The 115343-nt window shown below is 70.4% G+C and carries 97 protein-coding genes, 1 tRNA gene and 4 pseudogenes (1 of these 102 cut by a window edge); 58 read left to right on the top strand and 44 right to left on the bottom strand.

Annotated elements, in window-relative coordinates:
• Positions 1-163: 163 nt before the first annotated feature.
• Entirely contained in the window at positions 164-781 is a 618-nt protein-coding gene (locus tag ABD355_RS40170) for a TetR/AcrR family transcriptional regulator (RefSeq protein WP_344406113.1), read from the bottom strand.
• A 90-nt stretch (positions 782-871) separates the two neighbouring features.
• Here ABD355_RS40170 and ABD355_RS40165 point away from each other — a divergent pair, with 90 nt between their 5' ends.
• Entirely contained in the window at positions 872-1537 is a 666-nt protein-coding gene (locus tag ABD355_RS40165; RefSeq protein ID WP_344406112.1) for a class I SAM-dependent methyltransferase, read from the top strand.
• A gap of 207 nt (positions 1538-1744) precedes the next feature.
• Here ABD355_RS40165 and ABD355_RS40160 read toward each other — a convergent pair whose 3' ends face one another.
• The 7 genes from ABD355_RS40160 to ABD355_RS40130 form a co-directional block, all read right to left on the bottom strand.
• Positions 1745-2068 carry an SCO5918 family protein gene (locus ABD355_RS40160; RefSeq protein ID WP_344406110.1) on the bottom strand — a complete coding sequence of 108 codons (324 nt, stop codon included), beginning with the start codon at positions 2066-2068 and terminating at the stop codon, positions 1745-1747.
• Between the two features lie 6 nt (positions 2069-2074).
• A complete protein-coding gene (locus ABD355_RS40155) occupies positions 2075-2380 on the bottom strand; it encodes a CBS domain-containing protein (RefSeq protein ID WP_425585843.1) in 306 nt (101 codons plus the stop codon).
• 89 nt (positions 2381-2469) lie between these two features.
• Positions 2470-3957: a DEAD/DEAH box helicase gene (locus tag ABD355_RS40150; RefSeq protein WP_344406109.1), complete on the bottom strand. Its 1488-nt coding sequence runs from the start codon at positions 3955-3957 to the stop codon at positions 2470-2472.
• Between the two features lie 177 nt (positions 3958-4134).
• Positions 4135-4338 (bottom strand): cold-shock protein, encoded by a 204-nt coding sequence (locus ABD355_RS40145; protein ID WP_344406108.1) that lies wholly within the window; start codon positions 4336-4338, stop codon positions 4135-4137.
• Positions 4339-4575: 237 nt separating this feature from the next.
• Positions 4576-5028 (bottom strand): DUF5994 family protein, encoded by a 453-nt coding sequence (locus ABD355_RS40140; RefSeq protein WP_344406107.1) that lies wholly within the window; start codon positions 5026-5028, stop codon positions 4576-4578.
• Positions 5029-5179: 151 nt separating this feature from the next.
• Complete coding sequence (locus ABD355_RS40135; RefSeq protein WP_344406106.1) at positions 5180-5605, bottom strand: ATP-binding protein; 426 nt, start codon at positions 5603-5605, stop codon at positions 5180-5182.
• Positions 5606-5781: 176 nt separating this feature from the next.
• Positions 5782-6144 carry a hypothetical protein gene (locus ABD355_RS40130; RefSeq protein WP_344406105.1) on the bottom strand — a complete coding sequence of 121 codons (363 nt, stop codon included), beginning with the start codon at positions 6142-6144 and terminating at the stop codon, positions 5782-5784.
• Between the two features lie 211 nt (positions 6145-6355).
• Between ABD355_RS40130 and ABD355_RS40125 the strand changes: the two genes are divergently transcribed.
• Together ABD355_RS40125 and ABD355_RS40120 are read left to right on the top strand one after the other, a co-directional pair.
• Complete coding sequence (locus tag ABD355_RS40125; protein WP_030734427.1) at positions 6356-6622, top strand: ribbon-helix-helix domain-containing protein; 267 nt, start codon at positions 6356-6358, stop codon at positions 6620-6622.
• Complete coding sequence (locus ABD355_RS40120) at positions 6619-7062, top strand: PIN domain-containing protein (RefSeq protein WP_344406104.1); 444 nt, start codon at positions 6619-6621, stop codon at positions 7060-7062. The genes ABD355_RS40125 and ABD355_RS40120 overlap by 4 nt, the downstream gene beginning before the upstream one ends.
• A gap of 30 nt (positions 7063-7092) precedes the next feature.
• On the opposite strand, the gene ABD355_RS44800 is transcribed toward ABD355_RS40120, so the two are convergent.
• Together ABD355_RS44800 and ABD355_RS44795 are read right to left on the bottom strand one after the other, a co-directional pair.
• Positions 7093-7299, bottom strand: a complete 207-nt coding sequence (locus ABD355_RS44800; protein WP_425585842.1) for a wHTH domain-containing protein — start codon at positions 7297-7299, stop codon at positions 7093-7095.
• A 50-nt stretch (positions 7300-7349) separates the two neighbouring features.
• Positions 7350-7457, bottom strand: a pseudogene (locus ABD355_RS44795) (wHTH domain-containing protein); the annotation flags it as partial.
• Between the two features lie 253 nt (positions 7458-7710).
• Here ABD355_RS44795 and ABD355_RS40115 point away from each other — a divergent pair.
• The 4 genes from ABD355_RS40115 (at position 7711) to ABD355_RS40100 (ending at position 14164) form a co-directional block, all read left to right on the top strand.
• Complete coding sequence (locus tag ABD355_RS40115) at positions 7711-7926, top strand: hypothetical protein (protein ID WP_344406101.1); 216 nt, start codon at positions 7711-7713, stop codon at positions 7924-7926.
• A gap of 779 nt (positions 7927-8705) precedes the next feature.
• Complete coding sequence (locus ABD355_RS40110; protein ID WP_344406100.1) at positions 8706-10691, top strand: choice-of-anchor P family protein; 1986 nt, start codon at positions 8706-8708, stop codon at positions 10689-10691.
• 118 nt (positions 10692-10809) lie between these two features.
• Positions 10810-11340 carry a hypothetical protein gene (locus ABD355_RS40105; protein ID WP_344406099.1) on the top strand — a complete coding sequence of 177 codons (531 nt, stop codon included), beginning with the start codon at positions 10810-10812 and terminating at the stop codon, positions 11338-11340.
• Positions 11341-11491: 151 nt separating this feature from the next.
• A complete protein-coding gene (locus ABD355_RS40100; protein WP_344406098.1) occupies positions 11492-14164 on the top strand; it encodes a WD40/YVTN/BNR-like repeat-containing protein in 2673 nt (890 codons plus the stop codon).
• Positions 14165-14237: 73 nt separating this feature from the next.
• On the opposite strand, the gene ABD355_RS40095 is transcribed toward ABD355_RS40100, so the two are convergent.
• The 4 genes and pseudogenes from ABD355_RS40095 to ABD355_RS40080 form a co-directional block, all read right to left on the bottom strand.
• On the bottom strand, positions 14238-14477 hold the full coding sequence (locus ABD355_RS40095; protein WP_344406097.1) for a hypothetical protein: 240 nt from the start codon (positions 14475-14477) through the stop codon (positions 14238-14240).
• Between the two features lie 564 nt (positions 14478-15041).
• Complete coding sequence (locus tag ABD355_RS40090) at positions 15042-16967, bottom strand: hypothetical protein (protein ID WP_344406096.1); 1926 nt, start codon at positions 16965-16967, stop codon at positions 15042-15044.
• Between the two features lie 23 nt (positions 16968-16990).
• Positions 16991-17688 (bottom strand): annotated as a pseudogene (locus ABD355_RS40085) (cation efflux transmembrane domain-containing protein).
• 6 nt (positions 17689-17694) lie between these two features.
• The gene (locus tag ABD355_RS40080) at positions 17695-18030 is read right to left on the bottom strand and encodes an ArsR/SmtB family transcription factor (RefSeq protein WP_344406095.1); all 336 of its coding nucleotides are present in this window, start codon (positions 18028-18030) and stop codon (positions 17695-17697) included.
• Between the two features lie 102 nt (positions 18031-18132).
• Here ABD355_RS40080 and ABD355_RS40075 point away from each other — a divergent pair, with 102 nt between their 5' ends.
• Complete coding sequence (locus tag ABD355_RS40075; protein WP_344406094.1) at positions 18133-18798, top strand: class I SAM-dependent methyltransferase; 666 nt, start codon at positions 18133-18135, stop codon at positions 18796-18798.
• A gap of 50 nt (positions 18799-18848) precedes the next feature.
• Here the strand turns inward: ABD355_RS40075 and arsM are convergent, their stop codons facing one another.
• Entirely contained in the window at positions 18849-19748 is a 900-nt protein-coding gene (gene arsM, locus ABD355_RS40070; protein ID WP_344406092.1) for an arsenite methyltransferase, read from the bottom strand.
• Between the two features lie 104 nt (positions 19749-19852).
• On the opposite strand from arsM, the gene ABD355_RS40065 reads away from it, so the two are divergent.
• The 6 genes from ABD355_RS40065 to ABD355_RS40040 all read left to right on the top strand — a co-directional run bounded on the left by ABD355_RS40065 (position 19853) and on the right by ABD355_RS40040 (position 24294).
• Positions 19853-20227: an ArsR/SmtB family transcription factor gene (locus ABD355_RS40065; protein WP_344406091.1), complete on the top strand. Its 375-nt coding sequence runs from the start codon at positions 19853-19855 to the stop codon at positions 20225-20227.
• Positions 20228-20262: 35 nt separating this feature from the next.
• Positions 20263-20967, top strand: a complete 705-nt coding sequence (locus ABD355_RS40060; protein WP_425585845.1) for an aquaporin — start codon at positions 20263-20265, stop codon at positions 20965-20967.
• A gap of 24 nt (positions 20968-20991) precedes the next feature.
• Complete coding sequence (locus tag ABD355_RS40055) at positions 20992-21420, top strand: arsenate reductase ArsC (protein WP_344406088.1); 429 nt, start codon at positions 20992-20994, stop codon at positions 21418-21420.
• Positions 21421-22589: 1169 nt separating this feature from the next.
• Positions 22590-23255, top strand: coding sequence for a ribonuclease domain-containing protein (locus ABD355_RS40050; protein ID WP_344406087.1), 666 nt, complete (start codon positions 22590-22592; stop codon positions 23253-23255).
• 4 nt (positions 23256-23259) lie between these two features.
• Positions 23260-23814 (top strand): barstar family protein, encoded by a 555-nt coding sequence (locus tag ABD355_RS40045; RefSeq protein WP_344406086.1) that lies wholly within the window; start codon positions 23260-23262, stop codon positions 23812-23814.
• Between the two features lie 303 nt (positions 23815-24117).
• Entirely contained in the window at positions 24118-24294 is a 177-nt protein-coding gene (locus ABD355_RS40040) for a hypothetical protein (RefSeq protein ID WP_344406085.1), read from the top strand.
• Between the two features lie 19 nt (positions 24295-24313).
• On the opposite strand, the gene ABD355_RS40035 is transcribed toward ABD355_RS40040, so the two are convergent.
• Positions 24314-27277 carry a response regulator gene (locus ABD355_RS40035; RefSeq protein ID WP_344406084.1) on the bottom strand — a complete coding sequence of 988 codons (2964 nt, stop codon included), beginning with the start codon at positions 27275-27277 and terminating at the stop codon, positions 24314-24316.
• An 812-nt stretch (positions 27278-28089) separates the two neighbouring features.
• Between ABD355_RS40035 and ABD355_RS40030 the strand changes: the two genes are divergently transcribed.
• Together ABD355_RS40030 and ABD355_RS40025 are read left to right on the top strand one after the other, a co-directional pair.
• Positions 28090-28212 (top strand): hypothetical protein, encoded by a 123-nt coding sequence (locus ABD355_RS40030; protein WP_344406083.1) that lies wholly within the window; start codon positions 28090-28092, stop codon positions 28210-28212.
• Positions 28212-29482, top strand: a pseudogene (locus ABD355_RS40025) (tyrosine-type recombinase/integrase). Before ABD355_RS40030 ends, ABD355_RS40025 begins: the two are co-directional and overlap by 1 nt.
• A gap of 172 nt (positions 29483-29654) precedes the next feature.
• Here the strand turns inward: ABD355_RS40025 and ABD355_RS40020 are convergent.
• The 4 genes from ABD355_RS40020 to ABD355_RS40005 all read right to left on the bottom strand — a co-directional run bounded on the left by ABD355_RS40020 (position 29655) and on the right by ABD355_RS40005 (position 34082).
• A complete protein-coding gene (locus ABD355_RS40020; protein WP_344406081.1) occupies positions 29655-30413 on the bottom strand; it encodes a hypothetical protein in 759 nt (252 codons plus the stop codon).
• Positions 30410-32602 (bottom strand): hypothetical protein, encoded by a 2193-nt coding sequence (locus ABD355_RS40015; protein WP_344406080.1) that lies wholly within the window; start codon positions 32600-32602, stop codon positions 30410-30412. Before ABD355_RS40015 ends, ABD355_RS40020 begins: the two co-directional genes overlap by 4 nt.
• A gap of 304 nt (positions 32603-32906) precedes the next feature.
• Positions 32907-33455, bottom strand: coding sequence for a hypothetical protein (locus tag ABD355_RS40010; RefSeq protein ID WP_344406079.1), 549 nt, complete (start codon positions 33453-33455; stop codon positions 32907-32909).
• 553 nt (positions 33456-34008) lie between these two features.
• Positions 34009-34082 (bottom strand) — tRNA-Gly (locus ABD355_RS40005).
• Positions 34083-34595: 513 nt separating this feature from the next.
• On the opposite strand from ABD355_RS40005, the gene dcd reads away from it, so the two are divergent.
• Genes dcd through ABD355_RS39990 form a run of 3 tightly spaced genes read left to right on the top strand, consistent with a single transcriptional unit; the run spans position 34596 to position 36141 of the window.
• Positions 34596-35171, top strand: coding sequence for a dCTP deaminase (gene dcd, locus ABD355_RS40000; protein WP_123966424.1), 576 nt, complete (start codon positions 34596-34598; stop codon positions 35169-35171).
• Positions 35172-35185: 14 nt separating this feature from the next.
• Complete coding sequence (locus ABD355_RS39995; RefSeq protein ID WP_425585844.1) at positions 35186-35695, top strand: phosphoribosyltransferase; 510 nt, start codon at positions 35186-35188, stop codon at positions 35693-35695.
• A 32-nt stretch (positions 35696-35727) separates the two neighbouring features.
• Positions 35728-36141: a VOC family protein gene (locus ABD355_RS39990; protein ID WP_344406076.1), complete on the top strand. Its 414-nt coding sequence runs from the start codon at positions 35728-35730 to the stop codon at positions 36139-36141.
• A 109-nt stretch (positions 36142-36250) separates the two neighbouring features.
• On the opposite strand, the gene ABD355_RS39985 is transcribed toward ABD355_RS39990, so the two are convergent.
• The 3 genes from ABD355_RS39985 to ABD355_RS39975 all read right to left on the bottom strand — a co-directional run bounded on the left by ABD355_RS39985 (position 36251) and on the right by ABD355_RS39975 (position 45179).
• Positions 36251-37156, bottom strand: a complete 906-nt coding sequence (locus tag ABD355_RS39985) for a Yip1 family protein (RefSeq protein ID WP_344406075.1) — start codon at positions 37154-37156, stop codon at positions 36251-36253.
• Positions 37157-37347: 191 nt separating this feature from the next.
• Positions 37348-38823 carry an FG-GAP-like repeat-containing protein gene (locus ABD355_RS39980; RefSeq protein ID WP_344406073.1) on the bottom strand — a complete coding sequence of 492 codons (1476 nt, stop codon included), beginning with the start codon at positions 38821-38823 and terminating at the stop codon, positions 37348-37350.
• A gap of 257 nt (positions 38824-39080) precedes the next feature.
• The gene (locus ABD355_RS39975; RefSeq protein WP_344406072.1) at positions 39081-45179 is read right to left on the bottom strand and encodes a LamG-like jellyroll fold domain-containing protein; all 6099 of its coding nucleotides are present in this window, start codon (positions 45177-45179) and stop codon (positions 39081-39083) included.
• A 458-nt stretch (positions 45180-45637) separates the two neighbouring features.
• On the opposite strand from ABD355_RS39975, the gene ABD355_RS39970 reads away from it, so the two are divergent.
• Together ABD355_RS39970 and ABD355_RS39965 are read left to right on the top strand one after the other, a co-directional pair.
• Positions 45638-52708, top strand: coding sequence for a polymorphic toxin-type HINT domain-containing protein (locus ABD355_RS39970; protein WP_344406070.1), 7071 nt, complete (start codon positions 45638-45640; stop codon positions 52706-52708).
• Between the two features lie 2 nt (positions 52709-52710).
• A complete protein-coding gene (locus ABD355_RS39965) occupies positions 52711-52956 on the top strand; it encodes a DUF2283 domain-containing protein (RefSeq protein ID WP_344406068.1) in 246 nt (81 codons plus the stop codon).
• Positions 52957-53182: 226 nt separating this feature from the next.
• Here the strand turns inward: ABD355_RS39965 and ABD355_RS39960 are convergent, their stop codons facing one another.
• Positions 53183-54451, bottom strand: a complete 1269-nt coding sequence (locus ABD355_RS39960; RefSeq protein ID WP_344406133.1) for an FG-GAP repeat domain-containing protein — start codon at positions 54449-54451, stop codon at positions 53183-53185.
• Positions 54452-54655: 204 nt separating this feature from the next.
• Between ABD355_RS39960 and ABD355_RS39955 the strand changes: the two genes are divergently transcribed.
• The 3 genes from ABD355_RS39955 to ABD355_RS39945 are packed head-to-tail and all read left to right on the top strand — an operon-like array spanning position 54656 to position 56521.
• On the top strand, positions 54656-55186 hold the full coding sequence (locus ABD355_RS39955; protein ID WP_344406067.1) for a hypothetical protein: 531 nt from the start codon (positions 54656-54658) through the stop codon (positions 55184-55186).
• A gap of 7 nt (positions 55187-55193) precedes the next feature.
• A complete protein-coding gene (locus ABD355_RS39950) occupies positions 55194-56138 on the top strand; it encodes a YhjD/YihY/BrkB family envelope integrity protein (RefSeq protein ID WP_344406066.1) in 945 nt (314 codons plus the stop codon).
• Between the two features lie 56 nt (positions 56139-56194).
• Positions 56195-56521, top strand: a complete 327-nt coding sequence (locus ABD355_RS39945; RefSeq protein WP_344406065.1) for an antibiotic biosynthesis monooxygenase family protein — start codon at positions 56195-56197, stop codon at positions 56519-56521.
• A 63-nt stretch (positions 56522-56584) separates the two neighbouring features.
• Here ABD355_RS39945 and ABD355_RS39940 read toward each other — a convergent pair whose 3' ends face one another.
• On the bottom strand, positions 56585-58867 hold the full coding sequence (locus ABD355_RS39940) for a (Fe-S)-binding protein (RefSeq protein WP_344406064.1): 2283 nt from the start codon (positions 58865-58867) through the stop codon (positions 56585-56587).
• Between the two features lie 207 nt (positions 58868-59074).
• Here ABD355_RS39940 and ABD355_RS39935 point away from each other — a divergent pair, with 207 nt between their 5' ends.
• The 6 genes from ABD355_RS39935 (at position 59075) to ABD355_RS39910 (ending at position 65937) form a co-directional block, all read left to right on the top strand.
• Positions 59075-60109, top strand: a complete 1035-nt coding sequence (locus ABD355_RS39935; RefSeq protein ID WP_344406063.1) for an MraY family glycosyltransferase — start codon at positions 59075-59077, stop codon at positions 60107-60109.
• Positions 60110-60202: 93 nt separating this feature from the next.
• Entirely contained in the window at positions 60203-62047 is a 1845-nt protein-coding gene (gene dnaK / locus ABD355_RS39930) for a molecular chaperone DnaK (RefSeq protein ID WP_344406061.1), read from the top strand.
• A complete protein-coding gene (gene grpE / locus ABD355_RS39925) occupies positions 62044-62706 on the top strand; it encodes a nucleotide exchange factor GrpE (RefSeq protein ID WP_344406060.1) in 663 nt (220 codons plus the stop codon). The genes dnaK and grpE overlap by 4 nt, the downstream gene beginning before the upstream one ends.
• Before the next feature lie 57 nt (positions 62707-62763).
• Positions 62764-63939 (top strand): molecular chaperone DnaJ, encoded by a 1176-nt coding sequence (gene dnaJ / locus ABD355_RS39920; RefSeq protein ID WP_344406059.1) that lies wholly within the window; start codon positions 62764-62766, stop codon positions 63937-63939.
• Positions 63940-63943: 4 nt separating this feature from the next.
• Entirely contained in the window at positions 63944-64390 is a 447-nt protein-coding gene (locus ABD355_RS39915; protein ID WP_344406058.1) for a heat shock protein transcriptional repressor HspR, read from the top strand.
• A 431-nt stretch (positions 64391-64821) separates the two neighbouring features.
• Positions 64822-65937 (top strand): sugar ABC transporter substrate-binding protein, encoded by a 1116-nt coding sequence (locus ABD355_RS39910; protein ID WP_344406057.1) that lies wholly within the window; start codon positions 64822-64824, stop codon positions 65935-65937.
• A gap of 6 nt (positions 65938-65943) precedes the next feature.
• Here ABD355_RS39910 and ABD355_RS39905 read toward each other — a convergent pair whose 3' ends face one another.
• The 8 genes from ABD355_RS39905 to ABD355_RS39870 form a co-directional block, all read right to left on the bottom strand.
• Positions 65944-66744 (bottom strand): carbon-nitrogen hydrolase family protein, encoded by an 801-nt coding sequence (locus tag ABD355_RS39905; protein WP_344406132.1) that lies wholly within the window; start codon positions 66742-66744, stop codon positions 65944-65946.
• Positions 66745-66758: 14 nt separating this feature from the next.
• Entirely contained in the window at positions 66759-67958 is a 1200-nt protein-coding gene (locus tag ABD355_RS39900) for an aminotransferase-like domain-containing protein (protein ID WP_344406056.1), read from the bottom strand.
• A complete protein-coding gene (locus tag ABD355_RS39895) occupies positions 67955-69205 on the bottom strand; it encodes an enolase C-terminal domain-like protein (RefSeq protein ID WP_344406054.1) in 1251 nt (416 codons plus the stop codon). The genes ABD355_RS39900 and ABD355_RS39895 overlap by 4 nt, the downstream gene beginning before the upstream one ends.
• A complete protein-coding gene (locus tag ABD355_RS39890) occupies positions 69202-70068 on the bottom strand; it encodes an alpha/beta hydrolase (RefSeq protein ID WP_344406052.1) in 867 nt (288 codons plus the stop codon). Before ABD355_RS39890 ends, ABD355_RS39895 begins: the two co-directional genes overlap by 4 nt.
• On the bottom strand, positions 70065-71867 hold the full coding sequence (locus tag ABD355_RS39885; RefSeq protein WP_425585841.1) for a GH3 auxin-responsive promoter family protein: 1803 nt from the start codon (positions 71865-71867) through the stop codon (positions 70065-70067). The genes ABD355_RS39890 and ABD355_RS39885 overlap by 4 nt, the downstream gene beginning before the upstream one ends.
• A 200-nt stretch (positions 71868-72067) precedes the next feature.
• Positions 72068-73318, bottom strand: a complete 1251-nt coding sequence (locus ABD355_RS39880; RefSeq protein ID WP_344406050.1) for an MFS transporter — start codon at positions 73316-73318, stop codon at positions 72068-72070.
• Between the two features lie 10 nt (positions 73319-73328).
• Positions 73329-74627: an ATP-grasp domain-containing protein gene (locus tag ABD355_RS39875; protein ID WP_344406048.1), complete on the bottom strand. Its 1299-nt coding sequence runs from the start codon at positions 74625-74627 to the stop codon at positions 73329-73331.
• Between the two features lie 75 nt (positions 74628-74702).
• The gene (locus ABD355_RS39870; protein WP_344406047.1) at positions 74703-75155 is read right to left on the bottom strand and encodes a pyridoxamine 5'-phosphate oxidase family protein; all 453 of its coding nucleotides are present in this window, start codon (positions 75153-75155) and stop codon (positions 74703-74705) included.
• 161 nt (positions 75156-75316) lie between these two features.
• Here ABD355_RS39870 and ABD355_RS39865 point away from each other — a divergent pair, with 161 nt between their 5' ends.
• On the top strand, positions 75317-76198 hold the full coding sequence (locus ABD355_RS39865; protein WP_344406046.1) for a LysR family transcriptional regulator: 882 nt from the start codon (positions 75317-75319) through the stop codon (positions 76196-76198).
• A 10-nt stretch (positions 76199-76208) separates the two neighbouring features.
• On the opposite strand, the gene ABD355_RS39860 is transcribed toward ABD355_RS39865, so the two are convergent.
• Genes ABD355_RS39860 through ABD355_RS39850 form a run of 3 tightly spaced genes read right to left on the bottom strand, consistent with a single transcriptional unit; the run spans position 76209 to position 79538 of the window.
• Positions 76209-77063 carry a transglutaminase family protein gene (locus tag ABD355_RS39860; RefSeq protein WP_344406045.1) on the bottom strand — a complete coding sequence of 285 codons (855 nt, stop codon included), beginning with the start codon at positions 77061-77063 and terminating at the stop codon, positions 76209-76211.
• Position 77064: 1 nt separating this feature from the next.
• Entirely contained in the window at positions 77065-77997 is a 933-nt protein-coding gene (locus ABD355_RS39855; protein ID WP_344406044.1) for an alpha-E domain-containing protein, read from the bottom strand.
• Entirely contained in the window at positions 77994-79538 is a 1545-nt protein-coding gene (locus ABD355_RS39850; protein ID WP_344406043.1) for a circularly permuted type 2 ATP-grasp protein, read from the bottom strand. The genes ABD355_RS39855 and ABD355_RS39850 overlap by 4 nt, the downstream gene beginning before the upstream one ends.
• Positions 79539-79827: 289 nt before the next feature.
• Here ABD355_RS39850 and ABD355_RS39845 point away from each other — a divergent pair, with 289 nt between their 5' ends.
• Positions 79828-80874 (top strand): helix-turn-helix transcriptional regulator, encoded by a 1047-nt coding sequence (locus ABD355_RS39845; RefSeq protein ID WP_344406042.1) that lies wholly within the window; start codon positions 79828-79830, stop codon positions 80872-80874.
• Here ABD355_RS39845 and ABD355_RS39840 read toward each other — a convergent pair.
• The 3 genes and pseudogenes from ABD355_RS39840 to ABD355_RS39830 all read right to left on the bottom strand — a co-directional run.
• Positions 80837-80926: pseudogene (locus ABD355_RS39840) on the bottom strand (helix-turn-helix transcriptional regulator); the annotation flags it as partial. The gene ABD355_RS39845 and the pseudogene ABD355_RS39840 sit on opposite strands and share 38 nt — an antisense overlap.
• Before the next feature lie 232 nt (positions 80927-81158).
• On the bottom strand, positions 81159-81338 hold the full coding sequence (locus ABD355_RS39835) for a hypothetical protein (protein WP_344406040.1): 180 nt from the start codon (positions 81336-81338) through the stop codon (positions 81159-81161).
• Between the two features lie 57 nt (positions 81339-81395).
• Positions 81396-82340, bottom strand: a complete 945-nt coding sequence (locus ABD355_RS39830) for a helix-turn-helix transcriptional regulator (protein ID WP_344406130.1) — start codon at positions 82338-82340, stop codon at positions 81396-81398.
• 406 nt (positions 82341-82746) lie between these two features.
• On the opposite strand from ABD355_RS39830, the gene ABD355_RS39825 reads away from it, so the two are divergent.
• Positions 82747-83082, top strand: a complete 336-nt coding sequence (locus tag ABD355_RS39825; RefSeq protein WP_016437222.1) for a Rieske (2Fe-2S) protein — start codon at positions 82747-82749, stop codon at positions 83080-83082.
• Between the two features lie 175 nt (positions 83083-83257).
• On the opposite strand, the gene ABD355_RS39820 is transcribed toward ABD355_RS39825, so the two are convergent.
• On the bottom strand, positions 83258-83671 hold the full coding sequence (locus ABD355_RS39820; protein ID WP_344406039.1) for a pyridoxamine 5'-phosphate oxidase family protein: 414 nt from the start codon (positions 83669-83671) through the stop codon (positions 83258-83260).
• 129 nt (positions 83672-83800) lie between these two features.
• Here ABD355_RS39820 and clpB point away from each other — a divergent pair, with 129 nt between their 5' ends.
• From clpB to ABD355_RS39805, 3 genes are all read left to right on the top strand, one after another.
• Positions 83801-86398, top strand: a complete 2598-nt coding sequence (gene clpB / locus ABD355_RS39815) for an ATP-dependent chaperone ClpB (protein ID WP_344406037.1) — start codon at positions 83801-83803, stop codon at positions 86396-86398.
• Between the two features lie 110 nt (positions 86399-86508).
• Positions 86509-88122 carry a recombinase family protein gene (locus ABD355_RS39810; protein ID WP_344406036.1) on the top strand — a complete coding sequence of 538 codons (1614 nt, stop codon included), beginning with the start codon at positions 86509-86511 and terminating at the stop codon, positions 88120-88122.
• A 127-nt stretch (positions 88123-88249) separates the two neighbouring features.
• The gene (locus ABD355_RS39805) at positions 88250-88783 is read left to right on the top strand and encodes a YbjN domain-containing protein (RefSeq protein WP_344406035.1); all 534 of its coding nucleotides are present in this window, start codon (positions 88250-88252) and stop codon (positions 88781-88783) included.
• Between the two features lie 58 nt (positions 88784-88841).
• Here the strand turns inward: ABD355_RS39805 and ABD355_RS39800 are convergent, their stop codons facing one another.
• The 3 genes from ABD355_RS39800 to ABD355_RS39790 all read right to left on the bottom strand — a co-directional run bounded on the left by ABD355_RS39800 (position 88842) and on the right by ABD355_RS39790 (position 91717).
• Complete coding sequence (locus ABD355_RS39800; RefSeq protein ID WP_425585840.1) at positions 88842-90041, bottom strand: mannosyltransferase family protein; 1200 nt, start codon at positions 90039-90041, stop codon at positions 88842-88844.
• Positions 90042-90140: 99 nt separating this feature from the next.
• Positions 90141-91346 (bottom strand): pyridoxal phosphate-dependent aminotransferase, encoded by a 1206-nt coding sequence (locus ABD355_RS39795; RefSeq protein ID WP_344406034.1) that lies wholly within the window; start codon positions 91344-91346, stop codon positions 90141-90143.
• Positions 91347-91375: 29 nt separating this feature from the next.
• A complete protein-coding gene (locus ABD355_RS39790; protein ID WP_344406033.1) occupies positions 91376-91717 on the bottom strand; it encodes an ANTAR domain-containing protein in 342 nt (113 codons plus the stop codon).
• A gap of 911 nt (positions 91718-92628) precedes the next feature.
• On the opposite strand from ABD355_RS39790, the gene ABD355_RS39785 reads away from it, so the two are divergent.
• The 10 genes from ABD355_RS39785 to ABD355_RS39740 all read left to right on the top strand — a co-directional run bounded on the left by ABD355_RS39785 (position 92629) and on the right by ABD355_RS39740 (position 102584).
• Positions 92629-93165: a DUF2617 family protein gene (locus ABD355_RS39785; protein ID WP_344406032.1), complete on the top strand. Its 537-nt coding sequence runs from the start codon at positions 92629-92631 to the stop codon at positions 93163-93165.
• Between the two features lie 99 nt (positions 93166-93264).
• Positions 93265-94899, top strand: coding sequence for a polyamine aminopropyltransferase (locus tag ABD355_RS39780; protein ID WP_344406030.1), 1635 nt, complete (start codon positions 93265-93267; stop codon positions 94897-94899).
• Between the two features lie 225 nt (positions 94900-95124).
• Positions 95125-96279: a sensor histidine kinase gene (locus ABD355_RS39775; RefSeq protein ID WP_344406029.1), complete on the top strand. Its 1155-nt coding sequence runs from the start codon at positions 95125-95127 to the stop codon at positions 96277-96279.
• Positions 96276-96992, top strand: coding sequence for a response regulator transcription factor (locus ABD355_RS39770; RefSeq protein ID WP_344406028.1), 717 nt, complete (start codon positions 96276-96278; stop codon positions 96990-96992). Before ABD355_RS39775 ends, ABD355_RS39770 begins: the two co-directional genes overlap by 4 nt.
• 97 nt (positions 96993-97089) lie before the next feature.
• Entirely contained in the window at positions 97090-97962 is an 873-nt protein-coding gene (locus ABD355_RS39765; protein WP_344406027.1) for an SRPBCC domain-containing protein, read from the top strand.
• 33 nt (positions 97963-97995) lie between these two features.
• Positions 97996-98784, top strand: coding sequence for an aldose epimerase family protein (locus ABD355_RS39760; protein ID WP_344406026.1), 789 nt, complete (start codon positions 97996-97998; stop codon positions 98782-98784).
• Between the two features lie 10 nt (positions 98785-98794).
• Complete coding sequence (gene pyrE, locus ABD355_RS39755; RefSeq protein ID WP_344406024.1) at positions 98795-99343, top strand: orotate phosphoribosyltransferase; 549 nt, start codon at positions 98795-98797, stop codon at positions 99341-99343.
• A gap of 178 nt (positions 99344-99521) precedes the next feature.
• Positions 99522-100544 carry a class II fructose-bisphosphate aldolase gene (fbaA, locus tag ABD355_RS39750; RefSeq protein WP_344406022.1) on the top strand — a complete coding sequence of 341 codons (1023 nt, stop codon included), beginning with the start codon at positions 99522-99524 and terminating at the stop codon, positions 100542-100544.
• A 69-nt stretch (positions 100545-100613) separates the two neighbouring features.
• Positions 100614-102080 (top strand): MFS transporter, encoded by a 1467-nt coding sequence (locus ABD355_RS39745; protein WP_344406020.1) that lies wholly within the window; start codon positions 100614-100616, stop codon positions 102078-102080.
• Positions 102081-102170: 90 nt separating this feature from the next.
• Positions 102171-102584, top strand: a complete 414-nt coding sequence (locus ABD355_RS39740) for a DUF3151 domain-containing protein (RefSeq protein WP_344406019.1) — start codon at positions 102171-102173, stop codon at positions 102582-102584.
• A gap of 92 nt (positions 102585-102676) precedes the next feature.
• On the opposite strand, the gene ABD355_RS39735 is transcribed toward ABD355_RS39740, so the two are convergent.
• A complete protein-coding gene (locus ABD355_RS39735; protein WP_344406018.1) occupies positions 102677-103159 on the bottom strand; it encodes an SAM-dependent methyltransferase in 483 nt (160 codons plus the stop codon).
• Positions 103160-103366: 207 nt separating this feature from the next.
• On the opposite strand from ABD355_RS39735, the gene ABD355_RS39730 reads away from it, so the two are divergent.
• From ABD355_RS39730 to ABD355_RS39675, 12 genes are all read left to right on the top strand, one after another.
• Positions 103367-104212: a tryptophan 2,3-dioxygenase family protein gene (locus tag ABD355_RS39730; RefSeq protein ID WP_344406017.1), complete on the top strand. Its 846-nt coding sequence runs from the start codon at positions 103367-103369 to the stop codon at positions 104210-104212.
• Positions 104205-105404, top strand: a complete 1200-nt coding sequence (gene kynU, locus ABD355_RS39725; protein WP_344406016.1) for a kynureninase — start codon at positions 104205-104207, stop codon at positions 105402-105404. The genes ABD355_RS39730 and kynU overlap by 8 nt, the downstream gene beginning before the upstream one ends.
• Positions 105405-105610: 206 nt before the next feature.
• Positions 105611-106492 carry an alpha/beta hydrolase gene (locus ABD355_RS39720; protein WP_344406015.1) on the top strand — a complete coding sequence of 294 codons (882 nt, stop codon included), beginning with the start codon at positions 105611-105613 and terminating at the stop codon, positions 106490-106492.
• A 747-nt stretch (positions 106493-107239) separates the two neighbouring features.
• A complete protein-coding gene (locus ABD355_RS39715; RefSeq protein WP_344406128.1) occupies positions 107240-108262 on the top strand; it encodes an alpha/beta hydrolase in 1023 nt (340 codons plus the stop codon).
• Positions 108263-108371: 109 nt separating this feature from the next.
• Positions 108372-109568 (top strand): acyltransferase family protein, encoded by a 1197-nt coding sequence (locus tag ABD355_RS39710; RefSeq protein WP_344406127.1) that lies wholly within the window; start codon positions 108372-108374, stop codon positions 109566-109568.
• A gap of 10 nt (positions 109569-109578) precedes the next feature.
• Positions 109579-110961, top strand: coding sequence for a sensor histidine kinase (locus tag ABD355_RS39705; RefSeq protein ID WP_344406014.1), 1383 nt, complete (start codon positions 109579-109581; stop codon positions 110959-110961).
• Complete coding sequence (locus tag ABD355_RS39700) at positions 110958-111641, top strand: response regulator (protein WP_344406013.1); 684 nt, start codon at positions 110958-110960, stop codon at positions 111639-111641. The genes ABD355_RS39705 and ABD355_RS39700 overlap by 4 nt, the downstream gene beginning before the upstream one ends.
• A gap of 103 nt (positions 111642-111744) precedes the next feature.
• A complete protein-coding gene (locus ABD355_RS39695) occupies positions 111745-113139 on the top strand; it encodes a sensor histidine kinase (protein WP_425585839.1) in 1395 nt (464 codons plus the stop codon).
• Positions 113136-113801, top strand: coding sequence for a response regulator (locus ABD355_RS39690; RefSeq protein ID WP_344406011.1), 666 nt, complete (start codon positions 113136-113138; stop codon positions 113799-113801). Before ABD355_RS39695 ends, ABD355_RS39690 begins: the two co-directional genes overlap by 4 nt.
• 75 nt (positions 113802-113876) lie before the next feature.
• On the top strand, positions 113877-114473 hold the full coding sequence (locus tag ABD355_RS39685) for an ArsR/SmtB family transcription factor (protein ID WP_344406010.1): 597 nt from the start codon (positions 113877-113879) through the stop codon (positions 114471-114473).
• Positions 114473-114670 (top strand): hypothetical protein, encoded by a 198-nt coding sequence (locus ABD355_RS39680; RefSeq protein ID WP_344406009.1) that lies wholly within the window; start codon positions 114473-114475, stop codon positions 114668-114670. The genes ABD355_RS39685 and ABD355_RS39680 overlap by 1 nt, the downstream gene beginning before the upstream one ends.
• Positions 114671-114869: 199 nt before the next feature.
• On the top strand, positions 114870-115343 hold the 5' portion of the coding sequence (locus tag ABD355_RS39675) for a hypothetical protein (protein ID WP_344406007.1). The gene runs 1110 nt beyond the window's last position; 474 of the gene's 1584 nt are visible here — the first part of the coding sequence; it begins with the start codon at positions 114870-114872; the stop codon falls past the right edge of the window.

The raw sequence follows: 115343 nt of genomic DNA, 5'->3' as shown, positions 1-115343 counted from the left end.
GAGCCCGCGAACTGGATGAACTGCGGCGCCGCGTGGGTGTCCTCGAGAGCGGCACGCACCCGCAGCTGGCCCCTCACCACCCCTTCCGGTCCACGGGCTCCGTCCTGCTGATTCGGACGATGCCCTGGTCGCTACCAGGGCCACTGGGCTGTCGGGGCCGCCATCAAGTGGCGTCAGGCCGCAGCGCCCGCAATGCCATCTTCGTCATCTCGGCCTCCACGGTGTCCCGGTCCGGGACCACGCTCGCGCGGAAGGTGCGCCCGGCCAGGAGAGAGACGAGCCACCAGGCGGCGGTGCGCGCGTCGAGGTCGTCCCGCACATCGCCGGCCGTCTGACCGCGGCGGATCAGCTCGGCGAGCGTGTCGGCGAAGTGCTGGTGCACCTGGCGCAGGGCCTCACCGAGGTCCGGGTCGTGGGCCAGGGCGGTGGCGTCGGCGAAGAGGAAGCCGTGCGCGCCGGGCTGGTGGAAGCGCTCCATGTGCGCCGGGTCGAGGAAGGCCGCCAGCACCTCGGGAACCGGGCGGCCCGCGTCGGCGGCATGGTGCAGGAGCGCGGAGACCGCCTCGGTGACGTGGTCCAGGGCCGCTCGGTACAACGCGGCCTTGGAGCCGAAGTTCTGGAAGACCACGGGTTCGCTGACCCCGACCTTCTTGGCGATGTCGGAGACCTTGCCGCGCTGGTAGCCGGTCTCGGAGAAGACCTCGGTGGCCGCGGCCAGGATCGATGCGCGCCGCTCGGCGGCGGGCAGGCGGTGGCGCGTGCGGGGGCGGGGCTCGGTCACGACAGCCATCGTATGCGGCCCTTGCGGCTTTTCTTAGTCGGGACTAAGTTAGGGGTGGTACTTAGTCGTGACTAAGTTATGGAGAGGGCCATGAACCTCGGACAACTCATGCAGGGCAAGCAGCACCCGGACACCCCCGGCGTGACCATCGCAACCCCGCGCGCGTACGAACTCTTCGGCGACGTCTGCTTCTTCGGCCGCCGCAGCCGCGCCTTCACCCGCCTCGCCGAACTCAGCGGCGCCGAGCCGGGCCACCGCGTCCTCGACGTCGGCTGCGGCACCGGCTACCTGACCCGGCGGATGGCCGCGCGGGTCGGCCCGGACGGAGCGGTGACCGGAGTGGACCCCTCGACGCCGGTTCTGGACTACGCCCGCCGCAAGAAGCAGCGCCCGGGCAGCGCCTCCTGCACGTACCAGGGAGGCATCGCAGAGGCCCTCGACCTGCCGGACGCCGCCTTCGACACGGTCGTCACCAGCCTGATGCTCCACCACCTCCCGGAGGACCTCCGCCCCGCGGCGCTGCGCGAGATGCGTCGCGTCCTGCGCCCCGGCGGGCGGCTGCTGGTCGTGGAGTTCCGGCCGCCGAAGAGCCGGGCCGGCCGCCATCTGGTACACGGCGGTGCGGGCCACGCCATGGCCCACAACCGGGTGGACCTGCTGGAAGGGCTCATCGCGGACGCGGGCTTGGAGGTGACCGGGCAGGGCGAGGTGCGGCCCTGGCTGTGCTACGTGCAGGCGCAGCGCACGCGGCAGTGACAGGACGCCGGCCCAGCCCAAGTGATGGGCGGGTCATGGCGACTTCAACCCCTGGGTAGGGGTTTCATGGTGCCCAGGTCCAGCTCGCCGCGGACGCGCCACCATCCGGCGTTCGTCGAACAGTTCGGGTGGCCCACTGCCGCGCGGTGCCTTGCGCAGTGTCTTTCCTGGACGGGGCAGCGGACGAACGCCGTCCGCCGTACGGCATTACGCTTCCTGGACGCCGGGGCTCCCGAGCGCTTCCGAGGCGGCTTGGAAAGGGTTACGGGCACCCGTATCCAGGAGCGGCGCGGCCTCGGGACGGGCGTGGCAGGTGAAGCCGAGGCGGGCCATGGTCCGGATGACCTCGCCGCTGGTGAAGTCGCGGCGGTCCTGCCGGGTGATGACCTCACCGACCTGCATCACGGGATAGCGGCGGCGGCCGATGGTCACGGAATCACCGGTGACGATCTCGGGCTTGACGCCCGCCATCGAGTCCAGCACTCCGGGCTTGGTCAGTTCGAACGGGTAGCGGGCGATGACACAGCGCATGATGCCTCACAGGGAGAAGGAAGAGGGGCGGACGACCGGGCACGGTGCGCCGAGGACGTCCCGCAGCCGGACGTGGTCCGTGTAGGCGGAACTGTCGCGGTGCACAGCGAGTTCGGCCCGGGTGACCGAGCCGGTGCGCTCGTCGTCCCCGTCGCACAGGAGCAGGTGGTCCACACCGGCACCGGCCATGACGGACAGGGCCACCTCGACGGTCATGTCGTCGAACACACGTAGCTCGATCGCGTCCAGGTGGTCGACCCGGGCCATGAGGTCGGGAGTGGCCGGGGTTCGATCGGTCTGAAGCGGTGTCACAGCTGCCTCCTGCGGTACGGGCGGATTCTCTGAGCGCGACGGCCTTGCGCAGGCAGTCCGTCGCCGAGCGGCGACGGACTGGTGACCTGTCATGCCGCGCGGCGCTTCCCGGCGGACCGGCCCCGAGTGCTGCGCCCCCGTTGGCCCCGGGCCGAGGCCGACGCACCGGACGCGGCCCGCCGGGGCGGCTCTGCGGTCGGCGTGGGGATGACGACCGGGACACCGGAAGGGGCCTTGGCGCCGGTGATGCGGCTCAGCTCCGCCTCGCCCGAACGCACCGCGGTGATCGTCGGGTTGATGCCGGCCGAGGCCATCAGCCGGCTCATGTCCCGACGCTGGCCGGGCGTCACCAGGGTGACGACGCTGCCGGACGCGCCGGCGCGGGCCGTGCGGCCGCCGCGGTGCAGATAGTCCTTGTGGTCGCCGGGCGGATCCACGTTGACGACCAGGTCGAGGTCGTCGACGTGGATGCCGCGCGCCGCGACATTGGTCGCCACCAGCGCCGTCACCTGTCCGTTCTTGAACTGGGCGAGGGTGCGGGTGCGCTGCGGCTGGGACCTGCCGCCGTGCAGGGCGGCGGCGCGGACACCGCTGCCGAGGAGGTGCTTGGTCAGCCGGTCCACCGCGTGCTTGGTGTCCAGGAACATGATCACCCGGCCGTCGCGCGCGGCGATCTCGGTGGTCGCGCGGTGCTTGTCCGCCTCGTGCACATGGAGGACGTGGTGCTCCATCGTGGTGACGGCACCCGCCGACGGATCGACGGAGTGGACCACAGGGTCGGTCAGATAGCGGCGCACCAGCTTGTCGACGTTGCGGTCGAGGGTGGCCGAGAAAAGCATCCGCTGGCCTCCGGGACGCACCTGGTCGAGCAGGGCGGTGACCTGGGGCATGAACCCCATGTCGGTCATCTGGTCCGCCTCGTCCAGGACGGTGACGGCGACCTCGCTCAGCCGGCAGTCACCCCGGTCGATGAGGTCCGCCAGCCGCCCCGGTGTCGCGACGACGACCTCGGCCCCGGCCCGCACCGCGTTCGCCTGCCTGCCGATCGACATCCCGCCGACCACGGTGGTCAGCCGCAGCCGTACGGCGCGGGCGTACGGGGTGAGCGCGTCGGTGACCTGCTGGGCGAGCTCTCGGGTGGGCACCAGGACGAGGGCCAGCGGCTGCCGCGGCTCGGCTCGCCGTCCCGCCGTACGGGCCAGCACCGGGAGGCCGAAGGCGAGGGTCTTGCCGGAACCCGTGCGGCCGCGACCGAGTACGTCGCGGCCGGCCAGGGAGTTCGGCAGGGTCGCTGCCTGGATCGGGAACGGCACGGTCACGCCTTCATGGCCGAGCGCGGCCAACAGCGGAGCCGGCAGCGTGAGTTCGGCGAACGACTCGACGGCGGGCAATGCGGGCTCGATCGTCCTGGGCAGCGCGAAATCGCCGCGGGGAGCGGCCGGTCGGCCACCGGCTCCCTGGGAACGGCGCGAGGGGCCGGAGCGGTTTGCGGCAGCGGCCTCGAAACGGTCGTAAGGGCGTGTGGCGCGTGCGGTTCGACCGGTACGTTGAGCGCGCGAAACGCGTGCTCTGTTCATGTGGAACCTTCCTCGATGCGGGCGCGTATCAAGGAATTCCCGCAGCACGGTGAACGCGCAGAGAATATCGAGAACGAGCCGAAGGCGACAGGGGAGATTACCCCTGAAAATGCAGCGAGCTGGGGCCCGCACCCCAAGGTGCGGGCCCCAGCTGCGAAGTATGCGTCGGTGCTGTGGTCAGGCCGAAACGATGTTCTCGGCGGTCGGGCCCTTCTGGCCCTGCGCGATGTCGAACGACACCTTCTGGCCTTCCTGCAGCTCGCGGAAGCCCTGGCTGGCGATGTTCGAGTAGTGGGCGAAGACGTCGGCGCCGCCGCCGTCCTGCTCGATGAAGCCGAAGCCCTTTTCTGCGTTGAACCACTTCACAGTGCCGGTAGCCATGTCATTTCTCCTTCGGAAACGGTGCTCGGAGTGCGCCCTGTGCGCCCTCCGTGTCGCCGCGATGATCAGCCCGTCGGAAAATGAACCCTTTTGGCAACCACAACTGCAACCTGTCTCGACAGTAGCACGGCGCACCGGGCCGCCAGCCGCGAATAATTCCGCTCAGCCGGGTGGATGGGGGAATATTCCTTCTCCCCCGTGCCTAATTCTCTCTTCGAGGAGACAGATATTTGCCAATCAGCGGGTCAGGAGCGCGCTCGCGCCGAGGTGGAGCTCGGGGTCGGCCGCGGCGGTCATCAGCCGGGAGGCTTCGTCGGCGGGCTCCTGGGGCGGGACGACGAGGAGCACCCAGCGTCCGACGGTGTCGCAGTCGAGGGTGATGACATGCTCCTCGCCCGCGGATCGGGTCGGTTCCACGGTGATCACTCGGCCGGGTGCCATCACCGTGTGCGGTGCCTCGGGCCATTGAGCGGGGTCCACGGTGACGGCCACCGTGGTGAAGCGGTCCGGCTCCAACGCGGCGACCAGTGAGGGCAGTTCCAGTTCAAGCGCGTCGCAGCGCGGCCACCAGGCTCCATCAAGAGGGCCGTGGCTGACTTCCGGGGTGAGGGCCAGACGGGGCAGGGGCATGCGGTAGGTGTGCCCGTCGTCCGCGGGCACGTTCTCGGCAGGCGTTCTTCTGGGGTCCATCGTGTGGTCCCGTCCCGGGAGCCGAGGGCGGCTGCCCGTTTCGTCACTCGCCGGGAACGGCACCGCCGGTCGCGCTGCGCGAAAAGCCCTCGATACGTTCAGGCTACGCCTGGACGGCAGGAGCGGTTCGAGGAGCGACGCCCGGGCCGGGTCAGGCCGGTCCCAGGGCCAGCACGGCGCGCACTCTGTTGCCGCCCCCGTCGACCGGATCGATGTCGAAGCGCTGTGCCAGGCACCGCACCATGGCGAGGCCGCGCCCGCTCTCACCCCACGTCGTCAGCGGCCGAACGCGGGGCGGACCGGGGCTGCCGTCGTAGACCTCGACGGTCAGCTGGGTGTCGGACACGTGCAGGCGCAGGCGGCAGCTGCCGCCGTGCCGCGTGGCGTTGGTGACCAGTTCGGAGACGATGAGGGCCGCGTCGCCGATGTGCTCGGCGTCGAGCCCCGCCGTCCGGCGGTCGGGCCGGGAGAGGAACCGCGAGGTCAACTTGCGGGCCCTGCCCGCCGATTCGGCGTCGTCGGACAGCAGGTACTCGACTCGTGCGGAACGCCGATGGGTACGCCGATGCGTACGCATGGCGGATCACTTCCCCTCCTGGGCCACGCGACCACCATGGCCGTGGCCGCTCGCCGGGCCGCGGGATGTCCTGTCCGGCCGGGCCTGCCCGGTGCTGATGCCCGGTGCCGGTGATCGCCAACCGGAAACGGGTGAACCGGGCATCGCCGACGGGGCACGGTGCTGCGCCGTGGAGGTCAGGTGTCCCCTGCCGGGCGGCGGCTTCCCCCGCGTTCTGAAGGAGAGCCGCCCAGTCTGTCCGCGTCCACCGCCGCGCGCTGGAACTCGACCTCGCGGACGCGGTGAACGTGGGGTGGATGCGCGGTGGGGAAGGACTCCAGATGAACGCTGGTCATCTGCCGCCTCAGCTCGCGCAACTGAGCGATGGCGCCATCGCGCTCCGCCTCCTGCTGAGCCCGTTCCGCCTGACGGCGCGCCCGGTCCAGTTGCGCGGCCGACGGGGCGACCGTACGAGAGCGTGTCGTACGCCGCGTACTGGTGCGCCGTCGATTGCCGCCGAGGGAACTCGACGCGTAGAAGGGGCCGAGTCCGGTCGACATCCTGGCGCCGCCACTGCCCACGCTGAGCCTTGCCGCACGGGGCCCGATCGAGGTGCGCACTCCTCGAGTGGAGACCCGCACACTCATCCCGGGCACACCGACACGGAAACCGAACCCCATGACATACCCCTCTCCCCAGAAACAGTCTGGCACCCACGGCATGGGGAGGCCTCCGCATACATCAATCCGGTACATGGACTACTCTTGGTACATGTCCATGAAGCGCACGAACGTCTATGCGGACCCCGAGGACCTGGCGATCATCAAGGAGGCCGCCAAGCGCCGAGGTATAAGCGAGGCCGAGATCATCCGCCAGGGCATCCACCTCGCAGCCATGGCGAACCGGGTCTGGGACGAGCCGCTGTTCTCGCGCACCTTCGAGGGGCCGGGGCGTACGCTGCCCAAGTCGGAAGTCCGCGACACGGTCGCCGAGGCCGTCCGGCGTGAGACCGGCTCGGGCTCCGGATCCGCTGCGTGATCATTGTCATCGCCGATACGTCCGGCCTTCTGGCAGCGCTGGACTCGGCTCACCCGGAGCACCGGGCGGCGAACGAGGCCATCATGGCGGCGGGCCTGCTGGTCATGTCCCCTCTCCTGCTGGCCGAACTGGATCACGTGGCGACGCGTGAGCTCGGCAGGGAGGCCGCCCTCAGCGCGGTCGACGACCTGCGGCGCTGGATGAGCCGGGGTCGTGTCGTCCTGCCGGAGATCACGGAGGACCACCTGGGCGCCGCCCAGTCCGTCCGTGTCCGCTACCACGCGCTGGACCTCGACCTCGCCGATGCGGTGAACGTGGCGCTTGCCGCCGACTACGACACGGACGCGATTCTCACCCTCGACCGACGAGACTTCCGGGCCGTACGCCCACTGGGCCGTTACAAGGCGTTCCGGGTACTCCCCGACGACCTCCCGCTCTGACGCAGGGCCCCGACGGTCAAGTGCCCGCTTCTACAAGGGGCTTGTGCCCGCCCCGCAGCATCGGCCCCTCAATGAACAAGCCCCGGGTCGCTGACCTGAGGCTCGCTCGGCCCGCACATCGTCGGCGGTAAGGCTCAGCCACCCCTGGGCCGCCACCAGCTGCCAGGGCGGCGGCCCGACGGAGCTGACCCACGGCCACTGCCCGTCGTGGTCCCGGCTGAGCCGGTTGACGTACACCTGGTCCACCTGCTCCGGGAGGCGAACGGCTCCACTTCCAAGCCGTAGCGTTCGAGCCGGCGCCTTACCTCTCCCGGGCTCAGCCCCGTCCGCAGGGCGGCCTGGGCCACGTGACCAGGTGCTACGGGCCTGTCGCGCCACGCGTCGCAAGACTCCACCGACGCGTACCGCGGTGTACTGCTCACCAGCGGCGGCTACGGTCCCGTCGCGCCGGCCGCGGTCGCGCCTCGTGCGACGGCCTTGCAGGCTGCCCAGCCGCACCGCGTCATCCGCTGATCACACGCTGCCTGCGGGCGCCTGCGGGACCGTTGGTCGCGGTCGCGCAGGCGCCCGGCACATTGCCCCAGCCTCTGGCGACGGCACTGAGGCTCCGACGAGCTATGCCGCCTGGCGCCGTCCCGGGACCGTCGCGTGGACCGGATGGCCGATGAGGTCTCGGTAGGCCAGGAGCGTTCAGGGCGAGTCGAGGGCGACCGCGTCGACGAGGACGGGGTTGTCTGGAACGACGACGGGCACCTCGCCCTGCTGATCTCCGGCACAGCGGCGCTCGTTGTCGCCGCCATCGTGCCCGCGCTGCGGCATGCACAGACGCCCGTCCGGCCACTGCCCGGTCCTGAAGAGCCGTAGAAGGGCCGTAGTTCCAGACCACGGCAATGCTCCCCGGCGAGGCTGCTGTCCATTGCCCTGGCACAGGCGACTCGCCGGGCCGAAGAAGTGAATGCGGGCGGTTCCGGTAACGGACAAGGCCGCACAGAACGTTCACCGCTGCTCTCCTTCCGTAACCACACACGGCGTTCCTAGCCTCGGACTCTGCGACGCGATTGTCGCGACCATGCCATTCGACGGCGAGTGGCGTCGCCGACGGGGAGGGATCGCATGCGCAAGAGACGTGGCTCCATCAGACGCGCTGGTACGGCACTCACAACGAGCCTGCTCCTGTTAGCCGGTGGATCAGGACTGTCGACTCTGTTGGCCGGCCCCGCGGAGGCGGCAACGGTCGGCACGGTCGTCAACGTCACGCGCAGCGCGGGCAATCAGGCCGAGGGGGCCATCGCGGTCGATCCGACCGACCCGAGCCACCTTGCGGCGGTGTCCAACAACGGTGACGGAGCCGGAGCCGGCATGACGGCCGCGTACAGCACCGATTCCGGGGCGACCTGGACGCACCGGACCATCGCCGACGGGCATCCGGCGGTCTGCCCAAGGCGTGCTGCGACCCCAGTCTGTCCTGGGACTCCTTCGGCAACCTCTTCCTGATCTACCTGGACGACAACACGGACACCGGCGGCATCCACGTCGCCCTGTCCACGGACGGCGGCAAGAACTTCTCCCTGCTGGCGAACCTGGCGGGCGGTACCGCCGCCGACCAGCCCACCATCACCACCGGGGCCGGCAGCGTGTGGGCAGTGTGGACCGACGGCTCCCACGCAAACGCGATCACTGCGGCCGGGGCCAAGGTCACCGGCTCCGGCGCCTCCGGGATCGGCGCCTTCTCGGCGACCGAGACGGCGGGGTCGGGAGACTACGGCGACATCGCGGTCGGCCCGACGGGGGCGGTGATGGTGACGTACCAGCGCCCGCAGAGCGGCAGCGCGGCCGGCAAGCTGTACACGGCGCTCGACTCCGACGGACTGGGCGGCGGAGGCTTCCAGGCCGAGGCGACGACGGTGGATCTGCACATCGGCGCGTTCTATCCGATCCCCGCGCAGAGCACCCGCACGATCGACGCGGAGGCCGGGCTCGCCTGGGACCGCAGCGGCGGCACCCACAACGGACGCCTCTACTACGTCTATACGGACGCCCCCTCCAACACCAGTGCGGACACCGACATCTTCGTGAAGTACTCCGACGACTCCGGAGCACACTGGACCTCACCGGTCCGGGTCAACGACGACACCGGCACCAACAGCCAGTTCCTGCCGAAGATCGCCCTGGACCAGACATCCGGAAAGATCGCGGTGTCCTGGCACGACGCGCGCAACGCCGGCTCGGCCAACGACACCGCCCAGCTGTACGCCGCCACCAGCGACGACGGAACCGCCTTCGCCGCCAACGACCGCGTCAGCGACGGAACCTCGAACGCCGCGCAGGCGCACAACGGCATCGACTACGGCGACTACTCGGGGCTCGCCTACGAGCACGGCAGCTTCTACCCGTTCTGGGCGGACAACTCCAACAGCACCGGAGACAATCCGGCGGGCGCCCACAGCAGCTTCGACATGTACACGGCCCGCGTCCAGCTGGCCAAGCCCCCCACCGCGAGCAAGCTGACCTACACGGGGCCGACGACCGCCGACTACCACGACGCCTTCACCGCCAGCGCCCAACTCACCGCAGGCGGCAGCCCTGTGGCAGGCGCGGACGTCGACTTCACCCTCGGCAGCCAGAGCTGCACCGGCACCACCGACGCCGCTGGGACCGCGAGTTGCTCGCTGACCCCACAGAACGTACCCGGCGCAACGACGATCACCGCCGGCTTCGCGGGGAACGCCACCACCGCCCCGAGCAGCACCACGGTGCCGTTCACCATCACCAAGGAAGAGACCGCACTCGCCTACACCGGTCCCGCCAAGATCGCGAACGGGACCCCGGTGCATCTGTCCGGCACCCTCACCGAGGACGCCACGGCTCCGATCGCCGGACGCACCGTCTCCTTCGCGCTCGGCACGGGTACGTCCCAGCAGACCTGCTCCGGCACCACCGACTCCGCCGGACACGCGGCCTGCACCATCGACAAGGCGAACCAGCCGCTCAACGACGCCGCGACCGTCCCGATGACGGCATCCTTCGGCGGCGACGCCTACTATCTGCCCTCCACCGCCACCGCCCAGCTCAAGCTGGAGTACTACACCGGACGCGCCTACGGGATCACCGGCAAGGTCGACCTGCTCCTGACCTCGCTCGACCTCAAGCCGACCCCGGACACCGGCGCCATCCGCACCGCCCAGGCATCGACCACCGGCACCCCCTGCGCGGCATCCGTCGATGCGGTGGTCATCACCGCCCATGCGCTGTGCCCGAAGGTGGTCACCTCACTGGCGCCGGGGACCTCGACGGCCACCACCACCGTGAAGGACGCCTCCATCGGCATCCCGGGCCTGCCGCTGATCGGGATCAGCGGGCTGACCGCCTCCTCCACCAGCACCTGCCAGAAGACGACCGGGAGCGCCACCTTCACTCTCACCATCGCCGGGGTGCCCACCAAGGTGCCCACCGCCCCCAACAGCACCATCGACCTCGGGGCCGGAGCCAAACTCGTGGTCAATGAGCAGTCGGCCGTCCCCGGTGCGGACTTCGGTCTGACCGTGAACGCCGTCCATCTCACCGCCGCCGGCGGCCTCGTCGACGTCATGGTCGGCTCCGCCACCAGCGACACGCACAACTGCGCCTGATCCCGCCTCGGAGCGTGGGGATGGTGCCCGGCAGCGGAACGCCGGGCACCATCCCCACGTCGAATCGACAACACCACCCGTGGTCCGGCACCCCGCGGGCCGGACAAGGAGGACACCGATGTCTGCCCGCCGCCAACTCCCGCCCACGGCCATCGTGTTCGCCGCAGCGCTCCTGCTCGCCGGCTGTTCCTCCGGCCACGGGTCCTCCGCCGGACCGAGCCCCTCGCACACGCCCTCCGTGACGTCGGCAACGAGCGCGACACCCTCGCCAACGCCCACGACTGCGAGCACCGGGACCCCGAGCACGGCCGGCCCCTCGGGGACCGCCACCGTCCCGGCCGTCAGCATCACCACGCTGCGCTCCGGCGGGACCCTCACCCTCCCCGCCACGGTCGGCTACGCGATCACCGGTCTGCACTTCACCGCGTCCGACGGATACCGGCTGCATCTGACGCTGGGCTCCTCCGGCTCGTACGGCCTGGATCTCCCCCTCAGCGGCCCCTCCGGCACGGTGACCATTCCGCGCGACAAGATGCTGCCCGGCAAGAGGGATCTCACGTTCACGCTCGCCCGCAAAGGCCAGGCTTCGACCTTTTCCACGCAACACGCGGCACATGTGAATGATGTCGCGATCTACGGCCCCAAATAGTCGTACGTAAAGGGAAGTTCGTGTCCATGCGGGCCGCAAACGTAAACTCCCCGCCATTTTTCCTGTGAGCCCTTTGTGCGACTGTTATGGGCACGCCAAGATCTTCCCGCGCCGGGACACCCCCATATGCCCGTCGCAGGGAGGAGCGGGCATGTTGCCCCCAAGACACCAGCGACGGTTCATAACCTGCACCGTCGTAGCCGCCGCGTTCGGGCTGGTAAGCACCCAGTCGTTCGCCGCATCGGCTGACACGAGACCCCGGCCCTGGCAGGCACGCCACCAGGCCGCGATAGGCCGGGAGCACATCAAGGCGGTGCACGCCGGTCACGGAATATCGGCCTTCGCCGCCGAAGGCGATGACGACGGCGCCGACGAGGCGGAGAACTCCGCCGAGTCCACGGCCCAGTTCACCGAGGCCCGCACCGCGCCCGGTGTGGTCGCACCCGGTGCCTACGGCGCGGCCTGGCAGCAGCTGCAGTCGATGAAACACACCGGCGGCGACTGGGACCACGTCACGAAGAAGGCGTACAACTCGGACGACTCCCGCTACCGGGATGTGAACTCCAACTCCAGCGGCGGCTCGGGCAAGGTGACCGGCCGGATCACCGGCATCGCCGCCGACGACCAGGGATACGTCTACGCGGGCGGCGCCAACGGCGGCGTCTTCCGCTCCACCACCGGCGGCGGGCACTGGAAGCCGATCGCCGACAAGCTGCCCTCCCTGTCGACGGGCACCCTCTCCCTGGACGGTCAGAAGCGGCTCTGGTACGCCACCGGCGAGTCCAACACGGGGGCGACGTCCTTCGTCGGCACGGGCGTGTACGTCCTGAAGGACCCGCAGCACGGCACGTTCCAGCCCGGCGACCGCGTGGGCGGCGCCGAACTGGAGTCCACCGTCATCCACGCGCTGCGCTTCGCCGGCACCAAGGTGTGGGCGGCGACCAGCACCGGCGTGTGGTCGCACTCCACGACCACCCTGTCCGGACCGTGGAAGCACGAGTTCGCCCCGAACCCCGACTATCTGCCGGGTGGTTCGAAGGCGGACGACCCGAGCGCGCCGTACAAGAACATCGCCAACGACATCGCCGTCGACCCGAAGGACCCGAACAAGGTTCTCCTGGCGGTCGGCTGGCGCGGCGGCGACACCTACAACGGCCTGTACGCGCAGGCGAGCGACGGCAGCTGGAAGCCGGCCACCGGTCTCGGTGACCTGCCGACCAGCAGTGCCGACGTCGGCAACGTGACGTTCGGCGCGGCGGCCGACGGTTCGCGTCTGTACGCCATCGACCAGTCGCCGGCGCAGACGGCCGCCAACCCGGACAGCGGGCTCAAGGGCGTGTACGTGTCGAAGAACGGTTCGCCGTTCGGGCCGTGGACGCTGATCGCGGACTACACCAAGCTGAAGGCGTCCGGCTCCGCCCTGCAGGGCGCGGGCTACCAGCCCGGCATCCAGTCCTGGTACAACCAGTTCCTCCAGGTCGACCCGGCCAACGCCGACCACGTCTACCTCGGCCTGGAAGAGGTCTTCGAGACCAAGAACGGCGGGGACAGCTGGATCACCCCGGGCCCGTACTGGAACTTCCCCTTCCCCTGCTGGAGCATCGACCCGGCCAAGCAGACCGGCGACTGCTCGCCCACCACCCACTCCGACCAGCACGCGGTCGCGATCGGCAGCTACAAGGGCAAGAGCTGGGCGTACGTCGGCAACGACGGCGGCATCTACCGCCGCCCGCTCAGCGGCGCGGTCGACTCCGGCGGGCACGCCAAGGACTGGCAGTCGCTGAACGACGGCACGATCGACACGCTGCAGTACTACTCGGTGGGCGTCGGCAAGGACCTCGACAACGGCGGCGTCTCCGTCACCGGCGGCCTGCAGGACAACGGTCAGTCGATCCTGCGCGGCCACGACAAGGTCATGGGCTCCAACTTCGGCGGCGACGGCGGCGACACCATCGCCGACCCCGCCAACGGCTGCAACATCGCCGCCGAGTACGTCTACCTCGACCTGTGGGTGACCCAGAACTGCGGTGTCAACGACGGCTCGTGGACCACCGACCCGTCCAAGGCCACCGAGTACGAGGTCGCCCCGCCGGACAAGGACCTGGGTGGCGCGGGCGCCCGCTTCATCGCCCCGATCACCGCCGATGCCAAGAACACCAGCACCTGGATCGCGGGCGGCCGCCACGTCTGGGTGCAGACGAAGGGCTTCGCGATCCGCTCCGGCAAGGAATGGACCAACGCCTACGACCTCGGCGAGGGCCATGTGGCCACCGCCGTCGCGTCCTCCGGAGGCACGGTCTACGTCGGCTGGTGCGGCCCCTGCAACAACCAGGGCTTCACCCGCGGCATCGCGGTCGGCAACGCCGACGGCACCGGCTGGCACCAGCTGAACCTGCCCGTCGACGGCACCATCCCCAACCGCTACGTCTCCGGCTTCGAGATCGACCCGGCCAACGCCCAGCACGTCTACGTGGCGATCAACGGCTTCTCCCGCCGCTTCACCGAGGGCCCGGGCGCGGGCGTGGGCCACGTCTTCGAGTCCAAGGACGGCGGCGCGAACTGGTCGGACATCTCGGCCAACCTGCCCGACGTCCCGGCCGACACGGTCAAGCTCCTGCCGAACGGCGGCCTCGCCCTCGGTACCGACCTGGCCACCTTCTACCGGCCCGCCGGCGCCACCAAGTGGCAGGTCCTGGGCCACAAACTGCCCACCACGGCCGTGATGCAGCTGCGTCTCGGCCCCGACGGCAAGCTGTACGCCGCCACCCACGGACGCGGCATCTGGTCCTTCGACGTACGGCACCTCAAGGGCCGTAAGGACTGATCCGACGCACTCCGGCATACGGCGGCCGGTGCGCACCCCAAGGCGGGGGCGCACCGGCCGCCGCGCGTCCGGCTCACTGCACCGGATACGCCGCCACACTCAGCCGCAGCGTGAACACCGGCGCGCTCTGCGTACCCCAGGTGATGCTCACCGATCCGGTGCGCGCGGCCCGCACCGTGACCCGGGCGCCGCCGTTGCTGTCCGTGGCGGTCGAGGTCACCAGCGCCAGCATGGGGTTGTTGCTGCGTGGCTGGGGCCAGGAGCCCTGTGCCCGGGGCTTGAGGATCACCGTCACTGTCGTGCCGGATCGCACGCACAGGGTGTGGACGGAGGGATCTCCGAGGCCGTGGGTGATGGTGGCGGATCCCGTGACGCATCCTGGGGGCGCGGGGGCTGTGGGGTGAGGGCTTGGAGCTGGGGTCGACGGCGGGGGCGCCGCCGGCCGCGTCGGGGAGGGCGAGCCGGGGGTGCTCGGTGTGCTGGAGCTGCTCGCTGGGGGCGCGGTCGTGGGCGGGGAGGTAGAAGGGCGCGGCGGTGCCGAGTCCGCCTCCGAGTCACTGCCGCTGCCTCCGCAGGCGGTCAGGAGGCAGGAGAGGGCAACCAGGACGGCCGCGAGCGAGGGCCAGGATCCTCGGTGTCTGCAGTCCTCCATCATCATGACCACTCCCTTTGCGCCATGGGACGTCACTGCGACGTCCTCGGCCGCCGTTCGGTTCCCGTCGTCCCTGGCAGCTTGGCAGGGCCTCAGCGGATACCGGAGCCGAAGGGGATGACGATGTCGGTGAACCGGCCGCTGGTGACCGTGACGGTGACCGGTTAACAGGAGGTGCGTTCCGGCCGGGGGCCGGAACGCACCTCGGACCGGGCTGTGGGGTGATCAGTGCCGCACTGGCAGGGGCATCGACCCAGCGGACCTGTGCGGTGCGGCGACGCTCGCCGCACCACGGGTGCTGGAGGCGACGCTGCCGCCCGTGACGGTCAGCGGGCCGGCGGTGTAGAGGGCCTCGTCGAAGGCTTGGCCGTTGGTCGGGGCCTTGCCGACGGCGAAGGTGGAGACCGCCTTGCCGCCGATGACGGAGGTGGAGAGGTAGTCGCCGACCATGCGGCCCTGGGTGGAGTCGGCGATCTGGGACAGGGACATGGGCCCGGCGACGGTGGTGGGGGTGCTCCAGGTGCTGCCGCCGTTGGCGGAGGAGATGTAGCCGACCTCCAGCTGGCAGGTGGAGGCGGTGCAGTTGGCGGCCGGGTAGAAGTAGTAGTAGAGGCCGATCTTCGCGCTCGTGCCGGAGGTCACCGCGGTCGAGACCGTGGTGGTGGCCGACGAACCGGCGGCCACGCTGGACGAGGCCGGGCTGACGGCGACCGAGAAGTCATTGCTCGCGGTCGAGCCGCAGTTCGGGAGGGTGAAGGAGGCGAGCCGGGTGTGCCAGTTGAAGTTGCCGTTGGCGGGGATGTACTCGTTGGTGTACCAGAAGGTGCAGTCATCCGTCGGGTCCACGGCCATCGAGGAGTAATCGCCCCAGCGGCTGTAGGTGGTCTGCGAACCGCCACCCGTGATCGCGGTGACCTCGCCCTGCGTCATCGAACCGAGCGTGTCCCCGGCCAGCCGTCCGGTGTAGCGGATCGACGGATGCACGGAGGACGAGGACTGCGAGTAGCCTAGGGCGATGTTGCCGACCTTGTCCTCGGCGATCGAGCCCATCCACCGGTAGGCGGAGTCCGGCGCGTAGGTGCCCTGCTGGTAGACAGTCGGGTTGCCGCCCGACAGTCGCAGCTCGTACCAGCGCACGCCCACCGAACTGCCCGCCGTGACCGCATGGTTGACCACCAGCGACTCGTGATCAGCGAAGTTGCGGTAGGCAAGGCGGAACATCAACCGGTCGGACAGCGAGTCGAGTTGCTGGCTGGTGCCGCTCTGCGGGATGCAGGTGCCCGAGCTGCCGCACGCGGTCGTGTACGAGGCGACGGTCAGCGTCGACGGCCCGGTGAAGGTCGAGTTGGACGTGGTCGTCCAGTCGACGTGGAACTTCCAGTACGCCAGCGTCGTGCTCGTCGTGCCCAGTCCCACCATCGGCTCCGGCTCCCCGGACGGAGGCGCGGTCGAGCCGTCGAGGTCGCCGCCGAGCAGGCCGCCGTAGGAGGACGAGGTGGTGAAGCACTGCTGTGCGGCGCTCGCACCGGTGAGCATGGCCGACCGGTTCAGCGCGCACGCCTCGGCGTTCAAGAAGCTGCCGGAGGCGGTGAACATGTTGTAGGTGATGTAGTACGCGTCCGGCCACACCGACAGCTTCGGGTAGTCGGGGAAGTTGGCGTACTGGAACGAGTAGCGGTTGTAGCTGCCGGTCGCGTCGGCGCTGGTGGAGACGGCCACGCACTCGTAGTACGGGCCGGAGGACGAGGAGACGTTCGCGAACTGCGTGACCACCCAGCGGCCGGCCAGGGTGTCCCAGCGGACCACCGCGTCACCGTCGTTGGTGGTCTGGCAGGATCCGCCGAACCCGGACCACAGGGTGCTGGTGTTCGTCGGTGCGAGGACGGTGGCCCCGGACTTGGAGTACACCGCGTAGGCGGTGTTCACGGTCTCGACGATCTGACTGGAGCCGACGGCGGCGTTCGGGTCCGGCGGCACCCCGGTGATGGAGTAGTTGCCGGCGCCGATGCCCTCGAAGTTGGTCCCGGTGGAGGGGGCGGACGGCCCGCCCGGGCTGGACTGGACGACGGGGTCGGGGATGGGCGAGGCGGGCGGGTGCGGCAGGCGCTCCTCGCCGCAGCTCGGTGATGAGGGGCTCGATGTCCTCGACATGGGGCAGGTCGGCAACGAGATGTTCACGCACAGCAGGAGCAGCCCGGCCTACAGCCGCACCCGTCCGTGGCAACGGTCTTCGGGGCTGCGGCTACAGGGGTGGCGCAACACCCCTTGCCTTGCCGGGCGTTGCGGCCTTCCTTCACCGCGATGCCGGCGATGACGAGGGCGGCAATCGGGTCGGCCCAGGACCAACCGAGGATGGCGTTGAGGACCAGCCCGGCCAGGAGCACCGCGGACAGGTAGGTGCACAGCAGGGTCTGCTTGGAGTCCGCGACCGCGCCGGCGGAGCCGAGTTCACGGCCCGCGCGGCGCTGGGCGGCGGACAGGAACGGCATCACGGCCAGCGAGAGGGCGGCGAGCACGATGCCGGTGGGCGAGCGGTCCGCCTCACCGGTGCCGGCCAGTGCGCGGGCGGCGTCGAGGGTGACGTAGGCGGCGAGCGCGAAGAACGACACCGCGATGATCCGCAGCGTCGTCTTCTCCCGGGTTCGCGGACGGCGTGCTCGCGGGCGGAGAACTGCCAGGTGAGCGCCGCGGCGGAGGAGACCTCGATGACCGAGTCCAGGCCGAAGCCGATCAGCGCGGTCGATGACGCCACGGTGCCGGCGGTCAGCGCGACGATGGCCTCGATGGTGTTGTAGGTGATGGTGGCGGCGGCCAGCAGCCGTATCCGGCGGGTGAGTGCCTCTCGGCGGGCCGGGGTCGGTCCGAGGGATATGGACCATCAGCAGCAACCGTCCGAGGCAGCGGCGGGACAGGTCTTGTCCGCCTCCACCGCGACCACGGCGGCCCGCAAGTCGTCCAGGGCGAGACCGAGGCGCTCGTCGGCGAGCTCGTAGCGGGTGCGGCGCCCGTCCCGGACCGTGACGACCAGCCCGCAGTCGCGCAGGCACGCCAGATGGTTGGACAGGCGGGTGCGGGAGACGCCGAGGGCATCGGCGAGGTCGGCCGGATAGGCAGGGGCCTGGCGCAGGGCGAGCAGGATCCGGCAGCGGATCGGGTCGGCGAGCGCGCGCCCGAAGCGGGCCAGCACGTCGACGTCTGAAGCAACGGTCAGCACATCCGCGACAGTACACAGATGCCTGAATTCAGGAAGCCATGAACTTTGTCGGGACGGGCTTCGGCCTACGCTTCGCTTCATGAGCGCGAGAGGATGATGTCTGTGACGGATGACGGGCAGGATCTGGCCGACGCCCAGCGGGAGCACTGGCAGGGCACCTACACCGCTCACCCCGGCATGTACGGGGCCGAGCCGTCCGCCCCGGCTGTCCATGCCGCCGCGGTCTTCCGTGCCGCCGACGCCCGGGAGGTGCTCGAACTCGGCGCCGGGCACGGCCGGGACGCGCTGTACTTCGCTCGCGAGGGCTTCACCGTCCAGGCCACCGACTTCTCGGTCGCGGGCCTGGAGCAGCTGCGCGCCGCCGCCCGGCAGCAAGGTGTCGCCGAACGGGTGACCACCGCGGTGCAGGACGTGCGGGACCCGCTGAGTCTGCCGGACGCCTCCGTGGACGCGGTCTTCGCGCACATGCTGCTGTGCATGGCCCTGTCCACGAAGGAGATCCACGCGCTGGTCGCCGAGGTGCGCCGCGTGCTGCGGCCCGGCGGTACGTTCGTCTACACCGTCCGGCACACCGGCGACGCCCACTACGGTGCGGGCACCGCCCGCGGGGACGACATCTTCGAACACGGCGGCTTCGCCGTGCACTTCTTCGACCGCGAACTCGTCGACGCACTCGCCGACGGCTGGATCCTGAACGAGGTCCACGCCTTCGAGGAGGGCGACCTGCCGCGACGGTTGTGGCGCGTCACCCAGTCCTTGCCCCGTTAGCGCTCAGTCGGCCGGCACCGGCCGTGGCCGGTCCGGCAGCCGCCGCCGTATCAGCCCTGGCAGCCGCACCCGGAGGCACTCTTGGCCTCGGTGACGGTCAGGGCGGGGTCGGCGGACGTCTCGGCCGGGGTGCAGCAGCCGTTCACCCCGCAGCAGGCATCGCCCGTCTCCGACTCCGTCGCCTCGGGCCGGCCGGCTGCGGTCACGGGCTTGACGGCGCGGACGACGGCGGAGTGCATGCCGTCGGCGACGGCGTGCGTAGGGGTGATCGAGATGTCGGTGAACCCCGCGGTCTGAAGGCCCTTCCGGTACTCGGCGAAGGACAGCGCGCCCGCGATGCAGCCGACGTAGTCGCCCCTCTCGGCGCGCTGTTCGGCGCTGAGGGTGTCGTCGGCGACGACGTCCGAGACACCGATGCGGCCGCCGGGCTTGAGGACGCGGAAGGCTTCGGCGAACACGGCGGGCTTGTCGGTGGACAGGTTGATGACGCAGTTGGAGATGACGACGTCGATCGTGTCCGCGGGCAGCGGGACGGCTTCGATGGTGCCCTTGAGGAACTCGACGTTCGTGGCTCCCGCCTTCGCCGCGTTGGCCAGGGCGAGGGAGAGCATCTCATCGGTCATGTCCAGCCCGTACGCCTTGCCGGTCGGGCCGACGCGGCGGGCGGAGAGCAGGACGTCGATGCCGCCGCCGGAGCCGAGGTCCAGGACGCGCTCCCCTTCTCGGAGTTCGGCAACGGCCGTGGGGTTGCCGCAGCCGAGCGAGGCGGCGACGGCCTCGGCGGGCAGAGTGTCGCGCTCGTCGGCGGCGTACAGGGTGGAGCCGAAGTTCTCGTCGACCTCGACCGGCTGCGGTCCGCAACAGGCGGCGGTGCCCTCGGTGACCTTCACGGCCGCGGCCGCGTAGCGCTGGCGGACGGTTTCGCGCAGGTCGGTGGACTGCTCGTTCATCACTTCACTCCTGGGTGACTGGGCATTCGGTGCCCGGAACGGCCTGTATTGAAGTTCGTTGATGCAACCTTGCGCCTTGGATCGAAAAACGTCAACATAGAGGCATGTCGAAACAAGAGCTTGAGGTGATCGGCCAGGACACCGCCTGCTGCCCGGGGCTGGCGTCCGCACCGCTGGACGAGGACCAGGCGGCCGAGCTGGCGAAGGTGTTCAAGGCCCTGGGTGACCCGGTCCGGCTGCGCCTGCTGTCGATGATCGCCTCACGCGGCGAGGGCGGCGAGGTCTGCGTCTGCGAGCTGACCCCGGCCTTCGACCTGTCCCAGCCGACGATCTCCCACCACCTCAAGCTCCTGCGCCAGGCCGGTCTCATCGACTGCGAGCGCCGTGGCACGTGGGTGTACTACTGGGTGCTGCCGGCGGCTCTCGACCGGCTCGCCGTGTTCCTGAAGGCCCCGACCGCGGTCGAGGCGCTCGCGTGAGCGCCTCGCTGGGGCGCCGTGCCGTGGCCGAGGCCATGGGCTCGGCGGCGCTCGTCGCGGTGGTGGTCGGCTCCGGCATCCAGGCCACCGACCTGTCCCGGGACGTCGGCGTCCAATTGCTCGCCAACTCGCTGGCCACCGTGTTCGGCCTGGGCGTGCTCATCGTGCTGCTCGGGCCCGTCTCCGGGGCTCACTTCAACCCGGTCGTGACCCTTGCGGCCTGGTTCACCGGCCGCCGCGATGGTGAGGGTCTCACGGCCCAGGAGGTGGCCGCGTACGTTCTGGCTCAGATCGCGGGAGCGACAGCGGGTGCGGTCCTGGCCGACGCCATGTTCGGCAGGCCGCTGGTGCGGTGGTCGACGCACGACCGCTCGGCCGGCCACCTCCTGCTGGGCGAGACCGTGGCCACTGCCGGCCTAGTCCTCCTGATCTTCGGGCTGGCCCGTGTCGGCCGTGCCCATGTCGCCCCGGTCGCAGTGGCGTCGTACATCGGGGCGGCGTACTGGTTCACGTCCTCCACGTCGTTCGCGAACCCGGCGGTGACGATCGGCCGTGCCTTCACGGACACGTTCGCCGGCATCGCACCTGCATCGGTCGCTCCTTTCATAGCGGCCCAGGTGGTAGGCGCTGTACTCGGACTGGCCCTCGTGGCGGCAGTCTTCGGGCGCCCGGCTCCCGCACAGACCGGTACCTCCGCCCTGCACGCCGAGCCCGAACTCGCCGCCCCCACCCTTCCCTGACCCACCGCCCAGGAAGACGCCACCATGAGCAGCACTCCCACCGCCGACCGGCCCTCCGTCCTCTTCGTCTGCGTCCACAACGCCGGCCGCTCCCAGATGGCCGCCGCTTTCCTCACGCACCTCGCCGGCGACGCGGTGGAGGTCCGCTCGGCCGGCTCGGCCCCTGCCGACACGGTCAACCCGGCTGTCGTCGAGGCGATGAGCGAGGTCGGCATCGACATCTCCGCCGAGACCCCGAAGATCCTCACCGTCGAGGCCGTCCAGGCGTCGGACGTCGTGATCACCATGGGGTGCGGGGACACGTGCCCGGTCTTCCCCGGCAAGACCTACCTGGACTGGAAGTTGGACGACCCCGCAGGGCAGGGCGTCGACGCCGTACGTCCCATCCGCAACGAGATCGAGGACCGCATCCGCGGCCTGCTCACCGACCTCGGCGTGCAGCCCTGTGCATGACAGCCGCGACGTGTTGGCCGGGCATCGTGAACTGCTGCCTTGCGTAAGCGACTTCGCACGTACGACGCGGCATGGTGCCGCAGGTCACACAAAATGCGTCTCGCAATGACACCCGGGAGTCGAGTGGCCCCAAGGGGCCCCTGTATGCCCCTGAACTGGCTGCTTCACCTCGGCTTAGGGCGCACGGGGCGCACCACCCTCGAATTGGTCTAGGCAACAACAAACCCCAGGCCACTGACCTGGGGTTTCATCCTGGAGCGGGTGACGAGAATCGAACTCGCGCTCTCAGCTTGGGAAGCGACGGCGCTTGGGCGGGTTCATGGGCCCTGACCAGCGCAGATACCTGGTCCTTGAGGTGGTCATGTGGGACCGATCGCACCGCTGTTGACCGTGGTTTACCGGTCTTATGGGCACGCTATGGGCACGCCGTCGACTTGGAGGCGCGGGGAGCGCTTCTCACGGGCTGACGGAAGGCCGGCTTCCGGACACGAGCCCCGGTCGGCAAGGTGCCGTTGCAGGAGGACATGGAAGCACCGGTGCCCCGGTCGTGCGTGGCGGGTCAAGAGTGGTCGCCGCGGCGGTGGCCACCTCGTAGAGCACGGGTGCCATGTCAGGCGCACACACTGGCTCGAAAACGAAGCAGCGCCCGACCCGGCCGAAGCCGACTCAGATGCTGTGTAGTAGGTGAGAGCGCGTTTACGTCCCTCGCCACCGAGGCCCTCTGGGACTCGAACCCACAACCAATGGATTAAAAGTCCTGGCCAAAGCTTGCCGGGTGGTTCCGGACGGTCCTTCGGTGTCCGGAACCACCAGGTCAGAACACATTTGCCGTAGGGGCTGATCCACCTACGGATGGGCTGTGCCACACCGTCCGCTCACGCATCGCTCACGCAGAAAGAGCTGCTGACCAGGTGTTTCGGTCCTGGCGCTGCCTCGCCGTGAGGCTGGTTGCTCGTGCCGATCGGCGAAACGTTCCTGGACCGCGAGCGGTCCAGACCGTGCGTTCACCAGTGGCCACGCGGGAGGACTTTCTCACAGCCGGGTGTCATTTCCGTCTGTCGGACAGCTGTGAGCCGACTGAGAGGCCACTGCTATGCACGACCGGTTTCTTGATGGCACCGGGGCGAACGGCCCCCGGGTGAAAAACCGGAACTAGCGAAGGAGACGTCTTGTCCTCCTCTCTTGACACGGCGTCCGCGTCCGACGCGGAACGCCGTACGAAGCGCCCCCGGCTCCGGGGCCGCCGCCGGATCCTGACCGTCGCGAGCGTGGTGCTCGCCCTGATGGGCGGTGTGATCGCCGAAGCCGGCACCGCGTCCGCGCAGCCGCCGGCGGCCCAATGCCCCGCAGCCTGCTACGCCGGCCCGCCCGCCGGCGTGCAGCAGGTGGACTGGGACGACGCGAACATAGCGGCGACGTGGTGGGCCAACAACAACATCGACTTCTCCCGGGTCGTCAGGTCCGGCTGGTCGCGCTACTACCGCATCGATGGGGCCCAGGGACATGGATGGCCCGACGCGTTCTGGGGCCGTAACTGGTACGGGTTTTACGAGCCCGGCGTAGGACGTGACCAGTTCATCTACTACGGCGGCACGTTCAACGACAACGCCGGAGTGATCACCAGGGCCGAAATCAACCATGGCGTCTCGAGCAACGACGCCTGGCAGAGCTCGCAGGTCCACGGGAACTCTCCCTACGTGGAGTACGACATCGACTACTACGGCAGTGCGGGTGCGTCGCGTAACGCGAGGCGGCTCGTGCGCAACACAAGGTCCGGCAACGTCTACGCCACGTTCGACCACTACAACTCGTTCTACTACCTGGGCCGCTTCTAGGCACGTGGAAGCCGACCGGGCCGGGGTGGTGCCACAGACAGGTGAATCCGTCCGTGACATCACCCCGGTGGTCATGAAGGAAATGAAGGGGACGATCAAATTGACCTCCACGACTGCCTGGCTCCGCCCGCTGACGCAGGCGGCAGCCGACATCACGACACTGGGTACCGTGCGCGGCTCCCGTTGCCGTACCAGCCGGGACCTTTTCACCGAATGGGCGACCGAACTCGGCTTCCCGGACTATTTCGGCCGGAACTGGGACGCCTTCAATGACTGTCTCGGTGAAGCGGTGGTGAGAGCGTCCGCCGAGAGTGCCACCTCGGAGGGGGAGAGAGCGCCACTGGCGGTGATCGTCCAGGAGGCGGACGAGCTCCTCGCGGACGAGCCCGCGAGCGCACTGTCGGTCTTTCTGACCATCCTGGCCCAAACCGCTGGTGAAGACAGCTCAAGGCCCACGTTGTCACTGCTCCTGGACGCAACCCCGGACCATCTGTCTCGCGTGACCGAACGCATGACGGAAGCAGGCTACCCCCCGCTTCTGAGTGGCCATCAGTTTTAGGCGGATCGCCCTGCATGCCCCAATAGGTACCTCGCCAGGTGGGTGTGGTCTCGTCCGCGATGCGCTTGGCGAGGTTGTCGATCGAGGCTACTGGCCGAGGTGGCCGCCGACGTTCCCGCGCGGCAGGAGGTGCACGGCTCCCGTTGCCGTCCGAGGCAGGGCCTGTTCATCGAACGAGCCCGCCGTGCTCAGCTTCCCGGGGCACTTCGGGCCCTGCTGGGTCGCCTTCTCCGACTGCCTCCGGCACACCCCGTCGCGAGCGGACCCGGCGCAGCCGCCACGATCGGGAGGCTGGCCGCGCCGGTGACGGTCATCGTCCGGGAGGCCGGCGACCTGTTCGCCGACGGGCCGGACACCGCCTTGGCCCCCCTCGTGTCCATCCTCGGCGACTTCGCCGACGAACCACGTCGGCTGCTCGTCCTGGGCGACACGCCTGACCGGCTGTCCCACCTGGGCCGGCGCATGGCGGCGACAGGGTGATGACGGCCGCTCCCTCGGCTCAGGCGCGTAGCTTGTAGCCGAAGCCGCGGACCGTTTCGATGCGGTCGCGGCCGATCTTGGTACGCAGCCGCATCACCTGGACGTCCACGACGTGTGTGTCGCCGGACCAGGCGCAGCCCCAGACCCGCTCCAGGAGGATGGCGCGGGTGAGGACGGTGCCGGGCGAGGCGGCGAACTCCCGCAGCAGCTTCAGCTCGGTGGTGGTCAGGTGGACGGGTTCTCCGTCCTTGTACACCTCAAGTGACTCCGGGCAGTACACAAGGTCCCCGAACCGGCTCGTACGAGTGTCGCGCCGTCGGCCCGCGGGGGCCGTGCGTCGCAGCACGGCGCGCACGCGGGCGAGCAGGACCGTTCCGTCGAAGGGCTTGGCCAGGCAGTCGTCGGCGCCCGCCTCCAGGCCCCTGACCACGTCCGCCGGGTCGTCGCGGTCCGAGAGGAGCAGAACGGGCACCTCGGACTCCTCGCGGATCCGCCCGGCCAGGCTCACCCCGTCCAGGCCCGGCAGCCGGCCCGCGAGCACGGCCACGTCCGGTGTCTGCTGACGGAACAGGGTGAGCCCTGTCACGCCGTCGGCGGCGCTACGCACCCGGTAGCCGCACTCCTCAAGGACGAGCCGGGTATTCTCCCTGGCCGTGGGGTCGCCGTCGACCAGCAGTACGTCGTATGCGCGGGGTCCCTCGGCGGGTGACGCAGGCTCGGTGTCCGCGGTGGTAGGCGCATGTCGGAGGCGCACAGTGCTCGGCGCAGTCTCCTTGAGGTCGATGTCACCGTCGCCGTCGATGTCAGCGCCGGGACCGGGATCACCGTGGGTGCCGATATCGCTTTGGGCACCGCTCTCAGCGTCGGTGTCGGTGCCACTGTCGCTTTCGGTGCCGGTGTCGTACGCGGTGTCCCTGCCGCATTCGGGCCCGGCACCGGAATCCGTGTCGAGGGCGAGGGCGAAGTCGACGGCGTGTGCGCGGGTGCGGTGTGTGCCGCCTTCGGCGAACGCCTGCCGGTACGACGCCTCGCCGAGCGCAGCGATCGCGGCTTGCTCGCAGCGGGCGTGCCACTCGGCCATCTGCGGTCCGAACGCGCAGATCGAGCTGCCAGCGTCGTGCCACAGGGCATCCGCCAGACCGAGCAGCCGGGCGGCCCGCTCGTGAGCGCCGCCGGCGGCGGTGGCCCAGGCGAGCAGTTCCAGCATCCTCCCGACCATCGCGTAGTCGTTGAAGCCACGCATGCCTTCCAGCGCGGACCTGACCAGGGTCTCGGTCGTCTCGCGGTCACCACGGGCCCAGGCGTCGTAGCCCAGGGCCATCAGCACCAGGGCCCGGCCCCACCGATCCCCGCTCGCCCGGGCGGCGGCGGTGAACCCCGCACCGGTCTGTGCGGCCCGAGGGTCACCGAAATGCGCCTGGCTAAAGGCCAGCGCGAGCCGCCAGGATGCCGCCTCGCACTCGTCACCCAGCGCTGTCATGGCGGCCAGGGCCTCCTCGTACCGGCAGATGCTGTCCCTGGGCCGCCCCTGGTTCTGCGCGGACACCCCGCGCAGGCCCGACGCCTGGATCCGCACCCACGGGTCCCCCAGCCACTCGCCGAGCGCGTCGGCCTCGTCCAGCCAGCGGTCGGCTGTCGCCAGGTCGCCCTGCGTCTGCGCCGCCCAGACGGCGACCAGCAGCGCGCGGGCGCGCTCCGGGCCGGGCTCGGGCGCCGCCGCGAGCACCCGCTCGAACTGGCGGCGCCCCTCACTGAGGAACCCGCCCGCGCACCAGTGCCAGCGCAGGGCGGCGACCAGCGCCAGCCGGGACCGCGGGTCACCCTCGTAGTCGAGGGCGGCCAGCAGATTGGGGTGCTCCACACGCAGCCGGGCGAGGTTCTCCACCTGGTCGGGGCCGTACCAGTTCCGGTCGATGCGGTGAGCGAGGGCCAGGTAGAAGTCGCGGTGGCGTCGGCGCAGTTCGTCCTGTTCGCCGGAGTCCGCGAGCCGCTCCCGGCCGTAGTCCCGGATGCTCTCCAGCAGCCGGTAACGCCGCTGACCACTCGCCTCGCAGGTCAGGACGACCGACTGGGCGACCAGCCGGTCCAGGAGGTCCAGCACCTCGGCCTCGGCGATCCCTTCCCCGGAGCAGACGCCTTCGGCGGCCTCCAGGCTGAACCCGCCGGCGAAGACGGTCAGGCGGTTCCACAGCAGCCGCTCGGCCGGGGCGCACAGCTCGTAGCTCCAGTCGATCATCCCGCGCAGCGTGCGCTGATGGGCCGGTGCCGTCCGGCTGCCGCCGGTGAGCAGGGCGAAGCGGTTCTCCAGCCGGTCCGTCAGCTGTCCTACGGTGAGCGTGCGCAGCCGGGAGGCGGCCAGCTCGATCGCCAGCGGGAGCCCGTCCAGATCCGCGCACAGGCGCGCGAGGGCGGCGTGCCCGGCCTCGTCTCCGTGGAACCGCTCCCGCACCGCGCCGGCCCGGTCCCGCAGCAGTTCCACCGCCTCGTCCTGCGCGAGCGGCGCGAGGGCGAAGACATGCTCGCCCGTGACACCCAGGGTGTGGCGGCTCGTGGCGAGGATGCGCAGCCCGGGAGCAGCCGACAGGAGGGATCCGGCCAGCTCGGCGCACGCCTCGACCAAGTGCTCGCAGTTGTCCAGCACCAGCAGCGCGCGCCGCCCGGCCAGATAACCCGCGAGCTGGTCCAGGAAGGGCAGCGCCCCGAGGTCCGGCACCCGCAGCGTGCCCGCCGCCGTGGCCGCCACCGCCGACGGGTCGGTCACCGGGGCCAGGTCCACCAGCCACACCCCGTCCGCGAACTCCTCTCGGCACGCGGCCGCCACCTCCAGCGCCAGCCGCGTCTTGCCCACACCGCCCATGCCCGCGAGCGTCACCAGCCGCCGCGTGCCCAGAAGGCGCCGGATCTCAGCGGTCTCCTCCCGCCTGCCCACAAAGCTCGTGATGGCGGCGGGCAGGTTCCCGCACCCTGCGATCACCTTGGTCATGCTTTCCCCGTCTCCCCCGTACCATGATCGAAAATTTCCAGGAGTTCTTGCCGATTCCTTACGGTCGACCTCATGGTCGGATCGTGGTCAGCCGTATGAAGGACTTGGGCCGCTCAGGATTTACGAGGCGGGTTTCTACTGCGTGAACAAGCACGGTCCCGCCACAAGCCGAATGCGGCGCCCACCCCCGCCCTGACCTGCACCGACAAAGGCGGCGGCAGTCTTGCGTGGCATATCTCACAAACCCGACGCAAAGGACGTTGTCGCCTTGCAACCAGTCACAGCCGTCACGCGACCCGTCGGCCTTTGATCAATGAACCGAGCCCTCCCTTGAAATCACTCGTCTCAATTGTCAGGCGCCGAGAATTGATTGGCGACATGAATCGTGCCAGTGATCAATCGCCTGGTCCTGTTCGGGCTGCGGTCCGACAGGGCGCGCGCCCTGTCGGACCGGCGTTGGGACTCCGGCCTGGTGCAGGCGCGGTCCGGTCAGGGAGGCTCCGCCATCCTGGTTCTTGTTGGTCGGTGGGTCCGGTGTCGTCTCGGTGGGGTGCTCGTGCCGGTCAGGACTGAGATCGATTGAACGGGATCTTCCGTCAGGGGGTCTTCTGCTCTGCCCGCTGCGGGCCTTGGTTTGCTGCGTAGCTTCTACGCGGGAGCGTTCTGCATCGTGGAAACGTTGACGTGGACGGTCGAGCGGCGGGTGCGGCTGGCAGAACCCGCCGATCTGTTGCGCAAGGAACCGGCCGAGAAAACGAAGCAGAGACGGCCGGGATCAGCTTTGTTCGGCCCTTTGACAGCGGTCTACGCGGTTGTCGTCGCACGCGGAGCGGCGCCCGTCCCGGGTCCCGGAAAGCGCGATCGCCGAGTACGTCGAGGCGCGCACCGTCGAGCCGGTCCGCCGTGTCCGTACCCGCTACGGGAAGGCGGCCTGATGGCGGGACGCAAGCCGCACCGGCGGCGCGAGTTCGGCACGGTACGCAAGCTCGCCTCCGGCCGGTGGCAGGCCCGCTATATCGGCCCGGACGGCCAGCGGTACACCGCCCCGGAGACGTTCGAGACCAGGTCCGGCGCCCAGGACTGGCTCAACCTCGTCCGCGCCGACACCGAGCGCAACGTCTGGCGCGATCCGGATGCCGGTGCGGTCAACTTCGAGAAGTACGCACTCCGTTGGATGGAGGAGCGCGGCCTGGCCCTCACCACCGTCGACCGCTACGACGGCCTGCTGCGCCTGCACCTCCTGCCGACCTTCGGCGGCAAGGACCTGGACGAGATCACTCCGCCCTCCGTCCGCACATGGCGCGCCGAGCGTTTGAAGGCGACCGGCGCCACCACGGTCGCCAAGTCGTACCGCCTGCTGAAGGGCATCTTGCAGACGGCGGTCGACGACGATCTCCTGCGCAGCAACCCGTGCCGTATCAAGGGCGCAGGCAAGGAGGAGGCCGACGAACGCCCCACCGCCACGGTCGAGCAGGTCTTCGACCTCGTCGGCGCCATGGGCCCACGCTGGCGCCTGATGGTCCTGCTCGGCGCCTTAGCCTCCCTCCGCCCGGAGGAGCTGGCCGAACTGCGCCGTCATAGTGTCGATATCGACGAATGTGCGCTGCGCGTCACGCACGCGTCCCCCGAGCTGACGAACGGTAGTCGGGTCACCGGCGACCCCAAGACCCGTGCGGGCAAACGCACGGTCTACCTGCCCGACTTCCTGCTCCCGGACTGCGCCGCCACCTCCAGTGGTTCGCCGAGAAGGGACCGGACGGCCTCCTCTTCGTCGGCGAGAAAGGCGCCCCCTTCCGCCGCTCGACCTTCGGCCGCAAGTGGCGCAAGGCGAGGACCAAGGTCGGCATAGCGGACAACTTCCGCTTCTACGACCTTCGGCACACCGGCAACACGCTGGCCGCCGACACCGGCGCCAAGCTGAAGGACCTCATGGTCCACGCGGGCCAATCCTCGGAACGGGCCCAGCTGATCTACCAGCACTCGACGGTGAAGCACCAGCGGAAACTCGCGCAGGGCATCGACACCGAGGTGCGCGAGCAGCTACGTGGATTGCAGAGGAGCAGCGCCAGCCCCGCGAGGCGTAGCCGTTCATCGCTTCGGGGCTGGGGCTCTGGCCGGCGGCAGCCAGTTGCCCCTGCCCCGGATATCTACTGGTTCCGTTGGGAGGGACGCTCGTCCTGCTGCTGGAGGGCTTCGGCTCGGTGACCCTGAAGCCGAAAGGGGGCCTCATCAGGATGTCCGCGCAGTCTTGCGGACCGCCACGCGGCATCGAATGTCAGCGGAGTCCGGCTTCGCCGTATCGCCCGGCGGGCATGCCAGCTGGTACGGGGGGACAGGAGCACGCGGAGTATGGTCAGCCGGATCTCCCTTCCCCGGCTCACTCCGGCCGCTCCGAGCTCCGCTGGCCCGGCTCCGTGGGCAGTTGTGCGGCGAGTTCCTTTTCCCCGTACTCCAGGAACAGCGCGTGCAGGGTGCGCAGGAGGTCGCCTGCGTCCTTGTCGCTCAGCTTGCTCAGGAACGTATGCAAGATTTGAGCTACGGCCACCCACTGCGTTTGCGGGTGCCACTGCTGTACGTCCCGCACGATCTGATCGGCATCGACGCCCGGCGGCAGGTACCCGTGGTGCGCGGTCTGCTCCAGCAACAGGTACAGGCGGGCCGTGGCCGGGGTCCGCAGAATTTCGTCCTGCATGAACCGGATACGTGCTGAAGTTTGCTGGCGTGCGAGTTCTTCCAGTGTCTCCTCACGCCGGAGTTGAGCGAGGCGCTCAGCGATGGTTCGAGCGTGATCGTCGACACGGAGGGTGACCTGCGCCCACAGGATCTCGATGCTGTCGGTGCACCACGGAAGGAGGCGCCTGAGTTCGTGGTTGATGTCCTGTTCCGTAGCTTCCCAGCGCAAGACACTGCGCTGGGAAGCAAAACTCTCCGCGACGCGCCGTACTGCCCGTCCGGCATCTTCGTAGGCCGTGGTGCTGCCCGGCCCGTCTTCCTGGCGTCGCCACTCGACTCGGATGGTGGCGTCGAACGTGAGGCCGGGTTCGTTGCTGTCGAGGAGGTCGCGGAATTCTCGCACCCAGTTGGCCTGCGCGATGCCCTCACTGCGCGAGGAGCCTTTGCGCATCAGCGGTCTCACGCGGTCTCCGTGGAACGGCCGACGACACGAGGGTGGTACCTGGCGACGGCCCGGCTCCGGTCATGGAAGAGGAGGTCGGCCAGTTCATGTCGGAGCTGTACGCGTGTGGCGTCGGCGTCTGGTGCCGGATAGGGCTGCCAGGCGTACAGCAGGTCGTTCAGGCGGTTCCGGAGTCTGCGGGCAAGGTCCGGGTCTGATGTGGTCAGGGCTCCCCTGAAGACGCTGAATACCAGGGGGCGCAGGCTCGGATGCTGGTGGGCGGCGTCCATCCAGAGGCGGAGCGCTTCCGCAGGCTCCGTGTCGTCGTCCGTGGAGGTCAGCAACGCACTCCAGCCGATACACAGGTCTTTGAGAGCGGGGCGGAACTCGTCCTCCTCGCCACCGCTCTGGAGCAGTACCGGTTCGGGGACGGTTTCGCAGTCTTGGTCGGCCGTCAGAGTGGCCAAGGCCGCGAAGGAGCGGCGGCCCGAGATGAGACGGTCCGCGCCGGGAGCGCACCAGTCGATGATTGAGTTGAACAGGGCCTCGCGGGCAGTGGGGTCAGCCCAGATGGTGCGGACCGCGGCATGCAGCGACTTCTGCACTCTGCCGTCCTCCGAGCCTGCTGCGTATCCCAGGCGCAGCAGCGCCTTGGTGGTGTAGCGGCGACCGAACTCGCCGGCACACACATCGACGGCCAGTCTCGGCAGTGCCGCGTCCTCCCTGTTCTTGGACCAGCGCAACAGCAGCTCGTGGATGAACCGCCCCATGGTCGGATGAAGGGCGGCAGCGGATATCAGATCCGTGGCTGCCTTCCACAGGACTGGTTCCCGCTGCCAGGCTGAGATGATCCTTTCAAGGGGAGCTGGTTTCCTGTGGCGCGTGGCCCAGCGCACAGCGAAAGCGCCGACCCGGTTCGCCAGGAGCAGCCGGTCGTCCGTCGTGAACGACTCCAGGAACTCATTGGTGTTTTTCGTCTTGGTCGTCGGTACGTCGGCCATCCATGCCAGGAAGGTCTTCCGGGCTGCTGGTCGGTCGATCCAGAAGTAGCTGAGGACGGCGTCGTCCCATCCTGGTCGCCCGAAATCGAGGGTGTCGTCCGTCGGGTGGAGTGCGGCCTCGATCTCGTCCACCAGCTCGACGACGCCTGGCGCGACCTGTCCTTTCAGTGAGACCGGCGTCTTGAAGTGGCCGCAGAGCTCAGCTGTCTTCACGTACACATGCGCGACGGTCGCGCTCCGGAAGAGGGCGGCGACCAGCAGGAAGTTCCTCTGGAAGTCGGTCCTGCCCGGCTTCTTGTGCCACTTGAGCAATTCCTCTCGCCAGTCGGTGCGTGCCTTGACGACACTCAGCACCCTGGCGTTGAAGCCGTCCGGGTCTGCTTCGACCTGCTCCTTGGCCGCGGACTGCTCCGCCAAGTGGATGTGTTTGGTCTGCTCGGCCTTGAGGATGAGGCCGACGGTCTGGAGAACGTCGGCGGGTGGCTGTCCGGCCAGCAGTTCCCGAATGCGCCCGTCGGTGAGCCAGCGCGTGGTGTCGAACCCGGGCGCCTCGGCCGAGAGCCAGGCACGAGCCACCTTCACGGGGTCCGGCTTGCCCAGTTCGGGAACAACTCCTCTCGGGGCGCCCCCGCTGATGCGCTGCCACTGCTCCTGTGTGGTCAGGACGATCAGCCGCGAGGAGCGGTTCTTCAACGACTGCTGGATGTCGTGGAGCAGCGCCCCGAAGTCGCTGCTGACCGCCACGGTGTCGTCCTCGTCGGCCGGGAGATCCAGCAAGTAGCCGGCGTTCTGCTCACGAGGGAGACGCCGCAGGGGAAACCGTGCGGTGCCGCCGAAACTCAAGGGCCCCACTCGAGCCCCGGTACGCAGATGCAGATCAGCCAGGAGGGCGTGGGCGGTGAACGTCCGGCCCGCACCCGGCTCCCGGGGTAAGACCAGCACTGCGCCCGGCTCCTCAAGCGCTTTGTACGCCGTCTGGTAACCGACCGGCTCGGCGAACACTGCGCGGACGGTCTCCAGGTAGCGGCGGGGCAGCTCCGAGTGCTCCAGCAACTGGCCCAGGACCGCAGTGAGCTTCACCGCCGTCATCTCACCGAAGTTGAACAGGGCCTCCTGCCGCAGCTCTGCGACCGCCGCCCGCAGCACCCGCTGGGCCTCAAGTACGCCGGCATCATCGTCATGGTTGCCCGGCCCGGTGCGGGCAGCCATACCATTCGCTCGGGCTTCGGAAGGAGGGCCGTCCAAGTTTTCGCCGGACCGCTGGTCTTCAAGTCCGTTTCGTAACTGTGAGTCGGTGTTCGCGCCGTCGTCGGCATCGTCCCGTCCGGCTTGCTCGTCCCATGATCCGTAAGAGGCTCTGTTGGAGCGGTCGACTCGGTCTCCGTCTCCGGTGCGGCTGGCATTGGCGCGGTCGAAAGGATTTCCGGGCACGACGGATTCCATGTTCGTTCTCCCCGTTGGTGATCGTGCGGCTTGAGATCGCCACGTAGGCAGCGACGTGTGAAATGCGTGATCAGAGAAGGTCGTCGACCTCGACGCTGGTCATTTCTCCCCCCGGATGGACGACCTCTGCCGTGTGGAGGATGTCGGGGTTCGCGTCGCTGGATACCCGGCGCGCTTTCAACGCGCGCGAGACGCCGTGTACGTCTCGGGCCCTGTTGACGATGCGCATACCGCTTGTGGGCCGCTGCTCTTCGCCGACGAAAGTGATGCGACGTCCGTACACGTCTTCAAGGAGGGTGCGCAGCCTGCCCAGCGTGCGGCGCAACCGCTCTTCCTGCTCCTGGACCAGGTGCTCGTTCTCGGCGTACAACCCGAGCACCTCCATCAACGTCTCCAGCCGTTCCGCCCGCTCGTCAGTCACCTCGTCCGGGTCGAAGTCCAGTGCGTGGCCAGGATCTCCGACCACCACTTCCGGGACCTCCTCCGGCGGGAGCGGCTCACTTGCCTCACTGCGCTGCGCACGGCAGTCGAGAACAACCTCGGCACGGCGGTAGAGGAACCCCATGGCCTGGGTGAGAGCCGACGCGGCCAATGCGGGAAATGCCAACGCATCACTCATTGCAGCCCCCTGTGTCGCCCTGTCACACCGGTACGTCACGGTGCGCATGCATTCACCTACAGGATGCGATGGGCGTGGGCGACAAAGTCGGCTATTGACCGGAGATGGCGCGAAATGAACTTTCAGTCCGCAATCCGGGGACCCGTTGTGTCGTAAGTTCCGGATTCAACGGTTGAATGTGTCGCAACCTGCCTCTTTGTTCACTGTTGGTTGCTCCGGTAGCCGGAGTGTGACTGCCAGCACCTCCCGGGGAGGCTCGCCGTTGTTGGCAGGGGGGTGCGGCCGAAACGGGTGCGTTGGATGGCCGGTCGCCCGAGCTACGGAACTGACGCTTTGCGTATGCCACTTCAATTGCAAAGTCCGGATAGTGGCGCAGGCCGCAAGAAATGCGTCGCGCCATTCAAGACAAATTGCTGACACTCTGCCAGGAAAGGGCCTCCGGGGCCCGCCCTGGGGGCGCGTTCGTGCCACTTAGGGCACGCAGAGGGCACGCCACCCCCAAATTGGTCTAGACAACAAACAAACCCCAGGCCACTGACCTGGGGTTTCATCATGGAGCGGGTGACGAGAATCGAACTCGCGCTCTCAGCTTGGGAAGCTGATGTTCTACCATTAAACTACACCCGCGTAAGACGCCGACCGGAGTCGGTGTCCGAACGCATCGTCACCTTACCTCATCCCCGGCCCCCGGCGCTGAAGCCGTGGGGCCCGTGTGCGTTTCGGGGGGCGATGAGGCTGCGGGGGGCCGGAGTTGGGGCGTACGGTGGAGGGGTGGGTGAGGGGCCGGGGGAGGTCGGAGAGCCCCCTGGAGAGTCGTTCCTTTGATCCCGTAATGTGGCATTTGTCGTCAGGTGATCAGTAGCCGGACGCGGCTCTTGGGGAAGGGACTCTTGGACTTGATGGAGCGCACCGTCGTCCGTTGTGCCGATGGGCACGTGTTCAGCACCGCTTCGTTCCCGATGCAGCAGGCCGAGCGGCTCGGCCCCGGCAGGCTCCTCCGGTGCCCACGGTGTGCCCGGCTCCGCAGTGTGGTGCCGGTCAGTCTGGAGAGGCAGAAGTAACAGGGGCGGGGCAGAGCGGTAGCGGGCGCGCGGGTGGCTGGATTGTGGCCGGTCCGCGCGCCTTGCGTATCCTCAGGGCGTGCTTCTCTCAGACAAGGACATCCGGGCCGAGATCGACGCCGGGCGGGTGGTGATCGATCCCTACGACAAATCCATGGTGCAGCCCTCGAGTGTCGACGTGCGGCTGGACCGGTTCTTCCGGGTGTTCGAGAACCACCGCTACCCGCACATCGACCCCTCCGTCGAGCAGGCCGATCTGACGCGGCTGGTGGAGCCCGAGGGCGACGAGCCGTTCATCCTGCACCCCGGGGAGTTCGTCCTCGCCAGCACGTACGAGGTCATCACGCTTCCCGACGATCTTGCCTCGCGGCTCGAAGGGAAGAGCTCCCTCGGGCGGCTGGGCCTGGTCACCCACTCCACCGCCGGGTTCATCGACCCCGGCTTCTCCGGGCACGTGACGCTGGAGCTCTCCAACCTCGCCACTCTGCCCATCAAGCTGTGGCCGGGCATGAAGATCGGCCAGTTGTGCATGTTCCGGCTGAGCTCGCCGGCCGAGTTCCCGTACGGGAGCGAGCGGTACGGCTCCCGGTACCAGGGGCAGCGCGGTCCCACCGCCTCCCGGTCCTACCTCAACTTCCACCGGACCCAGGTGTGAGCGGAGCGAGCGCGGTGAGCGGTGTGCGGGAGAACCTGACCTACGAGGCCTTCGGGCACGCCGTGCGCGAGCTCGCGCAGGCCATCGCCGACGATGGGTACGAGCCGGACATCGTGCTCAGCATCGCCCGCGGCGGTGTGTTCGTCGCCGGTGGGCTCGCCTACGCCCTCGACTGCAAGAACATCCACCTGGTGAACGTCGAGTTCTACACGGGCGTGGGCACCACCCTCGACATGCCCGTCATGCTCGCACCCGTTCCCAACGTCATCGACTTCTCCGACAAGAAGGTGCTCATCACCGACGACGTCGCCGACACGGGCAAGACGCTGAAGCTGGTACGCGACTTCTGTCTCGACACCGTCGCCGAGGTCCGCTCCGCCGTCGTCTACGAGAAGTCGCAGTCGCTGGTGAAGTGCGAATACGTGTGGAAGCGGACCGACGACTGGATCAACTTCCCGTGGAGTGTCCTGCCCGTGGTGCGTAAGTCGGGGGAGCCGGTCACGCCGTCCAAGGAAGCGCTCTGACGTCGGGTGTGAGCTTGTGCCAGGATCGCGGGATGCTGCGACTCACCGATTTCATCATCGACTGCCCGGACACGATGAAGCTGGCGGCTTTCTACTCCGAGGTGACGGGTCGTCCGATCAAGGAAGGCAGCTCGGAGCACTGGGCCGGCATCCGGTTCGGCGAGATCGAACTGGCATTCATCCGGGTGGACGACTACCGCGCTCCGCAGTGGCCCGACAGTGAGCACCCCAAGCAGTTCCACCTCGACTTCGAAGTGGACGAGATCGAGTCCGAGCAGCGCCGCGTCCTCGGCCTCGGCGCGACGCTGAGGCAGGACTTCATCGGTCCCGACGGCTACGGCTGGCAGGTCTACACCGACCCGTTCGGCCACCCCTTCTGCCTGTGCCGCAACAAGGGCGTCATCTGGACCGACCAGGGCCCGACCTGGCCCGGCGCGACTGATTAGCAGCACCTGCACCACCGGCGACTTCGTGGACGTCCGGTAGCCACCTGACCGCCGTAGCAAAAGGGCTCCCGGCCGTGAGCAGGGAGCCCTTTGTGCCGTAGGAGGCGGGTCAGAACGTGCCCAGCTTCACGATCGACAGCAGGGCGATCAGCTGGATCGCCGAGGCGCCCAGGGCCTTCGGCCAGGGCAGGTCGTGGGAGCGGCTGACCATCATCGTCAGCAGCGCGCCCGCCGCGACCCAGGTCGCCCAGCCCAGGGCCTGCACGAAGGTCGCGTTGCCGCCGAAGAACATGGCGAAGACCAGACGCGGCGCATCGGTCAGGGACATGATCAGCATGGAGAGGCCGACGGTGGGCTGCCAGGCGCCGTCGCCGCCGAGCTGGCGGGCCAGGGTGTGGGTGACCACGCCCAGGATGAAGGACGAGAGGACCAGTGCGACGGCCGTCGTCAGGACGATGGGCACCGCGTTGGCCAGGGTGGCGTTGATCGCGTCCGAGCGTGCGCCGTCGAAGCCGAAGACCGCGAGGAGGCCGTAGAGGAAGGTCACGACGAGGGCCGGGCCCCACATCGTGTAGTCGCGCATCTGGAGGAAGGTCTGGGCGGGGGAGAAGACGATGCCCCTCAGCAGGTCCTTCCAGTGCAGGCGGGGGCCTATGGGGGCCGCCGGCGCCGAGCCCGCTCGGTAGGTGCCGCCCTGGTTGTACGGGTCCTCGCCGACCGTGAACGCCTGGGTGTGGCCCGGGTTGTTGGCCGCGTACGGGTCCGGGCCGCCCTGCGGGGCGTAGGCGCCGCCGTCGCCGAAGTACTCGGGCTCGCCGTACCCGCCGCCGTTGCCCTGCGGCCACTGGCCGCCGCCGTTCCCGTACTGCTGCTGCCCGGGGTGGGGCTGCGGCGCCGGGGGCCCGCCGTACGACGGGCGGCCCTGCGGCGCCTGCTGTCCGTACGGGGGTTGTTGCGGTCGCGTTTGCGGAGCGCCGTTGTTCCGGGCTCCGCGTCCGATCCTGAATCCAGCCACGTCTTCGAACGTACCTGGTCCCGGAGAGTGACGTGGCGGGCCCGGCGTTTGGGCCCGGCTTTGCTGCCGAGCTGTGACATCCCTTAAGGGGACGGTAAAGGAACCCCTAGGGAAGCCCTACGCCATCCGGCCTGGCCGTGCGGGGAGGAGCCGGGCCCGAGGGTGAGGGCCCGGCTCCCGTCCGGGGCGGGTCAGTCCGCGAAGTTGGCGCCGAAGGCCGGCGTTCCCGTCGTCGAGACGCCCGAGGTGCTCGGCGAGATCACGCGCGAGCCGGTGGCGGTGATCACGGTGCCGTTCGAGGGCAGATAAGTGACCGCGCCGTTGCCGTCGTTCTCGTACGAGCCCACGAGCAGGTCGGCCCTGCCGTCGCCGGTGACGTCGTCGAGCTTGACGTCGAGGCCGAACTCGTCGCCCTTCTCGTCGCTGCCGGGCACGCCCGGGGTGCTCTGGGCGAAGCCCTGGGCGCCGGAGGCGGTGTTCAGGCCGGTCGAGGTGCCGTACAGGACGGTGACCGTGCCGGTGTCGGCGGCGCCGCCGAGGTCCTCGCCGGGGACGCCGATCGCGAGGTCGAGGAAGCCGTCGCCGTTGATGTCGCCGAGGTCCAGCTCGGAGCCGAACCAGTCCTTGTTCTCGGCGCCTCCGGGGACGTTGCCGGTGTCCTGGGTGATGCCGGTGGAGTTGCCGGGCCCGCCGCCGGAGCCGTAGGTGACCCAGACCTTGCCGCCCTTGCCGGAGTCCGGGATCGTCGTGCCGTCGCCGGTGGTGGCGTCCCAGTAGGCGCCGCTGACGATGTCGCCGTAGCCGTCGGCGTTGATGTCGCCGATCGCGGTGATCACGCCGGGCTTGAGGGCCTGGGCGGAGGCGACGCTCAGACCGCTCGCGGTGCCGGGGATGTAGTAGTTGCGGTTCCAGCCGTACTCGGTCTGGGTCTCGTAGCCGTCGACGACCAGGTCGGTGCGCTTGTCGCCGTTGACGTCACCGGCGGTCAGATTGAGCGGGCCGTTCGCGTCGCCGCCCGACTGGATGGGGGGCTTGATGGTGTAGCGGCCGCCCGGGTTGCCGGAAGTGGTGAAGCCGCCCTTGTAGACATAGATGGTGGAGGCGGAGCTGCCGACGGCCAGGTCGGCCTTGCCGTCGCCGTCGAAGTCGCCGGCGGCGAGGTTCTTGCCCCAGTAGTCGTGGCTGGAGGGGGCCGGGTCGGCGATGCCGGTGCCCTTGCCGGTGATGCCCGAGGCCGAGCCCCACAGGATCACCAGTCCGCCGCCGTCGACGTCACTGCCGACGTCCTCGCCGGGCGAACCGACCGCGAGGTCGTCGTAGCCGTCGCCGTTGAAGTCGGCGTACGCGGTCTCCGAGCCGAAGGCGTCGCCGGCCTCGGCGGTGCCGGGGTTGCCCGCGGTGTCCTGGCTGATCGTGGAACGCCTGGCGGAGGAGACGCCGGTGGCGGTGCCGTAGAGGACGACCACCTGGCCTGCGGTCTTGTGCCCGCTGACATAGGCGCCGGCGGCCGAGAAGGCCACGTCGCCGATCCCGTCGCCGTTGAAGTCGGCCTGCGGGACGTGGGTGGAGTCCGCGGCCGTGGCGTTCACGGCCGAGAACGTGAGCAGACCGCCCGTCAGAGCGACGGCGGTGGCCGACGCGAGGGCGAGTCGCAGAGGCTTGTGCATGCGGGTCTTCTCCTGCGGCATGCGGGGGATGCCTGGCGGGCATCCGCAGTCGGTGGGGTGCGAGCCGACCCGGGTTCGCCGGGAGTCGTCCTCGGGTTCATGGGTCGGTCGGCGATCAGGAGACCCGCATCGCGCCGTAAGGGTTGTACGTGAGTTCGGTAAAACTTTGAGGCCGCTGTGGCTGCTGTGACTGTGGTGGATGCGAGTGTGCCCCGCCGCTCCTTGTGGAGCGGCGGGGCACCGGGGTTGACGCGGGGTCAGTGCAGTGCGCCGACCTCCGTCGCCGTCAGGGTCCGCGGGTAGACGTGGACGTCGGCGACCGAGCCGGGGAAGGCCAGGTACGGGGTCGTGGCCGCGGCGCTGTTGACGCAGCCGCCGATGGTCAGGGGCAGGGAGGAGTCGTACTGGGGGCTGAGGTTGGTGGCCGTGCCCATCAGGGTGCCGTTCTGGTACAGGGCCATCGTGCCGGTGCTGGAGTCTCCGGCGACCGGTGCCCGGTACGTGGCGACCAGGTGGGTCCAGACGCCGACGGCGCCGGTGCCCGTGTCTCCTTCCGCGGTGGGGAAGTCGGAGCTCGGATCGTTGCTGGTGGTGGTCTGGAACATCCAGCCCTGGTTGCTCTTGTCGTAGGCGAGGTAGAAGGCCTGGTGTGTGGTGGTGCCCTGGCAGAGGGCGGCGGTTCCCAGCGCTGAGTTGATCTTCACCCACGCGGAGACGGTGTAGTCACCGAGTGTGTTCACCGCGCTCTGTCTGCTCTTGAGGAAGCCGGTGCTGCCGTCGAAGGCGACGCTGCCGGACAGCCCGCTCGGCGCGTCCGTGCCGTAGACGGCGCCGCCGGTGGCGGTGAGCGGGTTGAGGGAGGCGCTGTCGGTTCCGTCCGCGGCCAGCTTCCACTCGTCCTCGGGCATGCCCTTGTCCCAGCCGGCCGGGACGATCACGCTGTTCGCGCCCGCGTCGCTCGCGGTCATCGCGTACGGATAGACCCGCACGTCGGAGACCGAGCCGGGGAAGGCGTTGTACGGCGAGGTCGCGTCGGGGCTGTTGACGCAGCCGCCGACGGTCAGCGGCATGGAGGAGTCGTACTGCGGGGTCGGGTTGGTGGCGGTCCCCATCAGGGTGCCGTTCTGGTAGATCGACATCGTGCCCGTGCCGTCGTCTCCTTCGACGGGGGCGGTGTAGGTGACCAGGAGATGGGTCCAGGTGCCGACGACGCCGGTGCCCGAGTCTCCTTCCGCGGTGGGGAAGCCGGCGCTGTCGTCGTTGGTGGTCGTGGTCTGGAACATCCAGCCCTTGTTGCCCCGGTCGTATCCGATGTAGAACGCCTGGTGCTGGCTGGTGCCCTCACAGATGGCGGTGGCCGGGTTGTCCGCCGAGTCGAGCTTCACCCACGCGGAGACGGTGTAGTCGGTGAGGGTGTTGACGGCGGTGTGGTCGCTCTCCAGGAATCCGGTGCTGCCGTCGAAGTGCGTGGCGGTGGCCGGGGCGTTGACCGCGTCGGGTCCGGTCGAGCCGAAGGTCGCGCCGCCGACCGCGGTGAACGGGTTGTCGCCGCGTGCGTCCGTGCCGTCGGTGGCCAGCTCCCACTCGTTGTCGGGGGTGTCGCTGCCGGTGGCCTCCGGAACGATCACGTTCGGCGCGATGCCGACGACCTGGGTGTTGGTGTCGTTGAGGTAGCGGGCGGCGAGGTCGTCGTAGTACGCGTTCGACGGGTTGCCGGTGGAGAGGTCCGCCGCCTTCACGGTCGACGAGGTGGCCGTGCCGTCGGTGGAGACCGCCGCGGCGAAGTCGATGACCTGGCTCGGGAAGTTGTCGAGCAGATAGCCGTTCACCTGCTCACGTGCGGCCTCCTGGGTCGCCGTGCCCGCGTGGGCGGCGGTGAACGGCGGGATGGTGGTGAGGTAGACGGTGATGTTGGAGTTCTGGGTGACCGGCTGCCCGTTGACGAAGGTCTGTCCGTCGTCGGTGTTGTACGCGCTCAACTCGCTGTTGAGCGCGGCCAGTCCCTTCTCGACGCCGGTGGCGCAGCTGTCGGCCGTGCCGGTGCAGTTGAGCAGGTCGGCGGCGCCGGTGGAGACGAGTACGGTGCGCACGTTGCCCTGGGCCAGCACATTGCGGTCCACCGGGTTGAGGGCGTTGTTCGGGTTGTCGCTGTAGGTGCCCTGCGGCAGCAGGTTGTTGTTCAGGCTGTTGCTGTTGGTGCCGGCGTTGAGGATGCCGTAGTCGACGGTGTCGTCCCCGTTGGGGTCGCCGACGATGGCGTTGGTGATGGCGTCGCTCAGGTGGTGCCGCCCGTCGCCGCTCGCGGTGTCGGCGTTGACGCTCTGGTCGCCGTAGAGGACCAGCGAGCCGGTGGGGGCGGAGACGGGAGTGGTGACGTCGATTCCGGCCAGGTAGGGCAGACCGGTGTACGTCGTCTGCGTGAACCTGGTGGCCGCGGTGTCACCGGTGCGGTTGGCCGCGTCGCTGACCCACACGGGGGTCTGGGCCGCGGCGTGGCCCGGCATGGCGGAGACGGAGCCGTGGACCTGAAGGCTGACCAGGACGGTCGCCTGCTGCGTCACCGCCAGCGTCACCGGGTCGCTGGTGACGTCGCCGCCCGCCGGAATGGTGACGGCGGTGGTGGTGGGGGCGCCGAAGGTCAGCGGCAGTGGGGCCGCGGCCGCCGTGGCGCCGCCCGCCGTGCCGTCCTGCAGGGCGACGGAGGCGGCGTCGAAAGTCACCGGGCCGGCGCCGAGGGCGTTGGACAGGTGGATGCGCACGCCGTTGCCGGCGTCGGTGCCGATGCTGACGTGGGCCGGGATGCGCAGCGTCTGCCCGCTGACGGAAGCTGTGCTGCCACCGGACAGCTGCACCTTGGCGGTGTCCTGGACGGAGGACCAGGTGCCGACCCAGTGCTGGGCGTTCGCTCCGCTGCCGGTGACGGTCACCGGACGCAGCCCCATGCCCAGGACGTGCAGCGTGGGCTGGCCGGCCTGGACGCCGTTGGTGAACAGCGGCAGGGAGATGCTGCTGACGACCGAGCCGGGGCACTGCAGCGGGACGCTCACCGCGTAGATCTTCGGGCCGGAAGCCGGGCTGGTCTGGGTGTTGTTGCTGTGGTTCTCGTGGACCAGGGTCAGCGAGGCCGCGGAAGAGGGCCCGGTGATCCAGTCGGGCACGGTGTCCAGCGTGTACGACTGGTCGACCGGATTGGCCGGGTCGATGCAGTTGTTCTTGGCGTAGGTGATGGAGCCGGTGGCTCCCTTGGCCGCGCCGCCGGTGGCGAAGACGAGGAAGACCACGGAGCCGCCGGTGTTCACCACGCCGCTGCCCGGCACGGTGACCGTCTGTCCGGAGGCCAGCATGTTGTCGTAGGTGCCCGTGCCGAACTTCGGCAGCGCGATGCTCGCCCCGTCGACGGTCACCGACTTGCCGCTCTGCCAGCCGGATGTGCCGGTGAGATCGGCGGAGTTGATGCTGTTGCCTGAGCCGTCGGCGTCGGCGGTGCTGGTCGTGGTGGTGAAGGTGCTGGTGGCGGTGTTGTTCAGGCAGCTGCCGGTGCTGTTGATCGCGCAGGTCAGCGCGGGAGCGAGGCGCAGCACGTCGATGCCGGCCTGGTAGCCCGTCGAGGCGGGGTTCTTGCCGGTCAGGGTGAGGGTCAGCGTGTGAACGCCCTGTTTGAGGGTGAGGAGTTGGCCGTTGGCGTCCTTGGGGATGCCGAGGTTGACGAAGCGGGTGGTGGTGTAGGAGTTGTAGGCGTCGAGGCCGCTGATCAGTGTGGCCTGGGTGGGCTTGCCCGCATCCAGGACCAGGCCGTAGATGCCGTAGTCCTTGCCCTTGGTCAGATTGACCCCGAAGCTCCAGGGGCCGTCCTTGGGGATGTCGAAGGAGAAGGTGGCGCTGTCACCGCCGGCCACCTTCGAGGTGGTGGTCTTGTTGGCGAGCATGGCCTGGTAGCCGTCGGCGAACTGGTAGCCGCTGTAGGCGGGTTGGCTGATCAGCTGGCCACCCTTGGACGTGGTGGTCGCCTTGGGTACGACGGTGGTCGTGCCGTCGGTGTTGGTCGCCGTCCAGCCGCTGATCATCTTGTCGCCGTAGGCGTACGTCGGGGTGCTCGTGCCGGCGTAGAAGGCGTAGCTCGTCTGGGAGAGGGACGTCGAACCGGCCTGGTCGACGGCCTTGGCGTACAGCGTGTGCGGGCCCGCCGTGCCGGGGGCGAAGGCGGGGGAGGCGCTGCCGTTGACAACCGAGGTGCCGGTGCCGGGGCCGTTGTCGGAGGTGACGTAGTAGACCTTGCCCGGCGCGATCTTCGTGCTGGTGGTCCAGTGCGTGACGGTGCTGCTGTAGACCGTGTTGCCGAGCGTGCCGTCCAGGGCGAACAGATAGCCGGTGATGTTGTTGGTGTGGTTGTTGCCGAGCGTGAACGTGCCCTTGTCGCCGAAGGCGGCGCCGATCTGCTTGGCCGGGAACTGACTGGAGGTCACGGTCGGGGCCGGGGGCGCGCTGGTGTCCACCGTGAAGGTCTGCGTCTTGGTCCAGACACCGGAGCCGGTCCCGGCCCAGTAACCGGCCGCGTTCTGCGCGGTGGCCTTCCAGGTGTAGGTGCCGTCCGGCAGGCTCGGGGTGGTCCAGTCGCTGCCGTTGGTGTTGTAGCGGGCCCGCTTCTTGGAGTCCGTACTGGGCCCGAAGCCCTGGTGGACCAGGGTGCCCGAGGAGTCGAAGACGTTGTAGTCGATGCGCACCAGTTCGCTTCCGCCGGCCAGGTCCGGGTCGACCGCCCGCGCCGAGAGCGTCGGGGTGTGGGTGGTGGTCATCGTCTTGCCCATGCTCACGGTGGACGGCTTGATGGCGGGTGTGCCGGTGCCGTTCTTGAGCTTGGGACGGTAGCTGTAGGTGACCGACATGGTGGCGCCGCCGCCGTAGGCGAGCTGCTTCCACTGCGTGGCGTCGTTCATGTCGGGCGACTGGACCATCAGCGTCATGCTCTTCCAGCCGCCGGCCGCCGCGCTCTGCGCGCGGGAGGTCACGTCGAACTCCAGTGACGGCGGGCTGACCCAGGAGTTGGCGCCGTCGGTGACCGGGCAGGTGCCGGCCTCGTGGCTCTTGGGGTTGGTGCCCAGCGAGCCCGTACGCCCACCGGGCTCGTGGCCCCAGTACAGGGAGGAGGAGCTCCAGCCGGCGGGACGGTCGGTGCCGTAGACGGCGGCCGGGGTGTCCGAGCAGGAGGCGGCGGAGAGCTGCTTCACATACAGCGAGGCGTGCGTGACCACGGCGCCTTTGATGCCGCTGGTGTTCATCTGGTAGTACGTGCGGGCCCGTTCGCCGTTGCCGGGGGTGGAGTTGTCCCAGCCCTCGCGGGCGTTGGTCGACCCCGAGGTGGACGTCGAGTTGTAGACGTTCCATCCGTTGTCGGAGATCCGTGCCCAGTCCAGCTGGGAGGGCCTGCCGCTCCACTCCGGGTCCACGTAGACCGGGTAGTCGGTGCTTTTGGCGGTGAGCAACTTCCTGTCCAGGCCGAGCAGTTGCTTGCCGTGCTGGAGGGTCACCCGGACCTGGGCGCGATGCTTGCCGACCTCGGCGGCCGCTGTGTGCTCGGCCCGTGCGGCGGTGTCGGTGCTCGTGCGGGCCAGGGGGGAGGCGCCGGTCTTGCGGCCGGCGCTGTCCCACATCAGCGCGGTGTCGCTGTGGAACACCGTCTCGCCCGTGCGCTTGTCCTTGGCCTGCGCACCGCCGTCGCGGGTGGCGGCCAGTTCGAGGTTGGCCGACGTGGTGCCGAACGCGAGGCTCGTCAGACGGGGATCGGCCGCCGCCTTCGGGGACTTGACCACGAGCATCGAGGAGTAGCCGGAGGCGTCCGCGGTCAGTTGCAGGTCCACCTGGGGCAGTACGTCGGGATACGTGGCCGTGTCACCGGAGATGACCGGCCGGGGCAGGGTGCCGGGCCACGAGAACCCCAGCCGGTCCGTGCCGCTCCGCATCGTGACCAGCGCGCCCGGGCCGCCGCCCGAGAACGCCACTCCGGTGACGGCGGCCCGGGGCGCCCAGGTTCCGTCCGCCTGCCGCACCAGCGTGGTGTCGATCGGCACCCATTTACCGTGCTGCCGGGTGCGCTGTGGCATCGAGGAGTCGGTGCGGGTGAAGGTGCCGTTCGGATTGGCCACCACCACCGTGCCGGTGTCGGTGAGTTGATCGACCGTCACCGGCTTGCCGGTGGCCTTGGCCCGGGCGGACGCCGACTCGGTGGCGTTCAGACGCCGCACGGCGGGCCGGTGGGTGCTCGGGTGGGACGGCCGGGTGGGCGCGGTGGGCGCCGCGTGGGCGGGCACCGTCGCACTGAGCGACCCGGCGGCCAGGGCCGCGACGACGGCGACGGCCACGGGTCTGGACCTGTGGCGTCGGGACATGCGCATGCGTATGCGAAAGGCGGGCATGGAGGTTGGGATCCTTCGCGGGTCTCAGGCGGTCCCCCCGTGGGCCCGCGCCGCAGTGCATTGTGTGGGGCCGATGTGAGCGGGGTCCATCAACAACGGGTGGACGAGGGGGCATTCGAGGTCCGCTTTTGACGCATGTGCATCAACTTGCGTTCCCGCTGGGGTGATTCCTTTGTTCTTCTTATGGAGATCCTTTGCATGTCGTGTCGAACTCAGGACCTAGCGTGATGATCCGCGGGGGGCCGGAATGAGGTGTGCCTCCGCTCTGTCATGCACTCAAATTGCTCAGTCTGATGGGAAGTTGGGCGATTTGAGGAGGGGGAGGGGAACGCATCGTGGCGCGGACATCGAGATGGAGACGTGGCTGGGCCGCCTGGGGCGCCCGGGGGATCCGTCGCACGGCAGTGGCGACGGCCGGTGTCCTGGTGGTGGGCCTGCTGCCCGCCGGAGTGGCCACGGCGGCTCCGGCGGCGGGGCCGCAGGTGACGGCTCCCGCCGTTCCGCGCGACAAGCGGATCCCGTTCACCCATGCCACACCCAAGCGGCACTCCGCCCCCAAGCGGTTCAGGCACTTCGATCCCACCGGGCACGCGAAGCTGCCCGCGGCGGCCGACGCCGTGGTGACGCTGCCCGCCCTGGCTGCCCCCGCGGGCGTCAGGGCGCCGCAGGTGCGGGCCGGATCCACACCCGTCCTGCTCGGTGCCGCCGACGCTCAGCCGCGGTCGGCCGGCGTCGTCGGCTCGCAGCAGGTGCGGGTGTCGGTGCTGGACCAGAAGGCGGCCCGTGCCGCCGGTGTGCACGGCGTCCTGTTCACCCTGCACCGCACCTCTCCCGGCAGCGGCAGGATCGCGGTGCGGGTGGACGACTCGTCGTTCCGCTACGCCTTCGGTGGCGACTTCGCCTCCCGCCTGCACCTGGTCCAGCTTCCCGCCTGCGCGCTGACCACGCCGAAGCTGGCCGAGTGCCAGGCGCAGACCCCCGTGCGCACCAACCCCGGCACGCCGCTGTCCGCTCAGGTCACCGTGGGGGGCCCGGCGGCGGTGCTGCCGGGCGCCGCCGGCTTGTCGAGCTCGGCGACCGCCGCGTCCGGCGCGACGGTGGTCATGGCCGCGACCTCGGGCACCTCCGGCTCGTCGGGTGACTACTCGGCGACCAGCCTGTCGCCCGGCGGATCCTGGTCGACCTCGGGGAACACGGGCGCGTTCACCTACAGCTACCCGATCTCGGTGCCGCCCGCGATCGGCGGCGCGGTGCCCAACGTCGACCTCTCCTACAGCTCCTCCACCCAGGACGCGCGCACCGAGGGGACCAACAACCAGTCCTCTTGGCTGGGCGACGGCTGGGCCTCGACCGAGAACTACGTCGAGCGGACCTACAAGCCCTGCAAGGACGACTCGGCGTCCGGGGCACCGAAGAACGACGGCGACCAGTGCTGGGCGGGGCAGATCCTCACCCTGTCACTGAACGGCAAGTCCACCGACATCGTCTACGACGACACGACCAAGACCTTCCGCCCCGCCGACGACGACGCCGGCACCAGGATCGAGGACCTGACCGACGCCACGAACGGCACGGCGAACGGTGAGTACTTCAAGGTCACCGAGGGCGGAGTGCAGTACTTCTTCGGCCGCAACCGCCTGCCGGGATGGACCAGCGGCAAGGACGAGACCAAGTCCGTGTGGACCGAGCCGGTCTACCACGCGCACAGCGGCGTGTCCGACTGCCCGGACAGCACCGACTTCGCCGCCACCTCCTGCACGCTCGGCTACCGGTTCAACCTGGACTACGTCGTCGACACCCACGGCAACGCCACCGCCTGGTACTACTCGCCGGAAACGGGCTACTACGGCGCGGACATGAAGGACACCGCGGTGTCGTACGTCCGCGGCGGCACCCTGTCCCGGATCGACTACGGCATGACGTCCTCGACGATCTACTCGGGCACCGCCCCGGAGCAGGTCCTCTTCGCCACCGCCGAGCGCTGCATCCCCGGCACCCCGTCCGGCAACACCTGCGCGGACAGCCAGTTCACCGTGGCCAACGCCGCCTACTGGCCGGACGTCCCCGTGGATCTCAACTGCACCTCGGGCTCGACGAGCTGCACCAACCACGGCCCGAGCTTCTGGACGCGCAAGCGCCTGACCTCCATCACCACCCAGATCCAGGTGGGCGGTGCGACCAAGCAGGTCGACAAGTACAGCTTCGTCCAGTCCTTCCCCGACGGCGGCGACCACGCCCCCACTCTGTGGCTGGACTCCGTCCAGCACACCGGACTGGACACCCTGGGCGGTGCCTCGGGAAGCACCTCGACCCCGGCGGTGAGCTTCGACCCGCCGCTGCAGCTGCCCAACCGGGTCGGGACGATCCCGCAGATGCCGCTGATGTACCACGACCGGATCCAGACGGTCACCACGGAGACCGGCGCCCAGACGACCGTCAGCTACGACCGACCGGACTGCTCCAGCGCGCCGGCGAGCGACCCGAACGACCCCACCGACGCGGCGGCCAAGACCTTCGCCTCCACCAATACCCTGTCCTGCTTCCCGGTGTACTGGACGCCGGACGGTCAGCCGGCGCCGTGGATGGACTGGTTCTACAAGTACAAGGTCGGTTCGGTCGTCACCATCGACCCGAACAACTCCTACCAGGACGGCACCCAGCCCGAGCTGGAGACGGACTACGCCTACAAGGGCAATCCCGGCTGGCGCTACGACGACAACGAGCTCGTCAAGGCCAAGAACCGCACCTGGGGCCAGTTCCGCGGCTACCCGGAAGTGGACGTCACCACCGGTGACCCGAACGTCTTCCACCTCACCGACGGTGTCAAGGTCCACGACCAGAGGACGCTGACCAAGACGTACTACTTCCTGGGCATGAACGGCGACACCCTGCCCGGTGGCAAGACCCGCTCGGTGCCCGACCTGACCAGCCAGGACGGCGCCACCTCGGTCGCCGACGACAACGCCCTGGCGGGCCAGACCTTCGAGACCGACACCTACACGAGTGCCACGGGCAGCCTGGACAAGGCCGTCGTCAGCGTGCCCACGATCATCGGCCCCACGGCCAGCCGCAGCCGCAGCGGACTGCCCGACCTGACGGCGCTGATGGTCCGCCCCGCCAAGACGCTGACGCGGCAGGCGGTCTCGTACGGCTGGCGCAGGACAGAGACCGACACCTTCTACAACACGACCCTGGGCAAGTCGACGACCGGTATGCCGGTGCAGGTCGACGACCGGGGCGAGAGTGCCGACAGCGACAACGTCGGCAAGTGCACCTACACCCGCTACCTCACCGGCACTCCGGCCACCCTGGTGCTGCCCGCCGAGACCATCACCACGGCTCAGGACTGTTCCGCCGCCGGTGCGACCCCCGGCGGCACCCTGATCTCCGACTCCAGGACGTCGTACGACACCAACGCCTTCGCCTACGACGGCGACGGGCAGCAGAACCCCGCCCTGCCCAAGACCGGTGACGTCACCCTCGTCCAGCAGGCGTCGGCCGCGAGCGGCGCCGCGGCGACCGCCTTCGTCGACGAGGCCGCCACCCGGTACGACTCCTACGGCCGCGCCACAAAGGTCACCCGGACCCCCAAGTCCACCTCGCCGGACGGCAAGAGCCTCGCCCAGACCGTCTTCACCTCCTACACGCCGGCCACCGGGGCGCTTCCCACCGGCAGCACCACCATCACCCAGGTCACGCCCGGTGTGGACTGCTCCGCCGTCACCGCCTCGTCCAAGGACTGCCAGTTGGCCGGCAACACCCTGGACCCGGCACGGGCCGTGCCCGTCTCCAAGACGGACCCGGCCGGCCTGCTCACCTCTCTCACCTACGACGCCCTCGGCCGGCAGACCGGAGTGTGGCTGCCCAACGAGATCAAGGCCAACAGCGCGCCGGCGAACATGACCTACAGCTACACCCTGTCCCAGTCGGCACCGTCGGTCGTCGCCTCCAACACGCTCCTGGACGACGGCAGTTACAAGACCAGCGAGACGCTGTACGACGCGATGCTGCGCCCGCTGCAGGTCCAGGCGACCGCGGAGAACTCCAGCACCACCGTCTCGGACACCCAGTACGACTCGCACGGGTGGACGGTCGCCACCAACAACGCGTACAACGTGGGCGGCAGCCCCGGCAGCAAGCTGGTCTCGGTCTCCCAGGTCTCCATCCCCGACACCACCGTCACCGACTACGACGGACAGGGCCGCGCCGACCTGGTCACCGAGGAACACGACGGAGCCAGGACCCGGTCCACCGCCACCGCCACCACCGGAGACCGGACCACCGTCGTGCCGCCCAAGGGCGGCGTGGCCACCACCACGGTCGTCAACGCCCGGGGCCAGACCACCGAACTCGACCAGTACACCGCCCCGCCCGGTCTGACCGGGACCGCGGCGACCGGCTTCACCGCCACCGGCGGCACCACCTCGGCCACCACTTACGGCTACGACACCGCCGGACGGCAGAACCGGATCACCGGCCCCGACAAGACGGTGTGGAAGACCGACCACGACCTGCTCGGGCGCAAGAAGTCCCAGACCGACCCGGACGCGGGCAGCAGCAGCTACGGCTACGACGACGCCGGCAACCTGATCTCCGCCACCGACGCCAAGCAGGTCGAACTCGACTACACCTACGACCTCCTGGGCCGCAAGCTCACCGCCACCGACCACGCGAAGTCCGACTTCCAGTTCGCCTCCTGGACCTACGACACCCTGCGCATCGGCCTGCCGACCTCCTCCACGCGCTACGTCCAGGGCGTGACCGGCGGCTACACCGTCGCCACCACCGGCTACACCACCCTCGGCAAACCGACCGGCACCAGAATCACCCTGCCCGCGTCGGAGGCACCGCTGCCGTCGACGTACACCACCACGCTCACCTACACCACGCGCGACCAGCTGCCGGCGACGCAGACCGACCCGCGTACCCAGGGCCTGAACAGCGAGGTCATCACCTACGGCCGTGACACGCTGGGCAACCCGCTGAAGACGAGCAGCAGCGCCAACATCTACGTCGCCGCGTCCGTCTACACGAACTACGGCGAACCGTCGAGGCTGACGTTCGGAGCGTCCACCAACCCAGCCTGGGCCACGTACTCCTACGACGACCAGACCCGACGGCTGAGCGAGCGCCTCGTCGAGCGGACCCAGGCTCCGGGCCCCGCGGTCGACGACACCAAGTACACCTACGATGCCTCCGGCAACCCGACCTCCGCCACCGACCAGCAGTCGGAGACCGGCAACACCATCACCGACCAGCAGTGCTACGGCTACGACGCGCTGGACCGGCTGACCGACGCCTGGACCGCCAACGACAACTGCGCCGCAAACCCGCCGACCTCCAACAGCCTTGCCACGACGGCCGGCTCCTACTGGCAGTCCTTCAGCTACGACACCATCGGCAACCGCCACCAGAGCGTCGACCACGCCATCGGCGGTTCCGGCACCACGGCCACCACCACCTACACCGACGGCTGCACGGCGGCCTGCAACCGCACCGGCGCCCAGCCCCACACCCTCACCGCCACCACCGGCGGCACCAACCCGACCGGCTTCACCTACGACGAAGACGGCAACCTGCACACTCGTACCCCCACCACCGGCCCCGGCCAGACCCTGACCTGGGACGACGAAAGCCATCTCGCCCAGGTGGACACCACGGGTGCAAGTCCCACGACCACCAAGTACCTCTACGACGCGGACGGCAACCAGCTCATCCGCCGCGACCCCGGTCAGACCACCCTCTTCGCGGGCGACACCCAGATCGTCGTCGACACCACTGCCACACCGAACGTCCTGCTTGGCGCCGTCCGCACCTACAGTCACGGCGGCACCGGAATGCCCGTGGCCGTACGCTCCAGCCTCCCGGGCGGTGGGCTGAAGTACCTGTTCAGCGACCCGCACGGCACGGCCACCCTGGCGATGGACGCCACCACTCAGCAGGTCGCCCGAGAGGAGTACACCCCCTACGGCCAGCAGCGCACCGGCGCCAACACCACTGCCTGGCCCGACCCCACTCACTCCTACCTCGGCAAACCCCAGGACAAGAGCACCGGCTACACCGACGTCGGAGCCCGTAAGTACGACCCGGCGCTGGGCAGCTTCATCAGCGTCGACCCGGTGCTGGAGGCCACCAACCCACAGGAACTGGGCGGCTACACCTACGCAGCCGACAACCCCGTCGCCTCCGCCGACCCGACCGGTCTGGAGTCGTGCTACCCGCACTTCTGTTCCGGCAGCAACGGCACGTACGGAACGTACAAGTCGCACAACGACCCCGCGTCACCGGACTACGACGGCACGAGCTACGACGCGCCGGGGGACGAAGGCTATCTGCCGCCGATGAAGCTCCTGAAGACCTGGAACTCGGCGCATCCCGTGCCCACCGTCAACATGATGGTCAACTACGGGACCTACCGTCCGGACCTCTCCCCGGTGCGGAACGTCGAGCTCTACTTCCGGGAGCGCTGCACCGGTGAGGACCTGTTGTGGACCAGTTCCTGCCAGGGATTCCAGCACTTCTACCACAACTGGACGGACATCAAGCACGTCCCGAGCAACCCCTGCGAGGCCGTGAGCCTGTGCCAGTCACTCGGTGACCTGGCTGCCGGAGTCGCCATGCAGGCAGCGGTGGAGGGCGTTCCCTTCTGCAGTTTCGACCCGAAGACACCCGTCCTGATGGCCGGCCGGAAGACGAAACCGATCGGCAGGATCAAACCCGGTGACCGGGTGGAGAGCGCGGACCCGGCCAACGGGAAGCACCGTGGCTCCCGCAAGGTGACCGCTCGGCTGGTCCACCGCGACGACGACCTGGTCGACGTCACGATCCGCGGCACCGACGGCCATCGGACGACCCTCCACACCACCTCACGCCACCCGTTCTGGGACGCCACCCTTCACGCCTGGATCCCGGCCGGTCGAATCAAGCCGGGGCATGCCCTCGTCACCCCCACCGGTGGCCACCTGCGCATCGACGCCGTCACCGTGCGCCCCGGGGCCGCGGAGATGTACAACCTCACCGTCCAGGAACTTCACACGTACTACGTGATGGCCGGCGGAACTCCGGTGCTGGTGCACAACTCGTGCGGCATCTCCGAGCACGCGGACGAGTGTTACTGCAACTGGGGAGAGCCGGCCGTGCCCCGTGGCGAGGCCGGCGGCGAGGCGGTCGCCTCGGAGAGCGAGGCGGCCTGGGACGCGGTCGCCCGGGGAGAGGTTCCCGACGAGACCGTCGGCGCCGACGGTTTCACGCGCCATGCCGTGCAGCGTCTGCAGCAACGCGGCGTCTCCGAGGAGGACGCCCAGGCCGTGCTGGAGAGAACGCCCTTCTCCTACAAGCATGATGACCAGTACAAGATCGGCTACTATGACCCGGATTCGAAGATATTCGTCGCCAAGACCGTCGACGGCAACGTCAACACGGTCATGACCAACGTCGATCAGGCCTACATCAACCGTCTCCGGGAAGCGAAGTGACCATGGCGGACGTCAGGGTGACCTACGACGGGCAGGCGAATGCGGCGTACATCTCCTTCGCCGAACCGGGATCGGAGCCTGCGGTCGCGCGCATGTATCCCTGCGATCCCGTTGAGGTGGGCGGCATGATCAACCTCGACTTCGACGAGGACGGCCGACTGATCGGTGTGGAGGTGCTGGCGGCTCGTTCGAAGGTGCCCCAGTACCTGCTCGACCACGCGAAGCGGCTCGACACGGACGCCGGATGAACGACTGACGACCGGCCTGAAGACGGTGCCGTCGTCCCTCGCCGTCCCTGCGGCCACGCAGGTCGGAGGGGGGCGGCGGCACCCGTCGTTCTTCAGATGCCCCTGGCCTCCGCGGCGCCCTCGACACCCGGGCTGTTCTGCGTGACGACCGTGCGCCTGGTGAAGTCCAGTCCCTTCGACGTGCCCCACGGTCACGACCGAGTTGACTTCCGGGGCCGCCGTGACGTCAGTCGTCCGCCAGGAACTCCGACGTCGAGAAGGCGACCGCCGGCTTCGCCGTCAGGAGGCCCTTCTTCCTGCCGGGATAGACGGCGACCATGTCCTTCGTCTCGCCCCGGTACGTCCGCACGGCGAGGTCCGCCCTGCCGTCCCCGTCCCAGTCACCGACGCCCAGCACCTGGGTGGTGCCCCGGGGCGGTGGCTCCACGGTCACCGTGCCTGCCGTGGACAGCCCCGTCGTACGGCCTCGGAAGACCCGAAGTCCCGAGCCGCTGGAGACGAGTTCGCTCAGGCCGTCGCCGTCGAAGTCGGCGGCGTCGAGCAGGGAGCCGGGGGAGCGGAGGGTGCCGCGGCAGGCGGCCGGGAGGTCGTACCGCAGCAACGTCTCGTCCAGGGTGCCGACCGCCGCGTCGAGGGCGGCGCCCCTGCCGAAGCGGCCGAGGGCGACGTCGAGGCCCACGGGCAGGACCGTGCCGGTGCGGGTGGGGCCGGCGGGGCCGCCGAGGACGACGGACGCCCTGCTCGCGCCCTCCGCCGCACGGACCACCAGATCGTCGTAGCCGTCGCGGTCGACGTCGGCCGCGGGGCCGGTGGGCACCTCGCCCGGTGACGGGAGGGGGGCGCCGGCCGCGCGGGGGGTGCCCTTGCGGCCGAACGGGCCGCGCAGATAGCTCAGTCGCTCCCCGGACGCGTGCAGGACCAGGTCCTGGGCGCCGTCGCCGTCGAAGTCGCCGCACACCGGCTGGTCGGGCCAGTCGTTGCCGAAGCGGGCGACGGCGGGGACGGTGAGTTTCACGGCGCGGGTCAGGCCGCGGGGGGAGCCGAAGAGGATCTGGAGGGGTACCGGGGGGCGGCCCTGGCCGTCGTAGGGCGGATCGGTCGAGACGATCAGGTCGGTGAAGCCGTCCCTGTCGAGGTCGCAGCTCGCCTCCGCGTCGAAGACGTTGGGCAGTCGGCCCTTGGTGCGGGCCGCGTACCTGGCGGGGCTGAGCAACTGCCGCGCCCCCGGGGTGAGTCCGCGCGCGCTGCCGTAGACGACGCCGATGCCCGCGTCGTCGGCGTGGCTCTGGGCCTTCACGAGTGTGTCGAGTACGAGGTCGCGGTGGCCGTCGCCGTTGAAGTCGTCGGGGGTTTTGCTGCCCTTGCCGTGGGGGATCGGCAGCTCGGCCGGGCCGTGCGCGATCCGGGCGGGGGTGGGGCGGGCCGCTCCGGTGTCCCCGCCGGGGCCGCAGGCGGCGAGCAGAAGGCTGCCGCAGAGGGCCGCCGCCGTACACATTCCGCCTCTACGCACGCGCACCGTCCACCTCGTCAGCACCGTCGACAACGCCTGGGCAATGATGCATGTGTTCGAGGTGGCGTGACAGCCCCGGGCCGCGCCATACGGGTGAAGTGTGCCGGCGCAGCCCTGTGCGGGGTGCGGCCACCGGCCGGGCGTCCTTGACTGGGAGTCGGTATCCGTCGGTCCCACAGGGGAGAAGACATGGCAGGCCGTCTGACGAAGAGGATCACCCGGTGTTGTGCGGTTGTGCTGCTGACGGCCTGCGTCGGGGCCGGCACGACCAGCTGTTCCGACAACTCGGGGACGCCGTCGACCAGCCACAGCAAAGCGGCCTCAGCCGCCTCCTCGGTGGCCTCGGCGGTCTCCTCCGCCGTGCCGTCCCTGGCCTCGCAGGGCGCCTCCGCGCTGGCGTCGGCCTCGGCTGAGGCCAAGCGGCGCCTGGACGAGGTGAAGAACGCGATCAACGCCAAGGACGACGTGCATCTGGGTGCCCCGGCCCCGGATGCCGAGGGGCGAAGCACCGTAGCGGTGAGTGCGCACAACAGCGCGGACTCGGCGAAGTCGTTCCTGGTCCAGATCGACTTCCGTGACGAGGGGGGCAATCTCCTGGACACCACCGTGGTGACGCTCAGCGATGTCGGGGCGGGGAAGGACGGCAAGGCCACCGCTCGCAGCAACCGCAAGCTGTCCGGCCCCGTCCGCGCCGAAGTCGCCAGGGCCCTGCGCTACTAGGCACGGCATGCCGTGCGTCGCCGGACGCGCCATCACGCGCGAGCGCCTTGTCAGAACACTGACGTTCTGGCTCCGTCCCGCCTTCGCCCTGCGGGTCGTCAACCGCTTCCAGAAGATCGTGGGCTTCGACCGCTCCATCGCCCTCGCCTCGAGCGCCCTGACCGCACTCGTCCCCCTCGCCATCCTCACCGGCGCCGTCCTGAGCGGCGTCGTGCACTACGACGCGGCGGAGCGCATCGTCAACCGTTACCACCTCACCGGTAGCGGCGCCGAAGCCGTGCACATGCTCCTCGACCCGCCGGAGGGCGCCAGTGCGAGCGTGGGCCTGCTCGGTGTGGTCTTCCTGACGATCTCGACGCTGAGCTTCGCCCGAGCCGTTCAGCGCCTGTTCGAACAGGCCTGGGAACTCAAACCCCTCAGCGTGCGCAACACACGCAACGACCTGCTGTGGATCGTCGGACTCGGCGCCTACGCGGCGGTCCTCGGCTGGATCCAGGCGATGCTCGGCGGGGGCCGGCTCGGTCTGGCGGCGGCGTTGTCCGAGGCGCCGGTCACCGCTGTCTTCCTCGCCTGGAGCGGCCGCATCCTGTCCGGCAAACGGATCGGCCCGTCGAAGCTGATCCCCTTCGGGATCATCGCGGCGGTACTGACGGCGGCCTACTCGGTGGGCGCGAACGTGTACCTGCCGAGGCTGTTCAACTCCTACGCCGCCCGGTACGGAGCGGTCGGCGCCGTCTTCGCGATGATCTCAGCGCTGTTCGCGGCGATGCTGGTGATCGTGGCCTCCGCAGCGCTGGGACGGGAGATGCACGACGAACTCACCCGGATCCGCGCGGGGAGCCGGCCGTCGGATCATGAGATCCGCCGCCAGTGGGACAGCATCCTCGATCAAGCGCGTATGCGCTGGCGCACCGCGCGCGAACAGGTCACACACCACCGCCCCAAGGACTGAGCCGCGCCAGGGGCCTGCGTGTGATGCCGGTGGGGTCCTTGCGGCAGGATACGGGTATGAGCGTCGTCAAGATCAACGTACTGACCGTGCCCGCCGAGCAGCGCGAGGTGCTGGAGAAGCGGTTCGCCTCGCGGGCCCACGCCGTGGAGAACTCGGACGGCTTCGAGTGGTTCGAGCTGCTGCGGCCGGTCGAGGGGACCGACCAGTACCTGGTGTACACGCGGTGGCGTGACGAGGCGTCCTTCCAGGCCTGGATGGAGGGGCCGATGAAGTCCGCCCACCAGGGCGGCGGCGAGGGCGCCGAGCGCCCCAAGCCGGCGGCCTCCGGCTCGACGCTGTGGTCGTTCGACGTGGTGCAGTCGGCGGGGCCCAAGGGCGTGTAGGCCCGCACAGGGCGGCGCCCCCTGCCTCGTAGGAGACAGGGGGCGCCGTCGAGTGCGTACGGACTACTTGACCGGCTCCGGCTCCGGTGCGCTCTCCGACGCCTGCTCGCCTGCCGGGTCCACCGGGGTCTTGACCGACTCCAGCAGCAGTTGGGCCACGTCCACCACCTGGATGGACTCCTTGGCCTTGCCGTCGTTCTTCTTGCCGTTCACCGAGTCCGTGAGCATGACCAGGCAGAACGGGCAGGCCGTCGAGACGATGTCCGGGTTGAGCGAAAGAGCCTCGTCGACGCGCTCGTTGTTGATGCGCTTGCCGATCCGCTCCTCCATCCACATCCGGGCGCCGCCGGCGCCGCAGCAGAAGCCGCGCTCCTTGTGGCGGTGCATCTCCTCGTTGCGCAGGCCCGGGACGTTCGCGATGATCTCGCGCGGGGGCGTGTAGATCTTGTTGTGGCGGCCCAGGTAGCAGGGGTCGTGGTACGTGATGATGCCCTCGACCGGGGTGACCGGGACCAGCTTGCCCTCGTCGACCAAGTGCTGCAGCAGCTGGGTGTGGTGGATGACCTCGTAGTCGCCGCCGAGCTGCGGGTACTCGTTGCCGATGGTGTTGAGGCAGTGCGGGCAGGTGGCGACGATCTTCTTCGCCGACTTGGGCTTGGCGGACTCCGGGACCACTTTGCCGTCGTCGTCCAGCTCCTCGCCGAACGCCATGTTCAGCGCCATGACGTTCTCCATGCCGAGCTCCTGGAACAGGGGCTCGTTGCCGAGACGGCGGGCCGAGTCACCGGTGCACTTCTCGTCGCCGCCCATGATCGCGAACTTGACGCCCGCGATGTGGAGGAGTTCCGCGAACGCCTTGGTGGTCTTCTTGGCGCGGTCCTCCAGCGAGCCCGCGCAGCCGACCCAGTACAGGTACTCGACCTCGGTGAGGTCCTCGATGTCCTGACCGACGACCGGGACCTCGAACTCGACCTCCTTGAGCCACTCCAGGCGCTGCTTCTTGGCCAGGCCCCAGGGGTTGCCCTTCTTCTCCAGGTTCTTGAGCATCGTGCCCGCCTCGGACGGGAACGCGGACTCGATCATCACCTGGTAGCGGCGCATGTCGACGATGTGGTCGATGTGCTCGATGTCCACCGGGCACTGCTCGACGCAGGCACCGCAGGTGGTGCAGGACCACAGGACGTCCGGGTCGATGACGCCGTTCTCCTCGGCGGTGCCGATCAGCGGTCGCTCGGCCTCCGCGAGGGCCGCGGCCGGGACGTCCTTCAGCTGCTCCTCGGACGCCTTCTCCTCGCCCTCCATGGACTTGCCGCCACCCGCGAGCAGGTAGGGCGCCTTGGCGTGCGCGTGGTCGCGCAGGGACATGATCAGGAGCTTGGGGGAGAGCGGCTTGCCCGTGTTCCAGGCGGGGCACTGCGACTGGCAGCGGCCGCACTCCGTGCAGGTGGAGAAGTCCAGCAGGCCCTTCCAGGAGAACTGCTCGACCTGGGAGACGCCGAAGACGTCGTCGTCACCGGGGTCGGTGAAGTCGATCGGCTTGCCGCCCGAGGTCATCGGCTGCAGGGCGCCCAGGGCCGTCGAGCCGTCCGCGTTGCGCTTGAACCAGATGTTCGGGAAGGCCAGGAAGCGGTGCCAGGCCACACCCATGTTGGTGTTCAGCGACACCACGATCATCCAGATGAACGAGGTGCTGATCTTGATCATCGCGACCAGGTAGATCAGGTTCTGCAGCGCGGAGACGCCGAGGCCCTTGAAGGCCAGGACCAGCGGGTACGACGCGAAGTACGACGCCTCGTAGCCCCCGACGTGGTGGATCGCACCCTCCAGGCCGCGCAGCACGTAGATCGCGAGGCCGATGGTGAGGATGACGTACTCGACGAAGTACGCCTGACCCGACTTGGAGCCCGCGAAGCGGGACTTGCGGCCGGGGCGGGAGGGCAGGTTCGACAGGCGGATCGCGATGAGGACGAGGATGCCGATCGTCGTCATCACGCCGATGAACTCGGTGTACATCTCGAACGGCAGGAAGTCGCCGATCACCGGCAGCGTCCAGTCGGCCTGGAAGAGCTGGCCGAAGGCCTGCGCCAGGGTCGGCGGCAGGGTCAGGAAGCCGACCGCCACGAACCAGTGGGCGAAGCCCACGATGCCCCAGCGGTTCATCCGCGTGTGGCCGAGGAACTCCCTGACAAGAGTCACGCTGCGCGCGTACGGGTTGTCGGTCCGAGTGCCGGCGGGCACCGGCTGGCCCAGTTTGAAGTACCGGACGAACTGACCGATGGCGCGTGCGAGCAGCGCAACGCCGACCACGGTCAGGACCAGCGACACGATGATCGCGGCGAGTTGCATTTGGGGGCTCCTCGGGACTGCGAGGGTCATTACTAAGCGGTAACTTATGTAGTCCGATTGAGACTACCCCCATCATCCGTCGCACTGTAACCGGGCGTGCGGTGATCTGCGTCGCTGAGGGTTGCCTTAAGGGGTCGCGACCAGGCCTGTGACGATGCGATCGTGTTATTCATGCCAAATTGGTACATTTGCGCCTAACTTAGACCCGTGCTATACGGGATCGCCGCCGCCACCACCGCCCTGCTGCTCGCCGCCGTGCTCACCGCACTGCTGCGGGTGCCCGCACTGCGCCTCGGGATCGTCGAGCGGAGACGGCAGCGGCAGCGGCCCGTGCCGCTGCTCGGCGGTCTGGCCGTGGTACTCGCCACCTGTGCGGTGGCGGTGGCCATGGACCGGAGCGGCGTCGCGCCCCTCGGTGCGGGGGTGGGGCGGCTGCTGGTCGCGGGCGGCGCCGTCGCCGCCCTCGGGCTCGTCGCGGACATCGGGCGGGTCAAGGCGCGGGTCCTCGTCGCCGGTACGGCAGTGGCGGCGGCCAGTGTGGTGCCGTACCAGGAGACCGGGGTGCCGGCCGGGCTGCTCGCCGTCGGCTGGATCGTCTTCGTCGCCATCGGGTTCAAGGCGCTCGACCACGCGGACGCGCTCGCGGGGACCGTCGGGGTGCTCACCGCCTTCGGGGTCGGGGCCTGCGCGGCGGCCGAGCTGATGGACGGGCTCGCGGTGCTGCTGAGCGTGCTGGCCGCCGCGCTGACCGGGTTCCTCATGCACAACTGGCCGCCCGCGCGCGTGGGGCTCGGCGCCTGCGGGTCGCTGTTCACGGGGTTCCTGCTCGCCGCGTCGGCCGTGTTCACCCGGGCGGGCTATGCGCTGGCGCCCAGTGCGGGAGTGCTGTTCTCGCTCACCGCCCTGGCGAGCGCCGACGTGCTCCTCGTGGTCCTGTCGCGGCGGCTGGCCGGGCGGCCGTTGCTGCGCGGCGGGCCCGACCATGTCGCCCACCGGCTGCGGCGGCTCGGGCTGACTCCGCAGGGGGCGACCGTGCTGCCCGGAATCGGGGCCTTCGCCGGAGTGTTCGTCGGGGTGCTGATGCACATCGGGTGGACCGCCCTGTCCGCCGTGTACTGGGTGGGAGCGGTGGCACTCGTCGTCGTACTCATGCTCCTTCGGGTGCCTGTGTACGGTCTCCGGCGGCCCGTACCCGCGCAATCGACGCAGGTCAGCGGCCCATTGCGTGTAAGGAACGGATAAGACTTGAGTCGGCCGGACTCAGGTCTGTTGACCCATCGCCGGGCGTCGTGCACACTTGAGTCCGTTCCACTCAAGTCAGCTGGAGGATTCACCATGGCACGTGCGGTCGGCATCGACCTGGGCACGACTAACTCCGTCGTCAGCGTTCTGGAGGGCGGCGAGCCCACCGTCATCACCAACGCCGAGGGTGCCCGGACCACGCCGTCCGTCGTCGCCTTCGCGAAGAACGGTGAGGTGCTCGTCGGCGAGGTCGCCAAGCGCCAGGCGGTCACGAACGTGGACCGGACCATCCGTTCCGTGAAGCGCCACATGGGCACGGACTGGAAGATCGAGCTCGACGGGAAGCCCTTCAACCCGCAGCAGATCTCCGCGTTCATCCTGCAGAAGCTGAAGCGGGACGCCGAGGCCTACCTGGGCGAGAAGGTGACCGACGCGGTCATCACCGTCCCGGCCTACTTCAACGACTCCGAGCGCCAGGCGACGAAGGAGGCCGGCGAGATCGCCGGTCTGAACGTCCTGCGCATCGTGAACGAGCCGACCGCGGCCGCGCTCGCGTACGGCCTCGACAAGGACGACCAGACGATCCTCGTCTTCGACCTCGGTGGCGGCACCTTCGACGTGTCCCTCCTGGAGATCGGTGACGGCGTCGTCGAGGTGAAGGCCACCAACGGCGACAACCACCTCGGTGGTGACGACTGGGACCAGCGCATCGTCGACTACCTGGTCAAGCAGTTCGCCGGCGGTCACGGCGTGGACCTCGGCAAGGACAAGATGGCCCTGCAGCGTCTGCGTGAGGCCGCCGAGAAGGCCAAGATCGAGCTGTCCTCGTCCACCGAGACCTCGATCAACCTGCCCTACATCACGGCGTCCGCCGAGGGCCCGCTGCACCTGGACGAGAAGCTCACCCGGGCGCAGTTCCAGCAGCTGACGGCCGACCTGCTGGAGCGCTGCAAGACGCCGTTCCACAACGTCATCAAGGACGCCGGCATCTCCATCAACGAGATCGACCACGTCGTCCTCGTCGGCGGTTCCACCCGTATGCCCGCCGTCGCCGAGCTCGTCCGCGAGCTGACCGGCGGCAAGGACGCCAACAAGGGCGTCAACCCGGACGAGGTCGTCGCCATCGGCGCCGCCCTGCAGGCCGGTGTCCTCAAGGGTGAGGTCAAGGACGTCCTGCTCCTCGACGTGACCCCGCTGTCCCTCGGCATCGAGACCAAGGGCGGCATCATGACCAAGCTCATCGAGCGGAACACGACGATCCCGACCAAGCGGTCCGAGATCTTCACCACCGCCGAGGACAACCAGCCCTCCGTGCAGATCCAGGTCTACCAGGGCGAGCGCGAGATCGCGGCGTACAACAAGAAGCTCGGCATGTTCGAGCTGACCGGTCTGCCGCCGGCCCCGCGCGGTGTCCCGCAGATCGAGGTCGCCTTCGACATCGACGCCAACGGCATCATGCACGTGACCGCGAAGGACCTGGGCACGGGCAAGGAGCAGAAGATGACCGTCACCGGCGGCTCCTCGCTGCCGAAGGACGAGGTCGACCGGATGCGCCAGGAGGCCGAGAAGTACGCGGAGGAGGACCACGCCCGCCGCGAGGCCGCCGAGACCCGCAACCAGGGCGAGCAGCTCGTCTACCAGACGGAGAAGTTCCTCAAGGACAACGAGGACAAGGTCCCCGGCGAGATCAAGACCGAGGTCGAGGCCTCCGTCGAGGAGCTGAAGGCCGCGCTCAAGGGCGAGGACACCGCCGAGATCCGCACCGCCACCGAGAAGGTCGCGGCCGTCTCGCAGAAGCTGGGCCAGGCCATGTACGCCGACGCCCAGGCCTCGCAGGCCGCCGCCGGCGGTGCCGCGGGCGCCGAGGCCCCGAAGGCCGACGACGACGTGGTGGACGCCGAGATCGTGGACGACGAGCGCAAGGACGGTGCCGCGTGACGGAGGAGACCCCGGGCTTCGACGAGAAGCCCGACGTCCCCTCCGGCGCCACCCCCGACGACGCCGAGCCGCAGGCCGCCTCCCCCTCCTCGGGGGAGGGGGCGGCCCCGGCCGGGGACGCAGCACAGGTTGCCGGTCTGACGGCCCAGCTGGACCAGGTGCGCACGGCGCTCGGTGAGCGCACGGCGGACCTCCAGCGGCTCCAGGCCGAGTACCAGAACTACCGCCGCCGGGTGGAGCGGGACCGGATCACGGTCAAGGAGATCGCCATCGCGAACCTCCTGACCGAGCTCCTGCCCGTGCTCGACGACATCGGCCGCGCCCGGGACCACGGCGAACTCGTCGGCGGATTCAAGTCCGTCGCGGAGTCGCTGGAGACCGTCGCGGCGAAGATGGGGCTGCAGCAGTTCGGCAAGGAGGGCGAGCCCTTCGACCCGACGATCCACGAGGCCCTGATGCACTCGTACGCGCCGGACGTCACGGAGACGACGTGCGTGGCGATTCTGCAGCCCGGGTATCGCTTCGGCGAGCGCACCATCCGCCCCGCGCGGGTGGCCGTCGCCGAGCCCCAGCCGGGGGCGCAGACCGTCAAGGCGGACTCCCAGGATTCCGCGGAGACGGCCGACGACAAGGAGAGCGGTGGCCCGGACGAGGGCTGAGCTTGAACCGGTCGCAGCACCGACCGCTGTATCGATGAGAGAGGAGGGGCGTCGGGGATGAGCACCAAGGACTTCATCGAGAAGGACTACTACAAGGTCCTCGGCGTCCCCAAGGACGCCACCGAGGCCGAGATCAAGAAGGCCTACCGGAAGCTCGCCCGCGAGAACCACCCGGACGCCAACAAGGGCAACGCCAAGGCGGAGGAGCGCTTCAAGGAGATCTCCGAGGCGAACGACGTACTCGGCGACCCCAAGAAGCGCAAGGAGTACGACGAGGCCCGCGCCCTCTTCGGCAACGGCGGCTTCCGCCCCGGTCCGGGCGGCGCAGGCGGCTCCTTCAACTTCGACCTGGGCGACCTCTTCGGAGGCGGCGCCCAGGGCGGGGGTTCCGGAGGCTTCGGCGGCGGAATCGGTGACGTCTTCGGGGGCCTTTTCAACCGGGGCGGCTCCGGGACCACCCGGGTGCAGCCCAGGCGCGGCCAGGACATCGACACCGAGGTCAGCCTCAGCTTCACCGAGGCGATCGAGGGGGCGACGGTCCCGCTGCGCATGTCCTCGCAGGCGCCCTGCAAGGCCTGTTCGGGCACCGGCGACGCGAACGGCAACCCGCGGGTGTGCCCGACGTGTGTCGGCACCGGCCAGGTCGCGCGGGGTTCCGGCGGCGGGTTCTCGCTCACCGACCCCTGCCCGGACTGCAAGGGCCGCGGTCTGATCGCGGAGAACCCATGCGAGGTCTGCAAGGGCTCGGGCCGCGCCAAGTCCTCGCGCACCATGCAGGTCCGCATCCCCGCCGGGGTGTCGGACGGCCAGCGCATCCGGCTGCGCGGCAAGGGCGCACCCGGCGAGCGGGGCGGCCCGGCGGGCGACCTGTACGTCACGGTGCATGTCGACGCGCACCCCGTGTTCGGCCGCAAGGGCGACAACCTCACCGTCACCGTCCCGGTGACGTTCGCGGAGGCGGCGCTCGGCGGCGAGGTCAGGGTCCCCACCCTGGGCGGCCCGCCCGTCACCCTGAAGCTGCCCCCGGGCACGCCCAACGGCCGCACCATGCGCGCCCGCGGCAAGGGCGCGGTCCGCAAGGACGGCACCCGCGGCGACCTCCTGGTCACCGTAGAGGTGAGTGTTCCGGCGGATCTGACGGGGAAGGCTCGTGACGCACTCGAGGCGTATCGCGAGGCGACCGCGGGCGAGGACCCGCGGGCGGAGCTGTTCAAGGCCGCGAAGGGAGCATGACCAGATGGACGGCCGTCGACGCAACCCGTACGAGCTGACCGAGGAAACCCCGGTCTACGTCATCTCGGTGGCGGCCCAGCTCTCCGGCCTGCACCCGCAGACCCTGCGCCAGTACGACCGCCTCGGCCTGGTCTCGCCCGACCGCACGCCCGGCCGGGGCCGGCGCTACTCGGCCCGCGACATCGAACTGCTGCGCACGGTGCAGCAGTTGTCGCAGGACGAGGGCATCAACCTGGCCGGCATCAAGCGCATCATCGAACTGGAGAACCAGGTCGCCGCGCTCCAGCAGCGCGTCGCCGAGCTCCAGTCGGCGGTCGAGGGCGCGGCGGCGGCGATGCAGCAGCGCGAGGCGGCGGTGCATGCGTCGTACCGCCGCGATCTGGTCCCGTACCAGGAGGTGCAGCAGACCAGCGCGCTGGTGGTGTGGCGGCCCAAGCGGCAGCAGGACTGACGTACATGCGTGACAGGGGCCCGGAGGTCGAACCTCCGGGCCCCTTCGCGCGTCGTCACCGTCCGGCGGACGCCGGAGTTGTCCCTCGGGAGGTCGGAGGCAAGACGACGGCGGTCGGGGGTCTGGCTGAGTTCATTCGGTCCTCTGGTCGGGACGGGAACGGCTGATGCAAGCCGCCGTGATCACGACTCGCGAGGAATGGGGTTGGTTGTACGGATCTTTGCCCGCCGATTGCCTGCGGTTGCATGGAGAGTCCGTAAAGGACCTTTGGAGGCGTTTCCGCCATGTCTTTACATGGTCGGCGGAGTGTTGCGTTGCGCACTCGTTAAGTAGTTGCGCTTGACGCCTGGGGGCCGCTCCGCGTTGGCTTTTCAGTCACCTGGGTCGCAAGTTGCGCCCGCGTCCGGAAGACACCAGAAGTGAGCTCCTCCATGCGTTCCACGCGTCGTACCGCCATCGCCGTGGCAGCGTCCACGATGACTCTGTCGCTCTCCTCCTGCGGCGTGCTGAACGTGTCGGGGGACAGCAGTTCGGCGAGCCCCACGAAGGGCAACGACGTCACCGTGGGGCTGCTGCTGCCGGAGACGGCCAACACCCGGTACGAGGACTTCGACTACCCCATCATCAAGAAGCAGGTCGCCTCGCTCACCAAGCAGCAGGGCAAGGTCGACTACCAGAACGCCGGCCAGAACGCGGCCAAGCAGGCGGCCCAGATGCAGAAGATGATCGACGACAAGGTCGACATCATCCTGCTGGACGCCGTGGACTCGCACGCCATCGCCGGTGAGGTGAAGAAGGCGAAGGACGCAGGTATCCCGGTCATCGCCTACGACCGGCTGGCCGAGGGCCCGATCGACGCGTACATCTCCTTCGACAACGAGCTCGTCGGCGAGGTCCAGGGCCGCACCCTGCTGGAGGCGCTGGGCAGCAATGTCGACACCTCCGACAAGATCGTCATGATGAACGGCTCGCCCACCGACCCGAACGCCAAGCAGTTCAAGGCGGGCGCCCTGTCGGAGCTCAACGGCAAGGTGACGATCGCCAAGTCGTACGACACCAAGGACTGGGACCCGAAGAACGCCCAGGCCAACATGAAGGCGGCCATCGAGGCGATCGGCAAGAACAACATCGCCGCCGTCTACTCCGCCAACGACGGCATGGCCGGCGGCATCGTCAAGGCCCTGGAGGACGCCGGCGTCACCAAGCTGCCGCCGCTCACCGGCCAGGACGCGCAGCTGGAGGCCGTGCAGCGGATCGTCTCGGGCGAGCAGTACATGAGTGTGTACAAGTCGTACCCGCAGGAGGCCGCGGCCGCCGCACAGATGGCGGTGGCCAAGGTGCAGGGCAAGGAGATCGAGTTCGACGCCCTCACCCAGGACACCGTCGACAGCCCCACCGACAAGGGCATCCCCGCGCAGCTCGTCACCGTGACCGCGCTGACGAGGAAGAACATCAAGTCGACGGTGGTCGCGGACGGCATCTACACGGTCTCGCAGATCTGCACGTCGAAGCTGGCCTCGGAGTGCTCGGCGATCGGTCTCAAGTAGCAGTTTTCAGGCCACCGGTACCGGCCGTCCGCCGGCCAGTACCGGCACCGCCTCCCGCGCCCGGCCCACCTCCCGCAGGTCGAGGTCCACACAGGTGAAGTCCGGTGCCGGGCCCAGCCGGGCGCGGATCTCGCCGAGCGGTGAGACGACCAGGCTGCCGCCGACGCCCGTGGGCGCCGCACCACCGTCCTCGGTCCCGCCCGGATCGGCCTGACCGCAGGCGACCACGAAGCTCGTGGAGTCCAGCGCCCGGGCGCGGGCCAGCAGCGTCCACTGGTCGAGCTTGCCCGGGCCCGCGCCCCAGGAGGCCGGCACGACCGTCAGCAGGGCGCCGCGCGTGGCGAGTTCGGTGAACAGGGCGGGGAAGCGGATGTCGTAGCAGGTGGCCACGCCGATCCGGACGCCGCCGACGTCCACGGTGAGCGGCTCCGTGCCGGGGGCGACCGTGTCGGACTCGCGGTGCCCGAACGCGTCGTAGAGGTGGATCTTGTCGTAGTGCCCGAGGAGCCCGTCCGGGCCGGCCACGAGCACCGTGTTGTGGACGCGGCCGTCGGCGGCCGGGGTGAACATCCCGGCCACGACGGTGAGTCCGGCGCCGGCGGCGAGCTCCCGCACCCGGGTCGCCCACGGGCCGTCCAGCGGCTCGGCGATGGGCCGCAGTGGTACGCCGAAGCGGCACATCGTCGCCTCCGGCAGCACCAGCAGCTCGGCCCGTGCGGCCGCGGCCCGGGCGACCTCCCGCTCCACGAGGCGGAGGTTCGCGCCGGGGTCCGCGGTGCTGGTGAGCTGGCCGAGCGCGACGCGCAGCGACGCGGGCGCGCTCACAGGGACTTGAGGACGGTCGTCAGGCGGTCCAGGCCCGCCACCAGGTGCTCGTGCCGGGCGGCCGAGTAGGCGATCCGCACATGGTCGGCGTAACGCCCCTGCTGGAGCGGGTCGTAGAAGGTGCCGACGGAGTAGACGATCCCGGCCTCCCGGGCCCGTTCGGCGAGCAGCTCGGCGGCCGGGAGGCCGCCGCTGACCTTCGCCCAGACGAAGAAGCCGCCTGCGGGGTCGTCGAACTCCAGCCGGTCGCCGGCCTCGCGCAGGCTGCGGACGGTGAGTTCGGCGCGTTCCCGGTAGATCTCCCTGCCGTGTGCGAGAAGCCGGTCGAACCAGCCGTCGCGGGCGAGCAGGGTGCGGGCGATGGCCTGGGAGAGGGTCGAGCTCTGGAAGTCGTAGCGCCGCCGCAGGTTGATGACGTGCGGGGCCAGCCACTCGGGGGCGATCAGCCAGCCCAGTCGCAGACCGGGGCCGAGCGTCTTGGCGAAGGTCTGCACGACCACCACCCGGTCGCTGTCGAGAGGGAAGTCGGGCTCGCTGCGGCCGTCGGGCGCGAAGTGCCGGTACGGGTTGTCGGACAGGACGAAGAAGCCGTATCGCTCGGCGAGTTCGACCAGCCGAAGACGCTTCCGGTACGGCAGCAGGCCGCCGGCCGGGTTGTGGAAGTCCGGGACCGTGTAGACGGCCTTGGGGCGCAGCCCGCCGCGCAGCCGCTCGGCGAGGACGTCGACGTCGAGGCCGTGCGGGCCCACCGGGACGGGGTGGATGTCGGCGCCGGTGTTCTCGATGATGCGGATCGTGTCGGGGAACACCGGGTCGTCCACGACGATCACGTCACCCGGCTCGGCGACCGCCTGGAGCGCGAGTGCCGTGCCGTGCAGCCCGCCGTTGGTGATCAGCACCCGGGAGGGGTCCACGCCCTCACGGGCGGCGATGAGCGAACGCAGCGCCGGATCACCGGCGTTCGGTCCGTACGCGAGCGCGGGCCCTCCGGTGTCGGGCCCGGCCAGCAGGGCGTTCGTCACCTCCCTGATCGCGTCCAGCGGCAGCGCCTCTACGGCGGGGGCACCACTGACCAGGTTCACGAAGTCCAGGCCGGGCTTGCGGGCGGGGACGGCGTAGGGGGAGGAGAGGGAGAGGGCGGCGATACGGGAGGAGATCAGGGTGGCGGGGGCGGGGGTGGTGAGTGCGGTGGTCATGCGGGGGTCCTTGTCTTTGCGGGCTCGTTGTGGCTGGTCGCGCTCCGCGGCGGAGCCGCATGTCGACACAGTCCCGCGCCCCCTCGGGGCGCTTGGGTGAACCGGAGGAGCTGGGGTGAGGGGACCAGGCCGAAGCCCGGCCCAGGGAGGGGTTCGGCGTGGTGGTGGGTGCGGTCGATCTTGTACGGCGGGGTCGTCAGGTTCGGTGGGAACCACTCGTCCTGGCGGCCGGACTCGACGGCGACGAGGCCGTCTACGTGGGCCGCCAGCAGTCGGCCGGCTGCCCACAGGGGGCCCACCTCGGCCACCTGCACACCGAGTTGGGCGCGCAGGCCCAGGGTGCGGGCGTGGCGCAGCATGCGCAGGCTCGCCAGCGGGCCGCCGCATTTGGAGACCCGGACGTTGACGTAGGTCGCCGCCGCGTGCCGGATCGCCTCGTCGAGGTCGGCGGGGACGACGGCCGACTCGTCCAGCATCACGGGGCAGCCGGCCTCCCGCTGGATGCGGTGCAGGGTGGCCCAGTCGCGGGGACGGGTGGGTTCCTCCAGCCAGTCGACCGTGTCCGCGAGGAGGGCGGCCGCTTCCAGGGCCTGCGCGGACGACCAGGCGCCGTTGGCGTCCACGGAGACGGTGGTGCGGGCCGGGTCGGTGAACTCCCTTGCGGCCAAGGCGAGTTCGTGGGTCGCCCTCGGGTCGGGCAGGCCCTTGACCTTGACGTGGGTCAGGCGGGCGCGTGCCTCGGCGGGCAGGGCGCCGAGCAGCTCCGCGGGCGTACGGCTCGCGTCGACGACCAGGGCGGAGGCGGGGACCCGCGGCTGAGCGCGCAGCACCTCCCCGCCCACCAGGGCGAGGGCGTCCGCCGCGTCCCGGCCGTGTGCGCGGCACCAGGCGTCCAGCAGGGCCGTCTCCAGGGCGGCCGCGGCGGCCGGAGCCGGGTGCCCCGGGGTGCCGAGGGCGGCGGGCAGGTCGAGGGCGGCCAGCTCCCGGACACCGGACGTGAAGGAGCCGGAGAACACCCCCTCCAGCTCCGGGAGCAGGGCGTGCCGCAAGGCGTGCACCGCCGATTCCAGGCTCTCCCCGGTGACGTACGTCCGCGGCGCCCCCTCCCCCCAGCCGGTCGCGCCCGCCAGGGTGCAGCGGACCAGGACCGAACGGGACGTACGGCGTGAGTGCGCCGCGTGGGTGAAGGGGCGGGCCATCGGGACCTCGGCGGTGAAGACCTCGACGGGGAACGGCAGACCGCTCATCGCGTGCTCCCGGTGGCCGTCTCGGCCAGCCAGTCCCAGTAGCGGTGGCGGGCCGACGAGAACTCGACGTAGTGACCCGAGTCCGTGAAGTCGACGGCGGCCGCGCGCCGGGTCAGGCCGGTCAGGACCTGCCAGGAGGTGTCCAGATCGATGATCGCGTCGTGCTGCGGACGCACGAAGTGCACCAAAGGCGCGGACGGATCGGCGTCCCAGGTGCCGCCGCGCATGTAGGCGTCCTCCAGCTGCACCATCACCGCCCGGGTGGACGCGGTGACCTGGCGGATCATCAGGATGTCGTTGGCCATGAAGTCCAGGTACGCCGTGACGTCCGTGTAGTCCGCGTCGGCCAGTGTCAGCGGCGCGGTGCTCAGGCCGCCCGCCGAGCGCAGGGCCGCCAGGGCCTCGCCGCTGCCGTGGCGGGAGCGCTGCTGGCCCAGCGCGGGCGCGCAGAACACCAGGCGGGCACCGGCGGTGTACCCCTCGGTGACCAGGGCCGCGAGGATGCTGCCGCCGAAGCTCTGGCCGACGACCGTCAGCGGCACGTCCGGCGTCTGCGCGCGCACCGTCGTGAGGGCCCGCGCGTAGTCGTCGAGAACCTGCGCGGCCGAGGGGAGGTGACCGCGGGGGCCGCCGCTGGTGCCGCTGCCGCGCCGGTCGAGGGCGAAGACGGCGAGGCCGCGCGCGGCGAGCTCGGGGCCGGTCTCGAAGAGCCAGCCGGCATGGCTCTGGATGCCGTGGACATAGAACACGGCGGCAGCGGGCGGCCGGTCGGGTGCCCAGTGGTGCAGGGCGAGTTCGGTGCCGTCGGAGGCGGTGAGGGCGAGCGTCGCGCGGTGGTGGGCACGCGCGGTCAGGGCGCTCATCGGACGGCACCGGCCTCGGCGGACGCGGGGCTGAGCCGGAGTCCGGGTTCCGTGCCGGCCCTGAGCAGCCCCCGCTCGGTCAGGGCGTCCAGGACCTCCCGGTCCCGTTGCAGCCAGTGGTGCTTGACCTGGTTGGAGGAGGTGCCGCGGGCGCGCAGCCGTTCCTCCGAGGCACGGGCGAACGCGCCCCACTCGGCGGCGACGACCTCGATCCGGCCGAGCCGGCGGGAGGCGCGCTTCTCGCCGTACTCGATGTTGATGCGGCGCAGCGCGGTGTCGATGTCCCGGGCGAAGGTCTCCAGGGCGGAGGCGCCCAGGTCGCCGGCCCCCTCGATGATCACGTGGTAGCGCGGCGGTGCGCCCCACACGGGCACGCAGGTGAACAGGGGGCGCCCGCCCAGGCCGCCGGGCAGGGAGGACACGACGGCCTCGTGGACCTGGGTCTCGGTGAGCTTCTCCCCGGTGAAGGAGGCACGGAAGCCGGCCCGGCCGGTGAACTCCAGGCGCGGGGTGGCGCCGTAGTGGCCGGCCACGCGGTAGACGTCACCGACGTCGTAACGCAGCAGGCCGTTGGCCTGGCTCATCACCAGGCGGTACTCCCGGCCGCTCTCCAGCTCGTCGAAGAGCACGGTCGCCGCGTCCGGGGCGAGCGAGTCGCTGCCCTCGGACGCCCGGGGGCCGTCCACGGGGACGAACTCGTAGACGCCCTGGCCTACGGCGAGCGGGCCGGCCGAGGCATGGCCGTCCACCGGGAGGGTGACGATGCCCTCGGTGCCGGTCGTGCTGAACGGCAGCCGCCGTACGCCGGGCAGGACCTCCGCCAGCCAGTCCCGGTACAGGGCGGCGGACGCGGAGTTCCAGGCGACCGCGAGGTCCAGGCGCGGCCACAGATCCGTAAGGCCGGGGGCGCCGCCGGTCGCTTCGAGGACGGCGGCCAGACGGTCGGCGGTCTCCCGGTCCGGGGTGACGGCGGGGTGCCGGCGGCCGCCCAGGGTGCCGTCCCGCAGGTCGGCCACCAGTCGCTCGCCGGATGCGGCCAGCGTCTCCGCCAGGCTGATGATCTTCGACGGGTTGAGGGCCACGACGGCCCGTACGTCGCTGCCCGCGAGCAGCCGCAGCTTGCGGTACAGGGCCGCCTCCCAGCCCTCGCCCGGGTCGGCGAGCAGCCACGGCTCGTCGTACCACGGCGGCAGCCAGTCGCGTGCACCGACCGCCGCGGGGCGGTTGGAGATGCTGTAGACGGGCTGCTCGCCGCCCGGCCCGGGGCGGCCCGGGGTGCGCTCCCAGGACAGGTCGAGGACCTGCGGGATGTGCGCGGCGGGCGCCGAGAGCGCGTCCGCCTGCGCGAGTGCCTCGAAATACAGGCCCCACTGCGCGTACAGGGCGGGTCCTCGGTAGTGGTCGCGCCAGTGCCGGGTGGTGGGGATGTGCTTGGGGGTGCCGCTGGAGCCGGAGGTCTTCAGGAAGGCGTACGGCCGGCTGCGGGTCAGGACCGCGGGCAGGCCCTGGCGGGCGCGACGGATGTACGGCTCGACGTCCTCGTACTGCTGGATCGGCACCGCCCGGCGCCACTCGTCCACCGTGCGGACGCGGTGCAGTGCGTGGGTGCGGCCGAACTCCGTGTCCGCGCACTGGTCGAGAATGTCCTCGAATACATTCCGGGCGGCGGGTTCAGGATGTGCAAATACTTTCCGCAGGCTTTGCAGGGCGTGCTGGGTGCGGAAACCGAACGCGTGGCACGAGCAAGGCGTGGGGGAAGGGATGGCCGAATTCACTGCGGGTGCGGCCAAGGCTGCCATGTTGGTCCTCTGGTCGGGATTCACGTGTGCAGGTACAGCGGGAATTACCGGTTTCCCCTGGTGGGGGAGCCGGTGGTGAGGATGCTTGTCAACTGCCGTGGACGGGGTGGGCGCAAGACGGCGCCGGCGCGGCAGGATCAGCGAGAAGTGCGACAGAAGTTCCGCATGGACATGATTATTTACGGTTTCACTGCTGTCCGTCAAGAAATTTCGGAAGGCAATGCACGGCTATTGTTGCGCCGGGATGAATTCCACCTCTGCGGCAATATGGAATTCATTCGTCCGCTGAGGCGCCGGTCGCCCAGCACCCCCGCGAGCGCGAAAACCGTCACGGCGCAGCCGGCGCCCAGCAGTGTCCGTGGGCCCAGGCCCATCAGGGTGCCCGCGAGGGCGGTGCCGGCCGAGGAGACGGCCATCTTGAGGGCGCCCATGGACACGTACACCTGTGCGCGGGCCTTTGGCGGCGCGTACACGGCACGCACCGCGAGCGTCGCCGTGAACAGCAGGGCGCCGGCCGCACCGGTGGCGGCGAAGGTCACCACCGCGACCGCGTAGCCGGGCGCCAGGGCACAGCAGGCCACGGCGGCCGCGCTCACCGCGACCAGCACCGTCGACGTCCGCTCCGGCTCGCCCCGCAGCGGCACGATGCCGGCCACCACCGACGCGGCGAGATAGCCGAAGCCGTAGACGGCGGCCAGTGCGGCGCCCGCGTCGGCGCTGCCGGTGAGCTGGTGCCCGAGCGTGGTCGCCACGACTGTGATGCCACCGGCGACCAGCGCGGTCAGCGCCATCGCCAGCATCACGCGGCGCAGCGGGCCGACGGTCGCGATGATCCGGAAGGTCTGCCGGACCCGCAGCGGGCCTGCCGGGCCCTTCGCGGGCGGCGCTGCGACGGGCAGCGTCAGCACGGTGAGCGCGGCCACCGCCGCCGCCCCGCCCAGACACAGCACCCCGGCGCGCGCACCCAGTGCGGCCCCGGCCGCGCCGACGGCCGCGGGCCCGAACGTGTTGCCGATGCCGTACGTCGCCGAGTCCCAGCCCTCCGCCCGGCGTCGCCCCCGCTCGTCCCAGCCGTCCACGGCGGCGAGCCGGCTGCTCAGCCCGCCCGTCACCAGCGGCCCGCACAGCCCGGCGACCGTGACGAGCGCGGCGACGGCCAGGAACGGGACGCGCCCGAGCAGGGCCGCGGCCGCGGCCAGCGCGAGACCGAACACCACGAAGGAGACGGCCAGGACCCGACGGCCGTCGCGGGCCCGGTCCAGCACCCCCGCGAGCCACGGCCCCGCCACATACGGCGCGGTCAGCAGCGCGGCGAGCAGCCCGCCGAGGGCCGCACCGCCGGAACCGCCGGTGCGGACGGTCAGGGTGAACAGGCCGACGGCAGCACCGCCGCTCGCGGTGCGGACCAGGGAGGCGGTGAGGAGATAGCGGACGAGGGTGCCGCTGCGCAAGGCGCCCATGTCAGCCGTCGCCCCGCGCCTCGGCCACCGCCGTCAGCGCGAACCCGAGCCGTTTCTCGATGTCCCGCCGCACCGCCGCGACCTCCTCGGCGGCCCGGTCGGCGTCGTCGCCGACGACCCGGATCATGCCGAAGGTGTCGAAGTTGCCGTTCATCGCCCGCAGCCGGGCCCCTGGTTCCGCGCGGCTCCAGCCCGAGTGCAGGCGCGGCCGGAACTCCTCGAACCAGTCGGCCGGCAGGTCCCCGGGCACGACCGCGTCCCGGGCGGCGGCGAGGAAGGTGTGGCTGGCCGCCCGGCGCCACGGCAGCGGGTGTGCGGGCGCGGGCGCGCCCAGGAACAGATCGACCAGGATCTCGAAGACGTTGTGGTCGGTGGCCATCCGCACCGAGTCCGGCAGTGAGCCGCCGGAGATCCGCGGGTTGGCCTCCACGAGCCGGAAGCCCTTCGCCGTACGCATGACTTCGACGTGGAAGATGCCGAGGTCCAGGCCGAGGACCTCGCAGACCCGGGCCGCGTACCCGCCGAGCTCGGCCTCCTCGGCCGCGGGCAGCCCCGACGGGACCGTGCAGCCCAGCTCCAGCACCGGATTGTCGCGGCCCATCTTGCGGCCGACCGCCACCAGCGGGGTGAAGCGCTCGCCGTCCGCGGCCACCTCGACCGAGTACAGCTCGCCGACCGCCAGCTCCTCGACGATGTACCGCTCGTCCAGCTCGGCCGCCAGGCCCGGCTGCATCGACCGCAGCTCCTCGGCGGCGGCCGCGAAGTGGGCGCGCAGTCCGTCCGGCGTCTCGACGATGCTGGTGACGGCCTTGCCGACGCCCGACACCGGCTTGATCACCACCGGGTAGCCGATGCCCGCCGCGGCCTCCAGGGCCTCGGGCAGCGTGGTCACCACCGCGAATCCCAGGCTCGGTACGCCCCTCTCGCGCAGGATCTCCCGGCAGCGGCCCTTGTCGCGGGCGGCGGCGACGGCCTCGTACGGAGTTCCGCGCGCCCCGAGCCGTTCGGCGAGCCGGGCGGCGGCGAGCACGCACAGGGACAGGGTGGACAGGACGGCGTCCACGTCCCCGGGCCCGATGCCGTGCTCATGCAGCAGTCCGAGGAGCCGGCCGGCGTCCTGGAGGTCGTCGGAGTGGAGGGTCCGGTCGGCGAGCTGCTCGGCCTGCGCGCGCTCGGCGGGCGGGGTGACGAAGTCGTAGAGCGGTGAACGCAGCAGGGTCACTTCGTGACCGAGCCGCTTGGCGTGTGCGATGGACTGGACGCCCAGCGCGGTGATCTCGACGAAGACGAGGTGGGCCACGCGTGCTTCCCCTCTGCTGGGGTGGTGATGGGTGTGGGGAGTGGCCGGGGAGGGGACACGGGCCCGGGCACGGGCTCAGGGCGCGCCGCGGGAGAGCCAGTGCTCCGGCCGGACCCGGATCAGCACCGACCCTGTGGTCCGCCCGGCGCTCGCCTCGACGAACGCGTCGCCCGCCGCCGTCCCCAGATAGCGGTGCGCCAGCCTGCGCCGCTCGTCGAGCGTGGCCGGGGCGCGGAACTCCACCACCGGGCCCTCGACGCTGACGTAGGTGCGCGGCGGTTCGGTCTGCTGCACACACAGGGAGACCCGGCCGTGCCGGCGCACCAGCGCGGCCTTGCGGCTGTCCAGCGCGGTGATCAGTGTGATGTCGCCGCCGGGCGTGTAGCCGTACCAGAGCGGTACGGACAGCGGGCCGCGCCCGGCCTCGCCCGTGACGCTGACGACGGCGATGTGCGGCTCGGCCAGGAACGCCTCGCGCTCCGCCCGCGTCATGGCACGCACCTGTTGGTCCTTCCCCCGCTCACTCATGTCGTCCCAGCGTGCGGGGCGCCTCGGCGCAGGTCCAATACAGGTTTTCTCGCGGCCGATCAGCCTTGTTTATCGGGCCCTGTCCAGGCGATGTGTGTACGGGCCATGAACTGTCCGCGGGGCGGCCCGGCCCCTCGGCCCGCGGTGCCTACGATGCCCGTATGGAACTGCGCCGCCTGAAGTACTTCGTGGTGCTCGCCCGGCACCGGCACTTCGGGCGGGCCGCCGCGGAGCTGAGCATCGCGCAGCCCGGGCTGAGCCAGCAGATCAAGGTGCTGGAGCAGGAGCTGAAGGTGTCCCTGCTCGACCGGGGCCCGCAGGGCGTCACCCTCACCCCGGCAGGGCGGGCGCTGCTGGAGGGTGCCGAGCCGCTGCTCGCGGCGGCCGACGAACTGGGCGAGCGGGTGCGGGCGGTGGCCGACGGCACCCACGGCAGGCTCCGCGTCGCCTACTCCCGCTCTGGCGCCGACGACCGCATCACCGACGTGATCCGCCGCTTCCGCAAGGACCACGAGGACGTCCAGGTGTCGGTGACCACCGGCATGTCGTCCTGGTGCCTGCGCCTGCTGCAGGACGGCGGTCTCGATGCCGCCTTCGTGCGCGGGATCATCCGCGAACCGGGCATCACGGCCGCCGTCGTCGCCGAGGAGGAGGCCGCGGTGATCCTCCCGGCCGACCACCCCCTCGCCGCCCGTGACCGCCTCACCCGCCGCGATCTGCGCGGCCTGCCGGTCGTGCTGTGGCCGCGGGAGGCGGGGCCCACGCTGTACGAGGAGCTCGTCGCCGACGTGTGGCCGGACGGGCCTCCGCAACTCGCCGCCGAGGAACCGGACTTCGAGCAGGTCGTCGCCTCCGTCGCCGAGGGCACCGGCGTCTCCGTGATGGACCTCGGCCGCGCCCGCAAGCTCTGCCCGCCCGGGGTCGTCATCCGTCACTTCGCCGAGCACCCGCCCCGCTACGCCGTCTCCTTCGCCCACCGCACCAACGATCCGAACCCGGTGCTGGCCAGGTTCGCGTCGTACGTACGGCAGGCTCCCCGGTAGCGGCACGGGTTCACCCCACCCGCGTGAACACCACCGACACCTCCGGCGGGCCGCCCGCCACACCCCGGTAGATGCCCTTGTGCGGGGTGACGTCGTCGTAGTCGCGGCCGCGGGCCACCACGACATGGGACTCGTCGGCGCGGGTGCGGTTGGTCGGGTCGTAGCCGCACCAGTCACCCGCCCAGTACTCGATCCAGGCGTGGCTCTGCCCGGCGACGGGCCGGTGCAGTTCGGCCTCGCGCTCCGGGTGGAGGTAGCCGGAGACGTAACGGGCCGGCAGGCCCACGCCCCGCAGCAGCGCGACGGTGAGATGGGTGATGTCCTGGCAGACGCCCGCGCCCTGCTCCCAGGCCTCCGCGGGCGAGGTGTTCACACTGGTGGCGCCCGGCAGGTACGACACCCGGTCGGCGACCAGCGCCGAGACCGCGACCGCCGTCTCGTGCGGGCCGAGGCCGGCCGCCGCCTTCCGGGCCTTCTTCACGAGCTTGGCCGGGACCGTCGTACGGCCGGTCGGGCTCGCGAACTCCAACAGGCGGGTGTTCGCGATGCGTTCGGCCACCTCGGCCCAGGTGGGCGGGGGCGGCAGCGCCCCCGGTGGGGAGGTCTCGACCAGGCTGGAGGCGGTGATGGTGAGGTCGCCGTGCGGGTCCATCAGGTCGAAGCCGGTGACCTGGGTGCCCCAGTAGTCCCAGTACGCCCAGGTGGGGGTGGTGGGGTTGACGGTGACCCGCGCGTCCAGGGTGGTCTGGCCCGGGAGCGTCAGGGGGGTCATGCGGACCTCGTTGTGCGAGGAGGCCGCGGGCTGGGCGTAGGAGACCCGGGTGGTGTGCTCGATGCGGAGGCGGCGTACGCGTTCGGCGGTCATCTCACGCTCCTTCCTGGGCCCACTCGATGGGCCCCTGGTACGGGAAGAACCGCTCGGCCACCGCGTCCGCGGACGCCATGCAGGCCTGCTGCAGGTCGCCGAGGAGTGCGGGCAGCTGGTTCTCCAGAGCGTGCGTGTCCAGATATTCGAGACGGGTGCGGAGCCTGCCGATGGGGCGGCGCGCGGGGTCCTGGCGGGGGCGGCCGAGCGCCGTCAGGCACTCCTCCGCCGTGGTGAGCGCATGCAGCGCCGAGCGCGGGAAGTCCCGGTCCAGGAGCAGGAATTCGGCCACTCGCGGGGTGTCGCCGAAACCGCCGTACACACGGGCATACGCCTCATCGGCCCCCGAAGCGCTCAGCAGCGTCGGCCAGTCGGGCGCGTGCACGGCGTCCAGCACGCGCACGGAGAGCAGCCGTACCGTCATGTCCACCCGCTCCAGGCTGCGGCCCAGCACCACGAACCGCCAGCTGTCGTCCCGGCTCATGGTCGAGTCGGCGAGCCCGAAGAAGAGGGCGGCCCGGCGGCGCACCAGCTCCAGATAGGCGTACGGGCCGGTACGGCGGGCCGCCATCCGCTGGTCGGCCAGCGCGTGCCAGGTGGAGTTGAGGCACTCCCACATCTCGGAGGAGATGGCCTCACGGGCGCTGCGCGCATTCAACCGGGCGGCACCGAGCGCCCCCTCGATGGAGCCCGTCGAGCGGGCGTCGAAGGCCAGCTGGTCCAGGACCTGCTGCATGTCGCAGGGCCCGGCTCCCGCGTCCATGCCGAGGATCGCGTACAGCGAGCGGCAGGCCGCGTCCTCGTCGCGCCAGGGGTCCTCCAGCAGCCGGTGCAGATACGCGTCGAGGATGCGGCCCGTGGCGTCGGCGCGCTCGACATAGCGGCCGGTCCAGGTCAGGGCCTCGGCTATCCGGGACAGGATCACGTCGTTCACTGCTGCTGGGCCCCTTCCTGTACGACGGCACGGGTGCCGTCGGGTCCGAGCCGGCGCGGGGCGACGGAGGGCAGCACGGCGGCCGGTTCGGGCACCGGCTGCTCGGCGGGGCCCTCGGCGAGCACCCAGGTGTCCTTGGAGCCGCCGCCCTGGCTGGAGTTGACGATCAGGTTGCCCTCCTGGAGGGCGACACGGGTCAGGCCCCCGGGCAGCACCCAGACATCGGTGCCGTCGTTCACGGCGAACGGCCTGAGGTCGATGTGGCGGGGTGCCAAACGTTCGCCCGCGAGGGTGGGGGAGGTGGACAGGGCGACGGGCCGCTGGGCGATGAAGCCGCGCGGGTCGGCGGTGACGGCTTTGCGAGTGCGTTCCAGGGTGTCCTTGTCGGCCTTGGGGCCGATCACGATGCCCTGCCCTCCGGCGCCGTCGACGGGCTTGATCACCAGCTGGTCGATCTGGTCGAGAACCGCTTCCAACTGCCCCGGCTCGTCCGGCCGATAGGACTCGACATTGGGGAGAATCGGTTCTTCGGAGAGGTAGTAGCGGATCAGGTCCGGGACGTAGGTGTAGAGCAGCTTGTCGTCGGCGATTCCGTTGCCCACGGCGTTCGCGAGTGTGACGTTGCCCGTCATGGCGGCGCCCATGATGCCGGGGCAGCCGATCACCGAGTCGGGCCGGAAGTGGAGCGGGTCGAGGAAGTCGTCGTCCAGGCGCCGGTATACGACATGGACGGGGACCTCGCCGCGCGTGGTGCGCATCCACACGCGGTTGTTGCGGCAGACCAGATCGTGTCCCTCGACCAGCTGCACGCCCATCAGCCGGGCCAGCAGCGCGTGTTCGAAGTAGGCGGCGTTGCTCGGGCCCGGCGTGAGGACCACGACCCGCGGGTCCTGCACACCGTCGGGGGCGGCGGCCCGCAGCGCGGCGAGCAGCTTCTGCGCATACCCGTCGACGGGCACCACATGCTGTTCCGCGAACAGGGACGGGAAGATCCGGGTCATCGCCCGGCGGTTCTCGATGACATACGAGACCCCGCTGGGGACCCGCACATTGTCCTCCAGCACCCGGAAGTCCCCGGCCTCGTCGCGGACGAGGTCGATGCCCGCGACATGGATGCGGACGCCGCCCGGTGGCTCCACCCCCTGGGCCGCCCGGTGGAAGTGCGGGGAGTTGAGCAGCAGCCGCCAGGGCACCACGCCGTCCTCGAAGGCGCGGCCGTGCCCGTAGGCGTCGGCGAGATAGGCCTCCAGGGCCCTGACTCGCTGGCTCACCCCCCGTTGTATGAGATCCCATTCGAGGGCGTCGAGGATGCGCGGCACCAGGTCCAGCGGCCAGGGCCGCTCCTCGCCCGCGAAGGCGTAGGTCACGCCGCGGTCCGTGAAGGCTCTGGCCATCTGGTCGGCCCGGAACCTGAGTTCGCTCGGCTCGATGGGCTGTAGTGCTGCCAGCACCGGCTCGTAGGCGGTCCTGACCTCACCCGGCCGCTCAAACATCTCGTCCCACGCGTCGGCCAACGCGTATGCGTCAAATATGTCCGCCATGAGGGGACGTTAGAGGCGGGGTGTAACGGGGTGATCACTGGTTCATTTCCGCAAGACTTCGCGAGAAGCGCCGGGATGCGTCGTCAATTTTCCGCGGCCGTCGTCGTTGCCCGCGGCCACGCGACGGAGCCGCACATGGACGCTCTCCGTGCCCCTGCGGGGCGCGGAGAATACCTGTACGAATGGGTGTTTTCAGGCGCTCGGTTCGGGCCGAGCCGTGTTGCGGAGCTGGTCCGGGCCGCGCATAGTTGCGCTGCGACACACGGTGGAACCGGGGGTGGGATGGGCGATGGCCGGGCACGGGACGGATGAGCATCCACACGGTGCCGACCGACTGTGCGACGCCGGGGACCGCGTGTACTCCCGGGCCGTACGGCGGGGCCGGGTGGCGCGCCGGGACGCCGAACCGGTGCCGTGCCTGCTCGAGCTGGCCCTGCTGCATCCGGACCCCGACGACATGGACTGGCTGGTCCCCACGGCCCCGCAGGAGGTCATGACCAGGCTGCTGCGCGGGGTGTACGACGAGGTCAGTGCGAGCCAGCGGCGGGTCGGCGCGGCGGTCGCCGCCGTCGAGCGGTACGCGGGCCTCGGTCCCGCCACGCAGGCGGGCCCGGGCGTCGGGGAGGGGGCCGCGATCCGCGTCCTCGACGGGCTCTCGCGCATCCAGGCCGCCATGGACCAGGCGACGGAGGCCTGCACCACGGAGGTCCTCACCGTCCAGCCGGGCGGCATCCGTCCCGAGCACGAGCTCACCGAGGGGCTGCACCGGGCGCTGGCGCTGCGCGGGCGGGGCGTGCGGATGCGCGACCTGTACACGCATGTGGCCCGGCACGGGCAGGGGCTGCTCAACTACCTTGAGCTCATGGGCGGTTCGGTCGAGGCCCGCACCCTCGACGAGGTCATCGACCGGCTGATCCTCTTCGACCGCACGGTGGCGTTCATCCCGGCGAACGCGGACCGCACCCTTGCGCTGGAGCTGCGCCACCCGGCGCTGGTGGAGTACCTGGTCACGGTCTTCGAACGGCTGTGGCGCCTGGCGATCCCGCTGACCGCGCCGCTGCCCGACACCGGCATCGAGGGCATCTCGCACCGGGAGCAGTCCATCGCGGCGCTCCTCGCCGAGGGCCACCAGGACGCGGTGATCGCGGAGCGGCTCGGCATAAGCGTGCGGACGTGCCGGGCGCACATCGCACGGTTGTCGGAGACGCTGGGCGCGGCCAGCCGCACCCAACTCGGCGTCCGCATCGCCCAGGTGGGCCTCGACGGCCCCCGCCACCCGGCGGACGTCGCCCCGTCGGTCACCCTTCCGGGTCAAGAATCCCCGACTGTCCGATGAGATAGCCGAGCTGGGCGCGGCTCTCGCTGCCGAGGGTGGCCGCCAGTTCGGCGGTGGGGGCAGGATGGCGAGCAGTTCACGGGTCGCCTCCGCCGTGGCGATGGCCTCGTTGATCCGGTCGAGTCCGCTGATGACGCCGATGCCCGGCTGGTTCAGTCGCCGGCGTGAACTACCCGCCGATGCGTATGAGCGGCTCGAAGGTCTCGGCCAGCCACTGCTCGCGCAGCCGCTCGCCGGCGATGAGGTCCGCCGATGGGCGCAGCAGACGGTGGGGGCCCATGCGGCTACGGGCTCCAGTCGGCGGGGGCGGTGACGGCGGGGTACAGCAGGCCGAAGTCGACGAGGCAGGGGGCCGCGTCGGCTTCCGCTCCGCTCACGTGCCGCTCCCGCAGGGCGCGGCCGTACAGCTCCAGGCCCGCTGCGTACAGCTCCTCCGGGCCGTGCCGGTGCGCCTGCGTTGTCACGAGTGACCTCTTCCTCCGGCTTCTTCCGACGGCTTCTTCCGAACGTCCCGAGCGGTGTCAGGGCTCCTGCTTCAAGATTCCCGACTGTGCGATGAGAAAGCCGAGCTGGGCCCGGCTGCCGCTGCCCAGGGCCGTCGCGAGCTTGGCGATGTGGGCGCGGCAGGTGCGGACGTTCATGCCCAGGCGGCGGGCGATCGCCTCGTCGACATGACCCTCGACGAGGAGCTTGGCGATGGAGTGCTGGATCTCGGTGATGCCGTCGGGGGCGGTCTCGTAGGGGGCGCCGGCGCTCAGCGGGACCGCACGGGTCCACATGAACTCGAAGACCTTGATCAGGTAGCGGACGAGGCCCGGATGGCGCAGTTCGAGAGCGATCTCGCCGTCGTCGCGGGTGGGGATGAAGGCCACCGTCTCGTCGCAGATGATCAGCCGCTCGACCAGCTCGTCGATCGTGCGGTACTCCACCTTGCCGTCGGTGAACTGGGCGACGTAGGCCAGCGTCTCCGGGCTGTAGCGGGCCGGGTGCTGGTAGAGGGTCCGGATGCGGCAGCCGCGTTCGATCAGCGGCCGGTCGCGGTTCAGTCCCTGGGCGAGGGTGTGCTCGAGCCGGCGGCGGCTCGGCTGGACGGTGAGCATCTCGGTCTGGCACTGGGCCGTGGCCAGGTCGAGCGCCGCGTTGATCCGGTCGAGGCCCTCGAGGACGGTGATCGAGTGCGTGGTCGCCGTCGACTGGGCACTGAGCGTCATGAACGGCTCGAAAGCGTCTGCGAGTTCGATGGACAGCCGCCTGCGCTGGGTGATCTCGTTCTCGATCGGGTTGAGCCGCTGGGCGAGCGCGACCGAGGGGGGGACCGGGCGCAGCCAGTTCGGGTCGTCGGGATCGGGATGAAGGAGGGCGAACTCCATCAGACAGGGAGCGGGCTCCACATCCGTACGGGCGATGCGTCCCGTCCGGAGAGCGCTCCCGTAGAGGCGGCGTCCGTCCTCGCACAGATCCGTCAGTCCATGAGGATGTGTCCGCTTAGTCTCATTTATCGCCAAATCTCCACCCCCCAGGGTCCTGAACGTGCAGGAACATGATGCATCGTTTGTGTGGCCATGACGTGCCGGAATGGGCCATCGTCGTATTCGGACGGGGGAGAGGTGACCTTCAAATGAGGACGAAGCCGACTATGCATAAGAGAATGCTTCGCTCGGCGCTTGCCGCCGCCTTCTCCGCCGCCGTGGCCTTCGGAGCACTGGGCGGCCTCTCGGGGGCGAAGGGTGATGCCGCGCAGGACAGCACCTGGAAGACGACGGCCGTGTCTGCCACCCGTGCCGGCGACAGCACGTGGCTGGTAAGGGCGTCCGACGTTCCGGGTGACAGCACCTGGGTCGCTCCCAGTGACAGCACGTGGGTCGCCGGGTCATGACCACTCCACCCGACGACCGCTCCTTCCGCCGCGAAATGGCCACGGCCTACCGCTCCGGCTGGCACTTCATCGACCTTGTCACCGCGATCCCCCACTCCGGTGACTCGCTGATGGTGACCGTCTTCGGTGAGCCGGTCGTCGTCACGCGCGACGAGGACGAGGACGTACGGGCGTACCGGTGTCTGCGGCGGCCTCGGGGGGCGCCGCAGCCTGTGCGATGTGCCATTCGGTACGGAATGATCTTTGTGAATCTCGACCAACGAGACCACCGGCTGGTGGAACCGGAAACCCCCGATGTTCGGACCATCTCAGCCACCCCCCGCAGTGCCTGACGCGAATCCCCCGTCGTAACAGTTCGCTCAGGTGCTTCCCCCCGCAGCGGCGTCACCGTGACCTGAACACGGTGACGCCGCTGCAGCTTTGTGGGACATTTCCGGGTATCGGCGTATTCGGCCGCCGCCGGGTACTGGCTGAAAACAGCCCCCGGCGTCACGGCCGCCCCAGCCGTCATACGAGGCCCATCGCCCGCGTCAGCTCGATCTCGATCACCACACGTGACGGGTTCGGCCCGGGCGTGCGCCGGTAGCGCTCGGCGTACCGCCGCACCGCCTCCGCGACCCGCTCCGGCTCGGTCCGTACCACCGCCAGGCCCTCCAGCGTCGCCCAGCGCCTGCCGTCCACCTGGCACACCGCGACCCGGGCACCCCCGTCGCCGGCCGCCAGCACGTTCAGCACCTTGGCGCTCGTCCGGTTCGTGATCACCCGAGCGAGACCGGCGCCGGGATCGTAGGTGACCCCGACGGGCACCACATGCGGGCTGCCGTCCGGGCGCGGGGTGGTCAGCGTGCACAGGTGCCGTTCCCGCCAGAAATCGAGGTACGCGGCGTCGGGGGCACCCGGGTCCTGCGAATAGGTCGCCATGGCTCCGGAACTTAGCCCCCGTACTCCCCCCGCCGCCTCCTTGAGTGGAATAGACTCAACTTTGTGTACGCTGACTGAGTCAGTACTGGACTTGTGGCGGACGGCTGACCCCAGGAGGAGAACGCGACAGTGGACGCCGAGCTGACCAACCGGAGCCGGGACGCCCTCAGGGCGGCCGAGCAGCGGGCCCTGACCGAGGGGCACGCCGACCTCACCCCGGCGCACCTGCTGCTGGCCCTGCTGCAGGGCCAGGACAACGAGAACATCACCGACCTGCTGGCCGCCGTCGACGCCGACCAGGCGGCCGTACGGGCCGGAGCGGAGAAGATCCTCGCCGGGCTGCCCAGCGTGACCGGCTCGACCGTCGCGCCCCCGCAGGCGAACCGCGAGCTGCTCGCCGTGATCGCGGACGCCGCCGAGCGGGCCAGGGACCTCGGCGACGAGTACCTCTCCACCGAGCACCTGCTCATCGGCATCGCCGCGAAGGGCGGTGCCGCCGGTGACGTACTGTCCGGGCAGGGCGCCGGCGCGAAGAAGCTGCAGGAGGCCTTCCAGCAGGCGAGGGGAGGACGCCGGGTGACCACAGCCGACCCGGAGGGCCAGTACAAGGCCCTGGAGAAGTTCGGCACGGACTTCACGGCAGCGGCGCGCGAGGGCCGGCTCGACCCGGTCATCGGCCGCGACCAGGAGATCCGCCGTGTCGTGCAGGTGCTGTCGCGCCGTACGAAGAACAACCCGGTCCTCATCGGCGAGCCCGGCGTCGGCAAGACCGCCGTCGTCGAGGGACTCGCCCAGCGGATCGTCAAGGGCGACGTACCGGAGTCCCTCAAGGACAAGCGGCTGGTCGCGCTCGACCTCGGCGCGATGGTCGCGGGCGCGAAGTACCGCGGCGAGTTCGAGGAGCGCCTGAAGACCGTCCTCGCGGAGATCAAGGACTCCGACGGCCAGATCATCACCTTCATCGACGAGCTGCACACCGTCGTGGGCGCGGGCGCCGGCGGCGACTCCGCGATGGACGCCGGCAACATGCTCAAGCCCATGCTGGCGCGCGGCGAGCTGCGCATGGTCGGCGCCACGACCCTCGACGAGTACCGCGAGCGCATCGAGAAGGACCCGGCCCTGGAGCGCCGCTTCCAGCAGGTCCTGGTCGCCGAGCCGACCGTCGAGGACACCATCGCGATCCTGCGCGGACTCAAGGGCCGCTACGAGGCCCACCACAAGGTACAGATCGCCGACAGCGCGCTGGTCGCCGCCGCCACCCTCTCCGACCGCTACATCACCTCCCGCTTCCTGCCCGACAAGGCCATCGACCTCGTCGACGAGGCGGCCTCCCGCCTGCGCATGGAGATCGACTCGTCCCCCGTCGAGATCGACGAACTCCAGCGCGCCGTCGACCGGTTGAAGATGGAGGAGCTGGCGCTGGAGAAGGAGACCGACCCGGCCTCCCGCGAGCGCCTGGAGCGGCTGCGCCGCGACCTCGCCGACAAGGAGGAGGAGCTGCGGGGCCTCACCGCCCGCTGGGAGAAGGAGAAGCAGTCCCTCAACCGCGTCGGCGAACTGAAGGAGAAGCTCGACGAGCTGCGCGGACAGGCCGAACGGGCCCAGCGCGACGGCGACTTCGACACCGCCTCCAAGCTCCTCTACGGCGAGATCCCCACCCTGGAAAGGGACTTGGAGGCCGCCTCCGAGGCCGAGGAGGAGGCGTCCAAGGACACCATGGTCAAGGACGAGGTCGGCTCCGACGACATCGCGGACGTCGTCGCCGCCTGGACCGGCATCCCCGCCGGCCGCCTCCTGGAGGGCGAGACGCAGAAGCTCCTGCGCATGGAGGAGGAGCTGGGCAAGCGCCTGATCGGCCAGCAGGAGGCCGTGCAGGCCGTCTCGGACGCCGTCCGCCGCACCCGCGCCGGCATCGCCGACCCGGACCGCCCGACCGGCTCCTTCCTCTTCCTGGGTCCGACGGGCGTCGGCAAGACCGAACTCGCCAAGGCCCTCGCCGACTTCCTCTTCGACGACGAGCGGGCCATGGTCCGCATCGACATGTCGGAGTACGGCGAGAAGCACAGCGTGGCCCGCCTGGTCGGCGCCCCGCCCGGGTACGTCGGCTACGAGGAGGGCGGCCAGCTGACCGAGGCGGTGCGCCGCCGCCCGTACAGCGTGGTCCTGCTGGACGAGGTGGAGAAGGCCCACCCCGAGGTCTTCGACGTCCTCCTCCAGGTGCTGGACGACGGCCGCCTGACGGACGGCCAGGGCCGCACGGTCGACTTCCGCAACACGATCCTGGTCCTCACCTCCAACCTGGGCAGCCAGTTCCTGGTCGACCCGTTGACCAGCGAGGCCGAGAAGAAGGAGCAGGTCCTTGAGGTGGTCCGGACGTCCTTCAAGCCGGAGTTCCTCAACCGCCTCGACGACCTGGTGGTCTTCTCGGCGCTGACCAAGCCCGAGCTGAAGCGCATCGCCAAGCTCCAGATCGACCGTCTGGCCAAGCGCCTGGCGGAGCGGCGTCTCACCCTGGAGATCACCGACGAGGCGCTGGACTGGCTCGCCACGGAGGGCCTCGACCCGGCCTACGGCGCCCGCCCCCTGCGCCGCCTGGTCCAGACCGCCATCGGTGACCGCCTCGCCAAGGAGATCCTCTCCGGCGAGGTGAAGGACGGCGACACGGTCCGGGTGGACGCGTTCGGGGAGGGGCTGATCGTCGGGCCGGCCACCGGTAAGACGCTGTGACCCTGAGCGTCTCGCTGCTTCTGCATCACGGTGAGTATCGAGTCGATAGGTGATATTTGACGTAACCTCCCGGATGGTGGGCTCGTTCCTCCAGCCGGGAGGGATGTCATATGAAGCGAGTTCTGGCGGTTCAGCGCATCAGTCGTGACACGGAGGCTTCGTCGGCGCTGACACGGCAGGACGAGGCACTCACCATCGCGCTACGGCGGCGGGGCTACACCGAGGTGGGGCGTGTCGTCGACGCCACTGTGTCGGGCGCTGTCCACCTCGACCAACGCCCCAGCTTGAGGAAATGGCTCGACGATCCCCTTGTGCATGAGTGGGATGTCCTCATGGTCACCGAGCAGGACCGCATTACACGCGATGACCTGCACTGGTGGCGTTTCGTCGACTGGATCCTCAAGAACGGGAAGCAGGTCGAAGTCCTCGACGATCCGACGTTCGACATCAACTCCGAGGACGGACGGATACTGGCGGGCGCCAAAGCGGCTCAAGCTGCCAAGTACCGCAAGGCTGTTCAGGCCAAGCAACTCGACCGCACGCGGTTCTTCCGTGAGAACAGGCTCTGGAACGGCGGGATCTGGCCCTTCGGCTACCGTGCCGAGGTCTTCTCCCACCGCGGGGAATGCCGCAAGCGCCTGGCGGTCGACCCCTGCACCTCACGGCTCGTGCGTGAGGCGTACGAGCGCATTGTCCAAAGCGGCGACACTGTCTACGCAGTAGTTCAGGACTGGAACGCGCGGGGTGTACCCAGCGCCCGGGACCATCAACGCAGGGAACAGAACAAAGATCTTCCAGAACACGAGCGCAGGCCCGAGAAGGGGACTCTCTGGGCGGTGACCACGCTGCGCAACATGCTGAGGTCGCCCGCTCTGATGGGCGTGATGATGCATCGTTCCGAACCCGTCCTGGACGAGGATGGAGAGCCGGTGGTCTGGGCGGACGCCATCCTCAGCCGTGCGGAGTTCGCAGCGCTCCAGGACGCGGTCATCACCGAGAAATGCAGGGAAGAGGCCAGGCCGGAGAAGGGCTGGCGCACTCCCCTACTCGGCGTGCTCTTCTGCATCTGCGGCAGGCCCATGTACGTACGGCACCAGAAGAACCGTCTGGCCGACGGTACGACGCGGGTGCTCACCTACTACCAGTGCCGTTCTGTCTCCGAGATGAACCGCTGTGAGGCTCCCTCGACCTGGCGGGCCGAGAGCCTCCACGAGGCCGTTGAGCGACGCTTCCTGGACGAGGCCGGTGATCTGGCCGAGACGAGGCGCACCTATGTGCCGGGACGGGACCATGCCGCGGCGATCGCCGAGCTTCGGACGGCCCTCGTGAACCTCACCGCTGCTGTCGGACAGGCAGCCAGCCCGTTGGCCGTCGAGGCCTTGGCCCGGCAGATGGACGAGCACGCCAGGACAATCGAGCGGCTGGAGGCCGAGCCGGCGATCCCTGGCCGGTGGATCGAGGAGCCGACCGGTGTCGCTTACCGCGAACAGTGGTCCGCAGCTGGGGACTGGGAGGCCAGGGCGGCCCTCCTCCGTAAGGCTGGTGTTCGCTGCTTCTGCGAGGGAACGCACAAGTCGGGGACCGTGCACATGTGGTCCCCTGCGGCTCAGCAACAGCAGGCCACGGACGGAATCGACTGCCGGGAGGAGAGAGTCCGGCGCTACTTCCTGGAGCTTCGACGGGACAAGGGGCTGGGGCCGGGATTCTGGTACTCACCTCGCTGATCGGCCACGTGGTGGCAGCCCCGGGTAGGGCGGCTTGCCGCTCACGGTCCAAGAGAGAGAGGGTGGGCATGTACGTCTGGTCTCAGCGATGGCCGGACGAGCCAGACGACCGCAGGAGTGTCCAAGTATGTCCATCGACCCGTCCTCGATTCCGAACTTCGGGGGCCAGCCCGAGCCGCAGCCCCAAGGACCGGCGGGCCCCGTCGTCCCGGATCAGGACCTCGTGAAGCAGCTCCTCGACCAGATGGAGCTCAAGTACGTCGTCGACGACGAGGGTGACCTCGCGGCGCCGTGGGAGCAGTTCCGTACGTACTTCATGTTCCGTGGCGAGGGCGACCAGCAGGTCTTCTCGGTGCGGACGTTCTACGACCGCCCCCACCAGATCGACGAGAAGCCGCAGCTGCTGGAGTCCATCGACGACTGGAACCGGCGGACCCTGTGGCCCAAGGTCTACAGCCACACCCACGACGACGGCACCGTCCGTCTGATCGGTGAGGCGCAGATGCTGATCGGCACCGGCGTCAGCCTGGAGCACTTCGTCTCCTCCACGGTCAGCTGGGTGCGGGCCGCCATCGAGTTCGACAAGTGGCTCGTCGAGCAGCTCGGCCTCGAAGAGGAGATCAACGAGGCGGACGAGAAGCCCGGGGACGACGAGGAGTAGTCCTCCGCCCGCTTCCACAGCGCTACAGCTGCACAGCTCTACAGGGAGCCCTACAGCTCTACAGGGGCATCTGGGCGATCACGACCAGATACGCCCCGTACACGAACGAGAGCCCGGCCAGGGCGGCGACCACCACGGTCGCGTGCCACGGCCGGGCTCTCGCCGTACGGACCAGGGCCTGGGCGAGGGGCAGCAGGAGCGGGAAGGCGGGGAGCAGGAAGCGTGGCTTCGACTCGAAGAAGCCGGAGCCGCCGAGCGCGATCAGCAGCAGCACGCCGCTGTGGACGAGGAGCGGGAGCGGGGCGCGGTCGGCGAGCAGGAGGGCGTACAGCACGACGCCCGCCGCCACGATCACCATCGTCATCGGGAAGACGAACCGGTCCCCGTGCAGCAGCAGGTGCTTCACGAACTGGAGCGAGCCGCGCCCGAAGTCGAACCGGGAGCCCCACTGCCGCTGCACGGCGAAGTAGCCGCCGAGGAGATCGCCCTCGTGGTGTCCGACCCACAGGATGTACGCCGTCCACCCGGCCGGGGCGAGCGCGGCGCCCGTCCACAGCCTGTGGGAAACCTTGCGGCGCTCACGAAGGCACCGCCACACCTCGCAGGCCGCCGCCGCGAGCACCGCCGCGGCGACCGCGAACCCGTTGGGCCGGGCCAGCCCCGCGAGCGCCGCCAGCGAACCCGCCCACAGCCAGCGACCGGCGAGCACCGCGTACAGCGACCAGGCGGCGAACGCGGTCAGCAAGGGCTCGGTGTACGCCATGGACAGCACCACGGAGTGCGGCAGCAGCGCCCACAGCAGCACCAGCGCGAACGCGACGGCACGGCCGTGCAGCCGGGCACCGATGGCGTAGATCCCGCAGGCGGCGACGGCGGCCGCGGTCCAGGACAGCAGCAGCCCGGACGCGCCCCCGCCCAGCGGGCTCACGGCGCGCAGGGCCCGCACCAGCGCCGGGTAGAGCGGGAAGAACGCCATGTCGCTGAACATGACTCCGGTGCGGGGGTGCTGGATGCGGCCGTACCCGTGGGCGGCGATCCCCAGGTACCACACGGAGTCCCAGGACCGCCCGAGCAGCCCGAGGGCGTCCCTGCCGGTCGTCGCCCGGGCCACCAGGGCGAGCGTGGCGACACCGAGCAGCCGGACGGCGAGGAACAGACCGAGCGCGGTGGCCATGGCCGCCACCCGGGTCGCATGGACACGCCCCTGGGCGGCAGGCTCCGCGACGGCGGAACGAGTGAGGGTGCTGGCGTGGGTCACACCGGCACAGTGCAGGGTCAACCGGGCGTGCGCGAGTGCTGGGCGTCCGGCCGGGTACGGTCTTGCGGCGCTCGGCGTGGCGGCGTGACAGGCCCCGGATCAGCCCGCCAGCGCCTTGAGCCGCTTCACCGCCTCCTCCAGGACCGCCGTCTGCTTGCAGAACGCGAACCGTACGAACGGGGCGCCCGCCTCGCGGTGGTCGTAGAACACGGCGTTCGGGATGGCGACGACCCCGGCGCGCTCCGGGAGGGCCCGGCAGAAGGCGAAGCCGTCGCCCTCTTCGGACAGCACAGTTCCGAGGGGGCGGATGTCGGTGGTGATGAAGTAGGTGCCGGCCGGCTGGAAGACCTTGAAGCCCGCGTCCGCGAGGCCCGCCGCCAGCAGGTCCCGCTTGGCCAGCATGTCCTCGCGGAAGGCGGTGAAGTAGGTGTCGGGGAGCGCCAGCGCCTCGGCGACGGCGTACTGGAAGGGGCCGGAGGAGACGTACGTCAGGAACTGCTTGGCGGAGCGGACCGCCGAGACCAGCCCGGGGGCCGCCGTCACCCAGCCCACCTTCCAGCCGGTGAAGGAGAACGTCTTGCCCGCCGAGCCGATGGTGACCGTCCGGTCGCGCATGCCCGGGAAGGTCGCGAGCGGCAGGTGCTCGGCGGCGTCGAAGACCAGGTGCTCGTACACCTCGTCGGTGACGACCAGCAGGTCGCGCTCCACCGCCAGCTCGGCGATCGCGGTCAGTTCGGCGCGGGTGAGGACCGTGCCGGTGGGGTTGTGCGGGGTGTTGACGAGCAGCAGGCGGGTGCGGTCGGTGACGGCCGCGCGCAGCTCGTCGAGGTCCAGGCGGAAGCTGTCCTCGTGGGGGCGCAGGGTGACCGGCACCCTGGTCCCGCCCGCCATGGCGATGCAGGCCGCGTACGAGTCGTAGTACGGCTCCAGGGCGATCACCTCGTCGCCGGGCTCCAGCAGGGCGAGGAGGGTGGCGGCGATCGCCTCGGTGGCGCCGGCGGTGACCAGGACCTCGGTGTCGGGGTCGTACGCCAGGCCGTAGCGGCGCTCCTGGTGCGCGGAAATCGCCGTGCGCAGCTCGGGGACGCCGGGGCCCGGCGGGTACTGGTTGCCGCGCCCGTCGCGCAGGGCCCGTACGGCGGCCTCACGGACCTCCTCGGGGCCGTCCGTGTCGGGGAAGCCCTGGCCCAGGTTGATGGAGCCGGTCTGCACCGCCAGGGCGGACATCTCGGCGAAGATCGTCGTCCCGAACTCGGCGAGGCGGCGGTTGAGGAGGGGGCGGGTGCTGGAGGTCATGCCGGTCATCCTGCGCCCAGGCTGCGGAGTTCCTCAACTCACCGCTTCCACGACTGGTACCGGGCGATCGCCTTCCGCAGTTCGGTCCGCTCGGCCTCCGGCAGCTCGGCACCCTGCGTGAACGCCATGAGGTGCTCGGCGACGACACGCAGCTTGGTGTTGGTGCGCTGCGACACGTCCCGCAGGACACGCCAGGCCTCCTCGGGCGCTATCCGTCCGAGGACGACGACGGCACCGATGGCCTGGTCGACGATCGCGTGCGAGCTGACCGCCTGCTCCAGCTGGGAACACTCCGCTTCGAGACGCTCGTACTCCATGGCCAGATCGGTGGCGGACAGGAACTTCAGCGGCTGCGATCGGGAGACCGCGAAGAAGGCCATGGCTGGCTCTCCACTTGGTGAGGGCGGGGACTGGGCTCTGCTCTGCTGCTGCCCCCGGAAGAGCCTCGTACACGCATGCTCTGAAGTTCCTCAACTCTGCTTTGACCATCGAGGGCTCCGGGCATCCCCCGTTCACGCAAGACACGAGGCACCCACGGGGGGCTGCTTCGGGGGATTTCGAAAGGACGGTGGCGCCATGATCACCGGCTTCATCGTGGTGGCGGTCCTGATCGCGTTCGTGGCGATCGTCGTGAAGGCAGCGGGCAAGCGCGGGGCGAAGTCGTGCGGTGGGGGGAGCCGGAGCGGCTCGTACAGCAAGCACGGCAGCAGCGGGAGCAGCAGCTGGTGGGCCGGCGGGGGAGACGGCGGCTCTTCGGGCGGGCACCACTCCGGAGGTCATCACTCCGGGGGGCACCACTCCTGCGGGGGCGGTCACTCCTCCTGTGGGGGTGGGTCCTCCTGCGGGGGAGGGTCGTCCTGCGGTGGCGGCGGCGGATGCGGCGGAGGCAGCTGACACGGGGCGGCCGAGCTCCGCGGGGGAACCGCATACTCCCCTGTCACACCCGCCGAGCACCCGCCGGAGCGCACGCCCCGGCGGGTGCTCCTGTGCTCCGGCGTACGCCACGGCCGCCGTGGCGTACGCCGTGGTTGAACAGTTGAGCAGTGGAGCCCTCTGAGGGATGGAAACCCCACGAAGTTGGGTAAAAACGCTGTGACGGCGCCACCGTTCATGATTCCCTCTAAAACACCGGTGCGGTCCTTGGACGTCCTGCTGAGACCTTCCTGACCTCCCTGATCTCCCGACTGGGCCGACCGGGCCGTCCGGGCCGATCCCCCGGAGCCGCCCGGTGTGCCGGACCCCCCACGCCTTCCTCCTTACCTTTCTTTGTGTGCCAGCGGAGAGCCGACCCATGCTCACGACCCTGAACACCTCATACACCGACACGCGCGCGGCCGACCTCGCCTGGGCCCTTGGGCGTGAGCCGCTTCCCGCCCTGGCCACGCTCGACCTCGAACTGGCCGGGGCCAAGCTCCAGTTGAGACTCCTCGGCGCATCCCACCAGGTGCTCCTGGAGGAACAGCGGGGCACTTGTTCGGAGACGGTGGCGTGCATGCCGGGCAGCAGCACACCGCTGCCGCTGGGCGTCGCCAAACGGATGGGCGACTGGGAGTACGAGTTCGCGGCCCGGGTGGAGGTCCTGTCACCGGGGTCGTTCGCGGGGCGCGCGCAGGAGTTGCTCGCGCTGGTCTCCGACCATCCGCACGGCCTTGCAGGGGTCTTCCCCGGCAGCCCGCACGCCTTCACCGCACTGCTGGCCCAGTGGCACGAGGGCCAGGTCCACTGGCGGACCTGGCACGCGTACCCGCAGGACGGGCAGTTGGTGGCGACGCGGACCCGGGTGGGAGCTCGCGTTCCCGCGCCGCAGGTCGGTCCGCCGGACGCCTGACCCGAACACACGGCCTCAAACACGCGGGAACGAACTGTCCGGCAGTTCCACACGTGTGGGTGACGAAGCGTGAAGTTGCAGTGACGTAACGTCGCAGTCGTGATCGAACCGCACGCGCCGGCACCACCCGGCTCCCCGCCCCCCTGGGCGGGCCCGGCGCGGCTGCCCGTCCAGCCGAGCACCGGACGGTTCCTGGTGCTTGCATGCGTCTTCGTCTGCGCGGCCTGCGGACTCGTGTACGAGCTCGAACTCGTCGCCCTGGCCTCGTACTTGATCGGCGACTCGGTCACCCAGGCCTCGGTCGTCCTGTCGGTCATGGTGTTCGCCATGGGCATCGGCTCGCTCGCCGCGAAGCGGTTGCGCTGGCGTGCCGCGGCCGCCTTCGGCGCGATCGAGGCGACGCTCGCGCTCGTCGGCGGCTGCAGCGCGATGGCCCTGTACGCGGTGTTCGCGTGGACCGGCGACTGGGGAGGCCTGTGGGCGAGCGGACCGCGCTGGCTGCTGGTCGCCTTCTCCCTCACCATCGGTCTGCTGATCGGTGCCGAGGTTCCGCTCCTCATGGAGCTGATCCAGCGCATCCGGCGGCAGGACGCGGGCGGTGCGGTGGCCGACCTGTTCGCCGCGGACTACGTCGGCGCACTGGTCGGCGGTCTCGCCTTCCCGTTCCTGCTGCTGCCGCTGCTCGGCCAGTTGACCGGCGCGCTGATCACCGGCGCGGTCAACGCGATCGCGGGCGGCACCCTCGTCCTCGGCCTGTTCCGCCGTGACCTCCCCCGCCGTACCCGCTGGCTGCTGCTGGTCGCCAACCTCGCCGTGCTCGGCCTGCTCGCGGCCGCCGCCGTCCTGGTGGACGACTTCGAACAGGCGGCCAGGCACGCGGTGTACGGCCACGACGTACGGGTGGCCCTGCAGACCGGCACCCAGGAGATCGTCCTCACCGGAGGCACCGACGGCCGCCCCCTCGCCCTCTTCCTCGACGGCCGCCTCCGAGTCGGCAGCGACGAACTCCGGTACCACGAAGCCCTGGTGCACCCCGCGATGAACGGCCCGCACGCGCGCGTGCTGATCCTCGGCGGCGGCGACGGGCTGGCCGTCCGCGAAGTGCTGCGCCACACGGGCGTGCAGCGCGTGGACGTCGTCGAACTCGACGCGGGAGTCGTCCGGTTGGCCCGCCGCGACCCCGGCCTGTCGAAGCTGAACCGTCACGCCTACGACGACCCACGCGTGCGCGTGACGACCGCCGACGCCTTCCGCTGGCTGCGCACGGCGCCGACCTCGACGTACGACGTGGTGATCTCCGACCTCCCCGACCCGGGCATCACGGCCAGCACCAAGCTGTACTCCCAGGAGTTCTACGGCCTCGCCCGGCGCGCCCTCGCACCCGGTGGCCGCCTGGTGGTGCACGCCGGGCCGTTCGCCACCCGCCCGCGGGTGTTCTGGACGGTCGTGGCGACCCTGCGCGCCGCCGGTCTGCACACCGCCCCCTACCGGGTGGGCGGCCGCGACTCGGGCTTCGCCGCGGGCCCCGACCGCACGGCCGACGGCTCCCGCGCCCCGCGCGACTGGGGGTTCGTCCTGGCCTGTGCGGACACCCGCCCCCGTCTGCGCCTGGACCCGCACGGGCCGCACCCGCTCACCCTCACCCAGCGGGCCCTGACCGCGGACGGCAGGGCCGCGGCGGCCACCCGCATCCCGGGCCTGCCGGCGTCGACGCTGGTCCATCCCCGGTACTGAAGGCGGCCACGGACGGCGGCCCGTCCCGTCCCCCGAGCTCGGGACGAACCGCCGTACGCCTCCCCCCTCAGCACCGAGAATGTACGGGCGGCCCGCGCCGCCCCGAATCCCGCAGCGGATGGATCCGCGGCCCAACCCCTTGCGGTAACCGGGCGGTTCCTGCAACTTCCGTGGTACTTCCGGAGGTTGACGCCCCGGTCCGCGCACCGGCGTTACGCTGCGGCGATGCGGATCCACCCACTCGCCGCCGACGGTCTCATCGCCACGGCGCTGACGACCGTGGCCGTCCTGCTCGGCAGGGAGGCCGTCGCGCAGGGGTGGCCCGCACTCGACCCGCTCGCTTGGGCCCTCGTCCTCCTCGCCACTCTGCCGCTCGCCCTGCGCACCAAGGCCCCGGTGACCGTCTTCGCCTTCGTCCACGCGGTGGGCGTCCTCTACATCAGCCTCGGCTACTGGCCGGTGGTCATCACCTTCGGACCCATGCTCGCCGTCTACACCGTGGCGTCCGTGCGCCCGGCCCGCACCACGGCGGTCTGCGCCGCCGTGATGGGCGGCGTCTGGGTCTATGCCGGGCTGGTGACCGACGGCAGCTCGATGGCGTCCGTGCTCGCCCAGGCGGTCGCCTATCCGCTGGTGTTCTGGTGGTTCGGCCACATCGCCCGCCGAACGACCGAGCTGACCCGCCAACTCCGCGCCGAACAGGCCGAACGAGCGCGTCGCGAGGTCGCCGAGGAACGCGTGCGCATCGCCCGCGAACTGCACGACGTGGTCGCCCACCACATGGCGGTCATCAACGTCCAGGCGGGCCTGGCCCGTTTCGTCTTCACCACCGACGCACCCACCGCACGTGAGGCGCTCGACACCATCGCGGGCGCCAGCGGCGAGGCGCTGGAGGAACTGCGGCGCATGCTGGGCCTGTTGCGCGCCGAGGGCGTCTCCGGAGCGGACGGCGCCCCCGCCCCCGGCCTCGGTCAACTGGCCGAAATGGTGGACCGGGTACGCGCGGGCGGCGTCCCCGTGGACCTCCGCGTCACGGGCGAACCGCGCCCGCTGCCCCCGGGCGTCCAGCTCTGCCTCTACCGCGTCGTCCAGGAGGCCCTGACCAACGTGCTCAAGCACGCCCCCGGCGCGAACGCTGCCGTGGAACTCGCTTACCGTGCGGGCGAGATGACGGTGTCCGTCACCGACGACGGGAAGGGGGTGGATCCGGACAGAAAGCGGGGACGCGGCGGACATGGCTTGATCGGAATGCGGGAGCGGGCCAAGCTCTACGGCGGGACGATTGTCGTCGGCCCGCGCAGCGAGGGTGGATTCGGCGTGCATCTCACCCTGCCGACGTCGGTACGGGCCGCACGCCGGGGAGACGCCGACGTGGAATGACCGGCAGCCAGGACAACACCGCCGCCATCGCCGCCACCGCCGACCATGTGATCAGAGTGCTGGTCGTGGACGACCAGTTCCTCGTCCGCAGCGGACTGGTCGCGCTGCTGCGCGCCGCCCCCGGCATGGAGGTCGTGGGCGAGGCCGCCGACGGCGCCGAAGCGGTCGCCCTGGCCGCGAAGACCCGCCCCGACGTCGTCCTCATGGACATCCGCATGCCCGGCACCACCGGCATCGAGGCTACCCGCCGCATCCTCGCCGAGGCCGCCGACCCGCCCCCGCGCATCCTCGTCCTGACCACGTTCGACCTCGACGAGTACGTCTACGGCGCCCTGCGCGCCGGCGCCTCCGGCTTCCTCCTCAAGGACGCGGGACCCGAACGCCTGCTCGCCGCGGTGACCGCCGTGCACGGCGGCGACTCCCTGTTCGCCCCGGCCGTCACCCGCCGTCTGGTGGAGGCGTTCACCCGCGTGGCCGACCACTCCGGAGCGCCGCCCGGCCTGGACGCCCTGACCAGCCGTGAGGTCGAGGTCCTCAAGCTGGTCGCCCGCGGTCTGACCAACGCGGAAGCGGCCGACCGCCTGTTCATCAGCGAGGCCACGGTCAAGACCCATCTGAACCGGACGATGACGAAGCTGGGACTGACGAGCCGGGCGCAGGTGGTGGTCGTGGCATATGAGACGGGGCTGGTGACGCCTGGGGGTACGGCTTAGCGCCGGTCGGCAGCCCCCAGCAGGCCCGACACCGACGCGCGGTCACTTTCGACCAACACGGGTGCATGAGGCGGCCACCTGAGTAGGCTCGGCCGACATGGAGCATGAGGTGTTCGTTCCGGTTGCGGCCGCACGGCTGAAAGAAACCCTCGCCGACCCCGCGCAGGTGGCCCGGGCGGTTCCCGGGCTCCAGCAGGACGCGGGCGCCGAGCCCGTCACCGGACGGCTGAAAATGCGCGTCGGCAGCCACTCCGTCACCTACCGCGGCACCGTCCGCATCACCGCACAGGACGACGGTTCGTACGCCGCCGAGGGCGACGCCACCGAGACCCGCGGCACCGGCTCGGTCAAGCTCGCCCTCACCCTCCGCGTGGAGGAGGCCGACGGCGGCTCCCGGCTGACCTTCGCGGGCACGGCCTCCGCGGACGGCCGCCTCACCGAACTGCCGGCCGAACAGGTCGCGTCGGCCGCGACCCGCCTGCTGAACCGTTTCGCGGAGAGTCTGGCCGCGGGCGCGGAGGACGAGGGCACTCAGGAGCAGCCCGAGGCGCCCCAAGAGCCCGAGGAGACCGAGCCCCTCGTCACCCAGGAGTTCGAGCCCAAGGCGACCAGCGACTTCGAAACGACCCCGGACGCCGACGACGCCCCCGCCCCCGCCGCCGAGCACACCTCGGTCCACGACACCGAGGTCCCGCCGCCGTCCCTCGACCCGCTCGCCGAGGACACGGCGGACACGGGGGACACGGACGACGTGGGCGCGCCCCCCGCCGAAGCGGCCCACGCCCGCCGCACGATGATCGGCCGCAGCGCCGAGGAGGTCGACCACGCCCCGCCCCGCGGCCGCTACGCCCCCGTCCCCGCCCCGCAGACGGTCTCCCCCGGCTCCTCCCTGCGCTGGGCGGCCCCGGCGGCGGCCGTCGTGGTCGCGTCGGCGATCGTCGTGGGCCGGCTGCTGCGCAGGCGTCACTGACGGCGGTCTTGATCGCCCCAGTAGGGTCGTCCCGTGAGTAACGAAGACATCACGCTGACCGCGGGCGACGCGGAGGTGACCGTGCAGCCGGGCAACGGCGGCCGGGTCGGAGGACTGCGCGTCGGCGGCATGGAACTGCTCCGCCAGGGCGAACGGTTCGGCTGCTTCCCGATGGTCCCCTGGTGCGGGCGGATCCGCGACGGCCGCTTCCGGGACGGCGCCACCGTCCAACAGATGCCGCTCAACTCCCCGCCGCACGCCATCCACGGCACCGTCCGCGACGGCGCCTGGCGCCCCGCGCGCGTGAACGCCGACGAGGCCGTCCTCACGTACGACCTGGTCGAACCCTGGCCCTACGCGGGCCGCGTCACCCAGCAGTTCGCGCTCACGCCCGACTCCCTGACCCTGACGATGGCCGTGGAGACGATCGACTCCTCCTTCCCGGCGCAGATCGGCTGGCACCCCTGGTTCAACCGGAACCTCGGGGGCAAGGACGTACAGCTCGACTTCACTCCCGCGTGGCAGGAGGAGCGCGGCGAGGACCATCTGCCCACCGGCAACCGCGTCGACCCGGGCCCCGGCCCCTGGGACGACTGCTTCGGCATGCCCGGCGGCGTGGACGTCACCCTCACCTGGCCGGGGCAGCTGGAGCTGAAGGTCACCAGCCGCGAGGAGTGGGTCGTCGTCTACGACGAGCAGCAGGAGGCCGTCTGCGTGGAACCCCAGACCGGCCCGCCCAACGGCCTGAACACCCTGCCCCGCCTGGTCACCCCGCTGGAGCCGCTCGAGGCCTCGACCACCTGGACCTGGCACCGCCTTTAAGCTGGGCCGCATGACGGACGTACGTGGCGAGCTGCTGCAGCAGATCAAGGACAAGGCCGTGGTGCACGGCAAGGTGACCCTCTCCTCGGGTCTGGAGGCCGACTACTACATCGACCTGCGCCGCATCACCCTTGACGGTGAGGCCGCCCCGCTGGTGGGTCAGGTGCTCCTGGACCTGACCGCCGACCTCGACTTCGACGCGGTGGGCGGTCTGACCATGGGCGCCGACCCGGTCGCGGCGGCCGTCCTGCACGCGGCCGCCGCCCGCGGGAAGCGCGTCGACGCCTTCGTCGTGCGAAAGGCGGCCAAGGCGCACGGGCTGCAGCGCCGCGTCGAGGGCCCGGAGATCAAGGGCCGCCGGGTGCTGGTCGTCGAGGACACCTCCACCACCGGCGGCTCCCCGCTGACCGCCGTCGAGGCGGTGCGTGAGGCGGGCGCCGAGGTCGTCGCCGTCGCGACCATCGTGGACCGGGCCACCGGCGCCGCCGAGAAGATCCAGGAGGGCGCGGGAGTGCCGTACCTCTTCGCCTATTCCAAGGACGACCTGGGCCTCGACTGACGTCCCCGGCCGGGCTACTCCCGGGTACGTCGGCCGCGTTGTCCACAAGCCGGACACGGCGGGCAAAGCATCAGGCCAAGTCTGGAAAGATGGGCCCGACGACGACGTCAACCCCCAAGGTCTAGGTCAGGGCCGTAGTACGCAGCACGCCAACCCGCACATACCAAGGAGCGGACAGATGCCCATCGCAACTCCCGAGGTCTACAACGAGATGCTGGACCGGGCGAAGGCAGGCAAGTTCGCCTACCCGGCGATCAACGTGACCTCGACCCAGACCCTGCACGCGGCCCTGCGCGGTTTCGCTGAGGCGGAGAGCGACGGCATCATCCAGATCTCGACGGGTGGCGCCGAGTTCCTGGGCGGTCAGTACAGCAAGGAGATGGTGACCGGCGCGGTCGCCCTCGCCGAGTTCGCGCACATCGTGGCCGAGAAGTACCCGGTCACGGTCGCCCTGCACACGGACCACTGCCCCAAGGACAAGCTCGACGGGTACGTACGTCCGCTGCTCGCGATCTCCGAGGAGCGCGTGAAGGCCGGCGGCAACCCGCTCTTCCAGTCGCACATGTGGGACGGCTCCGCGGAGACCCTCGCGGACAACCTGGCCATCGCCCAGGAGCTCCTGGAGCGCGCCCGCGCCGCGAAGATCATCCTCGAGGTCGAGATCACCCCGACCGGCGGCGAGGAGGACGGCGTCTCGCACGAGATCAACGACTCCCTGTACACGACGGTCGACGACGCCATCCGTACGGCCGAGGCGCTCGGTCTGGGCGAGAAGGGCCGCTACCTGCTGGCCGCGTCCTTCGGCAATGTGCACGGCGTGTACAAGCCGGGCAACGTCGTCCTGCGCCCCGACCTGCTCAAGGAGCTGAACGACGGCGTGGCCGCCAAGTTCGGCAAGGCGTCCCCGTTCGACTTCGTCTTCCACGGCGGCTCCGGCTCCACGGAGGAGGAGATCCGCACCGCGCTGGAGAACGGCGTGGTCAAGATGAACATCGACACGGACACGCAGTACGCCTTCACGCGTCCCGTCGCCGACCACATGTTCCGCAACTACGACGGCGTGCTGAAGGTCGACGGCGAGGTCGGCTCCAAGAAGACCTACGACCCGCGCACCTGGGGCAAGCTGGCCGAGGCGAGCATGGCCGCCCGCGTCGTCGAGGCCACGCAGAACCTGCGCTCGGCCGGCACGAAGATCAAGTAAGGCCGTCGTACACGAAGGTCTTTGGCGAGCCCGGTGCTACGGCACCGGGCTCGCTGTATACCTGGGGGCATGCCCGACGTCCGGATCGCCACCCCGCAGGGCAAGTGGATCCTGCTGACCACCGTGCTCGGCTCCAGCATGGCCATGCTGGACTCGACCGTCGTAAATGTCGCCCTGCCGCGCATCGGCCGCGACCTGGACGCGAATCTCGCCGCCCTCCAGTGGACGGTCAACGCGTACATGCTGACGCTGGCCGGGCTGATCCTGCTCGGCGGCTCCCTCGGCGACCACTACGGCCGCCGCAAGATCTTCGTGATCGGTGTGGTGTGGTTCGCGTCGGCGTCCCTGCTGTGCGGCCTCGCCCCGAACGCGGGCGTACTCGTCGCGGCCCGCGCGCTGCAAGGGGTCGGCGGGGCGCTCCTGACGCCCGGCTCCCTCGCGCTGATCCAGGCGTCCTTCCACCCCGACGACCGGGGGCGGGCGGTGGGCCTGTGGTCCGGCTTCGGCGGGATCGGCGCGGCGGTCGGCCCGTTCCTGGGCGGCTGGCTGGTGGACGGCCCGGGCTGGCGCTGGGTCTTCCTGCTCAACGTCCCGCTGGCGCTGCTGTGCGCCCCCATCGCCGTACGCCATGTCCCCGAGTCGGCGGACGGCCGCACGCACGGCCGGTTCGACGTGCTCGGCGCGGTCCTCGGCGCGCTGGCGCTCGCCCTGGTGACGTACGCCCTGATCGAGGCCCGGCAGGGCTCCCTCGTGGTCGCCGTCACCGCGGTGGCCGGACTGGGCGCGGGCGTGGCCTTCGTGTACGTCGAGAAGCGCCGCCCGGACCCGATGATGCCGCCGGACATCTTCAAGTCCCGCGAGTTCACGGCGGTCAACCTGGTCACGCTCTGCGTCTACGCGGCCTTCGGCGGCTTCTTCTTCCTCACCGCGCTGCAGCTTCAGGTCGCCGTGGGCTGGTCGCCGCTCGCCGCGGGTACGTCCCTGCTGCCGACGACCGTCCTGATGCTGCTGTTCTCCGCCCGCTCGGGCGCCCTCGCCGACCGCATCGGGCCGCGCATCCCGCTCACCGTCGGCCCGCTCCTGTGCGCGGCCGGGATGCTGCTGATGCTGAGGGTCGGGCCGGGTGCCTCGTACGTGCTCGACGTGCTGCCCGCCGTACTGGTCCTCGGCAGCGGCATGGTCACCCTGGTGGCACCGTTGACGGCCACCGTCCTCGCCTCCGTGGACACCGCACGGGCGGGCCTGGCCAGCGGCATCAACAACGCGGCGGCCCGCGCGGCCGGTCTGATCGCGGTGGCCGCACTGCCGCTGCTCGCCGGGATGGGCCCGGAGGCGTATCTCTCCCCGGGCGCCTTCGACGACGCCTTCCACCGCGCGATGCTGCTGTGCGCGGGCGTCCTGGCGCTCGGCGCGGTCGTCGCCTTCGCGACGGTACGCCCGCTGCCGCCCGGCTGCCGCCGCCCGGAGTGCCGTACGCACGGCTCGGTGACGGCGCCGCCGCTGGAGGGGGAGCGGGCGAGGAAGCGGATCGCATGACAGCCCGTCCGGCGTTTGAGGACGAGGCCGTTCAGGCCGACAGCGGGGGCCTGGGGGCGGCAGCCCCCAGCAGGGGCGACACTGGTGAACATGTCGATTCACGAGAACCTTCTCGGGGGCCCGCCCCCGACCCACCTCCCCGACGACCCCGCGCCCCGCGAGCTGCTGGCGGGCGGCACCGCGCCCGCGGACGTCGCCGCCAAGTACCCCACGTCCTCGCTGGCCTGGGCCCAGCTGGCCGACGAGGCGTTCGAGCGGGGCAGCGTCGTGGAGTCGTACGCCTACGCCCGCACGGGCTACCACCGCGGCCTGGACGCCCTGCGCCGCAGCGGCTGGAAGGGCCACGGCCCGGTGCCCTGGGAGCACGAGCCGAACCGCGGCTTCCTGCGCGCCCTGCACGCCCTCGCCCGCGCCGCCGGAGCCATCGGCGAGCAGGAGGAGTACGAGCGCTGCACCCAGTTCCTGAAGGACTCCTCGCCGACGGCGGCCCAGACCCTGGGCTAGCGGTCCGCCGCAGTTTCCTCTCGGGCCCGCCCGGTGCGACCGGGCGGGCCCTGCGCTGCGCCGAGCAGTGTCCTGCGGAGGGCGCCGGCGGATCAGTAGTAGCTGCTCATGATGTCGGTGGCCCAGTCCGGCTGGGTGGTGGCGCCCTGGGGGCCGAACTCGCTCATGTAGGGCTTGATGTCGAGGACGGGGGTGCCGTCGACGGCGTCGAGACCCTGGACGTGCAGGTCGAGTCCGTCGGTGCGCAGCAGGCGGCAGCGGGAGACACCGAGGCGGTTGGGGCGGTTCTTGCCGCGCTGGGCGAAGATGCCGACCATCGGCCAGTCGGTGTTGCCGCGCGGATGGCGGGCACCGGTCTCGATCCTCGCCACGGGCACGCGGTCGAAGTGGTAGACGATCTCCAGGTGGGAGAAGGCGTCCAGGCCCGCCAGCGCGTCCGCGCCGAACCGGTCGCCGTCCAGGCGGACGACGGCCTCGACCTTCCCCCAGTCGTCGTCACGGACCTCCTCGCGTCCCCCGACCACCCGGCCCACCGGGACCAAGACCACCTCGGACGAGGTGCTCTTCTCAGACATCAGCCATGCCTTTCGTCAAAGTGCGACAACGGGTTCTGTGCGGCGCCCGAGCGTAGTGCAGGTACTCCGGCGACCCGACGGGCCGGTGACCGGGCGGGCCTTGCGTTCCGGGCGGACCATCGAAGAAGATGCCCGGCGGGGACCGGGGCCCCCGTGTCGGTAACGGCAGGGGCGGACCGCTACCCGGAGCAACAACAGGAGACAGCGATGTCCCACCAGGCTCAGCCCCACGAGGCTTCGGAGCCCGAGACTCCGCATCTCGACTTCGCAGGTACGACGCCGTACGAGGACTACGTCAAGGCGGACGTGCTCACCCACCTCCAGCACACCCTCTCCGACGACCCCGGAGAGATGGTCTTCCTGGTCACCACCCAGGTGATGGAGCTGTGGTTCACGGTGATCGTCCACGAGTGGGAGACAGCGGCGCACGCCCTGCGCTCCGACGACGTGCCCACCGCCGTCGCCGCGCTGAAGCGTTCGGTACGGGAGCTGGAGGCGCTGAACGCCTCCTGGAAGCCCCTCGGCCAGCTGACCCCGGCCCAGTTCAACTCCTACCGGAGTGCGCTGGGCGAGGGTTCCGGCTTCCAGTCGGCGATGTACCGCCGGATGGAGTTCCTGCTCGGCGAGAAGTCCGCGTCCATGCTGGTCCCGCACCGCGGCGCACCCCGCGTCCACGCCGAACTGGAGAAGGCCCTCGCCGAGCCGAGCCTCTACGACGAGGTGCTGCGGCTGATGGCGCGGCGCGGCTGTGCGATCCCCGGTTCCGTGCTGCGCCGCGACGTCTCACGGCGGTACGAGCCGTCGGAGGCCGTCGAGGCCGCCTGGACCGCGATCTACGCGGGCGACGAGAACGCCGAACTCGCCCGCCTCGGCGAGGCACTGACCGATGTCGCCGAGCTGGTGTGGCGATGGCGCAACGACCACCTGGTCGCCACCCGCCGCGCGATGGGCTCCAAGCCGGGCACGGGCGGCTCGGCGGGCGTCGCCTGGCTGGAGAAGCGCGCGCAGAAGAACGTGTTCCCCGAGCTGTGGACGGCGAGGTCTCATGTCTGAGCTGACGGTACGCGCGGGGGAACTCGACGCCGCCGACGAACTGGCCGGGACGCGCAAGCAGTTCGTGCTGGACGAGGTCGTCTACCTGGACGGGAACTCGCTCGGTGCCCTGCCGGCAGCGGTCCCCGGGCGGGTCGACGACGTCGTACGCAGGCAGTGGGGCGCGCTCCGCATCCGTTCCTGGGACGAGAGCGGCTGGTGGACGGCGCCCGAGCGGATCGGCGACCGGATCGCTCCGCTGGTGGGGGCGGCGGCCGGGCAGATCGTCGTGGGCGACTCGACAAGTGTCAACGTCTTCAAGGCACTTGTGGGAGCGGTCCGGCTGGTGTCCGGCACGGGCCGGGACGAGATCCTCGTGGACGCGACGACCTTCCCCACCGACGGCTACATCGCCGAGTCGGCGGCCCGCATGACCGGGTGCACGCTGCGTCCGGTGACCCCGGCGGAGGTGCCGGACGCGCTGTCCGCCCGTACCGCCGCCGTCCTGCTGAACCATGTCGACTACCGCACGGGCCGTCTGCACGACCTGCCCTCGCTGACCGCCGCCGTGCACGCGGCGGGCGCGGTGGCCGTCTGGGACCTGTGCCACAGCGCGGGCGCGCTGCCGGTCGGGCTGGACGAGCACGGCGTCGACCTGGCGGTCGGCTGCACCTACAAGTACCTGAACGGCGGCCCCGGTTCCCCGGCGTACCTGTACGTCCGCCGGGACCTCCAGGACCGCTTCGACTCCCCCCTTCCCGGCTGGAACTCCCACGCGGAGCCCTTCGGGATGCGGTCGGCGTACGAACCGGCGGCCGGGGCCCTGCGCGGCCGGGTCGGCACGCCGGACATCCTGTCCATGCTCGCCCTGGAGGCGGCGCTGGAGGTCTGGGACGGGGTCTCGGTCGAGGCGGTGCGCACCAAGTCCCTGGCGCTGACGGACTTCTTCCTGGAGTGCGTGTCGGCGTACGTCCCCGAGGGGCGGGTGGAGTCGCTGACCCCCCTTGCCCACCGGGAGCGCGGCAGCCAGGTGGCGCTGCGCTGCGACGACGCCGGGGACGTGATGAAGCGGCTGATCGAGCGGGCAGTGGTCGGGGACTTCCGGCACCCGGACGTCCTGCGGTTCGGGTTCACGCCGCTGTACGTCGGGTTCGGGGACGTGGAGCGGGCGGCGCGGGTGCTGGCGGAGACGCTCGGCGATCTCGCGGGATAGCTCCACGGGGCTTGCCCGGGCGGTCCTGCGGTGGCTTCGGTGGCCGCGGAACCGCCCGGCCCGCGGGCTACAGAACCGTTTCCCCTCACCGAGCGTGACATCCCCGTGTCGGCCCATGTCACCGGCCTGATACCGTCCCCGCCAACGGCCGGTTTCCCTCCCTGGTCCGCCACGTCAATAACGTTACGTCGCTGAGAGGTTGGAGCATGCCGGACGACGCCGCAGCTGCCCGGGCCGCCGCCGAGGAGGAGTCGGCGTTCTCGCACCCGGCGGTCGACCCCGACGCCACCGCCGCGTACGGTGACCACCCCGACCAGCTGATCGACTTCTACGCCCCGCGCACCGACGTGGTGCCCGGCGCCCTCGCCCCCCTGGTCGTCGTGCTGCACGGCGGCGCGTGGCGGGCGCCGTACGACCGCCGGCACATCTCGCCGTTCGCGGACTTCCTGGCCCGGCGGGGTTTCGCGGTGGCCAGTGTGGAGTACCGGCGGGGGAGCGCGGTCCCGGCCCAGGGCGGCAGCCCGGTCGCGGGCCGCTGGCCGGACACCTTCGACGACGTCGCGGCCGCGCTGGACGCGCTGCCCGCCCTCGTACGGCAGTACCTTCCGGGGGCCGACCCGCGCCGCATGGTGATCACCGGGCACTCGGCCGGCGGGCACCTGGCCCTGTGGGGGGCGGCCCGCCATCTGCTGCCCACCGACGCCCCCTGGCGCATCGACCGCCCGGCACCGCTGCGCGGGGTCGTCGCCCTGGCCCCGATCGCCGACTTCGAGGTCGCCGGGAAACTGGACGTGTGCGGGGGCGCTTCGCGTCAACTGCTGGGCGGGGAGGAGAAGTTCGCCGAGCGGCGCCCGTACGCCGATCCGTCGCTGCTGCTCCCGACGGGCATCGCGACCACCCTGGTGCAGGGCCGCACGGACCTCACCGTCCCGCAGGCGGTCGCGGAGTCGTACGCCGACGCGGCAGCGAAGGCGGGCGAGGTCGTGGGCCTCACGCTCCTGGAGGACGTCGGCCACTTCCCCCTCATCGACCCGGCGGCGGACGCCTGCGCGGTGGTCGCGGAGGAAATCGCCCAACTGGCCTGGTGACCCGGTCCCTTACATACCCGTAGTACTTGAGAGCTACCTCCCAGGACAGCTCCCTGGCGTGACGCGGACGACAAGTAACCCTCCGTAACTTCCCTTCCAGACAAGCCCGATGACCGGGCGAACTGGAAGGGGGACCCGCCCATGGGGCTGAAAACGGGGACACGGGAAACGGCAACTGGCGACACAGACAGCCACCGCACCCGACGGGCCACCGCGCCACCCGAGGCGTCGCCACCGGGCCGCTCAAACCGCCGCAGCCTGCGGGTCTTCGTGGCGTCTGAGGCGTCGTCGCCGGGCCGTTCAACCGGCCGCAGCCTGCGGGTCTTCGTGGCGGGTGGGGCGATGGAGTCGGGTGGCTCAACCCGACCCAGCCTGCGGGCAATCGGGGCGCCTGAGGTGACGGCGTCGGGCCGCTCCCCCCGACCTGGCCTGCGGGTCTTCATGGCAGGTGGGGCGATGGCATCGGGCCGCTCAAACCGCCGTGGCCTGCGGGTCTTCGTGGCGTCCGAGGCGTCGTCGCCGGGCCGTCCCATTCGCCGTAGCCTGCGGGTCTTCGTGGCGGGTGGGGCGATGGCGTCGGGTCGCTCAAACCGCCGTGGCCTGCGGGCCACCGCGCCACCCGAGGCGTCGCCACCGGGCCGTTCAACCCGCCGCAGCCTGCGGATCTTCGTGGCGGGTGGGGCGATGGCGTCGGGCCGCTCAAACCGCCGTAGCCTGCGGGCAATCGTGCCGCCAAGGGCGGAACGGGTGGGCGCAGGCGGCACCCGGCGAGCGCCGGCCAGCGACACCTCGCCACCCACGCCTCAGCGCCGCCGCACCCAAAGATGGCGCCGAGCCACCCTCGCGGCCCTCATCACCGCCGCCGTGGTCGTCCCGCTCTCGGCTGCAGCCCGCCCAAGCATTCCCGCCCCGCCCCCGGCAGCCCTCGCGCCCCTCACGCCCACCACCCTCGACGCCGCCTACGAAGCCAACCGCACCAACGCCGCCCAAGCCGCCCGCATGGCCGCAGCCCACGGCGACCACAAACGCGCCGCAGCCGACCGGGAGATGGCCGCCCCCACCCGTCACCTCCTCGCCTACGACGGCCGAGGCGAGGGCCAGGCCACCGAGGTCTTCGGCGACCTCGCCACCGCCACCCGCATCGCCGTCCTGATCCCGGGCTCGGACACCTCCCTCGACACCTACGAGCGCTTCCGCGCAACGGCAGTCGCCCTGCGCAACCGCCTGGTCCAAGAGGCCCCGAAAGGCACCACCACGGCCGTCGTCGCCTGGCTCGGCTACCAAACCCCCGGCACGGTCAGCACCACCGTCCTCACCACGGCCCGCGCCGACCAAGCAGCCCCCCACCTGCGCGAGTTCATCGCCGAACTCCGCCGCACAGCAGGCCGCAAGGCCGCCGTCTCCCTCCTCTGCCACTCCTACGGCACGGTCGTCTGCGCCCGCGCCGCCCCCGGCCTGGACGTGCAGGACATCGCCTTCGTCGGCAGCCCCGGCACCGGCGCGGACACGGCGGCGGCCCTGCACACAGGGGCCCGCATCTGGGCGGCCCGCGGTGCCGACGACTGGGTCGAGGAGGTCCCGCACGTGAGGACGGACCTGTTCGGCTGGACGGTCGGCTTCGGAACGGACCCCGTGTCCCCGGCCTTCGGCGCCCGCGTCTTCGCGGCGGGCCCCGGCGGCCACAGCGACTACTTCAGGCCGGGCTCGGTCGCCCTGGCCAACCTCACCCGCATCGTCCTGGGCGACACAAAGGAGGTGACCCGTGCGTGAGCCGAACGTGCGCCATGCGTGGGACGGCATACGACACGGCGCCGTACGACGGAGCCCCGCAGGACAGGGCGCCGTACGAGACAGCGGCGTACAAGAGCGGCAGGGCGCCGTGCGACAGGGCGCGCTACGGAAGGCCGCTGCCCGGATCGACGCCGCCACCCCCGCCGACCGCGACCGCGCCGTGGACGCCCTGCGCGCCTTCGCGATCCTCGGCGTCGTCCTCGGCCACTGGCTGGTGACGGCCCTGGTGGCGGACAGCGGCTCCCTGCACGCCTCCAGCCCCCTCCAGCACATGCCGTGGCTGGCCCCGATCTCCTGGGCCTTCCAGACCCTGGCCGTGTTCTTCCTGGTGGGCGGCCATGTGGCCACCCGCAGTTACACGGCGGCCCGCGCCAAGGGCACGCCGTACCGGCAGTGGCTGACCGCCCGTCTGTCGAGGCTGTTCAAACCGGTGGCCGCCGTACTGGTCCTGTGGACGGTCGCCGCGACCGCCCTGTTCCTCTCGGGCGCGCAACCCGACACGATCCACACGCTGGTCAAACTCGCCCTCTCCCCCCTCTGGTTCCTGCTGGTCTTCGCGGCGCTGACCGCGGCGACCCCGCTCCTCACCCGGCTCAACCCCCTGTGGCCGCTGGCCGTCGTCCTCCATGTGGACCTTCTCCGTTTCGGCCTCGGCGCCCCGCAGAGCCTCGGCTGGGCGAACCTGGCGGCGGGCTGGCTGGTGCCGTACACCCTGGGCGCGGCCTGGACCCGCGGCGAACTGGAGCGCGCCCGCGCGGGCTGGATCCTGCTCATCTCGGGTGCGGCGGCGACGGTCCTGCTGGTCGCGTTCGCCGGCTACCCGGCCTCGATGGTCGGCGTCCCGGGGCAGACGATCTCGAACCTCAACCCGCCGACCCTGGCCGCCGTCACCTTCGGCCTGGCCCAGTGCGGTCTGGCCCTGCTGCTGCGCGACCGGCTGCGCCGCACGATGCGGCGGCCCCTGGCCTGGGCGGCGGTGGCCTTCGTGAACCTCTCCGCGATGACGATCTTCCTCTGGCACCAGACGGCCATGATGGCGACCACCGCCACCGCCCTCCCGGCGGGCCACCTGCCCGGCCTGCACACCGTCCCCGACGGCCTCGGCTGGGTGGCGTTCCGGCTGGCCTGGCTCCCGCTGTTCGCCCTCGCGCTCACGGTCTGCTGGACGGCCTTCCACTCCTACGAACGCGGGGGCCCGCGCGGCACAAGCACCGGCCCCTCCCGGGTGGTCCGCCGCCACCGCGGCCCGGACGGGACGGCAGCGAGGATCCCCCATCGTGCCTAGGGTTGGCCGTGTGACGGAAACGGGGGTCCAGCGGGTGTTCGGCAGCCGCGTCCTGGGTTGGTTGCGCGTGCTCCGCGACGACCTGTGGACGGCCCGCGCGGATCCGTTGCCCGCCTTCGGGCGGCTGCGGCGGGTCCCGCACGGCGTGCTGTGCTTCGCCGCGTTCTGGATCACGTTCGGCGGCACGGCGCAGCTCACCGACAACGGACGTCTGGGCTTCGGCTTCGGCTTCCCGATCGCACTCGCGCAGGGCGGCGCGGTGGCGCTGGCGTTGTGGCGGCCGATCCCGGCCTGGTGGTTGTCGACCGCGGGCTCCGTCGTGGGGGCCGTCGCCGTGCACTTCAGCCTGACCGGTGGCGCGGCGCACGACTTCACCTGGCCCTGGACCGCGGCCGGGATCATCGCCCAGCTGCTGGTGCTGCTGCTGCTCGCCCTGCGTGTGCGGACCCGCGTGTCCGTGGCGGCACTGTCCCTGACCGTGCTCGTCACGCTGGTCCTTCAGAGCGTGTGGGAGGCGCCGCACCTGCAGTCCGCGAACCCGCAGCAGTCGACGGGCCCCCTCGCGATCGCCCTGTCCGCCGTCGCCGTCCTGCTCGGCATCGCGCTGCGCAGCCGCCGCGAGGCACGCGCGGAGGTCGGCCGGCTGACCACCCTCACCGCCGAGGAGCGGGCCCGGCGCACCCTCCTGGAGGAGCGCAACCGCATCGCGCGCGAACTGCACGACGTGGTCGCCCACCACATGTCCGTCATCTCCATCCAGGCCCAGGTCGCCCCGCACCTCGTCGAGGACCCGCCCGACGAGCTCAGGGAGAACCTCGAGGGCATACGGAACAACGCGCTGGAGGCGCTGACCGAACTGCGCCGGGTGCTGGGCGTGCTGCGCTCCGAGGACCCCGGCACGGACGCACCGGCCGACGGCGGCAACGACCCGCACAGCCCGCAGCCCACCCTGGACCGGCTCGACGCGCTCGTCGAGAACACCCGGGCCGCCGGTCTGGCCGTGACCACGCGGACCACGGGGGAGCGGCGCCCGCTGCCGTCGGGCGTGGAGCTGTCGGCGTACCGGATCGTGCAGGAGGCACTCAGCAACGTGCTGCGCCACGCACCCGGCGCGAGCGCGAGCGTCGAAATCGCCTACGTCCCCTTCGGACTGCGCGTGGAGGTCGTCAACTCCCGTCCGCTGCACGAGGCTCCGGCGTCCCCCGGCGCGGGGCACGGTCTGCTGGGTATGCGGGAACGGGCGGCGATGCTCGGCGGCGACCTGACCGCACACCCCCGGCCGAACGGCGGCTACCAGGTCTCCGCCTTCCTGCCGGTCGACCCGCGCGCCGGCGGCCCGGACCTGCCCGATGTCCCCGACCCCGCCACCGACCCGAAGGACGACACCGCATGACGAGCAGCAGCAACAGCCCCATCCGGGTAGTGATCGCCGACGACCAGCAGATGGTCCGGCAGGGCTTCACCGTGCTGCTCAACACCAAGCCGGACATCGAGGTGATCGGCCAGGCGGTCGACGGCCTGGACGCCGTCGCCAAGGTCGCCGAACTCGCCCCGGACGTCGTCCTCATGGACATCCGCATGCCCGAGCTCGGCGGCATCGAGGCCACCCGCCGCATCACCGCGGAGACACCGCACATCAGGGTGCTGGTGCTCACCACCTTCGACCTCGACGAGTACGTGTACGAGGCGCTGCGCGCGGGCGCGTCCGGGTTCCTCCTCAAGGACGCCTCGGTGGACCAACTGGCCGAGGCGGTAAGGGTGGTGGCGGCCGGCGACGCGCTGCTCGCGCCCGGCATCACGCGGCGGCTGATCGCCCAGTTCTCCCGACTGGACGGCAAGCCCCGCGCCCCGCTGAAGGAACGCGTCGGCGACCTCACCGAGCGCGAGACGGAGGTCCTCGCACTGATCGCGCAGGGCCTGTCGAACGCGGAGATCGCCCAGCGCCTGGTCGTCGCCGAGCAGACCGTGAAGACCCATGTGGGCCGCATCCTGGTGAAGCTGGGCCTCAGGGACCGCACGCAGGCGGCGGTGTTCGCGTACGAGTCGGGCCTGGTGCGCCCGTCCGGCTACTGACCGTCGGTCCCGCGGCCCGTACGCGTAGTACCTGAGGGGGAGGCCGAAGGACCCTTCTCACTGGTGACGACCGCGCCCCGGGCCACGGCCTACGGTTTTCAACGTGACCGAGATGCCCCACACGCAGCCGATACCGCCGGAGCCCACCAGGCACCTGGAGCCGCCGGACAGCGCATACGAGCCGTACAAGCCGAAGAGCCCGGAGTTCCGGGCGGCCATGGACGCCCTGCGCGGAATGCGTCAGGACCTGTTCCACCACGCCTTCGCATACCGTCCGCTGCCGCGCCTGAGCGTCGACGCACCGTTCGTCCGCCGCTTCTCCGGCCGGGGGCGCGAGTACGCGACCTGGACGCCGCACGCCCTGATCACCGCGGCCGGCCTCTTCGCGATGCTCGTCGCGCAGCAGAGCAACTACCGCGGCGCGGGCGTCAACCTCTTCCTCGGTCTGCTCGCCCTGGTCCCGGTCCTGCTGACCATCGTGCGGCCGATCGGCGCGTTCTGGCTGTCGATGGCGGCGACGCCGGTGGCCGCGGTGGTCGGCTCCGACTGGGGCGACCAGTGGCCGTGGCTGCCGGGCAGCTTCGCCTGCCACCTGTTCGTGCTCACCATCGTGGCCATGCGCACCAGGCCGCGCACGGCGGCTTGGATGTGGGTCCTGACCGGGGTGTACAGCGCCGCGGTGGAGCTCTTCCCCGCCGGCGGCCAGAGCGCCTTCGGCTCGAACACCATGCAGATGCTGTTCGTCTCCGCCATGTTCCTCCTCGCCGTCTCCCTCAGGCACATCCGCCGCGAGGCCCGCCAGGAGGTGACCGCTCAGCAGACGGTGACCGCGCACGAGCGTTCCCGCCGCACGCTCCTGGAGGAGCGCACGACGATCGCCCGTGAGCTGCACGACGTGGTCGCGCACCACATGTCGGTGGTCGCCATCCAGGCGGAGGCGGCCCCTTACCGGGTCGAGAACCCGCCGCCGGAACTGGAGAAGGCGTTCGCCACGATCCGGGAGAACGCGGTGGCGGCGCTCACCGAGCTGCGCCGCGTGCTGGGCGTGGTCCGCGCCGAGGACTACGAGGCCCCGGACGCCCCGCAGCCCACCCTCGCCGACCTGGACGCACTGCTCGCCAATGTGCGGGAGACGACGGGCCTGAGCGTCGACAAGACGCAGACCGGAGCGGTACGGGAACTGCCGCAGGGCGTCGAGCTGTCGGCGTACCGCATCGTGCAGGAGGCGCTGAGCAACACCCTGCGCCATGCGCCGGGCGCCGCTGCCAAGGTGGAGGTCTCGTACGTCCTCGGCGGCCTGGGCCTGCGCATCGTGAACGGGCCCCCGCCCGAGCCGTCCCTGGTCAAGCCCTCACCGGGCGCCGGCCACGGCATCACCGGCATGCGGGAGCGCGTCACCATGCTGAACGGCGAGATGACGGCGGCCGGGACGGACGAAGGAGGCTACGAGGTGACGGTGTTCCTGCCGGTCGCCCACGCAGGCGAAGGTGACGCATGACCATCCGTGTTCTGATCGCGGACGACCAGATGATGGTGCGCGAGGGCTTCTCGGTCCTGCTGAACGCGATGCCGGACATCGAGGTCGTGGGCGAGGCGGTCAACGGCCGCGAGGCGGTCGACCGCGTCCGCGAACTCACCCCCGACGTGGTCCTGATGGACATCCGCATGCCGGAACTGAACGGCATCGAGGCGACCCGTGAGATCGTCGCCGCGAACAGCACGGCGAAGGTCCTGGTCCTGACGACCTTCGACCTCGACGAGTACGTCTACCAGGCCCTGCGCGCAGGCGCCTCCGGGTTCCTCCTGAAGGACGCCTCGGCCCGCCAACTCGCCGACGGCGTACGAGTGGTGGCCTCCGGCGAGGCCCTGCTCGCCCCCTCGGTGACGAAGCGCCTGATCACGGAGTTCTCCAAACTCTCCGAGTCCCCCCGGGCCATGCACTCGGCCCACCAGGCCTACGGCGACCTCACCGAACGCGAAACAGAGGTCCTGGTCCTCATCGCCCAGGGCCTGTCCAACGCGGAGATCGCCGAGCAACTGGTGGTCGCCGAGTCGACGATCAAAACCCACGTCAGCAGGATCCTGGTGAAGCTGGGGTTGCGGGACCGGACCCAGGCGGCGGTGTTCGCCTATGAGACGCGGTTGGTGACGCCGGGCTGACGCAAACCCTCATGCAAAAGACTCGTTGCAAAGAAGCCGTTGCATAGCCTTCTTTGCAAGGCTATGTTTGTACGCATGAACGAGCCACAGGACCGGCAGGTCCACAGTCTCGACGCCCGCTCGCTGCGCGGACTCGCGCATCCACTGCGCATGAGGTTGCTGAGCGCCCTGCGCCGCGGCGGTCCTGCCACTGCCTCCCAACTGGCCGCAAAACTGGGCGAGTCCAGCGGCGCCACGAGTTACCACCTGCGTCAGCTCGCGGCCCACGGCTTCGTCGAGGACGTGCCGGAACACGGCAAGGGGCGGGAGCGGTGGTGGAAGGCCGTTCACATGGGCGTGCGCTTCGACGAGACACTGCTCAAGGACCGCGACCCCGAGGTGCGAGGGGCCGCCGACCTGTTCCTGCACGAGGTCGCGAATCAGCACACCGCGGATCTGGCGACCTGGCTCGGCACCCGCGAAGACTGGTCCGAGGCATGGAACCGGGCCTCGGACATGAGTGACTGGACACTGAGTCTCACGCCCCAGCTCGCCGCGGAACTCGTCGAGAAGATGCATGACCTCCTGGAGAGCTACCGTGTCCTGGCCTCCGAAGCCGGCACCCCGGACGCCCAGCAGGTCCGAGTCCACACGCACGTCCTCCCCATCCACACGGACCGAGAGGCCACCTGATGCATCCCGAGACCCACCTCGCCGTGCACCACGCCCGCGCCGCCGAACTCCTTGCCGAAGCCGACGAGTACCACCTGGCTGCCGCGGTCCGGCGCCGCCGGGACCTTCGCACCCGCCTCGGTTGGACCCTGGTGGAGGTCGGCCTGCGACTGACCGCCGCCCCCAGGGTGGCAGCTGCTGTTCCGTATGGACCGTGACTTCAGCCAACTCGTTGATCTCACAAGGCAGCTCGGCCTCGGCCTCGTCCGGCCGATGCGCACCACACGTACTCAGCGAGTCACGCTGATCTTTCTTTATCACAGCTTGACCAGGCGTATCTCGTTCCCCCCGATCTGCCATGTCCGTGACATGGCTACGATTGGCCGACTTCGGGGGTCGGAGGGGGACTTGAGGATGATGGTGCGACGGAGATCGCTCGGGCTCGTCGGGGTGGCCGCGCTGGTGCCGCTGGTTGCTTCCGGCGTTTTCGCCGCTTCCGCGCAGGCCGCGTCGGCCTCGCTGGTCGTCAACACGCTGGGGCGGCACGGCGCCAAGGTCGCCACGACGGTCGATGTCGTCGCCGTGCCGTCCGGGCAGTCGTACAGCGTGCAGTCCGGCAAGCGGCTCAGCCTGCCGGCGGGGCGCTACATCGCGATGACCGACATCTGGGAGCACGGCACGGAAGGTCTGGGCACCGACACCATCGGCGCTCAGGTCGTACAGGTCTCGGGCAGCAAGTCGGTGACGCTCGACGCGCGCAAGGGCAAGGCCGTCAAGGTGTCGCTCGACACGCCCGCCGACGTGAGCGGGCCGCCGAAGATCTCCGCGCAGGTGTGCGCCGCCACCGTCAGCAACATGCCTTCCGCCTTCAGCGCGGGCGGCTGGAACGAG

It is taken from the genome of Streptomyces longisporus, from assembly GCF_039532765.1.
GTDB classification, from domain to species: Bacteria; Actinomycetota; Actinomycetes; order Streptomycetales; family Streptomycetaceae; genus Streptomyces; species Streptomyces longisporus.
The sequence above is the reverse complement of the archived record's forward strand: the minus strand, read 5'-3'. Positions and strand labels throughout refer to the sequence as shown.

Coding starts and splice junctions, on each gene's coding strand:
- ABD355_RS40165 (WP_344406112.1), top strand. CDS start 872: ATGAACCTCGGACAACTCATGCAGGGCAAGCAGCACCCGGACACCCCC.
- ABD355_RS40160 (WP_344406110.1), bottom strand. CDS start 2,068: ATGCGCTGTGTCATCGCCCGCTACCCGTTCGAACTGACCAAGCCCGGA.
- ABD355_RS40150 (WP_344406109.1), bottom strand. CDS start 3,957: ATGAACAGAGCACGCGTTTCGCGCGCTCAACGTACCGGTCGAACCGCA.
- ABD355_RS40145 (WP_344406108.1), bottom strand. CDS start 4,338: ATGGCTACCGGCACTGTGAAGTGGTTCAACGCAGAAAAGGGCTTCGGC.
- ABD355_RS40140 (WP_344406107.1), bottom strand. CDS start 5,028: ATGGACCCCAGAAGAACGCCTGCCGAGAACGTGCCCGCGGACGACGGG.
- ABD355_RS40135 (WP_344406106.1), bottom strand. CDS start 5,605: ATGCGTACGCATCGGCGTACCCATCGGCGTTCCGCACGAGTCGAGTAC.
- ABD355_RS40130 (WP_344406105.1), bottom strand. CDS start 6,144: ATGTCGACCGGACTCGGCCCCTTCTACGCGTCGAGTTCCCTCGGCGGC.
- ABD355_RS40125 (WP_030734427.1), top strand. CDS start 6,356: ATGTCCATGAAGCGCACGAACGTCTATGCGGACCCCGAGGACCTGGCG.
- ABD355_RS40105 (WP_344406099.1), top strand. CDS start 10,810: ATGTCTGCCCGCCGCCAACTCCCGCCCACGGCCATCGTGTTCGCCGCA.
- ABD355_RS40100 (WP_344406098.1), top strand. CDS start 11,492: ATGTTGCCCCCAAGACACCAGCGACGGTTCATAACCTGCACCGTCGTA.
- ABD355_RS40090 (WP_344406096.1), bottom strand. CDS start 16,967: ATGTCGAGGACATCGAGCCCCTCATCACCGAGCTGCGGCGAGGAGCGC.
- arsM (WP_344406092.1), bottom strand. CDS start 19,748: ATGAACGAGCAGTCCACCGACCTGCGCGAAACCGTCCGCCAGCGCTAC.
- ABD355_RS40065 (WP_344406091.1), top strand. CDS start 19,853: ATGTCGAAACAAGAGCTTGAGGTGATCGGCCAGGACACCGCCTGCTGC.
- ABD355_RS40060 (WP_425585845.1), top strand. CDS start 20,263: ATGGGCTCGGCGGCGCTCGTCGCGGTGGTGGTCGGCTCCGGCATCCAG.
- ABD355_RS40055 (WP_344406088.1), top strand. CDS start 20,992: ATGAGCAGCACTCCCACCGCCGACCGGCCCTCCGTCCTCTTCGTCTGC.
- ABD355_RS40035 (WP_344406084.1), bottom strand. CDS start 27,277: ATGACCAAGGTGATCGCAGGGTGCGGGAACCTGCCCGCCGCCATCACG.
- ABD355_RS40015 (WP_344406080.1), bottom strand. CDS start 32,602: ATGGCTGCCCGCACCGGGCCGGGCAACCATGACGATGATGCCGGCGTA.
- ABD355_RS40010 (WP_344406079.1), bottom strand. CDS start 33,455: ATGAGTGATGCGTTGGCATTTCCCGCATTGGCCGCGTCGGCTCTCACC.
- ABD355_RS39990 (WP_344406076.1), top strand. CDS start 35,728: ATGCTGCGACTCACCGATTTCATCATCGACTGCCCGGACACGATGAAG.
- ABD355_RS39980 (WP_344406073.1), bottom strand. CDS start 38,823: ATGCACAAGCCTCTGCGACTCGCCCTCGCGTCGGCCACCGCCGTCGCT.
- ABD355_RS39965 (WP_344406068.1), top strand. CDS start 52,711: ATGGCGGACGTCAGGGTGACCTACGACGGGCAGGCGAATGCGGCGTAC.
- ABD355_RS39960 (WP_344406133.1), bottom strand. CDS start 54,451: ATGTGTACGGCGGCGGCCCTCTGCGGCAGCCTTCTGCTCGCCGCCTGC.
- ABD355_RS39955 (WP_344406067.1), top strand. CDS start 54,656: ATGGCAGGCCGTCTGACGAAGAGGATCACCCGGTGTTGTGCGGTTGTG.
- ABD355_RS39950 (WP_344406066.1), top strand. CDS start 55,194: ATGCCGTGCGTCGCCGGACGCGCCATCACGCGCGAGCGCCTTGTCAGA.
- ABD355_RS39945 (WP_344406065.1), top strand. CDS start 56,195: ATGAGCGTCGTCAAGATCAACGTACTGACCGTGCCCGCCGAGCAGCGC.
- ABD355_RS39940 (WP_344406064.1), bottom strand. CDS start 58,867: ATGCAACTCGCCGCGATCATCGTGTCGCTGGTCCTGACCGTGGTCGGC.
- dnaK (WP_344406061.1), top strand. CDS start 60,203: ATGGCACGTGCGGTCGGCATCGACCTGGGCACGACTAACTCCGTCGTC.
- dnaJ (WP_344406059.1), top strand. CDS start 62,764: ATGAGCACCAAGGACTTCATCGAGAAGGACTACTACAAGGTCCTCGGC.
- ABD355_RS39915 (WP_344406058.1), top strand. CDS start 63,944: ATGGACGGCCGTCGACGCAACCCGTACGAGCTGACCGAGGAAACCCCG.
- ABD355_RS39910 (WP_344406057.1), top strand. CDS start 64,822: ATGCGTTCCACGCGTCGTACCGCCATCGCCGTGGCAGCGTCCACGATG.
- ABD355_RS39900 (WP_344406056.1), bottom strand. CDS start 67,958: ATGACCACCGCACTCACCACCCCCGCCCCCGCCACCCTGATCTCCTCC.
- ABD355_RS39895 (WP_344406054.1), bottom strand. CDS start 69,205: ATGAGCGGTCTGCCGTTCCCCGTCGAGGTCTTCACCGCCGAGGTCCCG.
- ABD355_RS39890 (WP_344406052.1), bottom strand. CDS start 70,068: ATGAGCGCCCTGACCGCGCGTGCCCACCACCGCGCGACGCTCGCCCTC.
- ABD355_RS39885 (WP_425585841.1), bottom strand. CDS start 71,867: ATGGCAGCCTTGGCCGCACCCGCAGTGAATTCGGCCATCCCTTCCCCC.
- ABD355_RS39870 (WP_344406047.1), bottom strand. CDS start 75,155: ATGAGTGAGCGGGGGAAGGACCAACAGGTGCGTGCCATGACGCGGGCG.
- ABD355_RS39865 (WP_344406046.1), top strand. CDS start 75,317: ATGGAACTGCGCCGCCTGAAGTACTTCGTGGTGCTCGCCCGGCACCGG.
- ABD355_RS39860 (WP_344406045.1), bottom strand. CDS start 77,063: ATGACCGCCGAACGCGTACGCCGCCTCCGCATCGAGCACACCACCCGG.
- ABD355_RS39850 (WP_344406043.1), bottom strand. CDS start 79,538: ATGGCGGACATATTTGACGCATACGCGTTGGCCGACGCGTGGGACGAG.
- ABD355_RS39845 (WP_344406042.1), top strand. CDS start 79,828: ATGGCCGGGCACGGGACGGATGAGCATCCACACGGTGCCGACCGACTG.
- ABD355_RS39825 (WP_016437222.1), top strand. CDS start 82,747: ATGACCACTCCACCCGACGACCGCTCCTTCCGCCGCGAAATGGCCACG.
- ABD355_RS39820 (WP_344406039.1), bottom strand. CDS start 83,671: ATGGCGACCTATTCGCAGGACCCGGGTGCCCCCGACGCCGCGTACCTC.
- ABD355_RS39810 (WP_344406036.1), top strand. CDS start 86,509: ATGAAGCGAGTTCTGGCGGTTCAGCGCATCAGTCGTGACACGGAGGCT.
- ABD355_RS39805 (WP_344406035.1), top strand. CDS start 88,250: ATGTCCATCGACCCGTCCTCGATTCCGAACTTCGGGGGCCAGCCCGAG.
- ABD355_RS39795 (WP_344406034.1), bottom strand. CDS start 91,346: ATGACCGGCATGACCTCCAGCACCCGCCCCCTCCTCAACCGCCGCCTC.
- ABD355_RS39790 (WP_344406033.1), bottom strand. CDS start 91,717: ATGGCCTTCTTCGCGGTCTCCCGATCGCAGCCGCTGAAGTTCCTGTCC.
- ABD355_RS39785 (WP_344406032.1), top strand. CDS start 92,629: ATGCTCACGACCCTGAACACCTCATACACCGACACGCGCGCGGCCGAC.
- ABD355_RS39775 (WP_344406029.1), top strand. CDS start 95,125: ATGCGGATCCACCCACTCGCCGCCGACGGTCTCATCGCCACGGCGCTG.
- ABD355_RS39770 (WP_344406028.1), top strand. CDS start 96,276: ATGACCGGCAGCCAGGACAACACCGCCGCCATCGCCGCCACCGCCGAC.
- ABD355_RS39765 (WP_344406027.1), top strand. CDS start 97,090: ATGGAGCATGAGGTGTTCGTTCCGGTTGCGGCCGCACGGCTGAAAGAA.
- pyrE (WP_344406024.1), top strand. CDS start 98,795: ATGACGGACGTACGTGGCGAGCTGCTGCAGCAGATCAAGGACAAGGCC.
- fbaA (WP_344406022.1), top strand. CDS start 99,522: ATGCCCATCGCAACTCCCGAGGTCTACAACGAGATGCTGGACCGGGCG.
- ABD355_RS39745 (WP_344406020.1), top strand. CDS start 100,614: ATGCCCGACGTCCGGATCGCCACCCCGCAGGGCAAGTGGATCCTGCTG.
- ABD355_RS39740 (WP_344406019.1), top strand. CDS start 102,171: ATGTCGATTCACGAGAACCTTCTCGGGGGCCCGCCCCCGACCCACCTC.
- ABD355_RS39735 (WP_344406018.1), bottom strand. CDS start 103,159: ATGTCTGAGAAGAGCACCTCGTCCGAGGTGGTCTTGGTCCCGGTGGGC.
- ABD355_RS39730 (WP_344406017.1), top strand. CDS start 103,367: ATGTCCCACCAGGCTCAGCCCCACGAGGCTTCGGAGCCCGAGACTCCG.
- kynU (WP_344406016.1), top strand. CDS start 104,205: ATGTCTGAGCTGACGGTACGCGCGGGGGAACTCGACGCCGCCGACGAA.
- ABD355_RS39720 (WP_344406015.1), top strand. CDS start 105,611: ATGCCGGACGACGCCGCAGCTGCCCGGGCCGCCGCCGAGGAGGAGTCG.
- ABD355_RS39700 (WP_344406013.1), top strand. CDS start 110,958: ATGACGAGCAGCAGCAACAGCCCCATCCGGGTAGTGATCGCCGACGAC.
- ABD355_RS39690 (WP_344406011.1), top strand. CDS start 113,136: ATGACCATCCGTGTTCTGATCGCGGACGACCAGATGATGGTGCGCGAG.
- ABD355_RS39685 (WP_344406010.1), top strand. CDS start 113,877: ATGAACGAGCCACAGGACCGGCAGGTCCACAGTCTCGACGCCCGCTCG.
- ABD355_RS39680 (WP_344406009.1), top strand. CDS start 114,473: ATGCATCCCGAGACCCACCTCGCCGTGCACCACGCCCGCGCCGCCGAA.